The organism is Candidatus Woesearchaeota archaeon (assembly GCA_016192995.1).
Lineage (GTDB): Archaea > Nanobdellota > Nanobdellia > Woesearchaeales > DSVV01 > JACPTB01.
Genome location: JACPTB010000013.1, coordinates 1 through 106,699, shown reverse-complemented (window position 1 = coordinate 106,699; position 106,699 = coordinate 1). Strand labels below are relative to the sequence as shown.

The 106,699-nt window shown below is 34.1% G+C and carries 101 protein-coding genes and 3 pseudogenes; 42 read left to right on the top strand and 62 right to left on the bottom strand.

The features are described 5' to 3' along the window. Positions 1-188 precede the first annotated feature (188 nt). Positions 189-1,325, top strand: a complete 1,137-nt coding sequence (locus tag HYY69_08385; protein ID MBI3033466.1) for a hypothetical protein — start codon at positions 189-191, stop codon at positions 1,323-1,325. A 55-nt stretch (positions 1,326-1,380) separates the two neighbouring features. On the opposite strand, the gene HYY69_08380 is transcribed toward HYY69_08385, so the two are convergent. Genes HYY69_08380 through HYY69_08370 form a run of 3 tightly spaced genes read right to left on the bottom strand, consistent with a single transcriptional unit; the run spans position 1,381 to position 3,607 of the window. Beyond that, positions 1,381-2,046, bottom strand: coding sequence for a fibrillarin-like rRNA/tRNA 2'-O-methyltransferase (locus HYY69_08380; protein MBI3033465.1), 666 nt, complete (start codon positions 2,044-2,046; stop codon positions 1,381-1,383). Next, positions 2,043-2,687 (bottom strand): HAD family phosphatase, encoded by a 645-nt coding sequence (locus HYY69_08375; GenBank protein ID MBI3033464.1) that lies wholly within the window; start codon positions 2,685-2,687, stop codon positions 2,043-2,045. Before HYY69_08375 ends, HYY69_08380 begins: the two co-directional genes overlap by 4 nt. Beyond that, positions 2,684-3,607, bottom strand: coding sequence for an NOP58 family protein (locus HYY69_08370; protein ID MBI3033463.1), 924 nt, complete (start codon positions 3,605-3,607; stop codon positions 2,684-2,686). Before HYY69_08370 ends, HYY69_08375 begins: the two co-directional genes overlap by 4 nt. A gap of 55 nt (positions 3,608-3,662) precedes the next feature. Here HYY69_08370 and HYY69_08365 point away from each other — a divergent pair, with 55 nt between their 5' ends. Further along, positions 3,663-3,971 (top strand): divalent-cation tolerance protein CutA, encoded by a 309-nt coding sequence (locus HYY69_08365; GenBank protein ID MBI3033462.1) that lies wholly within the window; start codon positions 3,663-3,665, stop codon positions 3,969-3,971. 210 nt (positions 3,972-4,181) lie between these two features. Continuing rightward, the gene (locus HYY69_08360; GenBank protein ID MBI3033461.1) at positions 4,182-4,682 is read left to right on the top strand and encodes a hypothetical protein; all 501 of its coding nucleotides are present in this window, start codon (positions 4,182-4,184) and stop codon (positions 4,680-4,682) included. A gap of 18 nt (positions 4,683-4,700) precedes the next feature. On the opposite strand, the gene HYY69_08355 is transcribed toward HYY69_08360, so the two are convergent. Genes HYY69_08355 through HYY69_08335 form a run of 5 tightly spaced genes read right to left on the bottom strand, consistent with a single transcriptional unit; the run spans position 4,701 to position 8,859 of the window. Next, entirely contained in the window at positions 4,701-5,375 is a 675-nt protein-coding gene (locus HYY69_08355; protein MBI3033460.1) for a UMP kinase, read from the bottom strand. Beyond that, entirely contained in the window at positions 5,376-5,723 is a 348-nt protein-coding gene (locus tag HYY69_08350) for an EamA family transporter (protein MBI3033459.1), read from the bottom strand. It lies immediately after the preceding gene. Beyond that, on the bottom strand, positions 5,713-6,102 hold the full coding sequence (locus HYY69_08345; protein MBI3033458.1) for an EamA family transporter: 390 nt from the start codon (positions 6,100-6,102) through the stop codon (positions 5,713-5,715). Before HYY69_08345 ends, HYY69_08350 begins: the two co-directional genes overlap by 11 nt. A gap of 20 nt (positions 6,103-6,122) precedes the next feature. Beyond that, positions 6,123-7,919 (bottom strand): PDZ domain-containing protein, encoded by a 1,797-nt coding sequence (locus tag HYY69_08340; GenBank protein ID MBI3033457.1) that lies wholly within the window; start codon positions 7,917-7,919, stop codon positions 6,123-6,125. Next, entirely contained in the window at positions 7,912-8,859 is a 948-nt protein-coding gene (locus HYY69_08335) for a hypothetical protein (GenBank protein MBI3033456.1), read from the bottom strand. The genes HYY69_08340 and HYY69_08335 overlap by 8 nt, the downstream gene beginning before the upstream one ends. A gap of 63 nt (positions 8,860-8,922) precedes the next feature. Here HYY69_08335 and HYY69_08330 point away from each other — a divergent pair, with 63 nt between their 5' ends. The 6 genes from HYY69_08330 to HYY69_08305 all read left to right on the top strand — a co-directional run bounded on the left by HYY69_08330 (position 8,923) and on the right by HYY69_08305 (position 15,854). After that, entirely contained in the window at positions 8,923-9,633 is a 711-nt protein-coding gene (locus HYY69_08330; GenBank protein ID MBI3033455.1) for a TraB/GumN family protein, read from the top strand. Between the two features lie 210 nt (positions 9,634-9,843). Continuing rightward, complete coding sequence (locus HYY69_08325; protein MBI3033454.1) at positions 9,844-10,584, top strand: M50 family metallopeptidase; 741 nt, start codon at positions 9,844-9,846, stop codon at positions 10,582-10,584. A gap of 1 nt (position 10,585) precedes the next feature. Continuing rightward, on the top strand, positions 10,586-10,933 hold the full coding sequence (locus tag HYY69_08320; protein MBI3033453.1) for a hypothetical protein: 348 nt from the start codon (positions 10,586-10,588) through the stop codon (positions 10,931-10,933). 291 nt (positions 10,934-11,224) lie between these two features. Beyond that, entirely contained in the window at positions 11,225-12,766 is a 1,542-nt protein-coding gene (locus HYY69_08315) for a GH3 auxin-responsive promoter family protein (protein ID MBI3033452.1), read from the top strand. Positions 12,767-13,018: 252 nt separating this feature from the next. Continuing rightward, positions 13,019-15,244, top strand: coding sequence for a DEAD/DEAH box helicase (locus HYY69_08310; protein MBI3033451.1), 2,226 nt, complete (start codon positions 13,019-13,021; stop codon positions 15,242-15,244). Between the two features lie 202 nt (positions 15,245-15,446). Further along, a complete protein-coding gene (locus HYY69_08305; GenBank protein MBI3033450.1) occupies positions 15,447-15,854 on the top strand; it encodes a hypothetical protein in 408 nt (135 codons plus the stop codon). Between the two features lie 167 nt (positions 15,855-16,021). On the opposite strand, the gene HYY69_08300 is transcribed toward HYY69_08305, so the two are convergent. Further along, positions 16,022-16,882, bottom strand: a complete 861-nt coding sequence (locus HYY69_08300) for a zinc metalloprotease HtpX (protein MBI3033449.1) — start codon at positions 16,880-16,882, stop codon at positions 16,022-16,024. A 72-nt stretch (positions 16,883-16,954) separates the two neighbouring features. On the opposite strand from HYY69_08300, the gene thrC reads away from it, so the two are divergent. Continuing rightward, on the top strand, positions 16,955-18,076 hold the full coding sequence (thrC, locus tag HYY69_08295) for a threonine synthase (GenBank protein MBI3033448.1): 1,122 nt from the start codon (positions 16,955-16,957) through the stop codon (positions 18,074-18,076). A gap of 45 nt (positions 18,077-18,121) precedes the next feature. Here thrC and HYY69_08290 read toward each other — a convergent pair whose 3' ends face one another. Further along, positions 18,122-18,535 carry an NUDIX hydrolase gene (locus HYY69_08290; GenBank protein ID MBI3033447.1) on the bottom strand — a complete coding sequence of 138 codons (414 nt, stop codon included), beginning with the start codon at positions 18,533-18,535 and terminating at the stop codon, positions 18,122-18,124. Positions 18,536-18,811: 276 nt separating this feature from the next. Here HYY69_08290 and HYY69_08285 point away from each other — a divergent pair, with 276 nt between their 5' ends. After that, positions 18,812-20,401, top strand: a complete 1,590-nt coding sequence (locus tag HYY69_08285; GenBank protein MBI3033446.1) for a hypothetical protein — start codon at positions 18,812-18,814, stop codon at positions 20,399-20,401. Positions 20,402-20,403: 2 nt separating this feature from the next. After that, complete coding sequence (locus tag HYY69_08280) at positions 20,404-20,685, top strand: peptidyl-prolyl cis-trans isomerase (GenBank protein MBI3033445.1); 282 nt, start codon at positions 20,404-20,406, stop codon at positions 20,683-20,685. A 17-nt stretch (positions 20,686-20,702) separates the two neighbouring features. On the opposite strand, the gene HYY69_08275 is transcribed toward HYY69_08280, so the two are convergent. The 4 genes from HYY69_08275 to HYY69_08260 all read right to left on the bottom strand — a co-directional run bounded on the left by HYY69_08275 (position 20,703) and on the right by HYY69_08260 (position 23,741). Then, positions 20,703-21,338 (bottom strand): hypothetical protein, encoded by a 636-nt coding sequence (locus HYY69_08275; protein MBI3033444.1) that lies wholly within the window; start codon positions 21,336-21,338, stop codon positions 20,703-20,705. Beyond that, positions 21,338-21,916 (bottom strand): hypothetical protein, encoded by a 579-nt coding sequence (locus HYY69_08270; protein MBI3033443.1) that lies wholly within the window; start codon positions 21,914-21,916, stop codon positions 21,338-21,340. The genes HYY69_08275 and HYY69_08270 overlap by 1 nt, the downstream gene beginning before the upstream one ends. A gap of 96 nt (positions 21,917-22,012) precedes the next feature. After that, positions 22,013-23,041 carry a hypothetical protein gene (locus HYY69_08265; GenBank protein MBI3033442.1) on the bottom strand — a complete coding sequence of 343 codons (1,029 nt, stop codon included), beginning with the start codon at positions 23,039-23,041 and terminating at the stop codon, positions 22,013-22,015. A 1-nt stretch (position 23,042) separates the two neighbouring features. Next, positions 23,043-23,741, bottom strand: a complete 699-nt coding sequence (locus tag HYY69_08260; protein ID MBI3033441.1) for a class I SAM-dependent methyltransferase — start codon at positions 23,739-23,741, stop codon at positions 23,043-23,045. Positions 23,742-23,916: 175 nt separating this feature from the next. On the opposite strand from HYY69_08260, the gene HYY69_08255 reads away from it, so the two are divergent. Genes HYY69_08255 through HYY69_08245 form a run of 3 tightly spaced genes read left to right on the top strand, consistent with a single transcriptional unit; the run spans position 23,917 to position 25,616 of the window. Beyond that, positions 23,917-24,441: a nucleotidyltransferase domain-containing protein gene (locus HYY69_08255; protein ID MBI3033440.1), complete on the top strand. Its 525-nt coding sequence runs from the start codon at positions 23,917-23,919 to the stop codon at positions 24,439-24,441. Next, entirely contained in the window at positions 24,438-24,872 is a 435-nt protein-coding gene (locus tag HYY69_08250; GenBank protein ID MBI3033439.1) for a hypothetical protein, read from the top strand. Before HYY69_08255 ends, HYY69_08250 begins: the two co-directional genes overlap by 4 nt. An 18-nt stretch (positions 24,873-24,890) precedes the next feature. Then, positions 24,891-25,616, top strand: coding sequence for a hypothetical protein (locus tag HYY69_08245; GenBank protein ID MBI3033438.1), 726 nt, complete (start codon positions 24,891-24,893; stop codon positions 25,614-25,616). Here HYY69_08245 and HYY69_08240 read toward each other — a convergent pair. Together HYY69_08240 and HYY69_08235 are read right to left on the bottom strand one after the other, a co-directional pair. Continuing rightward, positions 25,613-26,017 (bottom strand): ATP-binding protein, encoded by a 405-nt coding sequence (locus HYY69_08240; GenBank protein MBI3033437.1) that lies wholly within the window; start codon positions 26,015-26,017, stop codon positions 25,613-25,615. The genes HYY69_08245 and HYY69_08240 overlap by 4 nt on opposite strands. After that, the gene (locus HYY69_08235; GenBank protein ID MBI3033436.1) at positions 25,957-26,349 is read right to left on the bottom strand and encodes an ATP-binding protein; all 393 of its coding nucleotides are present in this window, start codon (positions 26,347-26,349) and stop codon (positions 25,957-25,959) included. Before HYY69_08235 ends, HYY69_08240 begins: the two co-directional genes overlap by 61 nt. 382 nt (positions 26,350-26,731) lie before the next feature. Here HYY69_08235 and HYY69_08230 point away from each other — a divergent pair, with 382 nt between their 5' ends. The 4 genes from HYY69_08230 to HYY69_08215 all read left to right on the top strand — a co-directional run bounded on the left by HYY69_08230 (position 26,732) and on the right by HYY69_08215 (position 28,603). Next, positions 26,732-26,950: a hypothetical protein gene (locus HYY69_08230; protein ID MBI3033435.1), complete on the top strand. Its 219-nt coding sequence runs from the start codon at positions 26,732-26,734 to the stop codon at positions 26,948-26,950. Position 26,951: 1 nt separating this feature from the next. Next, positions 26,952-27,245 (top strand): AbrB/MazE/SpoVT family DNA-binding domain-containing protein, encoded by a 294-nt coding sequence (locus HYY69_08225; protein ID MBI3033434.1) that lies wholly within the window; start codon positions 26,952-26,954, stop codon positions 27,243-27,245. Between the two features lie 70 nt (positions 27,246-27,315). Continuing rightward, positions 27,316-27,957 carry a hypothetical protein gene (locus HYY69_08220; GenBank protein MBI3033433.1) on the top strand — a complete coding sequence of 214 codons (642 nt, stop codon included), beginning with the start codon at positions 27,316-27,318 and terminating at the stop codon, positions 27,955-27,957. Continuing rightward, entirely contained in the window at positions 27,944-28,603 is a 660-nt protein-coding gene (locus HYY69_08215; GenBank protein MBI3033432.1) for a hypothetical protein, read from the top strand. The genes HYY69_08220 and HYY69_08215 overlap by 14 nt, the downstream gene beginning before the upstream one ends. A gap of 219 nt (positions 28,604-28,822) precedes the next feature. Here the strand turns inward: HYY69_08215 and HYY69_08210 are convergent, their stop codons facing one another. From HYY69_08210 to HYY69_08200, 3 genes are all read right to left on the bottom strand, one after another. Beyond that, entirely contained in the window at positions 28,823-29,419 is a 597-nt protein-coding gene (locus HYY69_08210) for a hypothetical protein (GenBank protein MBI3033431.1), read from the bottom strand. 61 nt (positions 29,420-29,480) lie between these two features. Further along, a complete protein-coding gene (locus HYY69_08205; protein ID MBI3033430.1) occupies positions 29,481-30,413 on the bottom strand; it encodes a hypothetical protein in 933 nt (310 codons plus the stop codon). Between the two features lie 331 nt (positions 30,414-30,744). Then, positions 30,745-30,888: a hypothetical protein gene (locus HYY69_08200; GenBank protein MBI3033429.1), complete on the bottom strand. Its 144-nt coding sequence runs from the start codon at positions 30,886-30,888 to the stop codon at positions 30,745-30,747. A 91-nt stretch (positions 30,889-30,979) separates the two neighbouring features. Here HYY69_08200 and HYY69_08195 point away from each other — a divergent pair, with 91 nt between their 5' ends. The 3 genes from HYY69_08195 to HYY69_08185 are packed head-to-tail and all read left to right on the top strand — an operon-like array spanning position 30,980 to position 34,010. After that, entirely contained in the window at positions 30,980-32,302 is a 1,323-nt protein-coding gene (locus tag HYY69_08195; protein ID MBI3033428.1) for a ThiF family adenylyltransferase, read from the top strand. Next, complete coding sequence (locus HYY69_08190; GenBank protein MBI3033427.1) at positions 32,303-32,614, top strand: hypothetical protein; 312 nt, start codon at positions 32,303-32,305, stop codon at positions 32,612-32,614. A 4-nt stretch (positions 32,615-32,618) separates the two neighbouring features. Next, positions 32,619-34,010, top strand: a complete 1,392-nt coding sequence (locus tag HYY69_08185) for a cysteine--tRNA ligase (GenBank protein MBI3033426.1) — start codon at positions 32,619-32,621, stop codon at positions 34,008-34,010. Positions 34,011-34,026: 16 nt separating this feature from the next. On the opposite strand, the gene HYY69_08180 is transcribed toward HYY69_08185, so the two are convergent. Beyond that, positions 34,027-34,167, bottom strand: coding sequence for a hypothetical protein (locus HYY69_08180; protein ID MBI3033425.1), 141 nt, complete (start codon positions 34,165-34,167; stop codon positions 34,027-34,029). A gap of 283 nt (positions 34,168-34,450) precedes the next feature. Here HYY69_08180 and HYY69_08175 point away from each other — a divergent pair, with 283 nt between their 5' ends. Then, a complete protein-coding gene (locus HYY69_08175; protein ID MBI3033424.1) occupies positions 34,451-36,553 on the top strand; it encodes an amino acid permease in 2,103 nt (700 codons plus the stop codon). Positions 36,554-36,857: 304 nt separating this feature from the next. Here HYY69_08175 and HYY69_08170 read toward each other — a convergent pair whose 3' ends face one another. Continuing rightward, positions 36,858-37,157: a hypothetical protein gene (locus tag HYY69_08170; protein MBI3033423.1), complete on the bottom strand. Its 300-nt coding sequence runs from the start codon at positions 37,155-37,157 to the stop codon at positions 36,858-36,860. Positions 37,158-37,500: 343 nt separating this feature from the next. Beyond that, positions 37,501-39,012: a glycosyltransferase family 39 protein gene (locus HYY69_08165; GenBank protein ID MBI3033422.1), complete on the bottom strand. Its 1,512-nt coding sequence runs from the start codon at positions 39,010-39,012 to the stop codon at positions 37,501-37,503. A 44-nt stretch (positions 39,013-39,056) separates the two neighbouring features. Between HYY69_08165 and HYY69_08160 the strand changes: the two genes are divergently transcribed. After that, complete coding sequence (locus HYY69_08160) at positions 39,057-40,427, top strand: glycosyltransferase family 39 protein (protein ID MBI3033421.1); 1,371 nt, start codon at positions 39,057-39,059, stop codon at positions 40,425-40,427. On the opposite strand, the gene HYY69_08155 is transcribed toward HYY69_08160, so the two are convergent. From HYY69_08155 to HYY69_08140, 4 genes are read right to left on the bottom strand one after another with little or no spacing between them, the layout of a single operon-like run. Further along, on the bottom strand, positions 40,420-41,166 hold the full coding sequence (locus HYY69_08155) for a hypothetical protein (protein MBI3033420.1): 747 nt from the start codon (positions 41,164-41,166) through the stop codon (positions 40,420-40,422). The genes HYY69_08160 and HYY69_08155 overlap by 8 nt on opposite strands. A gap of 4 nt (positions 41,167-41,170) precedes the next feature. Continuing rightward, a complete protein-coding gene (locus tag HYY69_08150; protein MBI3033419.1) occupies positions 41,171-42,421 on the bottom strand; it encodes a glycosyltransferase family 2 protein in 1,251 nt (416 codons plus the stop codon). A gap of 3 nt (positions 42,422-42,424) precedes the next feature. After that, positions 42,425-43,885: a hypothetical protein gene (locus HYY69_08145; protein ID MBI3033418.1), complete on the bottom strand. Its 1,461-nt coding sequence runs from the start codon at positions 43,883-43,885 to the stop codon at positions 42,425-42,427. Next, complete coding sequence (locus HYY69_08140) at positions 43,864-45,363, bottom strand: glycosyltransferase family 39 protein (GenBank protein ID MBI3033417.1); 1,500 nt, start codon at positions 45,361-45,363, stop codon at positions 43,864-43,866. Before HYY69_08140 ends, HYY69_08145 begins: the two co-directional genes overlap by 22 nt. Positions 45,364-45,619: 256 nt before the next feature. Between HYY69_08140 and radB the strand changes: the two genes are divergently transcribed. Beyond that, entirely contained in the window at positions 45,620-46,333 is a 714-nt protein-coding gene (gene radB, locus HYY69_08135; GenBank protein MBI3033416.1) for a DNA repair and recombination protein RadB, read from the top strand. A gap of 20 nt (positions 46,334-46,353) precedes the next feature. On the opposite strand, the gene HYY69_08130 is transcribed toward radB, so the two are convergent. Further along, positions 46,354-46,989: a 30S ribosomal protein S2 gene (locus HYY69_08130; GenBank protein MBI3033415.1), complete on the bottom strand. Its 636-nt coding sequence runs from the start codon at positions 46,987-46,989 to the stop codon at positions 46,354-46,356. Between the two features lie 269 nt (positions 46,990-47,258). Here HYY69_08130 and HYY69_08125 point away from each other — a divergent pair, with 269 nt between their 5' ends. Further along, positions 47,259-47,648 carry an ACT domain-containing protein gene (locus tag HYY69_08125; GenBank protein ID MBI3033414.1) on the top strand — a complete coding sequence of 130 codons (390 nt, stop codon included), beginning with the start codon at positions 47,259-47,261 and terminating at the stop codon, positions 47,646-47,648. 9 nt (positions 47,649-47,657) lie between these two features. On the opposite strand, the gene HYY69_08120 is transcribed toward HYY69_08125, so the two are convergent. The 3 genes from HYY69_08120 to HYY69_08110 are packed head-to-tail and all read right to left on the bottom strand — an operon-like array spanning position 47,658 to position 49,117. Further along, positions 47,658-48,062, bottom strand: a complete 405-nt coding sequence (locus HYY69_08120; GenBank protein ID MBI3033413.1) for a hypothetical protein — start codon at positions 48,060-48,062, stop codon at positions 47,658-47,660. Between the two features lie 21 nt (positions 48,063-48,083). After that, entirely contained in the window at positions 48,084-48,557 is a 474-nt protein-coding gene (coaD, locus tag HYY69_08115) for a pantetheine-phosphate adenylyltransferase (GenBank protein MBI3033412.1), read from the bottom strand. Next, positions 48,554-49,117, bottom strand: a complete 564-nt coding sequence (locus HYY69_08110; protein MBI3033411.1) for a dephospho-CoA kinase — start codon at positions 49,115-49,117, stop codon at positions 48,554-48,556. Before HYY69_08110 ends, coaD begins: the two co-directional genes overlap by 4 nt. Positions 49,118-49,208: 91 nt before the next feature. Between HYY69_08110 and HYY69_08105 the strand changes: the two genes are divergently transcribed. Beyond that, positions 49,209-52,730 (top strand): S8 family serine peptidase, encoded by a 3,522-nt coding sequence (locus tag HYY69_08105; protein MBI3033410.1) that lies wholly within the window; start codon positions 49,209-49,211, stop codon positions 52,728-52,730. Here the strand turns inward: HYY69_08105 and pyrF are convergent. Genes pyrF through pyrB form a run of 5 tightly spaced genes read right to left on the bottom strand, consistent with a single transcriptional unit; the run spans position 52,727 to position 57,478 of the window. Then, the gene (gene pyrF, locus HYY69_08100) at positions 52,727-54,163 is read right to left on the bottom strand and encodes an orotidine-5'-phosphate decarboxylase (protein ID MBI3033409.1); all 1,437 of its coding nucleotides are present in this window, start codon (positions 54,161-54,163) and stop codon (positions 52,727-52,729) included. The genes HYY69_08105 and pyrF overlap by 4 nt on opposite strands. Positions 54,164-54,168: 5 nt before the next feature. Beyond that, positions 54,169-54,849, bottom strand: a complete 681-nt coding sequence (locus HYY69_08095) for a hypothetical protein (GenBank protein MBI3033408.1) — start codon at positions 54,847-54,849, stop codon at positions 54,169-54,171. Further along, complete coding sequence (locus HYY69_08090; GenBank protein MBI3033407.1) at positions 54,836-56,056, bottom strand: amidohydrolase family protein; 1,221 nt, start codon at positions 56,054-56,056, stop codon at positions 54,836-54,838. Before HYY69_08090 ends, HYY69_08095 begins: the two co-directional genes overlap by 14 nt. A 43-nt stretch (positions 56,057-56,099) precedes the next feature. Then, complete coding sequence (locus HYY69_08085) at positions 56,100-56,558, bottom strand: aspartate carbamoyltransferase regulatory subunit (protein MBI3033406.1); 459 nt, start codon at positions 56,556-56,558, stop codon at positions 56,100-56,102. Beyond that, positions 56,558-57,478 (bottom strand): aspartate carbamoyltransferase, encoded by a 921-nt coding sequence (pyrB, locus tag HYY69_08080; protein ID MBI3033405.1) that lies wholly within the window; start codon positions 57,476-57,478, stop codon positions 56,558-56,560. Before pyrB ends, HYY69_08085 begins: the two co-directional genes overlap by 1 nt. 115 nt (positions 57,479-57,593) lie before the next feature. Between pyrB and HYY69_08075 the strand changes: the two genes are divergently transcribed. Continuing rightward, positions 57,594-58,748, top strand: a complete 1,155-nt coding sequence (locus tag HYY69_08075; GenBank protein ID MBI3033404.1) for a hypothetical protein — start codon at positions 57,594-57,596, stop codon at positions 58,746-58,748. Positions 58,749-58,977: 229 nt separating this feature from the next. Here HYY69_08075 and carB read toward each other — a convergent pair whose 3' ends face one another. From carB to carA, 3 genes are read right to left on the bottom strand one after another with little or no spacing between them, the layout of a single operon-like run. Further along, entirely contained in the window at positions 58,978-62,169 is a 3,192-nt protein-coding gene (gene carB / locus HYY69_08070; GenBank protein MBI3033403.1) for a carbamoyl-phosphate synthase (glutamine-hydrolyzing) large subunit, read from the bottom strand. Further along, the gene (locus HYY69_08065) at positions 62,166-62,552 is read right to left on the bottom strand and encodes an NUDIX domain-containing protein (GenBank protein ID MBI3033402.1); all 387 of its coding nucleotides are present in this window, start codon (positions 62,550-62,552) and stop codon (positions 62,166-62,168) included. Before HYY69_08065 ends, carB begins: the two co-directional genes overlap by 4 nt. Next, positions 62,539-63,651, bottom strand: a complete 1,113-nt coding sequence (gene carA / locus HYY69_08060) for a glutamine-hydrolyzing carbamoyl-phosphate synthase small subunit (protein ID MBI3033401.1) — start codon at positions 63,649-63,651, stop codon at positions 62,539-62,541. The genes HYY69_08065 and carA overlap by 14 nt, the downstream gene beginning before the upstream one ends. Positions 63,652-63,833: 182 nt before the next feature. Here carA and HYY69_08055 point away from each other — a divergent pair, with 182 nt between their 5' ends. From HYY69_08055 to pcn, 4 genes are all read left to right on the top strand, one after another. Continuing rightward, positions 63,834-64,601, top strand: a complete 768-nt coding sequence (locus tag HYY69_08055; protein ID MBI3033400.1) for a hypothetical protein — start codon at positions 63,834-63,836, stop codon at positions 64,599-64,601. Positions 64,602-64,605: 4 nt separating this feature from the next. Next, positions 64,606-64,845 (top strand): hypothetical protein, encoded by a 240-nt coding sequence (locus HYY69_08050; protein MBI3033399.1) that lies wholly within the window; start codon positions 64,606-64,608, stop codon positions 64,843-64,845. Then, positions 64,842-65,201 (top strand): hypothetical protein, encoded by a 360-nt coding sequence (locus tag HYY69_08045; protein ID MBI3033398.1) that lies wholly within the window; start codon positions 64,842-64,844, stop codon positions 65,199-65,201. Before HYY69_08050 ends, HYY69_08045 begins: the two co-directional genes overlap by 4 nt. Positions 65,202-65,553: 352 nt before the next feature. Further along, positions 65,554-66,300, top strand: coding sequence for a proliferating cell nuclear antigen (pcna) (gene pcn / locus HYY69_08040; GenBank protein ID MBI3033397.1), 747 nt, complete (start codon positions 65,554-65,556; stop codon positions 66,298-66,300). On the opposite strand, the gene HYY69_08035 is transcribed toward pcn, so the two are convergent. The 3 genes from HYY69_08035 to HYY69_08025 are packed head-to-tail and all read right to left on the bottom strand — an operon-like array spanning position 66,297 to position 67,725. Then, entirely contained in the window at positions 66,297-66,869 is a 573-nt protein-coding gene (locus tag HYY69_08035) for a hypothetical protein (protein MBI3033396.1), read from the bottom strand. The two genes, pcn and HYY69_08035, sit on opposite strands and share 4 nt — an antisense overlap. Then, positions 66,856-67,452, bottom strand: a complete 597-nt coding sequence (locus tag HYY69_08030) for a 2OG-Fe(II) oxygenase (protein ID MBI3033395.1) — start codon at positions 67,450-67,452, stop codon at positions 66,856-66,858. Before HYY69_08030 ends, HYY69_08035 begins: the two co-directional genes overlap by 14 nt. 21 nt (positions 67,453-67,473) lie before the next feature. After that, on the bottom strand, positions 67,474-67,725 hold the full coding sequence (locus HYY69_08025) for a hypothetical protein (protein ID MBI3033394.1): 252 nt from the start codon (positions 67,723-67,725) through the stop codon (positions 67,474-67,476). 300 nt (positions 67,726-68,025) lie between these two features. Here HYY69_08025 and HYY69_08020 point away from each other — a divergent pair, with 300 nt between their 5' ends. Then, a complete protein-coding gene (locus HYY69_08020) occupies positions 68,026-69,336 on the top strand; it encodes an adenylosuccinate synthase (GenBank protein MBI3033393.1) in 1,311 nt (436 codons plus the stop codon). 90 nt (positions 69,337-69,426) lie between these two features. On the opposite strand, the gene corA is transcribed toward HYY69_08020, so the two are convergent. The 5 genes from corA to HYY69_07995 all read right to left on the bottom strand — a co-directional run bounded on the left by corA (position 69,427) and on the right by HYY69_07995 (position 73,783). Then, entirely contained in the window at positions 69,427-70,389 is a 963-nt protein-coding gene (gene corA / locus HYY69_08015; GenBank protein ID MBI3033392.1) for a magnesium/cobalt transporter CorA, read from the bottom strand. Between the two features lie 63 nt (positions 70,390-70,452). Then, positions 70,453-72,261, bottom strand: a complete 1,809-nt coding sequence (locus HYY69_08010) for a thioredoxin domain-containing protein (protein ID MBI3033391.1) — start codon at positions 72,259-72,261, stop codon at positions 70,453-70,455. An 18-nt stretch (positions 72,262-72,279) separates the two neighbouring features. Further along, positions 72,280-72,636: a hypothetical protein gene (locus HYY69_08005; GenBank protein MBI3033390.1), complete on the bottom strand. Its 357-nt coding sequence runs from the start codon at positions 72,634-72,636 to the stop codon at positions 72,280-72,282. 26 nt (positions 72,637-72,662) lie between these two features. After that, positions 72,663-73,325 (bottom strand): hypothetical protein, encoded by a 663-nt coding sequence (locus HYY69_08000; protein MBI3033389.1) that lies wholly within the window; start codon positions 73,323-73,325, stop codon positions 72,663-72,665. Between the two features lie 86 nt (positions 73,326-73,411). Next, entirely contained in the window at positions 73,412-73,783 is a 372-nt protein-coding gene (locus HYY69_07995; protein MBI3033388.1) for a hypothetical protein, read from the bottom strand. A 253-nt stretch (positions 73,784-74,036) separates the two neighbouring features. Here HYY69_07995 and HYY69_07990 point away from each other — a divergent pair, with 253 nt between their 5' ends. From HYY69_07990 to HYY69_07980, 3 genes are read left to right on the top strand one after another with little or no spacing between them, the layout of a single operon-like run. Then, positions 74,037-75,428 carry a TldD/PmbA family protein gene (locus tag HYY69_07990; protein MBI3033387.1) on the top strand — a complete coding sequence of 464 codons (1,392 nt, stop codon included), beginning with the start codon at positions 74,037-74,039 and terminating at the stop codon, positions 75,426-75,428. After that, positions 75,425-76,738 (top strand): hypothetical protein, encoded by a 1,314-nt coding sequence (locus HYY69_07985; protein ID MBI3033386.1) that lies wholly within the window; start codon positions 75,425-75,427, stop codon positions 76,736-76,738. Before HYY69_07990 ends, HYY69_07985 begins: the two co-directional genes overlap by 4 nt. Further along, entirely contained in the window at positions 76,735-77,598 is an 864-nt protein-coding gene (locus HYY69_07980; GenBank protein MBI3033385.1) for a diacylglycerol kinase family lipid kinase, read from the top strand. The genes HYY69_07985 and HYY69_07980 overlap by 4 nt, the downstream gene beginning before the upstream one ends. Positions 77,599-77,775: 177 nt before the next feature. On the opposite strand, the gene gyrA is transcribed toward HYY69_07980, so the two are convergent. The 7 genes and pseudogenes from gyrA to scpB all read right to left on the bottom strand — a co-directional run bounded on the left by gyrA (position 77,776) and on the right by scpB (position 84,820). Continuing rightward, entirely contained in the window at positions 77,776-80,232 is a 2,457-nt protein-coding gene (gyrA, locus tag HYY69_07975; protein ID MBI3033384.1) for a DNA gyrase subunit A, read from the bottom strand. A gap of 18 nt (positions 80,233-80,250) precedes the next feature. Further along, a pseudogene (locus HYY69_07970) lies at positions 80,251-80,979 on the bottom strand (hypothetical protein). 216 nt (positions 80,980-81,195) lie between these two features. Next, positions 81,196-81,348: pseudogene (locus tag HYY69_07965) on the bottom strand (hypothetical protein). Positions 81,349-82,608: 1,260 nt separating this feature from the next. Next, positions 82,609-82,884: pseudogene (locus HYY69_07960) on the bottom strand (hypothetical protein). Between the two features lie 106 nt (positions 82,885-82,990). After that, on the bottom strand, positions 82,991-83,341 hold the full coding sequence (locus HYY69_07955) for a hypothetical protein (protein ID MBI3033383.1): 351 nt from the start codon (positions 83,339-83,341) through the stop codon (positions 82,991-82,993). Further along, complete coding sequence (locus HYY69_07950) at positions 83,342-83,767, bottom strand: hypothetical protein (GenBank protein MBI3033382.1); 426 nt, start codon at positions 83,765-83,767, stop codon at positions 83,342-83,344. Between the two features lie 261 nt (positions 83,768-84,028). Continuing rightward, complete coding sequence (scpB, locus tag HYY69_07945; GenBank protein MBI3033381.1) at positions 84,029-84,820, bottom strand: SMC-Scp complex subunit ScpB; 792 nt, start codon at positions 84,818-84,820, stop codon at positions 84,029-84,031. 331 nt (positions 84,821-85,151) lie between these two features. Between scpB and HYY69_07940 the strand changes: the two genes are divergently transcribed. The 6 genes from HYY69_07940 to HYY69_07915 all read left to right on the top strand — a co-directional run bounded on the left by HYY69_07940 (position 85,152) and on the right by HYY69_07915 (position 90,619). Then, positions 85,152-85,415, top strand: a complete 264-nt coding sequence (locus HYY69_07940) for a hypothetical protein (GenBank protein ID MBI3033380.1) — start codon at positions 85,152-85,154, stop codon at positions 85,413-85,415. Positions 85,416-85,629: 214 nt separating this feature from the next. Next, positions 85,630-86,673, top strand: coding sequence for a DNA repair and recombination protein RadA (radA, locus tag HYY69_07935; GenBank protein ID MBI3033379.1), 1,044 nt, complete (start codon positions 85,630-85,632; stop codon positions 86,671-86,673). Between the two features lie 125 nt (positions 86,674-86,798). Next, positions 86,799-87,149: a TRAM domain-containing protein gene (locus HYY69_07930; GenBank protein ID MBI3033378.1), complete on the top strand. Its 351-nt coding sequence runs from the start codon at positions 86,799-86,801 to the stop codon at positions 87,147-87,149. Positions 87,150-87,390: 241 nt separating this feature from the next. Then, positions 87,391-87,876, top strand: coding sequence for a hypothetical protein (locus HYY69_07925; GenBank protein MBI3033377.1), 486 nt, complete (start codon positions 87,391-87,393; stop codon positions 87,874-87,876). 77 nt (positions 87,877-87,953) lie between these two features. Beyond that, positions 87,954-90,029: a lamin tail domain-containing protein gene (locus HYY69_07920; GenBank protein ID MBI3033376.1), complete on the top strand. Its 2,076-nt coding sequence runs from the start codon at positions 87,954-87,956 to the stop codon at positions 90,027-90,029. Between the two features lie 23 nt (positions 90,030-90,052). After that, positions 90,053-90,619: a hypothetical protein gene (locus HYY69_07915; GenBank protein ID MBI3033375.1), complete on the top strand. Its 567-nt coding sequence runs from the start codon at positions 90,053-90,055 to the stop codon at positions 90,617-90,619. Between the two features lie 30 nt (positions 90,620-90,649). On the opposite strand, the gene HYY69_07910 is transcribed toward HYY69_07915, so the two are convergent. The 9 genes from HYY69_07910 to HYY69_07870 all read right to left on the bottom strand — a co-directional run. Beyond that, positions 90,650-91,114, bottom strand: a complete 465-nt coding sequence (locus HYY69_07910; GenBank protein MBI3033374.1) for a metal-dependent hydrolase — start codon at positions 91,112-91,114, stop codon at positions 90,650-90,652. Between the two features lie 56 nt (positions 91,115-91,170). Then, the gene (locus tag HYY69_07905; GenBank protein MBI3033373.1) at positions 91,171-92,169 is read right to left on the bottom strand and encodes a hypothetical protein; all 999 of its coding nucleotides are present in this window, start codon (positions 92,167-92,169) and stop codon (positions 91,171-91,173) included. Between the two features lie 53 nt (positions 92,170-92,222). Continuing rightward, positions 92,223-96,167, bottom strand: coding sequence for a transglycosylase SLT domain-containing protein (locus HYY69_07900; protein ID MBI3033372.1), 3,945 nt, complete (start codon positions 96,165-96,167; stop codon positions 92,223-92,225). Continuing rightward, entirely contained in the window at positions 96,139-97,215 is a 1,077-nt protein-coding gene (locus HYY69_07895; protein MBI3033371.1) for a hypothetical protein, read from the bottom strand. Before HYY69_07895 ends, HYY69_07900 begins: the two co-directional genes overlap by 29 nt. Then, on the bottom strand, positions 97,200-99,335 hold the full coding sequence (locus tag HYY69_07890) for a penicillin-insensitive murein endopeptidase (GenBank protein ID MBI3033370.1): 2,136 nt from the start codon (positions 99,333-99,335) through the stop codon (positions 97,200-97,202). The genes HYY69_07895 and HYY69_07890 overlap by 16 nt, the downstream gene beginning before the upstream one ends. After that, positions 99,325-99,918, bottom strand: a complete 594-nt coding sequence (locus HYY69_07885; protein ID MBI3033369.1) for a hypothetical protein — start codon at positions 99,916-99,918, stop codon at positions 99,325-99,327. Before HYY69_07885 ends, HYY69_07890 begins: the two co-directional genes overlap by 11 nt. 15 nt (positions 99,919-99,933) lie before the next feature. Beyond that, positions 99,934-100,512 carry a hypothetical protein gene (locus HYY69_07880; protein ID MBI3033368.1) on the bottom strand — a complete coding sequence of 193 codons (579 nt, stop codon included), beginning with the start codon at positions 100,510-100,512 and terminating at the stop codon, positions 99,934-99,936. After that, complete coding sequence (locus tag HYY69_07875) at positions 100,509-101,759, bottom strand: hypothetical protein (GenBank protein ID MBI3033367.1); 1,251 nt, start codon at positions 101,757-101,759, stop codon at positions 100,509-100,511. The genes HYY69_07880 and HYY69_07875 overlap by 4 nt, the downstream gene beginning before the upstream one ends. Positions 101,760-102,008: 249 nt before the next feature. Then, the coding region (locus tag HYY69_07870; protein ID MBI3033366.1) for a LamG domain-containing protein at positions 102,009-106,699 on the bottom strand (4,691 nt) is incomplete at its 5' end.

Below are 106,699 nucleotides of genomic sequence, written 5' to 3'. Positions count from 1 at the left end.
GTGGTTCACCAAACTCCTTTGAAACTAGGCTACTTATATTTCTAACCAAACTCGGGAGAAACCCCTCGTAACGCTCTCGATGAAGAAAAACGATTGAATTTTGACCTGAGGATGCTAAGCGCATTGGAGGATTTCTACGCAGCCTTTTGATAAATAACTTTTTAAACAAATACTTCTATAAATCCTACGTGAACTTAAAAAAGAGCAAACAGCGTTTTCATCACCAAGCAACAGCTTTGGCAATAATTTTAGGAATTTCATTAACGTTTCTTTTTGCGACATCATATATCGAATTTCTAACACCAACAGGGTTTATTGTTACAGAAAATGATAAGTGTGTTGATTTAACTAAACAAAGCACGTGGAAAGGACTTGTTAAGTTCGAATCTCAATCCATTTCATCAAGTGATGATCAAATGGATCCAGAAATGAAGAAAATACGAATTCCAACCTATTATATTTCAGGCGATGTGACACTTTGCCCTAAAGAGTATAAGATAGGCTTATTAAAAATCAATGCACAAAATACTAAACTCAATTGCAATAACGCTGTACTCTTGCCAGTTCTCGAAGATATAGACAAATATTATGATTATGGTATCCATGTCAAAGACGAATCTAGTACCGCTAATTTTCAGAAACCTGTTAACAACCCTGAAATTAAAAATTGCATTATTCCTGAAGGAAATATCATCCTTGAAAGCGTTAATCTTGGTAAAGTAATAGGAAACAAAGTACAATTTCTTCAGCTGTATAATACACGAAATACTGTTGTTGAAAACAACATGATTGTTGATGGCAAAGTATATTTAATTGAAAGCCAAAGAATAACCTTCAATAACAATCAGATTCAAAGAACAAAATATGAAGAACGATATATCGATCTGTTAGATACTTTTCTTGTCCTTAATACAAAGATCACCAATAATGTGATCAAAGTTCCTGAAATAAAACCTGATTCAGTAAGATCATCATATCGAGGAATAATTTTATCAGCTGCAAGAGAAACAATTGTGGAGAATAATAAATTTGAAGGCTATTTCGGCGATGCACTTTCTATCAGCAAAGCTTCTGCAGATAACGAAATCAAAAACAACATGCTTATGACGAAGAGCAGAACAGGTATTTCAATTGGTTATTTAGAATCAAGCGGTGATAAGAAGTTTTCAAAGCCACCTGAAAATACCATCATGGGAAACACTTTTTGCCATGGAGAAGCGTATGATATTGCTGGGTTTGGAGACATAGTAAAAGGTTTAACAATACAAGATAATACTTGCGATAAGAGTAATGTTGATGGAGGGTGCAGTGAGAAATGTATATAATTATGGAAATAAAAGATAAAAAACAGATATATAAACATGCTATTTTTGATCAAGCCTATTTCCTGCAAACAAACAAACAATGGTCTATTTCATAAGGATCAAGGGTTAGAAATTCTTCAATAACAATATGTTTTTCAAGCTCTCGCTTAACATCCTGAAATATTTTTTTGGGTGAAGCAGCAACATCAATACTTCGTGCTTTTATCACCAATATAGCATATCCTCCTTTATTTAAACAGACAAGATTTTTTAAAAAAATATTCACTTGATCTTTTTGTGCAACGTCTTGAATTAACACATTGCTGGGATAAATCCTCCACGTATATTGTTCAGGATGATGCGCATCTCCATATATAGGAATTAAGTTATCTCTTATTTCACTTAAAAACACAAAATCACGCAACACCCGAGGCGCAAAATCAACACCAAAAACAATGCCTTCTTTATTAACAATATCACTAACATGGCTGGCAGTTGTTCCTGATGCACAACCTAGATAAAGAACAGTATCTCCTGTTTTAAGAGGAAGATGTTTCAATCCTTTGGCGAGTGCAGCAGCGAGCTTGCTTTTTCTAATATTCCACTCCCTGTATTCAACACCTTGTTCGCGAACAAGCCTCTCATCATACACTTTTTTCCCAGGAACAAGGTTCTTAGTGTAAAACAAGGTGCGATTACCTCGCTGTTCAATAAAAACTCCAGGAGAAGATGTTTCTTTCATATACGGCAACCTTTTTTATTATAAGTATCAACCAAGGTAATTAATTCTTTAAAATCTTGTATTTCATGATCGCCTTTGCCTTTTGCATGGACATCAGGATTATATAAAACACCAACACCAACTTCTTTAAACATAACAGCATCTGAAGGTGAATCACCAACAGCCAATGCCTCATGTTTAGTTAATCCTAACTCCTTAATAGTTTCTTTGACAACTCGATCTTTAGAATCTGAAAATTTTACAAATTGTCCTGTATATTTATTATCTTTCATTTCAAGAACAGAGCCTTTAATATCATCAAAACCCATGTCCATGCAGATTTCTTTCATGATAGTGACATCCTCGTTAGTAATGATAACAGCTTTTATCTTTCGTTTACGTAATCCTGCGAGACATTCTTTGACGTGTTTATTCCATATGAATTTACCTTGTCGAATAATTTCTTTCAAACCAGATAATGAGAATCCTTTATACAAAGCTAATGATTGTTCACTAAGCGCATTTTTTGATAATATTCCAGCTTTATACTGTTCTTCATATTTCTCTCGTTCTTTTCCTTTCCCTAAATACTCAGTAATTACTTGAGGTGTTGTTGTATTCATGAGAGTATTATTAAAATCAAAAAACACTACCTTAATCATCGTTGAACACCTGCTTTTTGTTCAAGTTCTCTTCGTAATTTCTCGCCAACATGTTTATCACCTTTAAAATAATCCACTTTAGCAGCAATGCTTAATGCTCCTGTTAAATGCCGCGCTTGTTTTCCTCGTTCTGAAGCTTTAATGTTTGCGAGGAGAGGATGATTTACAATTAGGCCATGTTTAGGGCATTTTGCTTTTTGCCGAAGATGTTTAAACAAAGCATCTTCAGCACCGAGTAATTGAACTGTGGATGAAGGCATTTCTGACAATCTCTGTAGACTTCCTGCATGTCTGAGCAATTGTGCTGCAATAATAGTTCCAGCTACTGCCTGCAAATTAGGCGCATATTCCTGAAAAACTCGATCAAGATACTGTTCAAGCTGTTGTTTTAATTGATACATACTTTGGATTTTTTCACCAAGCATAAGTATCTCATCTACATCCTGTTGTTTAAGGTCAGCACCCATAGTTTCATGGAGCTGCAAATCTTTCATCAGCTGGCTTTTTTTCTTTGTAAGTATAATTTTAACAAACGTTTCATTAATTGTTATTTTTTCAGATGCTTCAGGCAAATATAATGCATACCATTCACGCAATCTTTTGCATAAGCTATTGCTTATTTTTGTTACATCATCAAGAGCATTAATGGTTTGAATAATTATATTATCTTCATTAACAGAGGCTTTTAATTGTAGTTTGGTAAGAAGAAGATTAAGCTTCTTAACTGCTTCAGTGGTTGATAATTCAGGAGTAAGAGTAAGTGTTATTTCTTTGACTACAGGATATTTTTTCAAGAATAGTTGTTCTTGGTTGTTTCTTCCAGCAATATCTTTAGCAGTGCGGCATTCTTGTTTTTCAATAACCCTATTGTTATTAAGGACATACACTCCAGTAATGTTACTTATTATTTGTTTAACCACAGCATAAAATAACAGCAAAGTATTTATATAGTTTCTTCTGAGATTATATAGCAATATGCCCTACATCATCATCTATATTCCCTGTAATAGTAAGAAACAAGCGCAAACAATAGCTAAAACACTCCTTCAAGAGCATATGATTGCTTGTGCAAATATCTTTCCTATAACTTCGATGTATTGGTGGAATAAGATGATGCAAACAGAGCATGAGTATGTGCTTCTTGTAAAAACAAAACACAAGCTCTTTAAAAAAGTAGAAAACAGGGTAAAGCAATTACACAGCTATAAATACCCGTGTATCATCAGCTTCAAAATTGATCAACTGAATAAAGAATATGCTAATTGGTTAGAACAGGCAGTGTAGAAAATCTCGGCATAGCCTCGGTTTTGGCATCAGTTCGGCTTTTCAAGAAGATATTTTATTGGATTTTTCTCTCTGGCACTCCGAAAAATCCCCACACATGACTTTGAAGAGCCTCACCAAAAGATGCCAAAAACTACATTTTCTACAGAGCCGTTAGAGCAACAATATTTATAAAGGAGTAAATCAAAAAAGAGTTAAAGAGGTGATTTCATGGAACGGAGTCAAGTTCTATCCTTATCAATAGTAGCAGTGGTTGCTGTTGTAGCAATATTATTAATGGTGCAGATGAAAAATAATCTGTCCAAGCCATCTGAAGCTTCAACAGATTCAGATACCAACTTAGTTACCGGCAATGTTGTTAAACAAGCAACAGATAATTATGCAAATAGAGTAGTGTTTGAAAATGTGAATTATCTTCTAACACCTCAAGGCAGAGTTGCTATGGTATTTATGGAACCAATGGATTCATTACAACATACCTTTGAAGGCAAAATATACACTATTAAGTATTTAGGATATGCAAATGGTTGTAACTTTGAGGTTAGTAAGATGAGCACGTATGCAACAGAAGTCTTAGATACGCAACATGTAACCTTAGATCTTGGTCAAGAAACAAACGTGTATGGTTTTGATTTGTCAGTGTTTGCAAAAAGGCATTCATTTACCAACCGTAAGGATTATGACTGCCAGGTTAAATTTAGAACGGATTAATTTTTAATTTTATTATTTTTATTTTATTCTTGTTCCCGTAAAAGGTTTTCCAAGAATGCATTGTTTGAGATTATCAAGCTTATTTCCGTTTAAAATAGCAACTTCTAATCCGAGTTCTTTTGCTTTTTTGCTGGCAATAGGATCAAAAGGCGCATTAAGCCGTGGAGTCCATATATCACCAATTAATGCATGAAATTGTTCCCATGAAATATCTTGTATAGGCTTGGCATCTTTATATTTCTGCGGATCTTTAGTATAAACATAGTCAATATTTGACATATTAATCACTTTCTTAGCTCCAAGATTCTGAGCAAGGAGTACTGCATCCATATCACTTGAACAACCAGGTTCATAACCAGCGCCAATGATAATTTGTTTATCAGTTTTAATACTATCTTCAGGGTTATCTATAACACCATAAGCATCTTTGCCAAATATTGCCCGCACTAATTCAGCATTTAATTTAGTTGCTTTAATACCTATCCAATCGAGATCTTCATCAGCTACCTTAGTAATTTTGGTTGCAGCCAGATTGTACTTTTTATTAGTGCTACCGCCACCACAAATAATAGCAACTCTGAATCCTTGTGCAACTACATCATAAACTAATCCCCTAAACTCTTTTAATAAAGAAACATTGATTTCTTCAGGCACAATAACAGATCCACCCAATGATATAATAATTGTTTTCATTTATGAAACACCTATGAGTACTACTCCGACCATAATCAAAAAGATTCCCATCCATTTAAAGGTATTCATTTTCTCGCCAAGATATTTCATTGCTAAAAATATTGACCAAATGTAATTTAATGATGCAATAGGGTAGAGCACTGATAGTTCTCCATATTTGATTGATATGATGAATATAATACTGGAAAAGAAATAGAAAAACACCCCTATTAATAAGGGAATATTTTTAATTGCTTTGAACAGTGATAATGTGAAGGTTGCTGAGCCTTTTTTAAGATATAATGAACCATAAGCTGCAACAAATGTTGCAATAATAACACCTATGATAGCGTATATGTTAGTTGGCAACAACATCACCTTCCTGTTTTTGTTTTCCACCTATTCCTAACATAGTTACTCCTAAAATGATTATGACAATTCCTATTATGCGCAAAGGGCTAAAAACTTCATCGAAGTAATACCATGCTAATAATGACACCCAAATATAGCTTGTTGCAATCATAGGAAAAATGACCGAAAGCTCGCCACATTTAAATGCATAAATCAATAAAATTGCAGCAATGCCATAAAGAATAATTCCTATGCCAATCTCATAATTAGTTACAATACTATTGAAATCGTTAAAATTCAATTTATTTGCACCAGATTTATACAGCACTTGGGCAAGAGAAGTAAATATCGTGCAGATAATAACAAGAATAATCGCCGTTAAGCTTGTTTTACTCATAGTATCAAGTACTCGTATAATTATGGTTCTTCATCATATAGCAATTTTTCAATAATAACTCCAAATGCAGGCCTTGTTACGAATACGCCAAAGGATATTGCTAAAATCGTTGTTATTGCAAATCCACGCAATAAACCAGCACCAGCGCTAATAAGAGGCAGCATACCCACAACGGTGATGATATACGCTGATAAAACAATAAAAAAGGCTTTCTTAAATTTATCCTTCCAGCTTAAATATCGTTCTTTGCTGCCGCGCAATGTTTCATCAGTAATTACAATTTGGTCATCGACACCTGTTCCTACAGCAACAAGAATACCTGCAATCCCTGCTAAGTCAATATTCCAACCAATAGCTGCTGCTAGACCTAAGGTTAAAATTATTTCACTAACCATAGTAAATAAAATAGTTAACGAAAGGGTAACTTGCCGATATCTTATCCATAATACAACAGCTACACTTAGTATTGCTACAAACCCAGTAAACAGAATGTTCTTAATAAATTCTTTTCCCAGTAATGGAGAGATGCTATCTGTTTTCACTACATCTAATTTGACCGGCAAACTACCGGTAATCAATATTGTTTGTAATTTGCGCATATTTTTAGCACTGTCTGCCCTAGCTTCTAGTTCAGTTTTTCCACTGCCTGGACCAGAAATAGCAATATTAGTTTCAGCATTTCCTTTTAATCCTGCTGCAATAGTTAAGCTATCAACTAATTCATTATCAAGGTAAAAATCAATATTCTGGCTTAAAACACCCTCTCCTCCTGTTCCTCCAGGAAGTACTTCAAGGTTTCTTGTTGCAGCTGCTTGCCGTTCAGCTGCTTCTCTGCTTAATGTGATGCTAAATTGAAATGTGCATGCCCAACCACCATCACCAGATGAGCATCCTCGATAAGGACTTACCGCAAAACTGCAATCAGGGGTGCGGCAAACATTTTTAATATCTTGTCCGCCTTTAAATGCAGTAACATTGCCAATTCTTGCTTCAAAGACGCCTTGTTTTCCAATAAGATCTTTAACTTCCTGCTCATTAGCACCGGCAATTTCAACAACAATATATTGTGTATCAGATACAAAATCACCAGCACTTCTTACGACAAGATCACTTAACCCATAGACATTTAATCGTTGTTTAAGGTTGTCAATAATTAAATTAAGGTCTTCTTCACTAACACGTTTCTGAGGTTGCAATAAAACACGTGTTCCCCCTTCGAGATCAAGCCCTTTTTTTAAATTAGTCCTTGGCTTTGCATATACTTGCAATCCTAATTCTTTTTTGCCAATAATATTCTCTTTTGTTTTAGGAACTTGTTTTGTTACATTAACTGTTTCATTAACACTGACTAGAGAACCATTAATCTCTTTCTGAACCTCTTGTAGTTCTTCAAAGGTCTTCTCTTCAGTTTCATTGAGCGTAATTATCTCAACAAGCGGTTCGACTTTAATAATAAATTCTTCTTCATGCGTTCGAAAGGAAAATTTTCTTTTATTATTCGTATCATAGGTAAAATGAGTTTTAACAATCAGAGGGACAACTTGTCCAACGTCAAGATTTTCAACGAGCTGTTGAAAATGCTCGAGATCTTTTATTTTGACACCATCAAACGTCGTAATAACATCTCGCATCCGCGGCTTATCTGCTGGCTGAGGGCTTGCAAGCCCTGCTTTAGCAGCAGAGCTATCTTTTGCTATTGACCTTATAGCTACTCCTTGGTCATCAAGTGCAGGATTAATCAGAATAAGCGCTCCAAGCAACAAGAGTAATACAATGACTATTCGCGGGCTTTTAAGAAGCAACTTAAACTTATTCATGTTCTTTCCTCTCAAGGTATAACCGTAAAAGCCCTACATTCTGAATCCAGGTAAAGATAATATCTGCAATAAGCCCAATGAGTAAAATAGTCATAATTTGGCTGATCACTTCGGAATTTGAAAAGAGCAATGCAACAATTGCTGTTGCTAATGCTGTTAAGGTCATGGTCATTCCTGTTCTAATAGAAGAGAATATTCTGTCAATATAAGTTCCTTCTTTATGTTTTAAAACTCTAATAGTTAAGAGAACATCAGTATCAACACTAAATCCAATCAAAAACAAAAATGCAACTATGCCGGCAGTTGATAGTTTCATTCCTAACAAATTAACTACAGCAAGCGTGACTATCATATCTGATGCCGCAGCAAGAATAACTGCCAATGAAGGAACAGGGGTTCTAAAATAAATAAAAACCACAATACCCATACAAATAAATGCAATAGTTAATCCTTTCAATAAACTTCTGAAAAAACTTTTTCCGAGACTAGGACCAGTAATCTCAACGTTGAACGTATCTCTTGTTTTTCCGAGTATTGACTCAAGACTCATCAAAAATAATTCAATATCATCGTTAGAAAACAAATTTGCTTCGATAAGAAGTCCTGCATCTTTTCCTTTATCAGTAATTTTTTTAATATCGATATCTTTTGAAGGATATTGTGTCTGAAGTTGTTGTTGAAGCAGACTTAAATCATGCTCTTGCTGATCTAATATGGTGATAGTAACTCCACCACTAATTGAGACACCTTTTTTAACAAAACTTCCCGTAGTTGTATATTGATAACCAAGTTGCGCAAACGCAAAAAATAATAATAAAAAAGGAATAATCAAAAGCAACTTATACTTTTCAACGTAGATTTTTTTTATCTTATTAAAGAGGGGAGATGAATTTTGAGAAGCAGGAGCAGTAGTGGCTGGTGATGGCTGTATATTAGTCATATTTGTTGAAAAAACCGAGTTATTTATAAAGATTTTTATACTAAGGGGTTTGCCGCAGAAGTCATGGATGAAAAACCAATAAACAAACCAATTACTCGAGTAAAACTATTAGGCACCTCACATATTGCAGCTGAGAGTGTTAAGCAGATACAGGAAGAAATTACTAAGAACAAACCTGATATTATTACTATTGAATTGGATAAAAAACGCTTGTTTGCATTGATGTCTCAGCAAAAGCATCGTTTCTCGTTAAGAACCATGTTTAAAGTAGGGATTAAAGGATATTTTTTTGCGTTGTTAGGATCATGGGGTTCAAAAAAATTAGGAAATCTTGTTGGCGCTATTCCAGGCCGGGAAATGCTTGAAGCAGTAACTCTTGCAAGAAAAAATCATATTCATCTTGCTCTTATTGACCAGGATATTGAAATAACCTTGCAGCGGTTTTCAAAAGCAATCACCTGGAGAGAAAAATGGCGATTTATTAAAGAGATTTTTCGCGCAATTTTTAAGAGTAAAGAAGTTGAGCAAGAACTAGGCATTGATGTAAGAACTCTTGATCTTAAAAAAGTTCCTTCTCAAACATTGATTAAAAAACTTACAAAACTCATGAAACAAAAATATCCTCAGATTTACCGTGTTTTGGTTGAAGAACGTAATACGTATATGGCAAGAAATATTCTTCATTTGATTAAACAGAACCCAGGCAAAAAGATTTTAATTATAGTTGGAGCTGGTCATATAGAAGGGTTATTAGAGATTTTAAATAAGAAGTAGGAGGCTCTGTCCCGAATGAAGTTTTTGGTGCCATGCTGGTGATTATCTTTCCAATTAATCAGTGGGAAAAAAGGAAATTACAATGGGAATTTTTTCCTTCTTATAAACAAGTGGGATAATCACGGCACCAAAACCGAGGCATTAGCCGAGATTCGGGACAGAGCCAAGAAGTAACAAACTATATAAATAAACAATCCCAAAAAGAAGGTTATGCCAACCAATGTAACTGAACTTCGTTATCGTATTAAAAGGCATTTTCGCTTTAGTATTAAAGAAGTTCGAGATGTATTTATTACTATTTTTGTTCTTGCATTTATTTTTGGTTATAATGATAAAAGTGAAACATTTAATGCAGCACACTGGGGTTTTAATTATCTAAAAATGGTTATTATTTTGTTTATTACGGTCGTTGTTCACGAAGCAGGTCATAAAGTTGCTGCTTTGGAAATGGGACTAAAATCCGAATACAAGATTTGGCCAACAGGACTTATTATTGGTGTAATGTTTGCTTTTCTTACTAAAGGAAACTGGTACATTGTTTTGCCAGGGGGAATGGTATTAACACACATGGCAGTGCAAAGAATTGGGCATTTTAGGTATGGATTAAATTATATTACTCAAGGATTACTGGCAACAGCTGGTCCAATATCTAACCTTGTTTTTGCAACTTTTTTCAAGACATTAGCATTATTCCATATTATGCCAGACTTCTTTAATTTGTTAACCTTTATCAATCTCTATTATGCTGTCTGGACATTTTTGCCCTTGCCTAATCTCGACGGAATTCACATGTTTTACGGCTCACGATTATGGTATGTATTTACATTTGGAACATTATTTTCATATATCATGTTATATAGCATTAAATTTTATTCCTTAATCTTTGCATTGTTAGGCGGCGGATTAATTTGGCTCGTGTATTATGCAACCTTTGAAAAGAGCGCGACGTAGCATGGCAGGCTTATTGCATCACAAAAAGGGGATGAATATCTCTGAAACATGGGTGGAATGGTCGAGTTTAGGGATCATCATTTTAGCATTGCTCTTATCATTAGTTTCAAGAAATACTATAGTTACCTATCTTATAATCCTTGCTTCAGGGATGATAATGGGAAGAATGTTTTATATGAAACGCTATCAGCCGAGATTAATTTTTTCGTTATTTGCTCTTGCATTCTTAATCGGCTTTGTTGTTGGAAGCTTCATTCGCGGCTTAGGCAGCGCACGTGTCATTGTAGTTATTTATCTCATTGGAATTTATGTTGGTTACTTTCTCCATAAACAAGGATATTTATGGTGAAGTTTCAAATCCAAGACTACTGCCAATAAACATTCAACCTTTAACTACATCTCAATAGTAAATGGGATGAACCTTTATTTATAAAATTTCTTACGTACGTAATAAGTCTTCACTAGGTTTTAGCGCCAGTTCAGCTTCACTTGTAATTAAACATTGGATTTTTCTCTCTGGAACTCCGAAAAATCCCCAAGGTGAATTTAAGAAGAGCTTCACAAGAGTAGGCGCTAAAACCCAACTTATTACGTACTTTCTTACGTAAAGTATATATAGGATTAAAAACAAAAAAAGTATATGTGGAAATTTACTGCACAAATTATACCATTATGGTTATATGATTTCTTAGAAGATAAAATGTTAAATAATTTTGATATTAGTCAATGGTTCTTAAGAACCATTGATCCTGATTTTTTAGAAATTATTTCACGAAGAAAAGCAGTAAGGTTATTCCAGCACTGCTTGAAAACAACACCTGCATATCAAAAATTCATCAAACATCATAAGATAGATTTTAATCAAATAACTATTCCGGATCTTTTTGATACCTTGGTTCCTGAAACCAATAAGCAAAACTACATTAAGAAATATAGTTATGAAGATCGCTGCCAATATGGAAGAATCCCTAAAACAGGCAATATTGATGAAAGCTCAGGAACTTCAGGCAATCCTACCGATTGGATAAGGTCATTACGGGAAGAAGATATTGTGTTCAAAGCTGCCTGTTTTGAATTTAATTATGTATTTAATGCTGATAAAGAAAATTATATTATTCTCAGCGCTTGGTCTTCTGGGGCTTGGGCAACAGGAATAAAATTCTGCATCATAGCTGAACATCTTGGTTTAGTAAAAAACACTGCAGAGGATAACGATGATATTATTAAAACCTTGCAGGCATTTGGACCAAAATATAAATACATTATTGCTGGTTATCCTCCCTTTATAAGAAACATGATCGAAGAAGCAAAAAAGAAAATTGACCTGAAACAATTTACTATCCATCTTTTAACTGGCGGTGAAGGAGTGATTTATGGCTGGGATGAATATCTTCAGCAACAATTAAAACCAGGCGCAAGAATCATCTCTTCTTATGGAGCTAGCGATATAGATATAGGGATAGGTTTTGAAACAACAATGAGCAAATGGATACGTGGTTTAGCAGCAAAGAATAAAGCTCTTCGGGAAAAATTATTTCTTAATCAAGACAGAATTCCTATGATTTTTCAATATAACCCTTCAATGCATTATATCCGCTCAACAATAAATGAAGAACAAGGAAAACAAGAATATCACATTTCGTTATTAGATTTAGATATTTGTTCACCGAAAATTAAATATAATCTCCAGGATGAAGGCGGCGTTATTACCTATCATACTATGATTGAGATACTTCGTGAATTCGAGCCAAACCATGTAGCAGCGTTTCTTCGTGAACATCAAGATGATATTCTCAAGCTTCCATTCCTTTATGTTGTCGGGAGAAGTGACGGCACTATAAGTTTAGATGGTGGAAATGTCTATCCCCAGCAGATAGAAATGGCAATCAATAAAAATAAATCATTACAGGACAAAACAGAGAGCTTCAAAATAGCAGCAGTTTTTGACCATAAGAAAAAAGTTCATTTTAATATTAAAATCAGGCTCAAAGACAACATAAAACCTTCAAAACAATTAGAAAAAGAATATTTTATAACTATTCTTAATAATTTATTAGAGATCAACGGAGATTATAAACAATCCTACACTCACAATCAAACTCTCAAACCAGAAATAAAACTCTATTCTTATCATCACCTAGAGTTCATAGAGAAAAAGATAAAGAATATTTACCTTGCTTAATGCAGCTGGTGTGTAGCTGGCGCTAACCTCATTTTTGGATGAAGCCATGTTCGAGGGCTCTGGTGAAAATCTTTCAGGTTTTAGCGTCGGTTCAGCTTTTTAAGTAGATTTCGATTGGATTTTTCTCTCTGGCACTCCGAAAAATCCTCGATATCTCCTAAGAAGAGCTTCACGAAATAGGCGCTAAAACTACATTTTCACCAGAGCCATGTTCGAGATAAAGTATATAAAAGACCCTATATATACCCAACTATGATTAAAAACTTCAAGCCACGGCTGTATCAAGAAACTATTCTTGCCACCTGTGTTGAGAAAAACACCCTTGTGGTTCTCCCCACAGGCTTGGGTAAAACAAATCTTGCAGTGTTATTAGCTGCCCACCGTTTGCGCCAATACCCACAATCTAAAATTCTCATCGTAGCTCCGACAAAACCATTAGTTGAGCAGATTATGCAGCGATTTATTGACCACCTTGACGTTGCTTCTGAAAAAATAACCATGTTCACTGGTTCAGTAGCTCCTGAAAAAAGACAAGAACTCTGGTCAAATGCAGTTATTATTTCATCCACACCACAAGGGCTTGAAAATGATGTGATTAGTAAACGTATTAATCTCGAAGAAGTATCGTTGCTCGTATTTGATGAAGCGCATCGTGCTGTAGGCGATTATAGCTATGTTTGGCTTGCAAAACAATATGAAAAAACAGCAAAATTTCCAAGAATTTTAGCATTAACTGCATCCCCCGGAAGTGATTTAGAAAAAATCAATGAGGTCATTACCAATCTCTTTATTGAAGAGATTGAAGTCAGAATAGATTCAGATCCTGATGTTAAACCCTATGTTCAGGAAGTGGATATTGCATGGGTTGAAGTTATTTTACCTGATACCTTTAAAGCAGTGCATAAATATCTTCACGATTGCTTCATTTCAAAGTTAAAAGAAATAAGCTCGCTGGGTTATCTTGATCAAAATACTGCAACAAATGCAACAAAAACCGATATTCTTAAGCTCCAAGCACATCTTCAGGGAGAAATAGCATCAGGAAATAGAGAGCTTGAAGTCCTGAAATCATTATCATTAGCTGCAGAAGCAATGAAAGTCCAACATGCAATAGAACTTCTCGAAACACAAAGTATTGCAGGATTACATAACTATCTCTCTTCTATTCAAATGCAGGCTCGAACGTCAAAAGTAAAGGCAGTTCAAAATCTTGTTCGAGATCTTAACTTCAGATCAGCAATTATTAAAACCAACACGCTGATGGAAGAAACTATAAAACATCCTAAACTACATAAGTTAAAAGAGATTGTTCAAGATAGAATACAGAAAAATCCAGACTATAAAATTATTATTTTTACCCAATATCGTGATTCAGGATCAGAAATCATGGGGGAACTTAACCTCTTGCAGAATATTAAAGCACAATTATTTGTGGGCCAGGCAAAAAAAAAAGAAACAGGCTTATCACAGAAAGAGCAGATTGCTATGTTGGAAGAATTTAGAAATGGTAAGTTCAATGTCCTCGTTTCAAGCAGTGTTGGCGAAGAAGGACTTGATATTCCCCAAGTTGATCTTGTTATTTTTTATGAGCCAATTCCCTCAGCAATTAGACATATTCAGCGTCGCGGAAGAACAGGAAGAAGCGAGAAAGGTGAAGTCATCATTCTCATGACAAAAGACACCAGAGATGAAGGGTATCGCTGGAGCGCGCATCATAAAGAGAAAAGAATGTACACTACCTTAAAAACATTGCGCACTAATATGAAATTCTCACAACCTGAAAGAAAGCAGCCAGCAAAAACTCTCAGTGATTTTTCTCCTCAACAGCAGCCGATTAAAATCTTTGCAGATTATCGTGAAAAAGGTTCAGGAGTCATTAAGGAACTTCTTGAATTAGGCGCTTCACTAACTTTAGAAAAGCTTGAGACTGCAGATTATCTTCTCAGCAGCGATGCAGCAGTTGAATACAAAACCCAAGATGATTTTATTGATAGTTTAATTGATGGAAGACTTCTTCAACAGATAAAAATTATGAAAAGCACTTTTCAAAAACCCCTCGTTCTTGTTGAAGGGATGCAAGATCTTTACTCAATAAGAAACATTAATCCTAATGCTATTCGAGGCATGATAGCAACAATAACAGTTTCATTTAACATTCCGCTTATTTATACAAAAACATTCAAAGATTCTGCAGCAATGCTGTACACTATTGCAAAACGAGAGCAGGATGAGAAAGGAAGGGATTTTTCCTTGCATGGTTCAAAAAAACCATTAGATATATTCCAACAGCAAGAATATCTTGTTTCAGCATTGCCAGGGGTTGGAGCAACATTAGCAAAACCTTTACTGAGAAAATTCAAAAACATAAAAAATCTCGTTAATGCAACTGAAGAAGACTTGAAACAAGTTGATCTTATTGGAGAAATAAAAGCAAAGAACATTAAAAAAGTATTAGATAACGATTATAGTGAATTTTAGAGGTACGTAATAAGTCTTCCATAGTTTTAGCGCCGGTTCAGCTTTAGATGTGATTAAACATTGGATTTTTCTCTCTGGCACTCCGAAAAATCCCAAAAATGTATTTAATAAGAGCTTCACGAAAGTAGGCGCTAAAACCCAAGACTTATTACATACTTTTAGAGCATTATTTTAAATATAACCTCTATTTCATTACCATCTTATGGAATGGAATGTTGCAGCGTGGGAAGTACAGCGTTTAGCGAAAAAAGTGGATTATAAACCTGATATTATTATTGGTCTTGCTCGTGGAGGTATAGTGCCTGCCTTAATTCTTTCTCATGAATTAAAAGTACCCAATATGAGCATTATTAAAATGGAGCGAAAAGGAAATGAAAGAAAAATTCTTGCTGATGTGGTAACTGAAGTAAAAAATAAACAGATTCTTCTTGTAGAAGATATGTTAGAAACCGGCAAGAGTATAGTTGTCGGGAAACAATATTTTGAATCATTAGGTGCTCGTGTTAAAACTGCATGCTTATACATCATGCCACATACTGAAATAAAACCAGATTATTTCTTAGGCACCGTCACTGAAGTCGCAAAATTCCCTTGGGAAAACGGAGATTAGTACGTAATAAGTCCTCCATGGTTTTAGCGCCAGTTCAGCTTTTGAAGTGTATTTCAATTGGATTTTTCTCTCTGGAACCCCGAAAAATCCCCAATAAAGATATCGAGGAGCTTCACAAAAGTAGGCGCTAAAACCCCAGACTTATTACGTACGGAGATTAGGAATAATTAAAACTTCAAATTTCTCAGTTTTTCAGCACGCGATTTAGTACTAGGGTGCGTAGAAAACAAGGTCAAGAATACATCAGCTTTAAAGGGATTAGTAATAAACAAACTAGCAGTGCTTCTATTCCCAAACCTCAACGGATCTGCTTTGTTATGTGCTTCTAATTTTTCTAAAGCTCGTGCTAAACTCTCGCCGTTTCCTAAACATTTAGCTCCGCTATGATCAGCCAAATATTCTCGTGATCGTGAAATTGCGAGCTGAATGATCACCGCAAGAATAGGCGTAATAATTGCAAGGACAAGAAATTCAAGGATATTGCTTCCTCCTTCCCTGTCTCTATTGCCAAATCCTCCAAAAATCGCTGCCCATCGCGCCATAGCAGCAACATAGCTAATCACTGCAGCAATCGTTGCAGCAATCGTTGCAATTAAGATATCCCTGTTTTTAACATGACTACATTCATGCGCTAATACACCTTTAAGTTCATCTTTGGTCAGTACTTTTAAAATGCCTTCAGTGCAGGCAACAACCGCATGTTCAGGATTTCTTCCTGTTGCAAATGCATTGCATGATGTTGTAGGTATGATATATATTTTAGGCATTGGCAAATTCATTTTTTTGCAGATTTCAGCAACAGTATCAAAGAGGAATTTATGTTTTTTAGGATCAGCAGGTTTTGCCTGATACATCCATAAGACTAATTTATGAGAAAAGAAATAGCTGCCAAGATTCATAACTAATGCAATGACTAACGCAACCGTTAATCCACCCACTCCTCCAACTAATTGCCCTACAAATAACAATAATCCACTTAACAGCCCTAATAATAAGGCAGTTTTTAACCAATTCTGTAACAGTCCCATAATCAAGAGTGAAGACGAAGTAACTTATATAGTTTTGGAAAGTTTTTTAAAAAACAATCTATATATTATCGCATGAATAACCTTATTTGCCAACATTGTAAAAAAACCCATCCCTTAAACGAAAAGATTTGGCAGTGTACAGCATGCAAAGGGTTTCTCAAAATTAATTTCAAGCCAAAGTTTCCTTTAAACAAAATAAAACAACGAAAACCAACACTATGGCGTTATCGTGAAGCTATTCCCTTGGATCATGACAAAAACATTGTTTCTTTTGCTGAAGGTTTTACACCGCTGCTTCCAATCACGATCAACAAAAAAACTGTTTTTATCAAGCAAGAACAATTATTTCCAACTGGTTCTTTTAAAGATCGTGGAACAACAGTGTTAATGAGCAAAATAAAAGAGTTAGGTATTAAACAAGTGATTGAGGATTCATCAGGAAATGCAGGTTCATCAATCGCAGCGTATGCAGCCAAAGCAGGAATCACTGCTCATATTTACGTTCCAGAACATGCTTCTCCGGGAAAATTAGTACAGATACAAGCCTATAGCGCAAAACTTCATAAAATTAAAGGTTCTCGTGAAGATACTGCAGCAGTAGCTATGAAGGCTGCAGAGAAAATATTTTATGCAAGTCATCGCTATAATCCATGGTTTTTTCAAGGAACAAAAACATTTGCTTTTGAAGTAACAGAACAGCTCGGTTGGAAAGTCCCTGATGCAATTATTCTGCCCGTAGGAAACGGTTCATTATTACTGGGCACGTACATTGGCTTTCAAGAATTATTGGATGCGCATATTATCTCAAAACTACCTAAGTTTATTGCAGTGCAAGCTGAAAACTGCAGCCCATTATATGATGCTTTTAAGAAAAATCTTAACACTACAACCAAAATTACTAAAAAAGATACTTTAGCAGAAGGCATAGCAACAGCAGATCCTATTCGTGGAACAGAATTACTGATGATAATAAGAGAAACAAAAGGAACAGTAATCATTGTTTCAGAACAGGAAATCAAACAAGCTTGGCAAGATATGGCTAAACAAGGATATTATATTGAACCAACTTCAGCAGCAGGGACTGCAGGAGTTAAAAAATATGTTTCCAAATCAAAAAATAATGAAATAATTGTTTCAGCTTTTACCGGTCATGGGTTGAAAACAACAAGTACAATCCAATCATTTTTCAAGTGAGCAACAACAATGTTATACAATCATAAGAGAGAAACACTCTAAACATCATTCATCTTCTTCAATATCATTCATATAATCAATCAGTATTTGTTTATGATCAAAACAAAGCTTATCTCTAGGGATTTTATCGAGAGAAAAAACATGCGCTTCTTTTGCATCATCACCAGCTTTTAATTGTCCAAAACCTTCACCAATAAACACAACACTAATACATCTTTTTCTCGGATCACGCTGCGGGTCAGAATATGTTTTTAATTGCTTTAATAAAATAACGCTAAGATTAGTTTCTTCCTTAGCTTCTCGAACAGCAGCTTGCTCACAGCTTTCATCCAATTCAACATGCCCACCAGGCAGCGCTAAACCAAGTGGCTGCTCTTTTCTTTCAATTAATATTATGCCTCCTTTGTATCTAATGATGATATCAACAGTTACATAGATTTTATCCAAAGTAGTAGTCATTTTTTATACAGATAAATCTCAAGTATAAATAGTTTTTTGAATATTCGACACAATCCAATTTGTAAGTGATATTGCGAAAAGTGCCACCATCGGCTCGGCTGTAGATGTTTGTTATGGAAGATGCTATCCTCTCTGGAACCTCGGATAGCATTTGATGAAATATCAGATAAGCCTCGCAAAAAAGATGGTGGCACTTTTCGCAATATCACTTACAAATTGGATTGTGCCGAATATTCAACCATAAGTCATATAAATTGCTTTATCATCCTTGAGAACATGCTCAATCCTAGCATTATTCTCAAACATTACAAGCGAAAAGATATAGCTGAAGCAATGATCAAAGCATCACAAAATAGAGAGGTTGCTTTTAAATTTGGTGAAGATGGTTTTGGCAAACGCCCTGATATTGTTACGTATCCACAGGATATTCTCGAAGTTGCAAGACAAGGATGTACTTCATTACACGTAAGTGAGGAGCATTGGAGCAATCCTTTGCAATTAAGTCCAACCTTAAAAAAAGATGAGTTGGATGATCTAAGAATTGGCTGGGACCTTGTTTTGGATATTGATTGTAAATTTTGGGAGTATGCTAAATATATTGCGCATCTTTTAGTCGAAGAACTGAAAGCTCATGGCGTCAATAGTATCTCAGTAAAATTCTCAGGCTCAAAAGGATTTCATATTGGAGTTCCATTTGCTGCATTTCCTGACACTGTTCAAGGAAAAGAAACACGATTATTATTTCCCGAAGCACCTAAGCGTATTTCCCTCTATTTAAAGGACAGAATTGAACCTAAGCTAGTTGAATATCTTCTATCAAATAAATCAAAAGAATCACTAGCAAAAGAACTTCATAAAGAAAACATTGAGCAAGTTTACTGTAAAAAATGCAGTAATAAACAAGAAATATCTCAACAAACAAGCGAATTTGTTTGCCCACAATGCCAGAAAAAAATAATTGAAGCAAGGGATATGCAATTTCAGCTTTGCCCTGATTGTAAAACAATAGAAATGATGCAAACAACAAAAGCAAATCTCTGTAAAAAATGCAACAGCAAAGAGTTCATCAGAAAATATGACCTTTCTGAAGTGCTAGAAATAGACACTATTCTTATTTCATCCCGACATTTATATCGAATGCCATTTTCATTGCATGAAAAGACAGGACTCTGCTCAGTTCCAATTCCGCTGAATAGCATCCTTTCATTTGAAAAACAGGACGCCTTGCCTTCTAAAATAACTACTGAAATAATCTTCTTAGATTCTTCATCTACTATCAACGGTGAAGCTGGAAAATTATTGTTTAATGCTTTTGAATATAAACCAGTAATTACTTACGAAGACCCAACTATGGCTCTAAAAAAAGAATTTGATATTCCAGAACAAGCAATTCCTATCGATCTTTTCCCACCTTGTATGTTAAAAGGTTTGCAAGGAATGAATGATGGTAAAAAGCGTTTTATGTTTGCGTTATCAAATTTCTTGGAAAAAGTTGGGTGGCAGCATCAACAAATAGAATCATTGTTGCTGCAATGGAATGAAAAAAATGCCGAACAATTGCGTGAAGTAATAATTCGAGGCCAGCTTAATCATAGGAAAGCAACAAAAAAGAAAATGCTCCCTCCAAATTGCATGTCCTTTTATCAAGATCTTGGCGTCTGTCAACCTGATCATCTTTGTCAAAAAATAAAAAACCCTGTACAGTACGCAACCCGAAAAGCATTTATAGTCAACCAACAGTTGCCAGGTATAAATCCTTCAGCAAGGCAAAAATTGACTGAAGAGCAGAAAGAAATGCGAAGAAAACATCGCGAAGAAATAAAAAAACAAAAAGAAAGCGCAGAAATTGATAACAACGAGGTGTAATCATGGGAAGTAAAATACGAGCATCACATATTTTAGTTAAAACAGAAGATGAAGCAAAACAAGTATTGTTAATCTTAAGCCAAGGCAATAAGCCCTTTGAACAAATTGCCCAGGAACGATCGCTTTGCCCCAGCGGGAAAAAAGGAGGAGATTTAGGTTATTTTGGTAGAGGTCAAATGGTCAAAGAATTTGAAAATGCAGCGTTCAGCCTAAAAAAAGGACAAGTCAGCCAGCCAGTGAAAACGCAGTTTGGGTGGCATGTGATTAAGGTGACAGATGGATGAACCTTAACACTAAAGAATTATTTTTTATATTTCTTAATTGATTCGATAATCTTAAGATATTTTTGTGCATCCTCTTGGAGAATGGCAAAGATTAATGGTCTAATTGCTTTATAATAATATTTCAACTCAGTATTTGTAAGCGTTTCATGACTATATATTTTTTGCATAATTATTAATTTTGCTGGAGCAAAGAGAAGAGCTAATGCTTTGTTAAGCTGCAGTTTGCTTCTTATAGCAATCTGTTCTTTTATTATTATCTCCTGTTCTTGCTTTGCATTTGTTTGAAATTCTTGGAACGAAGAGAGATAATATTGGAATTCATTATCATCAAAAGGTTCATGAATTGAATGTTGATCGATTATTTCTTTAAGAAGGGAATTATCAATATTTTCTGATAAAAAAATCTTATTAGTTATAAGTATTATTCTATGAAACTGTTTTAATAACAAAGATCCTGAAGAATATGATAATAATCTCTTTGTAATAATTTCATAACTGAACTTTTCATGAAGCAACAATGGCAACGCTAATAAAATCCTAGAATTATTTTCCAGAAGTATTTCAATTATTGGTTCTTCAATGGTATTATAACTTGGAAAATCCAATGAAAAACCTTTTTTTTCAAGGTAGGTAAAAAGTTGTGCTGAGATCATTATAGTTCACCTAATCTAAATTCAAGATGTTTAAATTTTAGATCATAATCAGATATCAAAGAGCTTGGCGCATACTGGTAATATCGTTTCTTCAGAATTGCAAAATCAATTTTTTGAGTTTTTAAGATGAATAGAATATCATTAATATCCCTTTCTTCTGAACGTGATAATTTTGTAATAATGATGTCATACCAATTTAGAATATATAATCTTATTTTTCCGATTGATTTCAATTGAATTGATAATTTTTTCCAATCATCTGGAAGAGAATAACCTAAAATAAAGGCATCATAAAAAAAATCAATGCGAAGATTATTGAGGAACCAAGTGTTACATAACCGTGTAGTATTTTTTTCTTTCAATCCAGCTAATTGTAGTAATATGCGAAGTTGTTCGTAATCTAAGGTTGTTAAGAAGTCAATGTCTTTTGTTGATTCTTTGATATTTGCTAAAATCATTGCAGTTCCACCTAATGCAAAGAGTTCAATATCTTTATCTAAATCCGCTAATAACTGCAAAAAAGCTTCTAAATCCGGGCGAAATGTAATTGTTGCGTTTTTATAATCATTTTCATACATAATAATACACCTATTCATATTAATATATATGAACTACTATTTAAATGTTATGATTTATTTATGTCTGGTATTATATAACAAGGAAAACTATGGCAACTAAGTGTTGAATTTTCTAATTACGCCATTTTCATTTATTTCTATGATATCGCCCTCTTTAAACACACGAGTAGCTTTTTCAGTGCCAATAATACATGGAATCTTCATTTCTCGTGCAGTAATTGCAGCATGGCATAATAAGCCGCCAGCATCAGTAATGATAGCTCCAGCTTTTTCCATAAATGGCGTAAATTCAGGTCTTGTCATGCCAGTTACTAAAATATCACCTTTATTGAATGTATGTTCTTTAAATGGATCATAAACTATTCTGCAAGTTCCTTTAACATTGCCTTTAAATGCTACAATACCTTTAATTTGTGTCATATTGCTTGAAAATAATTTTTGTTCTAATTGCAAAGCATCTGATCCAGTTAATAATCTAATGCTGCCATGTTCAAGTAAAATAGCGCTAGCATCAAATCGCATACTAAGTTTTCCTTCAGATGGCAAAATACCGCACTTAATATAATTCTCTAATTCTTCTTGCATCAAACAAGTAAGAGCTTGAGCATTATAATTCTCTTTAATAGCTATCGCTGTTGTTAATGATCTGAAAAATTGCTCTGTTCTGCTGTAAACAGCTTCAGAATATTTTCTGGCATCTTGAAAATAAGGTAATAGTTTTTCTAATTGTTCCTTATCCAAAAAATCAACGGTCTTTTTCATAAAATTATGATATGCTAAATGTTGGTCAAATACTTTATGAAATACAGCATATTGTTCTGACGTTAAAATCATCCCTTGAAATTCATCCATGATATTCATGATGAGGTCAGTATTTTCCTTGAGTTTATTCAATAATGTAAGTGCTTCAATTTCAGAGTTTGCAATTTTTTCTGCTAAATATTGTCCAAATGCCTTAAATTCATTTTCTTTAACAAAAAATGAAGCAGTTCCTTGTTTATGGATAAATAAACCATTTTCAAATCCTTTTCCAAGAATTCTCGATAAGGTTTTTGAGTATTGTTGAGCCCAATAGCTACAGGAAAGAAACGTATACGATCCTGCCCATCTGTTTATCCATGTCATTTTACTTCTCCCTCTTAACACCATTAACAGATATTTTTAATTCAACAATCGCAAAATCCTGTATTGTTCTTCCTCTAAATTCATACGCTGGTGTGAAATGTGTTTGTACTGCTTCCAATCCAGCTTCTCGAAAAAGTGCTTCATACCACGAAAGTGGCCTGTGCATTTCTAAAATATCATAATTGCCTTCTTTCTTCGTCTTTCGATAAACATGATTTTCATGATAATTATGTTCTGTTTGATGACGAATATCAAGCCGCGATTCAGGACAATCATAAATAAGCGGATTGCAAAATCCAATATAGATTGTTCCGTCATCTTTTGTTTTTTCAGCAGCAGTTTTTGCAATAGTTCTTACTTCATCATCAGTTACAATGCATACCACTAAATTACATATCGTAACATCAAAATGAGTATCAGGTATTGCCTCTTTTGTTGCATACACATTTCCATGTCCTATCTTTTGTCCAGTCTGTTGTCGCATTTCTTCAGAGATATCATAAGCATAAACATCAGCGCCTTCTCTGCATAGCACGCTCGCTAAAATTCCAGGACCAGAACCATAATCTAATATCTTCTTTCCTTTGATGACCCCAAGTACGCTGAGCAATGTTGTATCATACGACTTTAATTTAGCAACTTCTTGCTCAAGTTCAGATGATACTTTACTCCATTCATCGCCAATGTTTATTGATTTCATAGTTATTTTGTCACCACTTAACAATAATACTTATCTGCTAATATTTAAATAGTAATTCTCCATTTATGGAGTATAAAAGAAAAAGTTTATATCTAAGCTAATTCAAGTAGCATATATTATAATGGCAAGAAGATTACATAAACTTTAAATATCAGTTGTCAACTATAGTTTACATATGATAACAAAAGACAACAACTTCAAGGTAATGGAACTTTTTTTTAAGTATCCGCAAAAATCGTTTCATATTCGTGAGCTTGCTCGTTTAACAGGATTATCAGCAACAGGTATTATTAAAATAGTAAAGAGACTAAAGAAAGAAAATTTGCTAGTGTCGCATAAAACAGATACTACTGAAGAAATCAGTCCTAATACAGACGCAAATTTCTTTCATATGAAGCGGTTATATAATATTTATTCATTATATGATGTAGGATTGATAGAAATGCTCAAAAAATATTATGAATATCCGAAAGCAATTATATTGTTTGGCAGCTACGTAAATGGCACTGATAGTGAAAAAAGTGATATTGATATTGCAATATTTGCATCTCAAAAAGAGATTCCAGATATAACAGAATTTGAAAAAAAACTTGCAAGAAAAATAAACATTCATGTTTTAACTGTTGAAAATATCAGCAGAGAATTCAAAAATTCGCTTGCCAATGGAATAACCTTAGAAGGATTTGTTGAGTTGATATGATGATAAAACCATTTGATTATTTTGTAAAAGAAAACATGGTAAGAAAAACAATTTCCAATACAAGCATGGCAAAAGCATTTGTTGAAAAAGCAACTATTCGTCTTAACAGAATTAAAGAAATTTCAGAAAAGGAATCATCAATAGTTTTTGAAGATATTTATGAATGTTTGCGGGAAGCAGCGCAGTCATTAATGGAACTAAAAGGATATAAGCCTTATTCGCATGAAGCCTTAATTTCATTTTTATATGAAGAAAAATTATTGTCGCAAGAAAAAATAGTTATTCTCGATAATTATAGAATACTGAGAAATAATTCAGTGTATCTTGCCCAGAAAATATCATTGGGAAAAACAGAGGAAGCATATCAATTTGCAAAGATTATACTTCCTGAAATAAAAAACAAGTTAGATGAATTATTAAAAAATAAATGAACTAATAAATGACTTAAAATGCCAGATAGACAAATCTTAGAAGACATTGGCCTTACTCAGGCAGAAATCAAGATCTATTTAGCGCTCTTAGAACTCGGTACTTCTACAGCTGGCCCCATTCTCCAAAAAACAGGGCTGCAAAATTCGGTTGTTCATATGACGTTGCACAAACTAATAGAAAAAGGATTAATCTCATCAATCAAAGAAGGCAAAATAAATCATTATCAAGCAGCTGATCCAAAACATATTATTGAATTTATTAATGAGAAGAAAGAACGATTTGAACAAATTCTTCCCGAACTTTTAATCAAACAACAGACAGCCCAAGAAACATCAGAAATAACAACCTTTCGCGGTATAAGAGGAATCAAAGAATTATTGTTTGAATTATTGGATGCAGGCGGCAATGAACATCACACTATTGGATCAGCAAAAGAATCTTTAATATTAGGTGATGACTGGTGGGTTTCTTATCATAAAAAAAGAGCAGAAAAAGGAATAACCGCAAAATTAATATTTAATGAATCATTGCAGTTCTGGAAAGCTGAAGCAAAATACCCTAATTCAGAAATCCGTTACACTAAAACAGGGTTTGAACCATTAACAGAAACCATTATACGAAATGATAAAATTGGCATTTTAATTTGGACAGAAAAACCATTAGGGATTTTAATCCACAACAAAGCAGCAGCAGAATCTTATGATAAATTCTTTAATCTGCTTTGGGAAACAGGAAAGAATTAATTATTTGAGATCAACCATTTATATAACGGAATAAATTTAATGTTTCCATGAAAATCAAACCATTGTTTTTCTTCTTCACCTTCATAATCTGAAGTTATTATCATCAGATTGTTGCAGTCTAATTCTTTTGAAGCTTTTAATAAAGCGCGTATTTCACGTTCCTTTGTTTTTCCATTATTAAGATCGGAGCATACTTGTATTAATTGCGTTATCTTTGTTCCTTCTTTTATAATAAAATCTACTTCTTCCTGCTGAACATTTTTCCACGAAAAGAATTGTAATTGGTTAGAGAGTTCTTTTTTCTTTAATTCGTAGGCAACTATATTTTCGTACAGTTTACCTATATTCGGTGATATACTGAAAGCCTTTGCATATATGAATCCATTATCATAACAATATATTTTTTATTTGTTGATAATTGCTGTTTAACTTTATAAGAAAATCTATTCACACTGAAAAAAATAAATGTTTCTTCCATATAACTAAGGTATTTTTGAATAGTAGTCGTGCTTATCTTAGTCAATTTTGATAATTTATGATAGGAATATTCAGATGCAATACTAGATAATAAATAAGTGACAAGATCTTCTAATTCTTTTGTTGCTCGTAGGTTATACCTTTTTACAATATCTTTGTACAATATGGAATTAAATAACGTTAAAAGATATTCTTTATAATCTATTTTCTTAATCAGTGGTTCAGGGTAACCGCCAAAAACTGCGTATTGATGCAATGAGGGAGTATGTACTGATTAATTTTTCTTTTACTTTTTACTTTATTATTTTAATTCTCATAATCTTTCCGCTTGTCCAGTGTGAATTTTCGAATCAGCCTATAAAAAACAAATTCTAAATTTTAAAAACAATTTACTATTAGACAATACGATGTCCAGTGGGAAAATTAAGACAAATTAACCTATTACACTTGAAACTTTATAAAACAACACGTAAACATTTCGAAGTCTTCGAAATGGTTTCGAAATTACCGTTTCCACTGGACATGGTGACGTAGAGTATATAAACTGGGAGTGTCAAAATCTTATTGAGGTTAATACAAATGATAATATTTATATATATCATTTAATATCATTTAATATCATTTAGTATTATTGAGGCATGGACAGATCTAAGTATGAAATAGAAATCAAACGTTACGCCTTTATTCGGGCAATGGAACGTAATATTGATCCAGATTTAATTGAAAACACTATTATGACAGGCAAAGTAAACTATTATGGTAAAAATTACGTGAAATTTATATCAAGATCTGTTATTTGTGTAGGAGAAATAACCGGACAAAAAATAAAAATATTCACCGTAGAATGGAGAAACTAAGATGAAAAAATGTTCAGAATGTAAAAATAAAATGGTTGAATTAGAAGATAAAACACCAGAAGGATTTAGTTATACCTATCATAAATGTAACTCTTGTGGAGAGGAAATACTGAATATGAACCAACTGCATCAAGTTGCAAATAAATATCGTGCCATGAAGAAATATCGTGTAAAATTAACTAAATGGGGTTTAAGTTATGGCATTAGAATACCAAAAGAATTAATGAACGAATATGATTTTGGCGATGAAGTTTCATTAGTAGCAGAGAAAAAAGGCTTATTAATTGTTCCATAAATTAAATAATTCCAATTTTCCGTAATCTTTCCGCTTGTCCAGTGTGAACTCTCCAATAAGGCTATAACCAATGATATTAGTCAACTGCCATGAACCAAAAGAAATGCAAATCTTGCTCAGCGAGCAAACCAAAATTGAAGTCAAATATTTTACTCCTGGTGATTACCTTATTGGCAAGATTGCGGTTGAAAGAAAAACCTATGCTGATTTTCTTGCTTCTCTTGCCTCTCATCGTTTATTTGAACAATTAGAGCGTTTACGTTATTGTTATCAAGTATGTTATCTGATCATAGAAACAGAAGATATTTCATCAATACGATATAATCAAATTATCTATGGTCCAATAATCACTATTTTATCTACTTTAAGCATAAAAGTAATAATTACTTTTAGTAAAAAGCAAACAGTTCATGTTCTTAGATTATTAGAAAGCAATAGTTTACGTTATAGGGATATTGGTATGATTCAGCATAAGCAAAAAAAACTTCCACTCTCAAAAATACCTCTGCAAATGCTTCTCACTATTCCAGGTATTGGTTATAAACGTGCTAAGTTATTATTGTCGCATTTCGGTAATTTGCAGAATATTTTTAATGCAGAACCATCTACCATAGCTCAATATAGTGGATTTGGAAGGAAAATGGGAGAAACCATTAAAGATATTCTGTCCATTGAGCATAATTCAAGAGCATCTCCAAATGATAAAAATTAATATAACTAACCAAAAAGAAGTTGCATATAGTATTCTCACGTTAATTAAAAATCTTGAAATCCAGTTTGGCAAAACAACACTTTCGCAGATACTTTACGGAAGCAAAACTATTAGTAATAGCTATAAACATATTGATGCTGATGAATATTACGGATGCTTAAGCGCTTTTTCTCTCGATCAAATAAAGAATCTTATTGAGCAGTTAATCTCACAAGAATATCTTGTATCCATTAATGTCGGTCTTGAGTACGAGATGATGGTTATAAAAATAACTGAAAAAGCAAAAATGGCATTAGATGCAAATAAGGATATTTCACTAAATCTTCCTAAAGTGTATGTTCCTGAGTTCAGTTCAGCGGATAGCATTTCGATCATAGATCAAAATATACTTACGCAATATTACGATATTAAAGTTCAGTTGAAAAAATTAGAAGAAAAAGAAGAGGAACTAAAGAACATCATTAAAAATACAATGCTTGAAAATAATCTTCCACAAATACACACTGCTTTTATGGATATCTTCTGCAAGAAAATAGAGCGAGTTATCTATACTAAAGAAAAGGTAGAACTATATGTTCCCACAGAGATACTTGATAAAATTAAAACAGTAAAAGAAAGTGTAGTATTAACCACAAAATTGAAATAAGTGATTTTAATGCAGATAAACGTACGTAATAAGTCTTCTATGGTTTTAGCGCCGGTTCAGCTTTTCAAGCATATATCAATTGGATTTTTCTCTCTGGAACTCCGAAAAATCCCCAATATAAATTTAAGAAGAGCTTCACAAAAATAGGCGCTAAACCCCCAGACTTATTACGTACAGATAAACATAATATTTAGATAATAACCTATTGAATATAAATAATTAAGGTTTCTGTTGGGATACCGTTATTTCCCCAACATATTTCCTAAGAAATATACAACTTACTGGATTTGGTGACATGATAGTAACATCGTGAACTGCATCACTTCCTGACGGAGTTCTTTGGGTTGCATCATAAACCTCTACTTGATAACCTAATCTTAAAGGAGATAAGAGTGCATTAGAGAAAGGAGGTACATAACAACCATCTATTGATCTTACAGCAGTTGGTTCTTTTCCCAAATCACGTCCTGCAGGTCGATATCCTTCTAAACTATCCTCACCAATATTTGCTCCTGCTGCGGGATCAATACCTTCTCTAACTTCTAAATACCATCTTTTTTCTCTTTCAGGTTGCTTAAATCCTACTATAATAACATCTCCAACAGCTATTATCTCTGGTACAAATCTTCTATAATCAAATCCTTCTCGTGCTGCTGCTAATGGAGTAACATCAATATAAATCTCTCCTTGAGATCTTAATGTATAGGTAAGACCGTGTTCGGTCATAAACCTATTTACCAAAGTATCAGGGGTTGGTACTTGTTCAGGTCTTAACCAACACTCACCAAAAAAAAGCACACACTCATCTAAACTCATCGTTACTCACTATCAAGAGAAATTAAGCATAATTTATAAATGTTTCAGTAACGCGAGTAAATCACAATTTCTCCCTAAATCCCTTACTAACCGTGGTTGTCCAGAACCCTGGTAGATTATTGCTGACAAACCCCTTAAAGGTTTCAGAATACACGTAGGTTAATCCGGAGATCTTCTTATACTTTTTGAACTTCTCTTCAACTTCATCATAAATTTCTTTTATTTTCTTCCGCTCAAAATCTTTTTGTAATAATGAGCTTGGCTTTAACATCAGATAATCAGCTTGTCGTATCGCATTAATTTCAATATTAGCAGAATTCTGTGAGATGAAAATAATGCTTAAATCTTTATGCCGCGCAATTAAAATGAGTTCAGTCAATACTTTGTTGCTTTCACTCATCGATTGCCGGGAGCTAAATAATATGCCGCCTTCATCAACAAGAACAACGCTGTTATTTTCAATGTCTTCGATTTTGTCTACTGTTGTGATCCATTTTGGCAGATCCTTGAATCCCATCGCAAAACATGCCCGTTTTGTTTCATGATGAATGTTCTCTAATAAACGCAATCCTAACCCTGTTTTTCCACTGCCACGCGCTCCGAGAATAATACCAATCAAACTAGCGCTCGTCAACAAGCGCTGCTCAAAACCTTCTTTGCTGCCTTTAATTGCTTCAATCAGTTTCAAAGGTTGATACGTTGATTTTCTTTTAGGTTTTGCAAATGATTCTTGAACAATAGGAACTATATTTTTTTTGCTTTTTTCAGAATCTTCAGTTTGTAATCCAGCTAACCGTTCTTCCTCTTTTTTCTCCTTTAGTTCTTTATACCAATAATACAATTTTTTGCAACCAAGATATATTCCTTTAAATGTATAATATATTCCTTGAGAAATACTTTTGATTATGAACCATAATACTTTCATAATCCATAACACTCTTAACAACCATGGTGCTTTTTTGAATTTTTTAGAACTGCTCTTCTTTTTAGCCATATATCGGCAATAATAGTGTATTTTATTAATTTTTAGGTGTGCCTCGATGAAAAATATAGGTTCGCTCTTATAGAATAGCAAGCATTAAATAGTTCTCGTTATGTATTATGCTGAATAAAATTGAAGAACATGGTCCATATTGTGGAAAGTTGTTGGATTCTCAGCTTTTTATCTATGAAATTAAAAACATCCATCCGCCAATTAGACTTTATTTCAAACATAATCAAGCCACTGATGAAATATATGTATTTGAATTCGAAATGAAATCGAGTGAAGATAAACAGCAGCGAACAATAGAAAAAATTAAGTCAAAAGCAAAAGAACTAAAATCCTATATCCTTTCGACTATATTTTTACCTTTACAAATATTATCTTCAAATTCAAGCAATCTTTTATAGATTTTACTATCTCTAAGAGTTTCTAATTCTTGTTTCATTTGTTGAAAGTCTTCAACGGGTATTGCGATAGTCTTCATAATTATAGTATAACCTTTAGACTATAAATAGTTTTCTCTTTTAGTCTTTTGTGAAACAGGATTAGTAATAGATTAGGTGATAAAATATTTGATGGTAAAAGCAAGATTTTCAAAAAAGAATATTTGGATAAAAACACATCAATTCTACGAGAAATACGGCAGAAAAACAATTGTTATTGCCAATGAGAACTTTGCAAAATACTCGCAAAGCTCGGGTTACTGCCAGTTCGCATTGAGATCTTTGTTAAACAAAGCAATTTTCTCTCTGGAACTCCGAAAATTGCTCGATAAGTCTTTCGAAAATGCTCACGAAATTGGCAGTAACCATAATTTTGCAAAGTTCTCCAATAGTTTTAAAAATCAAGGTTTGTATCTTGCTACTATGGATAACACTGATTATCGAGAAAGGTATTCGCGCCAGATTTTATACCAAGGAATTGGCAAGAAGGGACAACAAACATTGCAGCGTGCAACTATAGCGATTATTGGTCTTGGCGCATTAGGTAGTGTAACAGCAGAGTTATTGGTACGCGCAGGAATAGGAAAACTTGTACTCATTGATCGCGATTGTGTAGAACTATCAAATCTTCAGCGCCAGCATTTATATAAGCAAGAAGATATAGGAAAACCTAAAGTCATTGCTGCAAAAGATGCTTTATTTGCCATCAATCCTTCAATTGCTGTTACTTCTAATCCTGTTGATCTTACCTCCAAAAATATTGAAGCACTTTTGAAATCTGCAAAGATCATTATTGATGGCACTGACAATCTCGCAACAAGATACTTGATTAATGATTATGGAAGAAAATATAATAAAACATGGATTTATGGCGGAGCTATTGCAAGCATTGGCACGGTAATGGTTATAGATAACAGAAATAACAATAACGATGCTAAGAAAAGTACTCCTTGCTTTTCCTGTGTTTTTCCTGATTGCCAGCCTGAAGGAACTTGTGATACTATTGGAGTTCTTAATAGTATTACAACAATCGTTGGTGCGTTAGAAGCAAATGAATGCATTAAGATAGTGCTAGGACAAGAGCATGAACAACAGCTGATTAGAATTGATCTTAACAACCAACCTATTGGGAATAATAGTAATAATCGTTTTCAAACATTACAAGTTAAACAACGAAAGAATTGTAGCACCTGTTTAGGACATTACGAATACTTAGATGGTAGGAAACTAACGAAGAATATTCGCTTTTGCAGTTCTGGGCAGTTTCAGTTTTATGGAAAAAAACAATCATTACAGCAGGTTAAAAAAAGATTAGAAAAACTAGGAAAGGTTATTTTCTTACCAGGCTGTTTGCATTTTAAACAAGTTACCATTTTCAATGATGGAAGATGCCTGATTAAAGCAAAAGATCTACGTGAAGCAAAAAATCTCTACGCAAAATATATTGGTGACTGAATGGACAGCTCTTTACCTCAGTTTGATAAATTGATGACTCGTTTGATTATTGAAAAATGCAAAACAAGGGCTGCTATTTCTTGCAGATTTCCCGATGATTTACGGCATAAAATTAAGCTTGACTTAGCAGAACTCAAGAAAAGATTCTCTGTAAAAAGCGATGCTGGCATTGCCCTTGTCCTTGAGATAGACAGCCTGGAGATTATTGTCCATGGATATGGGGAATTATTATTCAAAACTATTGATCCAGCTAAGCTCGATCGTATTGAAAAAATTGCTCATAAAATATATAAAGCTGGTTTAGATTTCTAAACTTATGAGCTTATGTTTTCACAATACCTTAACAGGAAAGAAAGAACTTTTTGAACCATTAAGATCACATCAAGTACGCATGTATAACTGCGGACCAACAGTTTATGATTATGCGCATATTGGTAATTTTAGAGCATATATCTGTTCTGATATTCTTAAACGATACCTAATCTATAAAGGATTTAAGGTAAAACAAGTGATGAATATAACAGATGTTGATGATAAAACTATCCGCGCATCACAAAAAGCTGGATTAACCCTGCAAGCATATACTGACAAATACACGCAGGCATTTTTTGAAGATTTAGAAACATTGCGTATTTCAAAACCTGATATCTTTCCTCGAGCAACAGCCTATATTGATGATATGGTGGCCCTCATTAAAGACTTACTCAATAAAGGACTTGCTTATAAAGCACCTGATGGGATTTATTATGCTATTTCAAAGTTTAAAAGTTATGGAAAATTATCAAAAATTGATCTTCATCAAACTAAAGCTGGAGTTCGTGTGCAACAAGATGAGTATGATAAGCATCAAGCACAAGATTTTGCGCTCTGGAAATTTTGGACAGAAAAAGATGGCGATGTTTTTTGGGAAACAGCATTAGGCAAAGGCAGACCAGGCTGGCATATTGAATGCAGCGCTATGTCTATGAAAAATCTTGGTCAGACTTTTGACATCCACACAGGTGGCATAGACCTTATTTTCCCCCACCATGAAAATGAAATTGCTCAAAGCGAAGCTGCGACCGGAAGAACCTTTGTCAATTATTGGCTCCATAATGAATACATCAAAGTTGATGGGAAGAAAATGAGCAAAAGTCTAGGAAATTTTTATACCCTGCGTGATTTACTTGCCAAAGGTTATAGCAGCAGAGCTATTCGTTATCTCTTATTAAGCACCCAGTATAGACAGCCGTTGAATTTTACCCTACAAGGCGTTGCAGCAAGCCAGCAAGCTGTTGCACGGATTGATGAATTTATGGAGAAACAGGAGAAAGTTTCTGGAAAAGATAATCAAACTATTAAACAAATAATTGCAGACACAAAAAAGCGTTTTGAAACTGCCTTAGATGACGACTTAAATATTTCTGAAGGATTAGCTGCTCTGTTTGATTTTATGAAAGAGATTAATACGCTTATGAGCAACAACCTGTTCAGCCATAAAGATGCTGAAGCTATTAAGGAATGCATGCATCAGTTTGACCTTGTTCTTGGAATTATGCATAAACAACCAGAATCAGTTCCTGAAGAAATAGTTGTGTTAGCAGATCAGCGGGAAGAAGCACGAAAAGTAAAGGATTTTAAAAAAGCTGATCAATTACGCGCTTTACTTGAAAAAAAAGGATATTTGATTGAAGATTTGAAAAACACCTACCTTCTTAAAAAAATGTGAAAAAAATAAAAAATATTTATCTTCGTTTTTTACCTGATTTCCTTTTGCCCCCTCGGTTCATTGCAACCATAGAAACATCTCCATCTTTATCGACGAAGTATAAATAACCGTCTCGTTTCTTGACGCCAACTTTTGCTACTTTTACTACTTTAGCCATTACATTCACCTCATATTGATTATATTGTACATTTTCCAGTCGTTAATAGTATATAAATGTTTTGTTAAAGAGCAAACTATTTAACTAAGGAAATACCGTATTTAGAAAACTTTGCAAAATACTCGCATAGCTCGGGTTACTGCCAGTTCGCATTGAGATATATTTTGGATAAAGCAATTTTCTCTCTGGAACCTCGAAAATTGCCCGATAAGTCTTTCGAAAATGCTCATAAAATAGGCAGTAACCATAATTTTGCAAAGTTCTCTTTAACCTTGAGGACCCTATGCCCGAAGAGATACCACGAACTAAGGATGATTTCAGGTATGTAAAGTCTGCTGAAGAACTGCTTGAATTACAATCTGCCAAAGAAACTTCTGGAACTGAACTTAAAAAGACCTTAGGGTTTGGCATTATCTTTGTTTTGGCATTGAACTTTATTTTTGATTCTTCAATATTATATGTTCCCCAATACAGTGTTTATTTTGCTGGAGCAGCATCAATTATTTCATGGATTTTAATGGCGATGATAGGAATCTATGTTGCTCTCTGTTATGCTGAATTAATCAGCATGTTTCCTACTTCAGGAGGTACCTATGAAGTAAGTAAAATCTCATTTGGCACCCTTACCTCATTTATGGTAGGATGGATTACGTGGCTTGTGGGGAATATTGGACTTGCAATTTCGATTCCTGAGGGGCTTCAGATTCTTGTCCCTTATTACACGCCTTTAGCATATATTTTTAAGGCGGTCCTTGTTATAATAACGGTTTACTTTTTTTCAGAGCTTGCTAAGAGAGGAAAAGATATAGGGAGTAAAATAATATTTTACTTTACCCTTCTTATTCTCATTGAATTCATCGTGATTATTCTTCCCATGTTTATTGATTTTCCAGCATTAACTGGAGAAGGAAGATTAACAACAGCGATTATCCCTCAACTCTATCATCCTTTTTTCCCTGCAAAGGATTTCTTCACTAATATCGGGCTAATTTTAGGATCTGTCTTTATTGTAAGTACCTATGCAGCTGGTTTATCTGGAGTTTCTTACCTTTCAGGAGAAGTTAAAGAGCCGCAGAAAACATTGCCCAAGGTTTTCAAGTGGTCAACTATTATTGTAGCAATAACTTCAGTGATTATTGCTATAGCCTCATTAGGAATTATCGACCGTGAAACATTGATTAATTCCGAAAATTATTTTCATGACATTGTGCTTGTCACTCTCGGAGATTATACTCCAATCATTGCAACCATTGTTCTGATTTTTGCAGGATTTATTTATTTCAGCGAAGGCCTGCCCTGGATTTTATCAGGACCAAGACTGATTTTTTCTGTTGCTAAAGATAAATTATTTCCTACCAAATACGCCCAGATCGATAAAGAATTTGGCACACCGCTTCATGCAATAAAATTCCAGAGGACGGTCATCATAATTTTTATTGCTATAACTTATTTTCTTTATATTATGAGTGATGCTTGGGAATTGGATGTATTTTACTATTTGCTTTCACTGTTTATTTCATTATCTATCTTATTAGTAAGCATTACCCTTATTGCTATTCCTGTTTTACGCAAGAAAAAACCACTTGCTGAACGACCTTATAAAGTTCCTTTTGGCACTTGGCTGCCCTATGTTCTTGTTTATTTGTTTATACTGATCTCTGTATTATGGTTTATTCATGAAGAAACTAGAATCCTTGTTTTAGGAACAACGGCCCTGCTCCTGTTGATAGGGATTCTGATGTATGGGCTGCTCATTATTTATTTTGATCCTGAGGTTTACATTAAATTCAAAAAATTTATCGTTGGATTGTATCTCCTTCACGACCAGCTCTTTCTCTCTGATACCGTCAAACAACAAATGTATGATTTTCTTGGAGAGCTTACTTCTAAGAAAGTGCTCCAATATGGATGCACCAGCCATGATTTTACCCTTGAGCTTGCCAAAAAAGTAACTCCTTCAGGAAAAGTCTATGCCACAGACTTGATTGATAAAACTATTGAACGTATTAATTATCATATTAAAAAAGGGAATATTACCCATGTTCATACGATACATGACGAACATCAGGTCAATAGAATACATCCTCACATTCCTCCGGTCGATGCTATTATTTCCCTTGGTATGCTTGGGCATATACAAGACCTCAGAAAAATTGCAAAAGAGATGAACGCACTTTTGTCAGAAGGCGGGAAAATTGTGTTTAAAGAGGAAGTGGATCTTTTCCGGATTATGCCAACCATAGGATGGATAGCACTCCCTGAAAAAGTGGTAGAAATATTTGCTGAAGAAGGAATCAGAATTAATTATGTTTATAAAAAACGCTTGTTCTGGACTGATTTAATCGTCTATGGTATGAAAACAAAATATGACGTCCCTATGGTCTAATTAGTTAAAAAAACAACCGCTGCAGGGTTAACTGCAGCGAGAAAGTCAATGTGCTGGTGGAAATATGCCAACTGAGATTTGTTGGGGGTGTCTATTATGTTTAGACATTAAGACAGTTGACGTTTTCCCACACTACACAAGAGCCTGTCGTTAGTTGATATTATTACTCAAGGAAAAGGCAGCAACAATAATGGCGGCAGACGGTCAAAATTCTGCTGAATTTTGCCCTACCGACCACTCCGAAGGAGCCAACCCTCGGTCGGTCTGCGCCATTGTTGCTGCCTTTTTATGAACATTAGTTTAGTCAATTAGTATGTTGACCGCCGCCAAAGGCTTCTTTGCCAATAATTGCCAATCGCTTTGAAAATGAAAGGTTCCATAATTTGAAGAATTGCTCTACTTCTTCTCCATGCCTCAAGGGAGCAAGGATCACACTTTTACCAATATGAATTAAACGCAAGGCTTTTACCATCCCTGATTTACCATCACGGCCTTTTAATGCATAGTAGAATTTTACTTTCTCTGTATTGTTAAGGTGTTTTGTTGTATAATTGTAAATAACCATTTTTTCTCCCTGGGTGATAAAACCATCATCAGTTAACATGTTAATTTTCTTAATAAAGTATATTTATAAATCTTTTTATGTTAAATATATTAACATAAAAATATCATAGATATATAAAAATGTATTGATAATATCTCTTTTATTCGTTATTTTATGTTAAGTATAATAACATTAAAGTATTATTATATCTTTTTTATTAACTATCTTTCTAATAACGTTATTATTTTTGTTAATGTATTTAACTAGAAGTATATAATAGTTCTTATTTATTATTATATTTTTATCGATTATACTTACATAAACAGGATAAAAACCTATTTTAAATCAACAAAAAAAGATAATTCAACATTTTAAGTTAATCTAATTAACTTAAAATGTTGAATTATCTTTTTTTGTTAGTGTATTTAACACTGTTTTTAGAAATTAAGATTTCCCTGCGTGGGTGTTGTGATCGGGTATAAACTACGGTAAAATAACTCATTATATCCTTATAAAGATCTTGTTTAAGCTGGTCGCACGATTGTGTGAAGCAAGGGTAAAACTCATCATCATAGATTAGTCCATTTGCCTGACCTTTATACTGTGAGTATATATCTCTTGCATCAGATACATTGTTATACATTGGAATAAAAAGCTGATCGTTATATCCTGTAAAATGTGGGTCTGTTGTTAAGAGGGGAGATGAAATATTATAATTGGTTGGATAGTGATAATATTGGTTGATGATATCTGGTTTTTCTTTGATAAAAGGATAGCGATTACTTGTTATTTGCAGCCAAGATGAATAACCTACCAACATAAAAACAAGAATCAACACAAAAAAAAACATATTTTCCTTTTTAGTTATTACGATGTTTGAGAGAACATAGGCACTAAAGATAGCAAGTAAAGGAAGAATTAAAAGAATAAATCTCGATTGTTTGTTGATAATAAAGGTAAGGTAAATAACATATAATAAAATACTCAGACTTATGAGATATCCAGATCGTTGCTTATTGATAAAATAACTCTTGGAATGGAAAAAATAAAAAACTGCGCCTAATAATCCTAGAATAAATAATATATTTTCTTTGACCATGACTATTGGATAGAACAAGAGATTACTTATTGGATTTGAAACTGCATACATTATATTATCCTGATGTATGATTGCTTTTACTACAGGATATATTGTTGCATACAACCATGAACCTGCTGAGTCTTGATATAAAAAACCATTTATTATTAAGAATGGTGTTACCATAATTGCAGCGCCTGAGATGAAATATATGAGTTTTCTACAGAGCCGATTGATATCCCTAGTATCGTAGTTATCGAAAAATAGTATAATACCCATACTTAGCATCATAAAACCTGCAGTGTATTTTGTGAGAAAGGCTAATGCTGCGATTATACCCAAAAGAAAGGGAGATTTGTTTTTTATATACAAATAAACCGTTAATAAAATAAAGAATGCCGCGGGAATTTCAGTCATAATAGTATAACTCTGCTTAAGAAAAAGCTCTGATGACAACAGGAGCAATGGTGGTGTTATACTTAATAATTCTAAGAAATCTTCTTTTTTTAAGATCTCTTTTGCACAGATATACGTCAAAATTATAGTGCCTACTGCAAACAATGTTATCATTATATCTGCTAACAAAATATAGGGTAATTTTAGTTTCCAGAATAATCCTATTATTAATGGTAACAATGGTGGCCTGATTTCTTCCCATAAACCATGAGTTCCTTGACTATAGATATATTTTCCCATACCTAGATATACTGATTCATCCCAACCAAGATCGTGGAACGACGTTGCCATAGCAAAAAGTTTGAAAGAAATAAAGGATATGAGAATAATGACAGAGATAATTCTAATAATTTTGGTAAGATTTTTGGTATCAAACTCCATAGTATCAGAAGCTTTTTTATATATTTAAATGATTTTATGAAAATATGCCTCAATTTACTCAATTTATAGAAAAATATGGGATTTGGATGTTGTTAGGAGTGTTATTGTTCTTGTTTTGGATGCTTAATCATCTTAATCCTGTTCTTGTCTGGGATGAAAATGCCTATTTGGCAAATGCCCGATCTCATCTAGGAACAAGCTATTATACTGAAGACTTTAGATTTCCTCTGCTAGAATATGTAATTGCCGGAGTTTGGATGGTAATTGGGGAATCGCAGTTTGCTGCGCGACTAATTATTATGTTTTTTAGCCTTAGTTCAGTATATTTGTTTTATCTTATTCTTGGAGGTCGTGAATTTTCACATCTAAAACAATTGAGTTATACCTGCTTATTTGCATTCTCCCCCTTGCTTATTATCTGGGGTTATAAAGCATACACTGATGTCCCTGCACTGTTTTTTATTATGCTCAGTTATTATTTCATATTATTGGCTGATGAGAACAAATCAAAATATTATCAATTGCTGTCAGGAATTAGTCTTGGATTAGGAATTCTCTGTAAATTCCCTGCTGCGTTGTTTGCTATTAGTGTAGGAATATATTATGCTAAGTCAATTAAAAAATTATTTTATTTTGGTGTAGGGATTGGCATTTCCTTACTACCGTGGATGTTGTTTAATTATTATCATTACGGAAATCCTTTTTGGGATTTCTTTAGCCAATATGCAATTGTTGAACAATATACAATTTGGCAATCGTGGACAATACAATTTTGGAATATTATCCCTGTACTTGGCATTTTATGGTTATTGTTTTTTTTCGGAATTGTTTATTTTGCGAAACAATTTGATTCAAAAAAACACTTGTTGCTACCTATAATTTATACTGTTATCTTCATTATTTATTTTTATGGCATTACTAATGTTAAATTAGGCAGATATTATTTAGGTGTTTTAGCGTTCCTTTATCTCATCATTATTGAAGGAATTGAATATGTTACCGATTATTTGAAAAATAAACAATCATTATTAATGGCGCGTTTATTTTTTGCAGTAATTATTATTAATAGCTTACTGGTATTTTCTCTTGCTAACTATCAAGAAATTTCCCGCGCTTATTGCCAAGAAGGACTTTCTCAGAGTGTATCTTATATCAAAGATCATACTATGCATGGTGATCATGTTATCAGCAATGCGTGGGTATGGTATGGTTATAGTAATAATCTCAAAGTGAATGCTTTATGGAGCACCAATATTAGTGAGATCCTACTGCCTGAAACAAAATATATCATTATTGACAGCTTGGACGGCGATTATTTTGATAAAAGTATTCTTGATAAAGATAATCGACTTGTCAGAGAGAAAATTATTTTGAGCAATTGTAACAGAGAGATAAGTATTTATCGCGTTATCTAACAGTACTGTTCATTTCTTCAGTTAGATTAAGATAAGGATTACATTGGGGGATTTCATCTTGCAGATGCTCATCTTTGTAGATAGGACATATTTTTGCCAAGAGAGTCTCTGCTGATGAAAATCCTGATATTACTTCACCATTAACCACTAACGTAGGATACTCATAGATTTCATAGGTTGTTTTTAGCATGGCAATCATCCCTTCCTGCTCTGCAAGCCTTTCGTCAAATGCAAAATTCAAAAGCTTATCTTTGAATAACTTTTTCAGATAGGTCAAGACAAAGGCTTGTTCATTGCATTTAGGGCAGATATCTTCATCTGAAAAAAAATAAAGGACTGTTGATCTTTTCTCATCGCAGAGCTTTGAAGCTTTGTCTGCTAAAAACAAATAATTTAACTGCGCTAAGGTATATTCTCTTTTAAGGAGACTGTATTCATATTTATTAATTTGAGAATTCCGATCATAAGTTTCTAATCTCACCCTAGTATCTTCCAATGATTTTATCGCATGGTCAAAGGTTTTTAATAATGCATTACAATCTTTTTTTTCCCCTAAGGTGTTTAAGTATTGATACTGCAGCTGAAGGCTATTAAAATCAACAACCTGCTCTTTTGCTGTTGTTTGAACATACGTAACTCTTTTGCTGTCTATAACCAACCCCAAAAACATCCCCATCAAAAAAATAATTAATGTTATGACAAAAGCAATTATGTATAAGTGTTTACTGACGGTCCGCATGATTTCACCATTTCTGTCTTCTTCCTAAGATAATATCAAATAATACACCGATCCATATAAAACCTAAAATGATAAAGTAGAATATCAAGTATATAAAGATGCTCCATGAACCAAACTTACCTATTTTTTCCCTATTTGCAATAGCTGATTTTTTTAAAAGAGTAATGGTAATAATAAGCATTACTAAGGAAATAAAAAAAGTTACATAACTCAAATCTAATGGTTTAATATTAATAGAAATGTTTCTTAAGAGCGTCATAATATCAAAGTCAACACCTGCGAGATTAATAAAATACATAACATAGGGCTTAAAAAAAGAGTAGATCAAAGCAATGAAAAGGAAAACAATTAGAATCCCAGAGATAAGAACACTCGGAACCTGCATCATGCCAAAGTCACCATAGGTTTTATTGAATAAGGTTTTTCTGTAATGAAGCGCATTCAAGGTTGCACCTTTAAACCACCTATTACGCTGGTGGAAAAGCTCTTTCACGGTACTTGGCGCAAGCGTCTGCACTTCAGTATCCAAGAGCTGAATGATCTTGTAATGATTAACTTGAAGCCTAAATGCTATTTCCAGGTCTTCAGTAATATTTTGTTCGTCAAAACCACCAATTTTTTTCAAAATATCAGCTGCATAGATGCTAAAAGGACCTGGTGTTACATGCACGCAATCGAGTTTTCCCATCAACTCTTTGTAGAACATATTGATAAGATATTCATACCATTGCAGTTTTTGAAGGAGATTTTTCGGCTGATAAACTTTCAATGTTGGCAGGACTGCTGCAACATTGTTATCAACAAAATACGGCAGCATTTTTTTTAAAGCATTTTCTTCGACAAATGAATCTGCATCAAGACAAATGAAATACTCTGTTCTTGTATGCTTTAAACCGAGATTTAAAGCACTCCCCTTGCCTTTATTCTGCTGAGAAAATAATTTGATAGACACATCAGGATTTTGTTTTATTATTTGCTTTACTTTTAAGCTTGTTTTGTCCGTAGAGCCATCATTCACTACAAAAATCTCAATTTTCTTTTCAGGGTAATCCAAATGGATTACCCGATTAAGCGTTTGCCCAATGGAATCCTCTTCGTTATATGCAGGAATTACTATAGTCACTGAAGGCCATTCTGTTATTTTCTTTCGTGGAAACTTCTCCTGCTTTGTAAGCAGAATAATGATCCAGAAGACTGCAAAATACAACGATAGAAAGTACGCAATCCATAAGAAAATTGATAAGATCGTAATCATGATTCAGTACAATACCTCCCATACCTCTATATCCTGAGTTTTACCAACTCTTTTAAACTTTTCGCTCTTTTCGAGAAGAAAAAGCAGACCATCAGTATCTTTTTTCCAAATTTGACCTGCTTTCATCTTATCGGTTATAAAAAAATATCTAATATTATGCTCCTGCAAAAGACGTTCACTTTCTTCTATGTTTCTTGAATAAAAAATTTTATTTGCGATCTCATCAGCGTATTGATTTTTCATTTTTTTATCGAGAAACGCTCGGTCTTCACCAAGATAATAATTAATAAAAAATCCGTTTTCTTCGTGTGATAATATTTTTCCTTCAGGAAGATTTTGGAGATTTTCTTGTATCAATTGCAGCTGTTCTACTGCTCCTTGCGTTGGCTGCAAAGCAACAAGCCTATTAACAAAGGACAACCCTGAAAAGACTACTCCCAGCAACAACATAAATAAACAGGTTTTTTTCAAGAGAGGAATATCCCATTTACGATACCACAATCGACTATAGCCATACGCTCCCCATAAGATAACAATAAAATTCAATAAACTTCGATATTTATTATAATACCATGAAATTAGAGTTAAGAAGCTTAAAATTATAAACCAAAGAAATATATTTCTTCGTTCTTTGATCATGTAATATAACCCTATACCTAACAATAACAGCGTAAATACACCGAAACCCATCACTGCACCAAGATCAGAGATATTATTTTGAAGGAGATTCATATTTTCAAGATGGTAGGTAGTGATTGCTGGTGTTTTGAATACGAAAAAACTTGCTAAATAGATGAATGCCGCTATTATTACCCAAAATATCAACAAAAAAATGTTGTGATACCTCGCTTTTTGCTTACGCACATACGTGAGATAAAGATATAAACTGATGATCAGCACCGGTGTAAATAAGCTCAAAGTCCCTATCGCCAGCAAGAAAATAATTGATGAATAATGCATGCATTTATTTTTGTTCGTTATAAGAAAAAATGCCAGCAGGGTTAGAAAAACTAATAAGCTTAAGAAACTTGAAATAGTAAAAACATAGATATATATGGGTGAAAATAACAATAACAAACAACTCATTAGTTTTGTTGTAGTTTTGAGCTCTGTTTGCTCTAAAATTAAATACCACAACACCATACTTATTATACCTAATATCACTGGTAAGATAAGCGCAAGTATTTCAAGAGGAATTTTTTTTGAAAGAACAGAGAGTAAATAGTGATAGGGATTATAAGCTCCATCACTATTTACTCTCTGTTCTTGAGAAAATTTTTTCACTACATTAAGGTCATCATAGGCATCAATACCAGGAACAATATGCTGATGAAATAACATAAACCGCAAGATCATAGGCAATAACAGCACTACTAAAGAAATAATTGATAGATAGATTATACTCTTTTTACTTTCAAAACATTGCTTTAACAGTTTAAAAATCATGTTTTCACGACGGTACATAGGTTTTTATAGAGAGTAACTTCATTGAAATTTATTCTTTCAAAACAACTCTCAGCATACATACGAAGCTCATTGCTTCCGTACCTTTCTTTAGCGGTTTCACTAAGGATGACAAATTCGACATTATACTTGTTTAATAGCTGTGTGCCAATAGTTGTTGATTGTGTTGAAAAAATAGTTTCAATATCAGCCATACGCTCGTTGATTTCATCAATCATCAGAAAATTCTTATCAATAACATTCTTTTTCTTGGTAAAATAGGTGATTGCATGCCCAACATCAAGCGTAGAAAGTACCGTACTTTCAGGGTTCTGAGAAAATTCTTTAACAAATGATAATGCGCTGATAACATCTTTGGATGTTGCTTTATCCACTTTATCAAGGCTTAGAATTATTGAAGGTACTACTGAGGTTACTATAAAAAAAATGATTAATAATGCATAGAGTATTTTACCGTGCCTATGAACTTTTGTTGTTGCTATATACTCTGTTAATAGAGCAAGAGCTTTTCCAAATAAAATAACAAGACCTACTCCCAAATATATCAATGCGAGATTAAGCTCTAGCAATTTAAACCACATCCCTAATGTAATAATAATGATAAAACTGGTAAGAAAATAAAGATCCCGATCCTTTGTTGAAAAAATGATGTAATGGATCATCCAAATTCCTATAATTACTGGGAGAAAACCTATCAGATTTAATGCTTGCGAAAGCGAAACTTGCCTGAAAAAGTCAACCAATAATTGTTGAGGAATATTTTGGAAGATCAAACCATAACCATGGGATAAAAATGCTTTTTTAAAAACAATGAAATAAGTCCATATAATCACAATTACCGAAAAGAATAATATTTCAATTTCACCTTTCTTAACTGCAATCTGCTCAGTTTTGGTAATAATAAAGTAAATAATAAAACCCATCACAAAGAGGAATAATGAGGGATGAAGAATAATGAAAATTATAAAGAAAAGGAGATAACAATACCTATACTTTCTTTCATCTATCCTTAACATAAAATAGCATAACAGAAATGTTAAAGGTATTGAGAAGGTATATACTGAAAGGCTATTCACGGTTTCTACAAAATAAATGGGAATAAATCCTGAGATGAAGCCAGTAAATAACGCTACCTGTTCATTTTTAGTCATATGCTTAACTATGGAAAAAACAATAAACATTAAGAGGACTGCAGCAAGATTAGGAATAATTTTACCTACGACAAGAGAATCTGTTAAACCTACAAAGAATGCAATCACATACTGAAATAACGGCATAAAAATATACGTTCTTCCTCCATAACTTAATTCATCATTATAGAGTGGAATTCCTGTTTCTCGTATATGTTCAACCTGGCGGAGATGAAAATAAGCAGTATCATCTGAAAAATAAGGAGTTTGAAAAGAGATATATAATCTAATACTTAAAGTAATTACAGCTAATGCTATTAAAATGACTACTGGCTTAGGCTTAAGCATAGGACTAAAAAGGGCATTATTGTTTATAAGTGTTATTGTACCATTCGCAGGCTCTGCCCCGAATCTCGGCTAACGCCTCGGTTTTGGTGCCGTGATTATCCCACTGGCCTATAAGAAGGAAAAAATTCCCATTGGAATTCCCTTTTTTCCCACTTATTAATTAGAAGGATAATCACCAGCATGGCACCAAAAACTTTATTCGGGACAGAGCCCATTGGCAACAAATTATTTAAACCATGCATCGTTCACCAATAGTATGGATGATCAAATAATTTCTAGTGGTTCAACAGTTATGGACCAGCTTCTTAATGGAGGGTATGAAGTTGATGTTATTACTACGATCTATGGCCCTGCCGGTTGCGGCAAAACAACCTTGTGCATGTTGGCAGCAATCGATGCTGCGAAAAAAGGCAAAAAGATTATTTTTGTTGATACTGAAAGCGGATTTTCTATTGCCCGGTTTAAACAACTTTGCGATAATCTAGACTTATTTCAGCATATTTTTGTCTTGAAACCTACTAATTTCCAAGAACAAATGCAAGATATTCTTAAACTAAAGAGCCTTATTAATGATAAAATTGGATTAATTATTGTTGACACTATTGCAATGTTGTATAGGTTAGAACTCGGCAAACATAGTGAAGTTAAGCAGGTTAATAACCAACTCAGCATTCAATTAGGGTATTTAACTGAAATTGCCCGAAAGCATATGATTCCTGTCCTTATAACCAACCAAGTTTATTCAGACTTTGACGAGCGAGATAGTGTCAGGATGGTTGGCGGAGATTTGCTTCAATATGGAAGCAAATGCCTTATTGAATTACAAAAATTTAGAACAAAACGACTAGCTCTTGTCAAAAAGCATAGAAGTATCCCTGAAGGGAAGAAAACCATTTTCACGATAAAACAAGAAGGGCTTGAACTAGTTGAAGATTCTGTTAAATACGAAAAAGAAATAACAACTAAATAAGAAAAATAGTTAAAAAATATTTACTCTTCTTCAAAGTCTTCTAATTTATATTTCATTTCTGCCTCTGTGTTGATCAGTTGTTTTTTCAGAAGAAACTCACGCGCCAAAACATAAAATATTAATCCAAGACTTTTTTTACCTTTGTTGTTACAGGGCAAAACAAGATCAATGTTATTGGATTGATTGTTGGTATCACATAACGCAACAATAGGGATACCCATATTCATAGCATCGTTAATTGCGTTTCTATCTGCCCAAGTATCAACAACCATCATTAATTTGGTTTCCATAAATGTTTCTAAAATTGGATTAGTCAAGATTCCAGGAGGATATCTTCCTGCAAAAACACGAACACCCGTAGCATTATGAAATGCTTTTACTGATTTCCAACCATTTTCCCTTCGGCAAACAATCACTATATCTTCTGGCTTGTACTGACTGAGAAAATTGCCTGCAACTCTTAATCGTTCATCAATTTTTTGCAGATTAAGAACACTTAAACCATCAGGCCTTGTTTTGTAAATAAATTTCTCCATATATTTTGTTTTGAATTTAGTTCCTATGTGAATCCCTGATTTTAAATAGATTTTTGTAGGAACTAAACTGTTTTCTGTCGCTGCAATATCTTCCTCTTCAATTGATGGCGGCTGCTCCATAGCCTGCTCCCTTCTTTCTTCTCTTCGTTCACTCATATTTATTTCACCTAATATGCAATAAGAATTCATCTCATTGCCTTTTATATTCTCACCCTAAAAAGCTTGCATAAGGTCGGTTAGTTAACGCTGTTCCTTATACAGGGTAATGGAAGAGGGAATAGAGAGTTTATTTATAAAGATTGTTGTTACGCTAAGAACTCTTCTCTCGTTATATGATTGTTAAAAATTGAAATACAATAATTTAAAAACTTATGACTCAAAGAAAGACCATGCCGAGCGTTAAAGATTTGAAAACATTGTTAGAATCCATGAACCCTCAACTGATTAAAGGCAAATATGTGTTTTGCACTGTTTCTCAGCAACAATACCATAGACTTAAAACCAAACCCTTAATGCTGTTTAAAGAGACAGAAGGCATTACGTTGATTTTACAGAAGAGTGTTGCTGAGAAACTTAAGTTTGCGTATACGAGCATTTGGGCAATGATTACGTTAACGGTTCATTCTGATTTAAACGCTGTTGGATTTCTAGCAGCAATAACTGCAAAGCTTGCACAACAGGGTATTAGTGTCAATGCTGTTTCTGCCTATTATCATGATCATCTGTTTGTGCCTTTTGAAAAAGCTGAAAAGAGCATGGCATTATTGAAGAAATTCTAAAAAAACGTGCTATTGAACTTTTAATAAATCCCATAGATCATATCCTATACAAGCAAGGTATAGTAATACCAAGGTTATATCTATTAAGATGAAATGACCCATTAAGATATTGATTAAAAGACTGGTAAAAATCAGACTGACGCCAATAACAAACATTAGAAGCGCGCTTGTAATATGAGCTAAATATCGTTCAAAAATCTTGTTTTGATTCATCTTTTCATAGGTAAAAGCAAAATTGCCAAAACATCCAATTACTGCAATAAGAGACATTGCAACAATAATATCACCTGCAGATGATTTATCAACAATTAAAGTACTGTTCATAACATACTTGTTTATTAAAGGAAATAGAAATATTAAACTAATTAGGATTAGAATATTTTTGAAAATATTTTCTTTAATAATTCGCTGCATTATCTATACGGCGTGATCAGTCTATTTAAATTTTTCTTTCAATGCTTTCTTTACTTCATCAGGCACATACTTGCTAACATCTCCTTCTTTTGACGCTAATTCTTTGACAACACTGGAACTTAAATAAAAATATTCCTTACTCGTCATCAAAAAGATTGTTTCAAGCTCTTTGTTTATCGAATTATTAATCACATTCATCTGGAATTCAAAATCAAAATCTGAGACTGCGCGCAAACCACGGATAATAGCATTACAATTCTTTTGTTTAGCAAACCCAACTAATAAGCCTGAAAAACTTTCTACCTCAACATTTAAATTAAAGGTACACCCTTTGATGAGTCTTATTCTCTCTTCAGTACTGAACAGTGTTTTTTTAGTATTATTTTCAAGAACTGCGATAACTACTTTATCAAACAGCTTTAAAGCCCTTTGAATAATATCAAGATGACCGTTGGTAATAGGATCAAAGCTTCCTGGATAAATCACTGTTTTCATAAAATATCACGGATTACTTGCTGCACTTTTTGCTCTAGTTCTTCTAAACTACCATTGTTTTCAATGATACTATCTGCATGTGATGGTATTTTTTGATTGTTAATAGCTGTTAATACTTCTCGTTGAGTATAACGTGGAGCAAGCCGGCGGTATAACAATTCTAGACTTGCTTTCACTATGATGACTTTATCAACATACGGTACTAACCCTAGTTCTTCCAACAACGCAACGTCGATAATGATGTTATTATGTTTTTTCTTCATCTCTTTGAGGACATTGAGAATTGACTGGCGCAGTTTCTGATGCACCATATTGTTGAGACGATGCAGTTGTTGAGGATTATTAAAAACCAGGCTTGACAATTTTTTCCGATCTATCTGCATTCTTCTATCAAGAATGCTCTCACCAAATGTTGCAGTGATTTTCGTGCGAATTTCTTGGTCTTTCAACAATTCATGGCTAATAGCATCAACATCAAGCTTGGTAAAACCTGCTTGTTCAAACCATTGAACTATGGTGGTTTTTCCTGTTCCTATATACCCTGTAATGCCAATAATCATAGTTATAGGTAGCACCTAAGATTTATAAATCTTAGGCACGGTAAAAACAATATTTATAAATATCTTTATACCCTTGTGTTGATAGATTCCTATGAAAAAAAAGAGCTTAGTGATTCTTGTCGGTTTATTATCGTTAGTACTCCTATTTCTTGTAAGCTGCAACTCTCAAAAAAAGATGAAATCTATTGAAGAGGTTAATGCCGAACTCAATCTTACTGAATACCAACAGTATGATACTTCAGTGATTATTGATAATCACCGAATAGAAAAAGAAGAAGTTTCTGCAGTTTCAGCTCAAGAATATTACCTCCTCCAATTTATTGGGCCTGTACAAGAATCATGGAAACAATATCTGAAAGAATATGGCGTTATGTTTTATTATTATATTCCCCACTATACCTTTAAAGTTCAGATGAATCCTGAAAAACTTGAGGATATAAGAAAAATAAACTTTGTTAAAAGCATTACGCTGTATAAACCTGCCTATAAAGTGCCTGCTGATGTTCAGCTGAAACTAGATACTGTTCAAGAAGATCAAACATTTTTAGTCAATGTTTTTCTCCATAAAAAAGAAGATGCTGAAAAGATTATTCAGGCATTAGGCAATTCTGTTGTTACCAGCCAAGAAAATAATCTCCAGATACATGCAACAAAAAAACAGTTGATTTCATTGACGCAGCAACCAGAGATTGCTTATGTTGAACAACTACCTGAACTTAGTGTTTATAACGATCGCGGCAGAGAAGTTCTCCAAGTTCCCGGTGTTGAAAATGATTTGGGCTTAGATGGAGAAGGGCAAATTATTGGGATTCTTGATACCGGATTAGACACTGGTGATCTTCAAACAATTCATCCTGATATTAGAGGAAGAGTTATTAGTTTATCCCTGATCAACGGGTGTTCTGGTTGCAGTTCACCAGATGATGAGAATGGCCATGGAACGCATGTTACAGGATCTGCATTAGGCGATGGAAATAAATCCAATTTGTTATACAAGGGAACTGCACCTCAAGCAGAACTTTTTTTTACTGCTATGGGCACTGATGATGGACAAGGACTTAGCCTTAGCACTCCGGGACAATTACAAAAAACATTAAACGATGCTTACGATAAGAATACACGAATTCATAGTAATAGCTGGGGGCATAAATTCCCTGATGGCAGTTATAATTCACTTTCTCAAAAAGTAGATGATTTCATGTGGAATAATAAGGATATTCTTATTTATTTTGCTGCAGGAAATAGCGGGGGAAATGGAGATAATACGGTTGGTTATCCTGCAACAGCAAAAAACACTTTAACTATTGGATCTGTTTTGAGCAAAACATTAAGTGGAACCAATGACGATCCAGATGTCATTGCCAGCTCAAGCAGTAGAGGACCAACTGATGATGGAAGAGTTAAACCTGATCTTGTTGGACCTGGGCAGTTTATTTATTCTTTGAAAAGCAGTATTGCGCAACCCTGTGTGAGTTCTGGCGCTACTAATGATTATAGTTATTGTTCTGGCACAAGCATGGCTACGCCCTTAGCTGCTGGCGTTGGAGCATTAGTAAGGCAAGATTTACTGCTGAATCAAAAATTTTCCAATCCAAGTGCTGCATTAATTAAAGCATTATTAATCAACGGCGCAGTTCAATTGCCTGGCCATAGCTTACCAAGCAATGCAAGCGGTTGGGGAAGAATTAATTTAACTAATACACTTTTACCCACAGGAAATATTTATATTAAATATGTTGACGAACAGTTAGGTATACAAACAACTCAAGAAAAAAACTATCCCTATAATGTTGCAACTGACAAACCTTTGAAAATTACTCTTGTTTGGACTGATGCAACACCAGCAAATGTTAATAACAACCCTTTGTTAGTTAATGATCTTAATTTAGAAGTTATTTCCCCCTCTGGAACTATTTACTATGGCAATGATTTTATATCTCCATTTAATGATGTTGTCGATGTATTAAATAATGTTGAACAAATAGTAATCAATATACCTGAACAAGGAAGTTATACTGTTAAGATCAAAGGATTTAATATCCCCCAAGGACCGCAGCCATTTGCTTTAGTTGTTCGTGGAGCGTTGTACTTATTACCAACAATAAATGGATTTGATGGAACCACCACAATCTTTGAAACAGTTTCTGATTTAAAACAAGTTCAAAACTTAACGCTTGAAAAAAGTAAATTTGGGAAGATTGTTTGGGATAAATCTGTTTATGTTCTTGACCAAGATCTTTCAAACAATATAATCATTCAAAATAATTTTGTTTATGTAAACAGCAATAGTTTGCATAGTTCTTTTAATAAAAGCGCAACTGTCAGCTTAGAAAATATTTCATTTGCTATTCCCCATATCTTGAAAGACGGCACTATATGCAATGACTGTGTTGTTGAAAGTTATGTTGATAACAAAGTTACCTTTAACGTCAAGAGTTTTAGTAATTATAGTGTTATTGAAGGCGCGACCAGCGTATTAGATATATGGGATAGTGGTGATGACAAGCCTTTTGGAAACAACACTATCTACCAATTTCAACAAGCAACTATTCTTGCTAATTTTACTAATAGAACTGATGGAACACCATTACTTGATGCAAATTGTTCATTGAATTTCATAGGTACAAATGTACCTATGAAATTCAATGCAACTAAAAATCTCTATGAATTTACTGATACTTTACCTGAAAGTGGAATATTTACTTACAATGTAAGTTGCAGTCATCCTTTGTTTGATATGTTGAATGCAACAGGAAATATCACTGTTTTAGATTCAATAATCTTTACTCCTCATGCTCCTGAAAACCTCCGTATTAAAAAAACAGACAATACTACGATTACTCTTTCATGGAATCCTGTTGCTGATGCAGTAAGTTATAATATTTACTATAATGATAATGCAACAGTCTTACTTCAACTTGCTCTTGCTACTGCTCAACCACAAGTTAGTGGGTTGACAGATAGTTATTATCTAGATTCAGAACTTGTTGGGCAGCGTTATTATGCTATTGCTGCAATTAATGGGACTAATAAAAATTTATCTAGTGCAGTTATAGCAAGATTTGATCTTGCTATAACTGCACCACAAACAATTATTTCTCTACCATTAATCCTCGATGATCTCAACATATCTAAAGCATTTGATAATGGGAATGAAAACGATATGATTTATTCTTATGATACTGCATTAAATAAAACTGTTGCAGTTCAGCGTATCAATCAAAACTGGTATGGAGATTTTTCTTTAGTGAGTTATGATAAAGCGTATGTATTTAAACCTACTGCTGATTATAATATTACTTTAATCGGCACTGTTCCAACAAATAATTATACTCTTTCTTTAGTTCAGAGTTCTGGAATTCCAGGAACTGGAAGGGAAGTCAATTTAGCTGGTTGGTTTAGCAGCCAGAAAAAATGTGGATTTTCAACATTATTATCCCAAGCCAAAAGTGGAGATAGTATTTTTGCTTATAATAGTGCCTCTAAAACGTATGATACTGCAGTAAAACAAAGCGATGGATCATGGCAAGGCACTCTTGACTGCTTTGAACCTGGGAGAGGGTATGAATTTAGAAAAGTAACACAAGATTATCTATGGGAATATCAGCGTTAGGGAACAATATTCTTTCTTTCTTCATATGCTTTCCATCCTGCGTCCCTATATTGTTTCGCAGTCTCCTTCATATCCTGCGATTCGTAAATGCCCCTACCAACAATAATAATATCAGACCCAGCATGTATTGCTTCTTCAGGTGTTCCATAACTCTGCTGCATAGTATCTGCTTTACTCCCAAACCTAATTCCTGGTGTTATTAAAAGATAATGCGGCGGAACTTTATGGGCAAAAGAACGCAGCTTTAAAGGATCACCGCCTGTTGCAATAAATCCTATAACAAAATCAGGAAATAACTCTGCTATTTCCAATGTTTTTTGAGAATATTCACGAGTAACAAGATTATTCTTACTCGACATCTGTGCAATTAATAAACAACCTCGCGGCTCATAGTGCTCTTTAGCTGCAGTACATAATCCTTGCACAACACCTTCCCCAGGAACACTATGTGCATTGACTATATCTGCCCAAGTAATGATATGATACACACCATGTTTATACTGCAGCTGCGCAGTATTTCCAATTTCAGCAAATTTCCGATCTTCAAAAATTAAAAATTCATACTCATCTGCAATAGTTTGCAAATCATTAATCATTTGCTGGTTAAAATCATCTATAATATCAATATGAGTTTTCAATCCTACAATAAATGGGCCTAATTCACGGGCAATTGTTATTACCTTATCTGCTTTAGTTACATCCGCAGACAGGATTAAATTTGTTTTCTTTTTTTCCATAATTCTGTACAACGCTCTACCAACACTGTTTTTAGCAAGCTCACTTCGCTCTTGATATGACATTTTCATTCGTTCGTACAGGTATGAGGTAGTACATTGATGTTTGTCTTCAACTATTTGCTGTTCTTGTTGTGTTAAGGTTGGTTTTAAATATTCGAGAATTTCGTTAATTGTTGAGATGTATATAACTTCAATTCCATGATTATTAAGCTCTTTAATTACAGCGTCTTCCCGCACTGTGCAAACGACTGCATATCTCACAATACCACCTAACTCCCTAATTGGTTTAGCAGCATTCATCACCAAGCTGCCTGTTGAGATTAAATCATCAATAATAACATATTCTTGATTAGGATGAATTATGCCGTAGGTTTTTTCCCTCGTACCATGAAGAGCTTGCTCTTCTTTAATAATCACGAGATCTTTATCCAACATCGTTGCCATGGTACTTCCAAGAATCGGACTCATAATAGAGTCAACAACTACAAATGTAAAATGATCAACTTTTTCCTTTAACATCAAAAAAAAATTATTAATAACTATTTTTAAGCCTGTATGATTTGTCAAAAACCTTTTATGATCGATATAGATATGACTTTTAATTCCTGAACGCAAGGTGAAAGGCTCCTCTTTAATCAAAAAAGCTCCTGACTGATAAATGCCATCGATGTATTGTTGTTTTAATCGGTCAAACATGAATATCACCAGGTTAGTTCTTTAACACCATACTGTTTGAATTCTTTTTGCAGGTTATTTACTATTTGGGGATCTTTAATTCCATCTTTTACTAAAACACGAAGTATAGCTGTTGCATCTGATAAATACAGACAACGAATACCTTCCTGACTTAATTTTTCCTCAACACTTAAATTCTCTTCAGTTTTCTGCATCCTATTAACTATAACAACTGCAGCAATGATGTCAACACCAGATTCTCTTAAAAGATGAGCAGATTTAATTAAAGAACCTCCTGTTGTTGTAACATCTTCAATAAGAATAACTCTATCCCCTTGTTTAACATTACCAATAAAATATTTATCAACAACTATACCATGCTCTTTAGCTTTTCCCCTTCCCATCACTAAACGCTGGTCAGGATTATGATTTTGCTTACCATATTTGTAATTTAATATATCTGTTAATTTTGTTGCACCTTCAGGAACACCAAAAAAATAATCATATTTTAATCCTTTCTCTTCTATAAAATCAAGAATATAATCACTAAGCCTATCAATATCACCTACAGTATTTAATAAATTACGACAATTTGCATACATATAGGTTTTTCTTCCTGAAACTAATGTAATCGGTTCAGAAAAAAGCTTGATAATTTCATGCTTTATTAAAAATTGATTAAATTTTTCCTGATCAAACATCTTCAAACTCCACCTCATTGCCTCCATAGTCTGTGTTTATTTCTCCTTGATTATAAACAAGGTTTCCATTGACGAAGGTCATTATTGGCCAGCCACAAAGTTTGAGATCGTGAAATGGCGACCATTTACATCGTGTATATTGTTCAGTATTTTTAACTGTTTTCTCCCTGTTGAGATCAATAATAACTAAGTCAGCATCATAACCTTCTTTAATTTTTCCCTTATTCTTGATACCAAATATCTTTGCTGGATTTTCTGAAGTAAGCTTACTTACCTGGCTTAAGGTTAACCTCCCTTTATTCACTTCATGCAATAACAATGGCAAACGAAGTTCAACCCCTGGCAACCCGAAAGGAGCATTATCTGACTGCTTTTCGTAGATGGTATGCGGAGCGTGATCTGTTGCTATAACATCAACTATGCCTTCATCAATTGCCTGCCATAATGCATCTTGATCCTCTTTGCTTGAAAGAGGAGGCTTTACTTTTCCTAAACCTTGATTATCTTTATTATCTTTAAGATAAGCTTCAGTTAAAAATAGATGAGGGATACAAACCTCAAGGTAATATTTTTTTCCTTTTTGTTTTTCTTTTTTTATTAAGGCTATTTCTTCTTTCAAGGATGCATGACAAAGATATAAAGGAGTATCAAATTCTTCATGGAGCTTAAGTGTATGCTGATAGGTTAACCATTCAGCATGCAAACAACAGCGTTTTCCTACAGAGAATATATTTTTTATCATCTGATCATTGTTGATGATAAGATTGCCTGTTGTTTGATTTAAATATAATTTAACACCTGCAATATTTTTAGCATTAATCAGATCAGGTATGTTTGCGGCATCAGAACCGAGATAAAATCCATAATTAACTAAACTTTTTTCTTTTGCAATGCTCCGTTTCTGCTCTAAGCTATTTAAAGTAAAAGTAGGAGGGTTGGTATTAGGCATATCAAGAACTGTTGTTACCCCACCGGCAGCAGCAGCTTTACTGCCACTTGAGAAATCTTCTTTATGCGGATACCCAGGATCGCGAAAATGAACATGCGGATCAATAAGCCCTGGCAAAAGAATATTGAAATTTCCCTCAATCGTATTATTACAAGAAACATAGGAGCCTATTTTTTTAATTATACCATCAATAACAAATACATTTGTTATTTGAAGATTGCCGTCTTCAGCTACTATGTTGATGTTTTTGATTGATAACTCCATGAATATGATTTAGGCACCGTAACCATCATTTTGCAAAGGTCTCTTATTCACCAAAGATGTGGATTTGATTATTTTCTATAATATGCTCGCAATAGACGCATTTGATGAGTAACGGTTTCTTTTCAAGGACATCAAACTGTGTTGTTACTGACTCCATATTGGTTATGCATTTTGGGTTACTGCATTTGATAATCTTTCTAATTGTTTCTGGAAGGTCCAATTTTCTTTTTGATTGGATAGCATAGTCTTGGATAATAACAAGTGTAGCTGCCGGAGAAATAATTGAAATCATTTCCACTTCTTCTCTTGTCAGAAATTTATCACTTACTTTGATGATACCTTTAGTTCCCAATTTTGTACTCTCAAGATTGGTTGCGCACGATATTCCATTATTTGTTTTATCTAAATTGAGCAATTGAACTATTTTAAACACCATGCTCGTATTTAAATGATCAAGAACCGTACCATCTTTAATTGATGCTATTTTAATTTCTTTTACCATTAAACCGCACCCATCACTAACGCCAATATCGCTTTTCGCACAGGAATACCGTTATGCGCCTGCTGAAAATAATACGCATATTTTGTTGCATCAACATCTGGTGTAATTTCATTAATCCTCGGAAGAGGATGAAGTATTTTTAGATTGTCTTTAACCATGCCACTCTTTAACATGTTTGCGGTTAATATGTAAACATTTTTTATTTTTTCATATTCTTTTAAATCGGGAAAACGCTCCTTTTGTATTCGAGTCATGTATAAAATATCAACTTTGCCAAGAATATCTTCAATTTGGGTGGATTCAAAATATTCAATATTATTTTTTTTCACATGCTCAATTACTTTTGTGGGCATTTTTAGTTCATCTGGAGCGACAAAATATAATTTTACTTTGAAATGCGCTAAAGCTACTGCTAAAGAATGGACGGTTCTTCCATATTTTAAATCACCAACCATTGCAATTGATAAACCATCAATCGTGTTCTGTGCCTTACGAATAGTATAAAGGTCAACTAACGTCTGTGTAGGATGCTGATTAGCGCCATCTCCGGCGTTGATTACCGGCACTTTTGAAATTTGAGATGCTAACCGAGCAGCACCTTCTATGTGATGCCTGATCACAATAGCATCAGCATATCCATGAATCATACTAATAGTATCTGCTAGTGTCTCTCCTTTTTGCACTGAAGTAATAGCTGCTGAACCAAAACCAATAACACTGCCACCTAAACGATGCATAGCAGTTTCAAAACTTAATCTTGTTCTTGTGCTTGGCTCGAAAAATAGTGTGGCAAGAATTTTGCCTTTTAAAAGAAAAGACTGTTGTAATGCATCAAACTCAGAAGCAATAGAAAGGATATGGAGAATTTCTTGTTTTGTTAGATCATGAATTGAGATAATATGTTTCCCTTTAAACTCCACAGCTCACACCAATCTAGGAGAGAAAGGGTTGTTTATAAATCTTTATAAACTATCATGGTTAAATTGCTACTAAAGAGAGATAACTTTTTAAATAAATAGGAGATTCTTGATTTATATGTCTATACTACCTGATTTAGCTGTAAAAAAGTATGTACAAGAAGAACAAATTGACCATTTAACTGCTTTATTAAGAGGATACCGCACTGATCCTTCTACGTATAGATATTGGTTATTACGCGAGCTTGCTACACCACATTCAATAGGTAGCAGACGTGATGCACGAAGCGCTACACTAAAAAGTATTGTTAATCAAGAATTAGAACAAGCAACAGGATGGTTTGATTGGACTATAGCGCGAAAACGACAGTCTTTTCTTAGAAGATATATTCTTGCTCATGAAAATCCAGATGATATTGAAGCATTGATTAAAGAAATGGTCCCTCATGATGATTGTACTCAAGAGGATGTTCAGCTAGTTCATGCTGTTGTACACAAACTTGCCAAAGAACCTGCGAAATATACACTAACTGTTATTAATTTGTTAGAATATATTCATGATTATCAAGACGCTGATTCTTTCGGTGTAAAAGCATTACAAGACTTAAGCACACGCTTTGCTCTTGCTGACTCTGAAACTAGAAAGAGATTAACCCGTACACTGATTCCTCTTGCTCAACGTTATCATCAGCAGGATTTAGAACTAGGAATTCATTTGCAAAATGGTAATTACGAAATTGCGGTTGACCGCGGCCAAGAACTGTTAGAAGGAGATACTCTTACTTCATTTTACCGTGCGGCTTATGATAGAATAGCAAGCGATAAAAAGAGCGACCAGAGATACCAGCTTATGACTGAACTTTGTTTGCTTCTTGATGACCATGATTTACTTTTGAGGACAAGAAAACATCATTTAGAATGGCTCTTGCGACAACCAAATATTGAAATCCCCTTAGAATTAGCTGAAGCAGTTGCAGATGATGATCAATTAATCAAAGTGTATCGACAGAATATTGAGTATCATGCTGAATATGGATTAAATGTTGCAAGAGAGATTAAACGACCTAATCCTTTAAAAGCTGCTGAAACTGCTGTACGTGCTTATTCAAATTTCCCTAATGTTGAATTTGCCAATGCTGCTATGACTAATTATGATAAAGCTAGAATGTACCATGAAGCATTAGCATGGAGCAGGAAAGCTGGTGATGAAAATTTTGCCTTAGCTTTGTTAGAAAAATTAACAAGCCATGAAACACCTAAGGTGCTTCAATAGTATTCGGCTCCGGTGAAAATCTCGGCATAGCCTCGGTTTTGGCATCAGTTCGGCTTTTGATGAGTAGATTTCATTGGATTTTTCTCTCTGGCACTCCGAAAAATCCCCACACCTAAACTTAAGGAGCCTCACCAAAAGATGCCAAAAACTATACGAATCAAAGAAAGATTGAATAATATTTGACTTTCTTTGATGGTATATTGCTACGCAATACATTTTCACCGGAGCCCTAGTACTCATGATATTCTTTGATTACCAGATCTTCTGTTTTGAGATCATACATTGCATCAATAAAAAGTTTTGCCAAATGATAATTTGTCATCAAAGGTATTGAACATTCTACTGCTTTCTGCCTGATAAGAACAGCATCTTTTTTCTTTTCAGGAATACCTTCGTCAAACATACAAATAACAAAATCAATTTTTTTGTTTGCAATATACTCGATAACATTAGGATCTTTTTCTTCATGTATTTTGTAAAGAGTTGTTATGTTAATTCCATTTTCGTTGTAATATTCTGCAGTTGTCGGTGTTCCAAATAAGTGAAATCCCATTGTTTGTAATTTTTCAATTTGGGGAAGAAGTTTTAATCGTACCTGTCTGCCGCTTAAACTGATAAGGATATTTTGCTGCGGAAGTTCAATACCTGCAGAGATTAAAGATTTTAATAAAGCTTCTTCAACACTATCACCAAAACAAGCTACTTCTCCTGTTGATGCCATTTCCACTCCAAGAACTGGATCTGTTCCTTTTAATCGCGAAAATGAAAACTGTGATGCTTTTACACCCACGTACCCTAAGTCAAATATAGACTTGTCCACTTTTTCAACGTTATAGTTAAGAATTGCTTTTGTCGCCAGTTCTATAAAATTAATTTTAAATGTTTTTGAACAAAAAGGAAAACTCCGTGATGCTCTTAGATTGCATTCTATTACTTTTACATGATTATCTTTTGCAATAAACTGAATATTGAATGGACCAGTAATATTCAATGCCCTTGCAATTGCTTGCGCTCTTGTTTTTATTTTTCTCACTGTTTCTAGATACAGTTTTTGACCTGGTAAGATCATCGTTGCATCGCCTGAATGAATACCAGCATTTTCTATATGTTCAGTAATAGCATATAGTAATATCTCTCCTTCTTTTGCAACAGCATCAATTTCTATTTCTTTAGCATCTTGGATGAATTTACTGATCACTACGGGATGTTCTGGATTAATCGTTGCAGCCTGCTGAAGATATTTTTCTAAATATTCATCAGAATAAACCACATTCATAGCTGCTCCGCTTAATACATAACTTGGCCTTACTAATACTGGATACTCAACATTATGTGAAAATATTTTTGCTTCTTCAATATTTGTAAGCTCTTTCCATTCTGGCTGATCAATCTTAAGCTGATCCAATAATTGAGAAAATTTATGCCTGTTTTCAGCTTGGTCAATATGCAAAGGACTTGTACCAAGAATAATCACCCCATTCTTCATAAGAGGCAATGCTAGATTATTAGGAATTTGCCCACCCATTGCAAGTATCACACCATTCGGATCCTCAAATTCATAGATGTCAAGAACCCTTTCAAGCGTTAACTCCTCAAAATAAAGTCTATCACATACATCATAATCTGTTGAAACTGTTTCAGGATTGCAATTAATCATAATAGCTGTATTTTTTACGTTTCGTATAGTATTAATCGTATTAACACAACACCAATCAAATTCAACACTCGATCCAATTCTATAAGGACCTGAACCAAGCACTATAATTGCATTTTTACTTCTCCGTATATCGTGTTCTGAACCATTATAAGTAAGGTACAAATAATTTGTCTGCGCTGGATATTCACCTGCCATAGTATCAATTTGTTTTATACACGGCACAATCTTATACTCCTTCCTTAAAAGACGAATCTCTAATTCAGTTTTATTGAGCAATATTCCAATTGCTTTATCTGAAAAACCTTGTTGTTTTGCAAGCTTCAGCAATTCACCGTTTATTGACTCTATATTTAATGACTGAACTTTTAAAAGAGTTACTGTATCAACTATATTTTTTATTTTGTACAAGAAAAATCTGTCTATTTTCGTAAGAGCATGAATAAAATCTATATCATAACCTTCTGCCAATGCTTGAGCAATAGCAAAAATTCGCTTATCCGTAGGATGGCTTAGCTCTGATTCCAGATCTTCAAAAGAAATACCATTCATCGCACCAATGACACCTTCCACACCAATATACAACATTCTCAAACCCTTTTGCAATGCTTCTTCAAAATTTCTTCCAATTGCCATCACTTCTCCCACTGATTTCATCTCAGAACCTATCTGCTGATTAACATGCTTAAATTTCTGCAGATCCCAGCGCGGTATTTTTACCACAAGGTAATCCAATGACGGCTCGAAAAATGCAGATGTTACTTTAGTTACTGAATTTTTAATTTCGTGCAGCCCATACCCTAATGCTAATTTCGCTGCTACATAAGCAAGTGGATAGCCAGTTGCTTTGCTTGCCAATGCAGAACTTCGCGAGAGCCGCGCATTGACTTCAATAACACGAAACTCTCTTGAATTTTGATTCAGAGCATACTGAATATTGCATTCACCCACAATACCTAAATGTTTAATTACTTTAATCGCTGTTTCCCTTAAAACAAAATATTCTTTATTATCGAGTGTTTGCGATGGAGCAACAACAATACTTTCTCCCGTGTGTATACCCATCGGGTCAACATTTTCCATATTGCAAACCGCAATGCAATTGCCGTATTTGTCCCTAACCACTTCATATTCGATCTCTTTCCAGCCGCCAAGAAATTCCTCAATTAAAATCTGCGGCACTGTTGTTAATGCTGTTTTTGCTAAAGCTGTTACTTCTTCTTTTGTATAACAAACTCCGCTCCCTAACCCACCCAAAGAGAACGCAGATCTTAACATTACGGGAAAACCTATCTGGCCAGCAACAACAGCAGCAGATTCAGCTGATGTTACTGAAACACTCTTAGCTATAGGCACATGAATTTCTTGCAATTTTTCTGCAAATAGCTTTCGATCTTCTGTTGCAATTATTGAAGCTACTGGCGTGCCAAGAACCGTAACATTATATTTTGCCAAAATACCTTTTTGCTGTAGTTCAACACCACAATTTAATGCTGTTTGACCACCAAACGACAAAAGAATACCGTCAGGCTGCTCTTTTTTTATTACTTGTTCAACAAAATAAGGTGTAATAGGAAGAAAATAAAGCTTGTCTGCCATGCCTTCTGAGGTTTGAATAGTTGCTATGTTAGGATTGATTAAAACTGATTCTATTCCTTCTTCTTTCAATGCTTTTAGACATTGCGACCCAGAATAATCAAATTCACCAGATTGGCTTATCTTAAGAGCACCAGAGCCGAGAACTAGTATCTTTTTGAGATGATTCATATTTTTGTATCCTCATAATATGTTTTTATTTTGGCTAAATCATTTAAATTTACCCACTCAAATGCTTGAACTTCATCTATTTGAGGAATAATGTTACCATTATAAACTGTTTTGTAGAGATATGATATCATATTTTGTTCATTATTATACGCAAATTTATACTTCAACAAAAAGGTAAGCTTAACATTTTCTGCACCAATTTCTTCTTCTGTTTCTCGGTAAGCTGCACGTTCAGGAAATTCTCCTGCCAAAACCCAACCACCAACAGTAATATCCCATTTATTTGGCTGTGTGTTTTTTTCTTTTCTTACTTGTGATTTAGGAATAGTTTTGATAATATGCTCCTGTTCATCAATAACATCTATTAATTCATTTTCTCCCATGTTTGTACACCTTGACTACGTTAATAAAATCCTGAAACAAAAACTCAGTGTCGGTTGGACCTGCACTTGCTTCGGGATGAGCTTGAAAACCAAAAAAAGGAAGTGTTTTATGTTTTATGCCTTCTACAGTTCCATCATTTAAATTACGCCACCATACTTCCCAATCAGAAGGCAATGTAGTTTCATCAACTGCATATCCATGATTTTGTGTCGTGATAAAAGCTCTTGCTGACCCTTCAATAATGCAGGGTTGATTTTGACCACGATGACCATATTTTAATTTATAGGTGTCTGCTCCTGCTGCTAATGCCAATAATTGATTGCCAAGACAGATACCAAATGTCGGTATTTGCTTGTCGAGATTTTTTTTAAGATTGTTGATCGTTACAGCACACTGCTTTGGATCACCAGGACCATTTGAAATAAATAATCCATCATATTTTAAGGCATTAAAATCAAAATCCCAAGGCACAAGAACTACTTTCACACCATACTTGTTTAAACAGCGTATAATATTGTGTTTTATTCCACAGTCAACAACGACGAACATAATATTATGTTCGTCGTTGTTGACTGCTTCATTAAATGTTTTTATTTCTTTAATGCTAACTCCGGCAACGAGATTTACGTTACTTGGGTCAAAAAAAGGAATATTTTGATTGCCTACAATGATCTTACCTACCATGGTTCCTTTTTCCCGTAATTTCTTTGTTAAAGAACGAGTATCTAATCCATATAACCCAGGAACATTATGCTCTTTAAGCCATGCTCCAAGAGATTTTTTTCCATTCCAATGATTGTGCTGCTCTGGATAACCACACAACAGTAAACCCTTCACTTGAATAGCATCAGATTCAAAATGTTCTTGTAATTGCTGCAATTGATTTCCTTCTAATGCTGTTGGAACACCATAATTACCTATTAAAGGATAGGTACACGTTAAAATCTGGCCAGCATATGAAGGATCAGTGAGAGTTTCTGGATAACCGGTCATGCCTGTATTAAAAACAACTTCGCCTGAAACAGAACGTTCTGCACCAAATGAATAACCCTCATAACAAGAACCATCTTCTAAAATTAAAACTGCCTTTTTGTCCATTAATGTCTTCGCAATCTTACTGATATTTATATGCATTATTACAATAAAAACTATACTATCAAAAACCACGCTGTTTAAAAAATAGTTATTTTTTAAACAGCGTGGTTTTTATACTACTAAGTAGTACCAAAACATTTAATAGTCTCCTTATTACCATTACCATATTAAAGTAGGATGACACTATGCCATTATTTACTTCACCTAACAAAAAAGCCTCTCCAGATAAAAGCACACTTCCCTTAGACACACCACCTCCATTATTACCTGAGAATTTAGAACTTCCTAAAATGCCCGAAACATTTGAAGGAGAAGAGCTTGAGATTCCTGAAATACCAGAAATTCATAGCCAAACGCAAAAAATTCCCGACATTGGTGAAATTCCACCAGTTGATCTCGAAGCTCATGATGAAACACCCCCTTCATTTCCTTTGCCATCATCTTCAAACAAAGAAGCTTTAGAAGAACAATATACTTCCCAACAAAAAACTGCTGAGAAGAATATTTTTGATACTTCTCCTGACAACACACCATTATTTCCTGAAATTCCTGCTCAAGAAACTATTAATTTTGAGGAAAAATTAGAACAACCGATCTCATTTACTAGTCAAAAAGAATCTTTATTCACACCACAAACACCAGCAGTTGCTCCTCAAGAAGTTACATCTTTGTTTAGCACCTCGGTAAAAACAGCTCCAAAACAACCTATCCATGAAGAACAGCAAAAAACTGTATCTTTCGATCATTTTTTCATTTCAGTGAGTCAATATAGGGACACCGTCGTTGCAAATAATGAATTAAAACATGTTCTTGACACTACCCATGATACCTTGTTCAGACTGATGCAATTACATAATGATAAAGATTTATTATTAACTATATGGCAGCAAAGCCTTGAATCTGGCCATCACAAAATTACTGCGATGGATGATATATTATTCAAAGTAAGGTGAGACTATGCAAAGAGTTAATGAAAATTCAATGTTTGTGAAATTAGATGAATATAAAGATGTTATGAAACTATTAGATGATATGAAAAAAAATGTTGCTGAAGCACAAGTATGCCTTGAAAAAGCAAATAATATTAGAAAAGAAGAAGATGCTGAAATTGAAATATGGAATAATAGCATCCAAGATATTCAACGGAGAATCCATAGTATGGATAAAACACTCTTTGATGCAGGGCATAGACCATGAATGAAATAGAATATTTTGTAGAAGTTGATCAAAAGAAGGAATTAAGGAATGAACTCCTTACTCTTTCAAAAGCTTTTGTCGAATTACTTCAGAGATCAGAAAAAATCAGGCAATTACAAATAAAAAGAAAGCTTGAGATTGAAACAATTAAAGAAAGAATAAAAGAAATTGCAAAATTAACCGTAAAATTACGAACTGCATTGCCGAGCATCAAACTTGCAAATATTGAAGAAGAAAAGGAAGATATACGATATACACAACAACTTGAAGCATTGGAAGAATCAATTCATGATATTGAAAAGAAGCTTAAAAATATAGAACCAGTAAAGCTCAAAGAGATTAATGTAATAAAATAAATTTTATAAACTATTACTTTGTTCTTAGAAGTATGAGGGGATGCCGGAGTGGCCAAACGGGATAGTTTTTTGGCACCAAGGTGCTTAAAAGTCCAAACTCAAGTTATGAGTGATGAGGTTTCCACAAGAAATCAATGATATACTCGATGGGCCATCTATTGGCTTAGTGCCTACTAGGGTTCAAAAATACCAATAATTGGTGTTGAAAGTCCCTATCCCCTCATTTTTCTTTCATATATAGTTACGTAGATATAACCCTTCCCTATTACATAGGAAAGGGTTGTATCTACTTAACTATATAATTATTTATAAATAGTTTCTTGTTCACTTATCACATCATAAGGGGTGCCATATGAAATTAACTTTAGCAGAACCACGTTACCTAAAAGATAGTATCATGATTATCAGTGAACTTGTTAATGAAGCTCGGTTTAAGATTAATCAAAATGGTATTGAACTTGTAGCTATGGATCCAGCTAATGTTGCCATGGTTATGTTTCAACTCTTAGCAAGCAGTTTTGTAGAATATACCGTGCCGCAAGATATGGAATTAGCTATTAATTTAAGCAATTTAAAACAAATTCTTAAGCGAGCCAAGCCAAGCGACATGATAACTTTAGAAGTTGATGAGAAAAATAAGCTTGTTGTTACCTTAAGCGGTGGTTCAAAACGACGGTTTTCTTTGCCGCTCATTGAACTTGACGAGCGCGAACAAAAAGTACCTGAACTACATTTCCCCCTATCAGTAACTATACCTTCAACAGTACTCAATGATTCTGTTGAAGATGTTGATATTGTAGGAGAGAGTGTTGCATTTACTGTTGAAAATGGAAAATTCACCGTAAGCGCAGAAGGAGATTTAACTGATGCACATGTATTTTTACCTGAAAATGAAGAAATCAAAATTGTCAGCGAATCCCAGGAAAAAATCCGCGCAAAATATTCAATAGAATACCTTAAAAAGATGATCAGCGCCGGGAAGCTTGCCCCAAACGCTACAATCAAATTCAATAAAGATTATCCTCTTAAACTTGAATACAAAGTTCTTGATAGAGTTGCCATGAATTTTATTCTTGCACCGCGAGTTGAAAGCGATTAAAGTTTAATAATAAAAAGATACTTTTTATTATTAATACTGTTATGATTAATATATTGTATACATCGCGTTATCTGTTTTGTTTTCTTGATAATAGTGATAGCATTTGGCTTTGAAGGTATGCTTATTGATGACGCAGCTGATTTATAGATGATAGCGCCACCTGCAGCTTCGTTCCAAGCATCTGTTGCATCAAATACTAATTCTATTCCTTGTTCTTCTGCTTTATTGTCATGAAGAATCTCGTAATCTTTCCATGATAATTGAAATGCTAAACTCGAGCTTTGTTTAATAGCGCAGCCTGTAATTGCCCGTACTATTGACAGAAATTCTTTATGTTCAAAAATGTTAGTCATGATATTATTCGGAGCTGCTACTTTATAATGATGCTGCAATGGTTGATAATTTAAAGTATATTTTAATGAGGTTATCTGTTTCTTGAGCAATTTGTAGATATTTGGTTGGAAAAAATCTTCTAATTGTACTGCATGAATTGGTGCTTTTTTCTCGAATATTTTTTTAATAGATGTCATGGTTTCATTTTGTTTATATTCTGGATTAATTATTTCCATGAAACCACCCTGACAAAGCATACCGCTTTGTCTTGCCTATAACCTCTTCAACTTCATGAAATGACTCTGGACAAACTTTGAAGAAAACAAAGGTGTTAAACAAAGGCTTAATTTTAATAGCAATCGTTGTAGGTTGATGATAGTTGTTGTGTTTAAAAAAATTAAGCGTACCTCCCTCGCTCTTTTTTAAGGTTGAAAGATAATAGATAAAGGCAATTTTTCTTCCTTCAAGTTTATCATCATGACAGAGCAAGAAATCTGTGTCTTCATATAATGTTCCTGCAAGATCAATAGAGTTTTCTTTCAATTTGACTTGCGTTATTGATTCAAGATATTTGATGAAGTCTTTTGATTTAAGAAAATTTCTACATTCAATTAGATACTTGTTTTTTGTACTTGCGAGATCATTTGTTTGCTTGAATTTGAATAAATCTGATTGTTTTTCATAAAAAGTTTCTTGAATTAATGCTTCCTTGATTTTTTGCGCTTGTTGTTTTTCAAGAGAATTAGGTATTATAAGATAAGGGAATGGCTTGTTATTGGAAAATGTTTTTCTCAATGAGATGATATTTGTCGTTTCCATGTATCAACAAGTAAATTCCTATCAAAATAATAACCAACCTAACATATCCATAACAGTTAAAACAATACCGGTGATTATCATTCCGATGAAGATTCCCCAAGAAGATTTTACCCTGAGCATTTTATGTAAAACCAAACCTGTAGCTATAACCCCAAGAAGATGATTTACTCGAATGTAGAGAGTTACAGATCCATAAGTCCCTAAAGCGAAAGTAAGAAAATAACTAACAACTCCAATAATCACAGAAACCTGGACTATCTTTTTCCATTCCATTGTTGTTTTTAATGTGAAACATCTATATATACTTTTCTAAAAAAAATGTTGTTTTTATTATCATCTAGTTACATTTTTATTTTGAGATTATACAAAACTATTAAAAACACCCCTCATTATACATAGAAAATAGTACGTAATAAGTCTTCCTTTGGTTTTAGCGCCAGTTCAGCTTTTCAAGTTAGTTCGATTGGATTTTTCTCTCTGGAACTCCGAAAAATCCTCACTAATAACACTGAATAGCTTCACAAAAGCAGGCGCTAAAACCTCTGACTTATTACGTACAGGAAAGGTGTATTTGTGAAAACCGTTATTATAGGCAGCCAGTTTGGCGATGAAGGAAAGGGAAAACTTGTTGATTTTCTTGCTCAGCAATATGACTCTGTTGTTCGTTATCAAGGAGGAAATAACGCTGGACATACTGTTGTTATTGGGCAACAGAAATTTGCATTTCATTTAATTCCCTCAGGGATATTATTAGGAAAATCATGTGTTCTCGGCAATGGCGTTGTTATTGATCCTGAAGTGTTATTAAGTGAATTGGAAACTTTAAAAAAATCAGGGATTTTTGTTTCAAAATCAGAACAATTGTTGATTTCACCAAAAGCACATATTATCTTATTTTATCATAAAATATTAGATGTATTGTCAGAAGCAAGACTGCAAGATGGCAAAATTGGTACAACAGGAAGGGGGATTGGACCTTGTTATGCTGATAAAATAAGCAGGATTGGCGTGCGGATGGAGGATTATTTTCATCGAGAAAGTTTTTATGCTAAAATACTGCAAAATGTTAACAGTAAACTATTGCAGATGCTGTATTTCTGCGATGAAGATACTTTGAAACAATATCTCCAGCAAAACTATCCACAATTCTATAATAAAGACCGATTATTTGATATTGATAAAATCGGTGAATATTATTGGAGATTAGGGATTCAACTCCGCCATTTTGTTGGCAATGTTGCCCCCTTATTAGATGGAAAAAACATTCTTTTTGAAGGAGCGCAGGGAACGTTCTTGGATGTTGACTACGGCACCTATCCGTTTGTAACATCGTCATCACCATCTATTGGAGGAGCTTATACTGGCTCAGGGATAGGAAATTTTAATTTTGATAAAAGAATTGGCATTGTTAAAGCATATACTACTCGTGTTGGCGGAGGAAAATTTGTAACTGAGCTTTCTTATGAAACACCTGTTGGAAAATATCTTACTGAAAAAGGCAATGAATATGGAACAACAACGGGAAGGAGAAGGCGTGTTGGATGGCTTGATTTATTTATGCTTAAGTATGGCTGCAAACTTAACGGGTATACAGAGTTTGCATTAACTAAGTTAGATGTTTTAACCGGTATTGATAAACTCCAGATTTGCGTTGGCTATAGAAATATAGTTGATTTTCCAGAAAATATGCATGTATTTAATACTGCTGAACCTGAATATATGGTATTACCCGGATGGAATCAAGATATTAGCACCTGTAAACGATTTGAAGAATTACCAGAACCATGCCAGAAATATGTACGATTTATTGAAGAATACTTAGGTGTGAAGGTAAGTATTATTTCTGTTGGACCTGAACGAACGCAGACTATTGTTCGAGAATAACTATTGCAAGAGTTGAGAAGCAAATTTAAAAATATACGAAAGATTGTATTTTGGAGCCAGGAGTATAGAAAGTTGACGTTTTTGCCATAATCACAACCAATCCTTCTTCTTGAAATAATAATAGAGAAGAATTATTGATCCTATTATCAATCCCAAGGCAAAGAAATAACCAAATTTCCATTGTAATTCAGGCATGTTATATTTTGAAGCTGTGTCGTGGAAATTCATGCCGTAAATGCTTGCAATTAATGTTGGGATTAAAATCAATCCACCCCAACCAGTAAGGCGTTTAACGGTGTTATTGAGATTATTGGAAATATTAGTTAAATACAACTCCATTGCTGTTGTTAAAATATCACGATAGGTTTCGTTCATATCAATTAACTGAACTAAATCATTGTAAATAAAACGGTATTTTTTAATCTCTTGCTTTGAAATTCGCGAGAGATATTCCTTTTCAATACTGACAATAACTTCCCGATTAGCAGTTAATCCCCGATGCACATAGAGGATATTTCTTTTAAAATCACGTATTTCACGTGTTTGCGTAAATTTTGGCTGGTTTAATACTTCATCTTCCAGATTATCAACATTCGCATGGAGTTGTTCGAGAATAACAAAATAATCATTGACCACTTCAGTCATGAGATTAAAAACAAAATGACTTGGGTTATCAAGAAGCCCTGGCTGATCTTTTTTAATCAGACTATTTATTGTTTGAAGGGGAAGAAGTTTTTCATTGTGCAGCGTGAGAATATTATTGCTTCCAAAGAGAAAAATATTCAGGTTTTTAATATGCACCCTGTTATTCTGAAAAAATGGAACAGCAAAGATAATTAAGGAGAAATTCTTCATTTCCACTACGTGCGGTCGTGCTTCATCATTAAGATATGATTTTAACCTTGTTAAAGGAAGCCCTGTTTTCTCAACCAGTAAAGACAGTTCTTTGTCATTTGGTTTATAACAATCAATCCAATCAGTATCTAATGATTTGATATTATCTACCGTAACTTCCTTAATTTTCCCTTTATGATTCTGAAGGATGGTAAACATGGTATTTTTGGGGTGTAGAGGTATAAAAAGCTATTCTTTTTCCAAAAGTTTCTACCGTCGACATCAGAATATGCCGAGACTTTTCTTCAAATCATCAAGAGAATTATAAGAAAAGCATTTTCGTTCATAGCAATATTGTATCTGTTCTGATTTCACCTGTAAAGTGTTATAACTTACCTGCTGCCAGTCTAATCGATAGGGAAGATGAATTATAGGAATATTTCCTTGAGTGATAAACGCTAGCAGGTTGTAGAAATCATACTCAAAAGGCGAGCGGTACTCTAATGTTGTATGCTCTTTGTTCAACAGTAGGTTTGTACGAAGAAGAGCTGCTTCTGCCAATGATGCTGAACTTGGGTAAGGATGATCAAATTGGTGAGCAGGAATTTCTTTGAAATCATCAGTTATGCTTTCTATCCAATGATCTTGCCGTTTAAATTGCTCTAATTGCTTATATAATTGTTTGAGAAGTTGTTTATAATTGCCTGTTTCTTCATAGAGATACGTTGTCAATAACAATAACGCTCCATAATCTTCAAGAAATTCATGTGGTTGAAGGCTATCTCCTAATGAGGTGTGGATAAGTTCTTCTTTATTATAATGCTTGTTTACTAAAGCTTTGAACAGTTTCTCTGCTTTTTGTTTTGCAGTCCTATCTTGACAGCAACGCCATGCCTGTATGAGAGCTATTCCCAACAACGCATTCCATGAAGTGATTATTTTTTTATCAGTAAAAGGTTGAGGACGTTGTTTTCTGATATCCAGCAATTTTTGTTCGATATCAGGAAGAAATTTAGATTGTTTTTTTATCAGATGATTTTTTTCTTCAAAATTACTTTGTTCTGAAATATCATACACCGCGGTGAATTCTCTGAACTCATCTTTATTGAGAAGCTGTTTAAGTTCGTCATACCCCCAAAGATAAGTTTTGCCTTCTTCATGATCTGTGTCTGCATCATGAGCTGCATAATACAAATTATTATTTTCAAATGTTTCTTCTAAACACATCATAATTTTCTTTACTACCATTTTATAGAATGGTTTTTTGAAGAGTTTGAACGCTGCACTGTAACACCATAGCAACATTGCTTGATCATACAGCATTTTTTCAAAATGCGGAATGCTCCATGTTTGATCAGTGCAATAGCGGAAAAAACCTCCCTGCAGATGATCCTGCAACCCTGAAACTGCCATGCTATCAAGGGTTTTTTCTATAATCTCTTTTACATTATTATCTCTGGTTTTTTCATAATAACTAAGGAGGAATAATAACGTGTTATGAGGGGGAAATTTCATACCATGACCAAAACCACCATACATTTTATCAAATGATTCTTGAATTATTTTTATCATTGAATCATCATCAATCGATTGATGATGAGGATGCAAAGGCGTAAAAGCTGCCATAGTTGCCTGATGTTTATCATATGCTTTTTTCACCTGCTGTAATAATGAAAGAAACCCTGGCATGCCATATTTTGGTTCAGCAGGAACATAGGTTACTGCAAATAAGGGTTTAAGATCTGGTGTGAAAATAACATTTAATGGCCAACCACCCTGGCCTTGCACTGTTTGTATAAAGGACATACAATAGTTGTCTATGTCAGGACGTTGTTCACGATCAATTTTAATACTTATATAATAATGGTTAAGATACTCTGCTATTGCTTCATTACTAAAGGATTCTTTTGCCATAACATGGCACCAATGACAGGTAGCATAGCCAACAGAAGCTAATATTGGCTTATTCTGGGTTTTAGCAGCTTTTAAAACCTCTTTTGACCATTCCTGCCAGTATATTGGATTATCTTTATGCTGTTGCAGATATGGCGAGGCTGCTTTATCGAGATTATTACGTTGAAGATTGAGCATACTTATTCTCCTTAAAATTTACGTTACTAGCTCTAGTTCTATTTTAGTCTTAGATTTAGGGAATATTCTCACGGGTGTATCTGGTTTTGAATTAGTAAATGCTGCAATTTCAGGGGGTATGCGAATAACTAAAGAATTGCCTGATTTACCTATCTTTACCTGTTTTTCCAAACCAAATATTTTTCTCTCTTTAACTTGCTTTTCAATTTCTTCGAGGGTGGCATCGTCTAGAAATTCTGTTCCACAAGAAGTACAAACTTCACAAGCTCTTTCACCAAAATCAATACCAAAGAATTCTACTGAACAAAAACTTTTTTTCAGTTTTCCTCCGCAACTACAGGGGTAATCTTTTATTTCATCCATTTTTATCACCATAATTTAACTGTTATTGGATAGATTTATTATTTTTCTTGTTTATGCATAACCATTCCTTTCATCATATACTTATTTGTTTCTTTATGTAATATCCACGATGTAATCACCCGTGTTTCGTATTCATCTGGCGTATGTATTGATTCATGGACAATGGTTTCTTCTTTTCTTCCTCCAACTAATGATTGGTTTATGTAGACTTTATCAGAACCAATAAACGTATAACCAAACAATCCTTCTGGCATTTGTTCGAAAATCCGATGTTTTACTGGCAAAAATCGAGTCGTGTCTGCAATGTCATCCCTTCTTTGTTCTTGATATTCCTGCAAAGAGAGATTGTAGGAAGCAATCTGTTCTGGTTTATGTTGAGGACTTGGGAGCGCATAGACATTAACCTCCATTGTTTTGTAATCTGAAGAAGGGATTTGTTCAATAATCACTTTTTCCGGAAGATCATGTTTTGCAAGAACAACATCAAGAGATTCTTCGGTAATTGTTTGTTTTTTATGATATCTGATAATTTGTTTTACTTGATCGAGTTCTTGCTGTAAAGCTACTTCTAAAGTAATTTCTGTTGTTTGTGTTCTTTTAGATTGATGAAACCTTGCTCCAATGCTATATGAAGATTTTTTTCTAGGAACAGCGTAAACTGGCTGAACTACTGGACCATAATTTTGAGGCAAAAGGTGCATGTTCTTAGATATGCTATTACCTTTAAAACCATTTAGGTGAAAAAGGTCTCAGAACTATTGTTTTGAAAATCTATTTGTGTACAAAATTAACAGCATAAACAATCCAAAGAGATAGTCGGCTTTTCTTGACATTTATCTGGAAGTGGAGGAGTATAACATTTTTCAGGCAGTGGATCTAAACAGAAAAGAATCTGTCCTCCTCTGAATGCAACATCCGGGGGACAAAGACCTTGGGGGTATTCAACTGGATTTCCTTGAAGATCTGTCACTTTTTCAGTTCTACATCCTTTTCCTTGATAACAATCTACTGTCCAAATCATTTTTTTATAGATACAAGTGCCATAAGCAGTTACTGGCGGAGGTCTATCTAAATCTTCATAAGTTAATAATGCTTCAGATGGTTTTGACACTAATAACGCAGCAGAGAGAAGCAATCCTGTTAATCCTAATTTACCCATGTTAAGAGGTTGTTTGAAAGGGTATAAAAATGTTCTGTTAGAGATGGCTCCGGTGAAAATCTCGGCATAGCCTCGGTTTTGGCATCAGTTCGGCTTGTTAAGAGTATATTTTATTGGATTTTTCTCTCTGGAACTCCGAAAAATCCTCACTTATGAAATTAAAGAGCCTCACAAAAAGATGCCAAAAACTACATTTTCACCAGAGCCGTTAGAGATAATAACATTTTTAAAACATTGATTTTTCTTCAATAGCATGAAGAAAAAGCAGATAAAAGAAATCAAAGAATTCTTTTCTCAACTTGTTAAGATTATGGAAGAAAAAGCTCTTTATGCTGATTGTTTGTATACTGCTGTTTCTGATAGAACCATCAATAAAGACAAAACTATTATTGACATTCATGATGATGCTGATATCGGAGTAAAATTACGGGTGTTTGATGGGGAAAAATTTCTTGAGAAGGGAATAAGCGGCTTTAATAAAACCAGCCTTAAAAAGGCTGCTGAAGAACTCCGTGATTCTGTGATGAGCAACAAGGAGACTGTTAAACTGATTAAAGATACCAGTATTTTTGAAAATGATTTTGAACAAAAAGGGACTATTGATCAGCATGCTATCCGCATCAATGAAAAGGTCGCTTTTGTCAATAAACTTCAACAACAAATCATGGCATTTGATAAGCGCATCATTAATACTCGCGTTTTATATGAAGAAGGCATTGAGATCAAAATATTTGTTAATAACAAGAAAAAACTCAGCCAAATCATTAATAGTTGTTTTATTCTGGTTCTGCCCTTTGTGCAAACAGCAGAAGGAGAAACAAGATATTATTACAAAGCTTATTTTAAGCCTGGTTATGAAGCAACTGATATTTCAGAACAAGATATTAATGATGTTTGCACTATGGCATTGCGGATTATTGATGCAAAAAGGATTCAACCAGGACGATATACTTGTTTATTGACGCCGCCTGTCACTGGTTTGTTAGCACATGAAAGTTTTGGACATGGCATGGAAGCTGATACTATGTTCAAAGGAAGAGCTATGGCTTCACAATACCTTGGCAGGAAAATTGCCCCTGATTATGTTTCTATTGTTGATAATCCTTCATTTTCTGGAAAAAACGGAAGCTTTTTTTTTGATGATGAAGGGCAGATAACTGATCAAACCTTCCTTGTTAAGGAAGGTTTGGTTAATAGACCAATTACTGATTTGTATTCAGCTTCACGGAGCAATTTTTTACGCTCAGGAAATGCACGAGCAGAAAGTTATGACCACAAAGTGTTTGCGCGAATGTCAAATACCTATTTTATGCCTGGCAATGACGACCCTCGAAAAATGCTCGAATCTATTGATGATGGTTATTATTTGCATTATTCAACTGGAGGCATGGAAGATCCCAAAGGATGGGGCACACAAATCCAAGGTATTCTTGCTGAAAGAGTTATCCACGGCAGATTAACAGGAGAACTATTTTTTGAAGTAGGGATGACGGGATTTTTACCAACCATTTTATCCAATATCATGATGGTGGGCAATGAGTTAATACTACCAGGCTGCGGAAGATGCGGCAAAGGACATAAAGAATGGGTTAGAGTCTGTGAAGGCGGACCACATTTATTGATTAAGGAGCTGCATTTATCATGAACCTCAAAAAAATTCAGAATATACTTTCATCTCATCAGGAAATAGATGGATGGAGAATCTTTTTAAGAAAAATAGAGCGTAAAAATATATATATTCTCAAACAATTTGAAATAGAAGATATTCTCGAAGGACAACGAGAAGATATCAGTGTTAAAGTGTATAAATATTTTGGTGATGAGATCGGCGATGCCGAATTTCCTGTTGCCACTGATGATGAAAAAGTGCTACAGAGACAATTAGCTGATGCTGTTTTTATTTGCTCATTAAGCAGGAAGAAGAAATATACTCTTCCAAAACCCGAGCAGCTTATGGCTGTTCCGAAATTATGGGATAAAGAAATTGCTCAAATTACCACTAACCAATTCATTACCTTGGTTAGTACTTTTAAAAATGAACTACAAAAATACTCAAATGTTAAACTAAACAGCATGGAACTGCACACTTCAACAGCTAAATTCCATGTTTTAAACAGCAACGGTGTGGATCTTTCCACTGAAAAAACACACGTATTTGTTGAATTTATTATCACGGCATTTGAGGATAGCAAAGAGCAGGAATTTGTTGCAAGCGCTTCCTATGCGAGGCTTGCTGATTTTGATATTGCAAATTTTGTTCAAGAAAAAGTTGCTATTGTTAAAGATGTTCTCCATGCGCAACAACCATCAACCTTTTCAGGGAACGTACTTCTTAAAGGAGATGCATTGCATGAATTTTTTGTCCCGCATTTGCAGCTTGGACCATTAACTATGCATTGTTCTGCTAAATTAAAATATATGGATTTAAGCTGTTATAAAAAAGGTACATCACTTGGCACATTTAAAGGAGATAAAATCACCTTAACGACAAATCCGTTTCTAGATTATAATCCTGCCTCGGCGCTGTTCGACGAAGATGGTGTTGTTTCAAAGCCTTTATCTTTAATTGAAGAAGGTGTGTTTAAAAATTATTTTGCTTCACAACAATATGCTGATTATCTTTCGATTCAGCCAACAGGAAGCCTTGGAACTCTTGAAGTAGCTTCGGGAAGCAAAACTGAAACGGAACTAACTACTAAAGATCGAGTCGAGATTGTTTCTTTTGCATCGTATGTCCCTGATGCCATATCTGGAGCATTTTCTGCGGAGATAAGACTTGGATATTTTATTAAAAATGGGTTGCGGACTCCTTTCAGAGGAGGCATGTTTACGGGCAATGTCTTTGATTTAATTAAGAACTGTTCATTAAGCAAAGAGAAAATATCATTAGATAGCTATGTTGGACCTAAGCTTATTTGTTTTCATAAAGGTACTGTGGCAGGGTTAAAAACATGAGATATTTATTATTGATTAATCCTTATTCTGGGAAAAAGAATAAAGAGATTGTTATTGAGAAAATTAAGGAGAGATTCTCTTCTTGCGTTGACGTTATCTCTACTGAAAAGAAAGGTGATGCATTGCTCTTTGCTAAGGGCAGCAACCATGATATTATTATTACCGGTGGAGGAGACGGGACAATAAATGAAGTTATTAATGGCATCATGCTCAATAAACAGAAAAAACAGAAGCCTACTTTGGCAATTTTGCCATTAGGAACCTCGAATATGTTTGCTCGAAGCTTAGGGCTTACTGGTAAATCTATTGAAGAACTTGGTGAACTTATTGCTTCGGAAAGATCAAGAAACATTGATGTAGGCAAAGCAAATGAAAGGTATTTTGTTATTGCTTCAGGCATTGGATTTGATGCGCATGCTTATCATTATGTTCAACCTCAACTAAAAAGAATGGTGGGGGAAGCTGCGTACCCTATTTCTCTGTTAAAAACAATGATTGATTATAAACCTCAAGAGTTAAGCATAGATTGCTGCGGGAAAAAAAGAACAGGGTATTTTGTTTTAGTTTGTAATGTGGTTAAATTTCATAAGTTTTTTACCTTGATTAAAGAGGGCAATGAGTACGATGGTCAGTTTGATGTGCTTGTTTTTCAAAAGAAAAATCTGTTAGATAATTTACGCTATTTATATGGCGTATTAGCGCAAAAACATCATCTGTTTAAAGATGTTGAGCACATTATTTGCAAGGAATTAACCATTACTTCAAAAACACCTGTACTTAACCATACTGATGCAGAAGATAACGGAACTACTCCTGTTAAGATAACAATGTTTGAGAAAGCAATTAAGATTATATGTTAAATGGCTCTGGTGAAAATCTCGGCATAGCCTCGGTTTTGGCATCAGTTCGGCTTTTGAAGTGTAGTTTGACTGGATTTTTCTCTCTGGCACTCCGAAAAATCCTCGTTGATAACACTGAAGAGCCTCACCAAAAGATGCCAAAAACTACATTTTCACCAGAGCCATGTTAAACAACACCTATTTATGAGGATGATTTGGATTATAAGTGAATTTCATTTCTTCTGGATTATCTTCATTAACGATCTTTGCTGTAGCTACTATTTTGTCATCTGCATCAAGACGCATTAAACGAACACCCTGGGTGTTTCTCCCAATACTCGAGATATCTTTTGCCCTAGTACGGATAATAATACCGTTTTTCGAGATGAACATTAATTCATCTTCGTCATTAACTTCATCAACTGCAATAACTCTACCATTGCGCTCAGAACATTGGATATTGATAACTCCTGAACCACCACGATTAATGAGGCGATATTCACTTACGGGTGTCCGTTTTCCATAACCATTCTCAGTTATAGTCAATAATGTTTTTTCATCTTTCGCAATCACTGCACCAATTACTGTGTCATCACCCTTTAAGGTTATACCTCTTACTCCTCGAGAAGTTCTTCCTATCGCCCGTGCATCTTCTTCATGAAATTTAACTGCCTGCCCATCGCGGGTTGCAATTAATATTTGAGATTCACCATCAGTGAGCAATACATTCACTAGGCAATCACCTTCATCTAAAGTAATCGCTTTAATGCCACCTTGACGAGGATGTGAATATGCTTCAAGCGAAGTCTTTTTCACCACGCCTTTCTCAGTTACCATCACTAAATATTTGTCTGCAACAAATTCTTTAATAGGGATACAGGAAGTAATTTTTGTCTTTTCATCTATAGCAAGGAGATTAACTATTGCTTTTCCTCTTGCTTGGCGAGAACCTTCAGGAATTTTAAATACTTTCATCCAATGGACCGTGCCGTCATTAGTAAATACCAGCAAAGAGTCGTGGGTGTTAGCGATAAACAGATGTTCAACAACATCTTCGTCTTTAGTTGTTGTGGCAACAATGCCTTTTCCCCCTCTCCCTTGGGACTTATACGTATCAACGGGCAAGCGCTTTACATATCCTGCATGCGTGATAGTAACAACACACTCTTGTTCTTCGATAAAATCTTCAATTTCTAAGTTATCATCATCAATATTCGTGATCTCTGTTCTTCTCTCATCATTATAGCTGCTTTTAAGCTCTTGCAATTCATTTTTGATAATAGTAAGCACTCTTATTTCATGAGCAAGAATATCTTTGTAATCTACAATTTTAGTTAAAAGTTCCTTAAGCTCTAGCCTTATTTTATCCTGCTCAAGAGCAGTCAAACGCTGCAACTTCATATCAAGAATTGCTACAGCCTGTATTTCAGTTAGTGTATATTTCTCCATCAATTTATCACGAGCAATTTTTGTTTCTTTTGAGCTTTTGATTAATGCAATGGCTCCATCAATATTATCCAACGCAATTCTTAACCCTTCAAGAATGTGCACCCTTTCCTCTGCTTTTATTAGATCATACTGTGTTCGTTTTGTAATCACATCCTTACGGTGTTTAATAAATTCGCCTACCATCTCTTTCAAAGACAATGTTCGCGGTTTGTTATCAACAATGGCGAGGAAATTTATACCGAAAGTAACCTGCAATTTACTATGTTTGAATAATTGATTCAATACGACATCTGCTGAAGTTCCTTTTTTAAGTTCAATATAAATTCTTAATCCTGATTTATCAGATTCATCACGCAAATCTGAAATCCCTTCAATAACTTTATCCTTCACAAATTCAGCAATTTCAGTAATTAATGTTGACTTATTGACCATATAAGGAATTTCATGGACGATAATAGCTTCGCGCTCTTTTTTTGTTTCAATGCTTGTTCTAGCGCGAACTTTGATCTTGCCTTTTCCTGTGGTATAGGCGCTTACCAAACCAGCTTTTCCTAAAATTAAACCTCCTGTTGGAAAATCAGGGCCTCTGATTGAATTCATCAATTCTGTAATTGAAATACCAGGATTATCTATTGCCTTGACAATCCCATCACTAATCTCGCCCAAATTATGCGGCGGAATATTTGTAGCCATTCCTACAGCAATACCTGAGCTGCCATTAACCAATAAATTAGGAAATTTAGCAGGCAGTACGTTTGGTTCTTTTAAACTGCCATCAAAATTATCAACAAACGTAACTGTTTCTTTGTCAATATCTTGAAGAAGCTCTTCTCCGAGTTTTGCCATTCGCGACTCAGTATTATGACTGATAATACCATTGCTAATAAAAGAATGACAATTGCTATCGACTCTTAATGAGAACACTTTTTGAATACCTGCTTCTTGCTTTGCAAGAACTTTGTCAAATAAATAATTGTACGTTAGAAAATACTCAAATAATGAAGCATGATCAACTTTTGTTTTTTCTAAAAGAATTTTTGAAATAGTATGATAGTTTTTTTCCATTGTTCCATAACGATCAAAATTGTTTTTTTGAGTAAATGAATCATCTGTTCTGCTTCTTATAAAATCAGAGATAAAAGGAACATAATCAGTGCTTGAGGACTCTTTTTTGTAGTTATAAAGAACATATTCTAATTTCTTCATTTTATAATCTGACAAGAATCCTATTTCTTTGTAAAATCTAAGAACATTTCGTTTTCCACGGAGATATAGTTTCCAAATTTCTCTGTATTTATCGTATCTTTTGAAACTATCAATACCAAAACGCAACAGTAAAATTTGTAATTCTGTTATTAATCCTTCACTTTTTGAACAGCAACTTAGTTCTATCATTTTATGAGCATAGCTTATACTTCCATCTCCTTCAAAATATGCTTTTAAAAATGAAGCAACAACTTCTTTAGGTGATTGAAATATCAGTTTTGGAACAGCTCTCTTGGCTGATTTAGTTGCTGTTAAACCAATATTTCGGAGAAACTCTAATGTATAACGACCATGACATTCTAACCTATAATATTCTTTTTTACCATACGAACTTGGTTTTCTCTTGAAAAAATGCAACCTTGTATCAGGAAATAATTTATTCCACACTGCTGATAATGCATTAATCCAATTTATATCTGTATTACAAAACTCTATTTTATTATCAGCATTCAACGTTCCTTCTGAAATGAAAGATCCTAAAATATATCCGAGATCTTGATTAAGATACTGCGGCAATGTTCTTGGTTTTCTTGTTTTTCTAATTTCAGGATAATAAGATACTAATTCTTTCTGCTTTTCTGGCCAGAACGTATCTGTTGAACGATCAATAACAACAAACTCTCCTTCGTGGATATGTTCAAGTAGTTTCCATTCAAAGATGGGCTTGCCTATTTCATTAGCAGTCATAGTAAGTACTGGGTGATTGTACGTACCAGTTAAAGAATATCCTTTATTCGTAATAATTTTTAAGGTTGGGTGTTGACCTGAATCAAACCATTTTGAAGCTGCATGAACCTGTTTATCTTTTGAAAGAACTTTGATGTTAATATTTTCTTGTTTTGAAATTTCATCAATTCTTACTAACCCATCATTAGTAATAACTAAACTATCACCGGTAATGCAGTACCTCATTGCGGCTGCTGAATCACCGTCGATACTTCCAAAATTACCTTGACCATCGACTAATAAATAACGCAGTGAAAAATCCTGAGCCATTCTTACTAATGATTCATAAACAGCTGAATCACCATGTGGATGATATTTTCCGAGACAATTATGAGAGATCATACCATTCGCTATAAATTCGTGTTCATGTTCAACTTGAATATCGTATGTTTTGTCACTCTTTGCTTCTGCAACCTTTTCAATTTTTAAAAAGAAAATGTTATTTTCTAAAATATGATTTATAACGTCAGAATATTTTGAATTGATCTTATCCTTATACCAACCACTACCAAGATGATGCTTGGATAATTCCTCAAAAAGAACTTTCCCTGCATAAGGAATTTCGTCAAAATGACTTACCTTCAACATTTTTTTTTTAAAATTAGCAACCCTCTCAGCTTTTATTTCATGCTGAAGCTGTAATTGTTTGGCTAATTGCACTGCAAACCTTCCTTCTATTTCTAAATTATAAAAAGGATGCTTGCTCATTATTTTTCGTTGATTAATGACACCCCCAAGTAATTTGGTAGTTACTGATTTTCTACTCATAACGCCAAGAGACTGAAGCAATATTTGCAGTTGGTCAATCATTTTTTCTGAGATACTTCCATAGTGAATTTGATTCCTTTTGTTGTGAACACTGCCATCACCATCAATCATACCTGAAATAAGAGAAAACACTACAGACTGAGGTGATTGAAATATTTGTTTTGGAATTATTTTAGTATACGCATTTACACCTTCAAGGTTAAATGCTTGCACTAAGAATTGATTTATTGCAGTCGCATTAATTCGCACTGTTTGAAGTTTACTTAACAAAAGACTTCCTGAAGCAGTTATTATTTCTTTTTCTTTATATTCTACTGTTGCTTCATAATTAAACTCCTGTTGCAGAATTTCTTTGATTTTAGTAATTACTTCAACAGAATTTGAACAAAAGCCGCAACGAAAGCCTTTCCTATGATTATATCCTTTTTCTACCCATCCATCTGATAATAATTGGCCTAATACATAAGCAATATTTTTATTAAGATAAATTCTCTTATTATTGAACTTACCAAGCAAAACCTCTTTTTTAATATTCGGATAAACATTTTTGACCATTACATAATCTTCTTCATTCAAATCTTTTGCTTCCTTCCATACAAACTCTAACTCCCCATTAATCACTTTAAATTTTTGCGATGGTGTAACTGTATTTGAAGTTCCATTTTTTAGAATAATTTTTAATAATTTTTTCTCAGGCATTTCATATAATTCAGTAACTTTATGCTCACCCTTTTGCGTAGATACAACATCTCCTTTCTCAATATATTGGATTGGAATTAATCCTCGAGAAGTTGCTACTAGTGTATCTTTTACAAAACATTCACCAACTATTCTTGCACTCTTCTTAAAAGGCTTATTATGCAGCATCCCCATATCGTACATTGCATAGAGAATTCTTCGATGAACAGGCTTTAAACCATCCCTAATGTCTGGCAATGCCCTTCCAATAATAACTGACATTGCATAATCAAGATATGCTGTTTTCATTTCTTGTTCAATAGGTTTTTCAATAATATGAGAATCTAAGACCGGAACATTTTCATCGTGAGAAGCACTTTTTTCAGGGTTAAGATTAGAACCTTTCTCATCTCGTTTCATAGTGATTTCGAAAGGGAGTTTATTTAAAAATCTTTTCTTTTAGAACATCGTTTATACGCCGTATAAACGATGAATTCAATGTTTTAAGATACTAGTTACCCTCTCTTTATGAATTCGTATATTTCCTTGTTTTTGGCGGGCGAATACATCTGTTTTTAGAACAGACTTTTCCTGATGCTTGGCAGTCTACATCACGCGTCATCATATGACCTGCAAAACATTCATATTTATGAAGATATTCTTTAAGATCGTTTTTATTAACATAACAGTAATTATGGTAAATTGTCCCACCAAATAATAGGCTATTATCATAATAAGTTTCACATCTGTTTGAGAAAAGCGCCGGATTATCATAAATACTATTACCTGTTATTGATTGATTGTTTGCTTTTGCGAATAAGCTTACCGTTAGTACTATTAAAGCTATTGCGCTGAGATAATACAGGGTAGTTTTCATTTATTTCCAAACCTCTCGCTGAAATTCATCTTTATTAGGGATTTTTCGAGGATCATAAGCACCAGTGCATCGACCTTTTTCACATATTTGATCAGTAACTTCGCAATTAGTCCATGCTGATTTTATTTGATTATCTGCAATGAAAAATCTTTTAAGATAGTTTCTTGATTGAGTATATTTATACTCTGGATGCTCATCACTAAGGCAGTAGTTTTTATATTCTCTTCCTTCAAATATCACTTTTCCTGGTTGGTTTAAATGATCAGGAACTGCAAGATTATGAGTTCCTGGAAGACCTTTGAGATTCCCTAGCTTGCCACCAATAACATTTCCTGTAGGTGTGGAAAGAGTGTTGGCATTGGTAAATAAAGCCACCATAAGCACTAAAAACACCATCCCTGATAGGTAGAGCATATTTCTTTCCATTTATAAAACCTCTTTTGTCTTTTAAAGGAAGAGGGGTTTATATATTTTTGGGAAAATTTTGCTGCGCAGAAAATTTCGACAGAGCAAAATTTTCTACTTTTCTACTTAGAGAACTTTGCAAAATACTTGCAAAGTTCTCCATAAATCTACGTTAAAGAAGGCAAACCAGTTGTTTTCTTAATTTCCTGGGTGATATATTTTTTGACCTTAATGGAAAAATTACAAAAAACACATTTTTTAATGGTTGCAGAAGAAATGTTCTTAAGAGGCTGGTAGTTCATTATTTGACCACATTTCTTGCATTTGATCTGAAGCATCTTGATCCTTTTGTTGTTTTTTCTCTTCAGTCTTTGGCTGTTTTTCAGCATTTTCTGCTTTATTATCTTCGTAGCCTTCAATAAATGCTTCTTCTTTTTCATCAATTTCGTCTTCATTAAGCATTTCTTCACGTTCATCTTTTTTGTAGATGTCTTCAGTTTTTTCCGTGTCTTCAATTTCTTTGTTTTTTGCTAATTCTTCTTCTTTAAACTCATCCATTTTCTTCTGCAGTTCTTCATCTACTTTGATATCTTTAAATACTTCGCGAGCTGCTGCATTATTTGACAAATCAAAATAATCAAAGAATTTCTGGGTTAATTTAATTATATAAGTTCTTCCATACTTTTCTTTACCTATAAAACCCATTTTTTCCAATTCGTCAATATGCTCATATGCTTTATTCGTACGAATATGGATCACTTCACTTTGCATAATTGGCTGTTTCCAAGCAATAACTGCCAGTGTTTCCATAATAGTTTTTGACAATTCTGTATGGGGATTGATCTTTTGCACTAAAGGAAGATATTTCTCTCTCGCAGTTAATTTCCAGCCATCATTTTCCTCCATGATCATTAATGGAGAGTTCCTTTCTTCATAAGAACGCTGCAATGCTTCTAAATTTTCTTTAATCACTTCAAGCGGCAAATTACCTATTAAAAACTGTAATTCTTCAACAGAAATCTTCTTTCCGCAGGCAAATAATAATGCTTCAAGCTGATTACGCAAGTCTTGCATGATCTTGCAAAGCGTTGGTAGTTATTTATAGTTTTCGGTATTCTAATATTATAACTTTATTATAAGCACTGGACACGCGATGTCTTGTGGATTATAGAGCTTGATGAGCATGAATTCTTAATTTATAGAGCAATTTAGCGTTATTAGTGGACATGGCGTTGTGAGGTATATAAACAAGTTTTTCACTGATATAATTATTGTTCAGAAATTCTGGACAATATGTACACCCCTACACCACTTTGCAGGAAACTGCTCTGTGGCTTATATTCATACTCCACTTCGCTCTATGCGAAGATGAAATAAAATGCGAAAAGCAAGGAGGGAGTCAACTATGGAAAAAAACCAACCTTTAAAGAAAATAAGAGCAGGAGCTATTTCAGCAACGATCTGGAAAAACCCTGTGCAAAATAAACTTGGTGAAGAAGGAGATTTTAAGACCATTTCCTTAGACCGAGTTTATAAGGATAAACAAGGCCAATGGCAAAGGACGAATTCTTATCGCGTCAATGATCTGCCAAGAGCAATGATTGCCTTAGGAAAAGCCTATGAATACCTTATTCTACATGATGACGAACAACATGCATTGTCTCAATAAGGAATAAAAAAGGCACAAAACCTTTCCGAAATTTTCGGAAAATGAGCTTATAACTCCTTGTTTTTTGGGAGTTTTTTTGTTTTTTTTGTAGAGATATTCGGATTACGGATACGTATTTTCGGAAAAGTCGCAGTCGAGCTTATTAAGGAGTTTAGGGTACTAAAAATTCAATAAATATAAAATAAAGAAGGTGATACCTATGTTAGCAAAAAAAATGGCAGAAGAAGAACAGGATGATTTGTATGAGAATATGGAAGAAGATATCAATACAACTAGTGAGGAGGCTACAGATTTTGTCAGTGATGGCAAAGATAAAAAACCTGGAAAGATCCAAGGATTAGAATCCTTACCAGGAGTTGGCGCAGCTACTGCTGAAAAATTACGCTTAGCCGGCTTTGATACGGTCATGGCTATTGCTGTAGCAACCCCCGGAGAATTGGTCAATGCTGCAGGAATAAGTGAAGTTGTTGCCAGAAAATTAATTCAAGCATCTCGAAGTTCTATTGATATGGGATTTGAAAGCGCTGAAGATATTCTTAAAAAGCGTGAGCAAGTAATCCGTCTTAGCACCGGAAGCAATGCTTTTGATACTATACTTGCCGGTGGGTTTGAAACTGGTGCAATAACTGAGTGTTATGGTCAATATGGGAGCAGCAAGACTCAAGTAGCACATCAATTATGTGTCAACATGATTAAACAGATACCTGATGCAGTAGCTGTTTACCTTGATACTGAGAATACGTTCAGACCTGAAAGAATTATTCAATTCGCAAAAGGTGTTGGTTTGGATCCTGAAAGAGTCTTGAAACAAATCAAAGTCGCGCGTGCATATAACTCTGACCATCAAATGGTGTTAGCAGAGCAGGTTGAAGAATTAATTACCAAAAAAAACCTTAATGTAAAACTAATAGTTGTTGATTCTTTAACTGCGCATTTCAGGGCAGAATATGTGGGAAGGGGGACACTTGCTGATCGGCAGCAAAAATTAAACAAACATATGCATGTTTTAGCAAAACTTGCTGATGTCTATAACTTATGCGTCTATGTTACCAATCAAGTTATGGCTAGACCTGATCAGTTTTTTGGCGACCCAACTGAATCAATTGGCGGGCATATTGTTGGCCATAACTCCACCTTCAGAATTTACTTACGAAAAGGCAAGAAAGGAACTAGAGTAGCTAAATTATTAGATGCGCCTAATCTTGCTGATGCAGAAGCTGTATTTGTGGTAAAAGAAGAAGGAATTAGGGATGTTTAATCCTTTATTTTTTTTAATTTTACCTTCATTTCAATAACTTTATAAAGAGTTTTATAATCTTATTTTATTAAGCATTAACAATCGTGTTAATGCTTAATAAAATAAGTTAGATAGGTGAATTTAGTATGTATGGAAATAATAACTATGGTGGTTTTAGGCCACAAAGAAGTTTTGCTCCAGTGAAAGTTGGAGAAGAGTTGGATGTAAAGATTGAGGCAGTTGGTGAAAAAGGAGACGGTATTGCGAAAAAGCGAGGGTTTGTCTTATTTGTACCTAACACCAATGAAGGGGATGAAGTTAGAGTTAGAGTAACTAAAGTTTTAAAGAAACTTGGTTTTGCTGAAGTGATTGGTAAAGCTCAAGGAACTCCTGCTCAAGAACCTGCACCAGAACAACCAGCAGAAGAAGCACCTCAGGAAGATCTTGTTCCTGAAGGCGAAGCTAGTGAGAATTTTGGTGAAGAAGAACAACATTAAGTTTTTCCTTTTTATTTTCTCTTTTCTTATCGGCGTTATTGAAAAGCTCTCTTTGCAAAGCAAAGGTTGCCATCGGCTCAGCTTTGGCATAGTTCATAGATAGTACTTTTCTCTCTGGCACTCCGAAAAGTACTCGAATTTGATTTCAATTAGCTTCGCAATATTGATGGCAACATCAAGCTTTTCAATAACGCCTTTCTTATCATAATATTTATAAATAAACTTTAATTCTCGCTGCTTGGTGAATGATATGAAGAAAGTGATTGCATTATCATTGCTGATTATACTTATAGTTGTTGCTGGTGTTGGCTTAAAAATTAAAAAACAGGAGAATTTAGGAGTACGATATCTCTGTAATTTTGGGGGATATACTGTATATAGTGAGTATGATTTCTTCTATTTTGAAAAAGGTGCTGAGAGGTATGTCTATGCACCTTTTGGAATTTATTTACAAAAACCAACAAGGGATGGATGGATGTTAAAACTGTTTAATGAAAAATATGAAAACAGCGTCCATTCTGCTTACACTCAATGGATAAAGCAACGGAAAAATGGCAAAGGCGAAGCAATAACTTGTACTCGAGTTCAAAGCACAGCCGAATTTCCTACGACTTTTCAGGAATTTATTAAGAACCATAACTTAGTTTTTAAGACCCATAAGCCTGAGCTTAAAGAACTTGGGAATGATGTCGAAATTGTTTCGGAAAATGTTACGAATAATCCGTAACCCTTTAGACTTTTTCTGAAAATTTTGCTCTTTTTTTGACAGCCAATTTATAATGGATTTTTGTCATAGTTTTTCTTATGAAAATTCATTTTTTGCTGTTACCCTTACTCTTCTGTTTAGTTATTCTAGTTATAATACCATCTGTATCAAGCTTAGTATTCAATGAAATAATGTACAATCCATCAGGTAATGATAATAACCATGAATTTGTTGAGGTGTATAGTGATGATGCTCTTGATCTTTCCGACTTTATTTTAGGTGATTTAAAAAGTAATGATAGCATTATACCTTTGCTGCTCGCTGCTGCAAGCAACTATCATATAATTGTTGAAGAAGGGTTCAATTATACCAGTTTATCTGGTTTAAATTGCAGCATATACACTGCTGGAAAAAGCATAGGAGATGATCTCGATAATAGCGGTGATACTATTTTTATGTATTATAATAACGGAAGTGTTGTTGCGTCATTAGTTTATAATAATAGTTTAGCAAATGGCAATGGAAGAAGCCTTGAGTTAATGAACAATACTTGGCAAGAATCTTTGACAGAGGGAGGGAATCCATGCCAAGATAACAATTTTCTACCAGAACCCCAACCTATTATTGGAGATCCTATTCTGAACCAAAGTAATACTTCTGAAATCAATATAACTCTCATCAATGTAACTCTTGAATTTATTATTCCTGATGTTATTTACACTAGCGTTAATTATACTTCGCTTTTTAAGATTGCTAATTTTGATTATAAACAAGGTGATGAAGCAAAAAATATTACTTTCAATTACACGATTAATGCTCTTGGTTCTCAAGAGCATTACCGAGAGGATTCTTTTGTTGTTTCATTAAAATCAACAAAAAGAACCGAATTAGGTTATTTCTTTTCTCAACAAGCAGGAAATTATCTTATTTGCGGGAACATTAATATCCTTGCAAATAGCATTGGCACCACGAGTGTTATTTGTAAGGAGGTACATGTTCTTGAAAGCGCCAGTGTTGCCTGCGATGTTAGTATTACCAGTTTTACTGATGCTTTGAACTATACTTCTGGACAAAAAGTGGGAATTTTTCATAGAGTTACCTTCAAAAATGACAGCTTTTTCCCCTACACTATTGAGTACTTGGTTGAAGATGTTTATGGAAATATAGTAAAGAAAAGCTCTCAAACAACTAATACTGATAAAAAATCTTGGACTATACCACAAAGAAATGAACTTCAAATTTACTTTCTAATCTCAAATCTTACGGTGTTATGCAATAATACCAATTCTTTAACAAATACTCGTCATCTGTTTTATGTGAAAGGAGAGCGTTTTGAAGACTCTTCTTTAGTAATCGAAGAGGTATATACTCCAAAAGATGGAATTGAGTTAGGCCAATATATTAAAGCAAAAATTCATGCATATAAAGGCAACACAACACGAACCAGTGTTCATGTTTATGCTGCTTCACCAAAAGGAAAGAAAATAAGCGAACTTATTAAATTAAATTTTCTTGAAAAATATAAGGAAACATTTTTTGATATAAGCCTTAAACTCAGTCATGACTGCAGCATTGAAGAAGGTGATTATTTTTTTGTTGCTGAAGGATTAGGATTAAATTCAAGAAAATTATTTACTGTTACAGGAAAAAATAGATGTAACCACCTTGAAGAACTAGAGAAAAATGACCATGATATTTCTATAAAGAGTTTTTACACCAGAACTAAAAAGATAGGTGAACACCTAAAATTATATGCTACTCTTGATGGAAATGGGACAGCTATTTTAAAACTGCATGGCCTCAACTATCAAGAGCAGAGAAGTGTTGATTTACAAAAAGAAAAAACATTTACTTTTCTTGCTAATACCAGCGAAGGAAATAATTTATATTTATTGCAAGTGATTAAAAATAATAAGACCGTTGACATTAAAGAGCTTGAAATAGTAAAAGAATCATCGATTAACCATATTGAACAAAAAACACCTGTGCAAGGTTATATCCAAAATAGAAAATATCTTCAGATGTTAAAAGAAAAGATTTATGAAAAAGGAGGAACGTTCGTGTATGCCTCAAAAAATGAACAGCAGAGAAAATTTCTTCCTTATTTCTTTGCTGGTTTTTTAATAGTATTAGGTATAGGAGCAGTTTTTATTTGGCGGTCAAAAACTATATAAACTATGCCTAATTTTTTAGAGAAATGGAAGAGCAAAGGATTATTGTTACGAGCATTATTGAAGTTATTGGTAAACCAAAAGATCATATTAACAATTTACTCCATCAATATATTGATAAATTGAAGAAGGAGAAAGGTATTAGAGTTCTTAAAGAAAACTACTCACCACCTGAAGAACGACCAGATAAACTTTTCGGCACATTTGTTGATTTAGAACTAACGTTCGATAGTTTCGATAAAGTGGTGTGGTTTACTTTTGATTACCGACCGGCTTCTCTTGAGATTGTTGAACCAGACCAGCTCTTGTTTGATATTCAACAGGCAAATGACTACCTCAACGATGTGCTTGGAAAACTCCATAATATTGATATGCTTCTTACCAATATAGCTGGCGAGAATAAATTATTAAAAGATAATGGTATTGTTGTTGCTAAAAATTTTATTAAGCATATTTTACGCCAAGGAAAGAAAAGCCAGCTGGAACTTATTAAAGATACTGGCATTCCTGAAAATATGCTGGTTAAATTTCTCCATGTACTCGAAAAAGAAGAGAAGATTAAAAAAGAAGGAGAATACTACCAACTAGCATGAGAGAAAAACTGCCTCATCGAGTAAAAATACTTATTTTTCTGTAGAGAATAAATACAAAACAAGTCCAGCATCGATCATTAATAGAATTATACAAACAATATTTTCTAAAAATGAACCAGTTTCGATAAAACCTCTAATTTTTAACTTTAATGGATAGAACAGTTGAATTCCTTTAGGGGTTAACATATCTAACAAGAGATGTGAAAAATATCCCATGATAGCGCTCGCCGCTAGATCAAATGAGAAATATTTATTCAGAATGTAAAACATAAAAAGCATTGGCCAGATAGTGTGGAATATACCCCTATGTTCGAAGATATAGCCCACTAATTTTATTCTTTTTCCAAGCTTTGATGTAGGTATATCTATATCTGGAAGAAAACTACATCCTATCATGATAGTGGCATACCACCAGAAGGGGATTTCAAACGAAAAATAATAATCTGTAATAATAGCGAGTAATAACGCAAAACAAACATGGGTTCTTGCAAGCATATACTATCATTGAATTCATTTATTTATAAAGGCATCTTAAAACTTGGTCGTGCAAACTATGTTTTCACTGCAGCTTCTTGCAGAGATCGCTTTATTTCATCTTCTGGATCAAGATTAGTTTCAAGAATATTTACGACAAACTCCTTACGATCAAATAATGCGTTCTTTACTACCCTACCAGCAACTTTTATCATTTCACCAAGAAGATTACTTTTTATTTGAAGAAATGTTTCTGGCGCTTCCCGATACAACTGAATCTCTTGATCTTGTTTCTTCAATAACTGCTGAATCTGCTGTTTAAAGAATACCGCACGAATGTTGTCTGAACCATCGTCCAGAAAAAGATTAAGAACATATGAGTGAGAAGGAATAACGGTGTTATGGGCTGCACAAAAAGCTCCTTCTTCGTGCATTTGCACTTTTTTATTGCATTCCGGACAAATAGGATAAAATTTTATGTCGAAAATTTGGACAACGGTGCCAAGCAATTCAACATTATTATCTTGATCTTGCAGCTCAACAATTTTCTTTCTGGTGATTCCAGCATTTGCTTTTATCTCCCCAACAAACACATCACTTGGATTAATATGGAGTTTGCTTCTCGTGTTAAGGTGAATTTCTTTATACCCATTATTCTCTTTGACATAGCCATCATCTATTTTAATCGTATCATTTTCTTTAAGTTCTTCAAACAATGCTGTTTGATCGTGCCATAGAGTTACTCTTACTGATCCGGTTTCATCACCAAGCTGAAAACTTGCAACTTTACCAACAGTATCTCCGCGCGTAAATTCATAAAGATTATATTTCCTCAGCACCTTTCCATGAAGTTGAATATTTTTCAGCCCTGGCTGCAACTGATTTATTTTTAAAGGACTTTCTTGAGTTAAAGAAACACCTAATTGATTAGCAATGATATTAGCAGCGCCTTCTTTAGAAATTAAACCGGAAAGCTGCGCCATTTTTTCTTTAATTTTTTCATCTATAACTACTTCTGAAAGCTGTGTTTTTTCTTTAATACGCTGTATGATAGTATCATAGTTAACTTGAAACATATTCTTAACACCATTACTAGGGAATTTCTCATCCTATTTAATGATTGTTGTTTTTAATCAGCACCTAAGACTGTTTTAGCTATTTCCTCAGCTACTAATTTATGGCCTTCTTCATAATTATAATGTATAAAATCCGGCTCACCATTAGCCGTACTAATAAATTTAGGCTGCATTCGGCCTTCATGCTCTGGATCATTCGTTAAGTCATAAATTTTAACCACAGCTTCAACATCTGCTTCAGCTGCAAACCAAGCATTTAAAGCTCGCGTATTTTCATATGCTTTTGGATTTTGCGCTTTTTGAAAGTAAGGTTGCAATTCAATTGCTATCACTTTCATGTTGTTTTTACGAGCAAGAGCATATATGTATTGTAAATTCTTTTTTACCGAAGCTAGATTACCAATATCATTTAAACCTGCTCCAACAATAAGGCAATCTACCTCTTCCTTGATACTTGGCAAGATTTCTGCTTCAAATTTTTCTGCTACAAATCCTGAATCTTCATTAGGATAACCTTTACTTTCAAATTTAATTTGTGGAAACTGTTCCTTAAGTCTATCAATGAAACCACCCTTATTTTTTGCAAAATATATTGATGAGGTTCCTACCGCAAATACACTTTTACAAGCAAGATTATTTGTTTCAGGCTCGAAGCCGCGCAATCCTTCTAGTATTTTTTGTGTTATAATTGTTTGTAATTGCCCTTCAGCAGGATGAGTGATTAGCAATTCTTTTCTTTTTTCAAGTGTTCCATAATGGTATTTATATTTTCCTTCTGCGGTTACTATATTTGCATCGGGATAAATATCTAAACCTACATCTATGTTTTCTAATGAAAGCTCTTTTCCTAATTGCTCCTGCAATTGTTTAATGATAACCTTATTATTCTGATCATTTTTACTGACTGCCCCATTATAAATTAGAATATTATTATTACAGGTTTTATCATCTGATCCTGGCAATCCAACAACAAAAACTTTGTTAGTTTCCTGAGCTGTTTTAAATTGTTTTGCCATTATATTGATGGAATTAACCAAATTACTGAATTCAATATTATCACAAACATCACTGCTTCCCAATGCAAGAATTAAAACATCATAATTTTGCGTTATTATTTCCTGTTGAAAATAATTATCCTTTAGCCATTGAGCTCGAGCGTCTTTAGCATAGGCTGTGATTGAGACTGTGGGAAGGCTTTTTTTAAGTTGAGTAATAAAACCATCACTTTCCTGTGCCTTAAGTCCTTGGATATCACTGAGAATTGCAATTTTTTTATCTTTTAATGCAAGCTGCAATTGCTCCAAACTTAGTTTTGAAGGAGTTGTATCTAGAAAGGTCGGCATTGGATCAAAGAAATTCTTTGTTGTTGAAAGTGCAGGGTTGAATCTCACCGCAAGTTCATAGGTTATAGGCCTCACTTGCAATGGATTTACTGCTTCAAGATATTGCACTGGTTGTTCGTTCAGAGAAGTAATGCAGAGTTTTTTGGTATTTTGTTTTGTTGTTTCCGCTGCATCCAATATTTTTGTATCAATTGTTTGTGTATTTCCTATCACTGGATCAAGAATAATAATGCTTTGTTCGCGGTCAGGCATCAGATAAAGCATAGATGTTGCTACCCCTTGCACGTCTTCAGTCCCTTGCTTTTTGTAATAGATAAAAGGAATCAGATTATTGTTTACTTGCTCAAAAGTAATGTATAGTTCATTGAGCATTGTTTTTGAACCTTCTAAATTAGGTACATCAGTGAGCATTATTGCTTTTTTATCAATGGTTTCTTGCAACCCATGCGTAAATTGTGTTAATAGCTTGTTATTTAACGGTAATTCAATAATTATTTTCCCTTCATGCTGCTTGAAAACAACACTATATTTTTCATCTGCTTTTTGAGGGGGAGCTTTAAGTGCTATTGCACACATTTTCTCCTGTTGAAAAGTTATGCATCCTCTTATCTCTTCAACAAGATCGTAAAAGAATTTTTCCAGATCTGATTCTTGTTGCGTACAATCACTTATACCCCCAATATTTTTTGCAAAATAGGGTTCTTTGTTTAAACTTTGCAGTGCGTCATCACTGCACTGATTTAATGGTTTGCCGCTATTACTGCATGATTCTGTATTTTTTATATACCATCTTACATACTCACGAAGTTTCCCATAAACACTTACATCATCTTGACCACTACTAGGATGTTCGAGAGTAAAGCTTGGTGTAATATAATAAGATATTGCAGAAGGCGCGTTAATTCTTTCTAGATTAGAAGCGCCATATCTTGGAACAGCAGCATCAGGATAACTAACTGAGCTTATGCCTTGACCCATGTATTCTCCATATTTTGTGATCAATTTAGGAAATGCTGTTTTAGGTTCATTTATTTTCTGCTTAGTTAAATCTGTTTGTTCAAGCCAAGCTTCAACTTCGCTTTGTGTTGGATCTTTGCCTTGAAAGTAATCCCTTGCCTTTTGACCATATGAGGGACCTACATTATAACTAACATACATAATAAACAGATTGTCCATATGCATCTGCTTTTTCAGAATGTCAACAATATATTTTTTACCTGCGCGAATACTTTTTTCTGGATTAAAACGATCGTCATTTTCTTGGTCTAATGTTTTTTCATCAAAAAATTCACTAAATTTTTTACCTTTTGCAGTGCTCAAACAAAATTGGAGCAATCCCTTACATCCTGTTGATGATACTCTTAATGGGTTTCCCCCTGATTCTACATACATGAAAGCTTTTACCAAAGCAAAACACTCTTTTTGGTTTTGCTCTTGTTTGCAGGCATCAAGAATTAATCCATTCCATTGATCCATTTGAGGGTTTCCTGAAGATCCTGTTGCTTTAAGAGGAGCTGCTGATGAAGAAATAACTGTTGGAATTATAGATATAGGGTTTTTTGTTAATTCTGTATAAGCATCATAACCGGGAATTGCAGAAGGAAGCAATGATTCGGTATAACCATTGCTGAATGTCGGACCATTATTGCCAGTAATTGCTCCAACACGAATATCAATTCCCTGCACATCAACTACAGTATATGATGGATTTTGTTTATATTTTTCAGGTTCTGCTGCTATAAGATTAAAGGTGCCACCTATTGCTCCTGAAGCAACAACATTAACACCTTGATAACGGGCTTTATAATAAACATGATTATTGCCGGTAAATAATATTTTAACGTTATATTTTTTCATTATTTGAAAAAGAGACTGTTTTTGCATCCCCTGCAGAGATGCGCATCCTCCGTCACTACAAAACACTTCAGGAGGAACATGGGAGAAAACAAAAATATTTTCTGATTTCGCTGACTCAAGGTCAGCTTCCAACCATGATACCTGCTCCTCTGTTATTGCGAAATTTGAGGTGTCTAAAATTATGAAGTAACTATTTTTATAATTAAATGAATACCACCAAGGATAATTGCCTTTTATTGAAAGAGAAGGCTTATGGCTGTTCCAGAATTTTGCATAGGCTTCAGAAAGAAGCTTTGGCTCTGTCAAAACAGTATCAAGACTTCCTGGCACTGGAATCTGTATAATTCCTTTTGTTGGTATTGATAATGGCTGAAATATTTGCTCATAAAAAGCCTGCCATTTATTATTAATAATACCTTCATAGTTTTGCAAATTTGCACTTTCCCGATACTGACTTTCATCAAGCCCTGAAATCATATTTCCATTGAAAACAATCAATTCTGCAGGCGGAGCTTGCAAGACCTGCATAGAAGCAATTGCTGCAGCTGCATGTGGAGGCGGGTTAATATTTTTTAATGAACCAGGGATGTCTGCAACGACAAGAAACTTGAATTTATCTTCCTGATTTAAGAGAGCTTCAGAAGCTTTACCCATAACATCTTTTTCAAAAAAATGAGAAGAGGCAAGATACCATACTGCACCTGCAGCTAGGGTAAAAAGCACTATGATTAAGAAACTGATACACCATTCTTTTTTTATTTTTTTAAACTTATTTTTTGTTATTGCCATTGTTTTCAAGTTGCTTGAACTGCTGTTCATAATATGATTTATATCTGTTATAATGCTGATTAATTGCTTTTTCTACTTGGGATTCATTATATCCTTTTTTCCTTAATAGTTTCCTTATTTGCCCATAGTTGTAGTTGTTAATTAACTCATTTACTTCAGCAAACATTTTTTTATTAATATAGTTCTTTTTGATAAACAAAAAGGTTATTAATGAGATAATTGTTATCAGACTGATAACAGTTATGATGGTTGTCATAGGCATGGTGTTAGCTGTTTCCTGTTTTTTTAGCTTGCCAACATAGACTTGTTCAGCTTCGATAACTCTTTTACCATCTTCTTGATTTAATTTTTCTAACTCTTCTTTCAGCATAAATTTTTCTGAACATAGAGCTAAACAACAAACTTTGTTGTTTAGCATTATTGATTCAGTTAAACATTCTTGGTTTTCCTTACATAGTTCACCATTGAATTGAGAACTGCATTTAAATTCCGTATTATCTAATAACCCATCGCTTTGCGATATTCTCTCATCGCATTCATACTCAAGACCATTACAATCTGGATCACAAACACCATCATGTATGATTTCACAGAAATTGTCATTTGAACTTTTCTTGCAATCTGAACAGAGTAATGAAGATTCATAATTGCTGCTCATCGCGCCTTTGGGGCGCGATGGTTCACAAATATTATTATAATTACATACATTAATTTCTTTTTCAAAAATAATTAGATTATTTTTTTCATTTATTATTTGTATCTTCGTTGTTGATGGATTAAATTCATAGATCAATAACTCGGGAAATGGTGCTGCATCAACAAGAAGCTTGTTTTTAGCATAGAGTTTTAGACGATAATAAGCATCTTGTTCTTCAATCGCTTCAAAAAAATCTTGGTAATGAGCAACGTAATAATCATTTTTTTCGATGATGTTTGCCATAACAACTTTGTTATCTTCAATTTTGATTATAATTAATGGTTCTTGTACAGCTAAAACTATGTTGATGGATGCCAAACATAATAATAATAACACCGATAACATTAATCGTCTATGCATGGAGTTCCACCTATTTTATCGTTTAAAGGACATTTAATACGAATGTGAAAGTGATTAAAATGATCATGGTCTGTTGTATCAGGAAAAAGAGCATTTTTCGTTTTTTCAAATACTGTTTTATCCTGCTCATATTTCTGCCCGTAATCAATTAAAAGATTATAAAGAATTTCATCAGCAATGATTTTTGTGATAGGGGTGCCTTGTTGTTCTGCTACTTGCACAAAAGTTCTTGCTAAAATCCAATTGCCTTTAACATCAAACATTTGCCTGCTGGTACCTTCAAGTAATTTTAAAGAAGGACTTCCTTTTGGATTATTAACTACGTCAACAAGTTGATTTTTTGATTGTTGAGCCTGAGCATCAGGAAAATAATAAAACCCGAAATCGCCGTCACGACCGCTTTTATGAGAAACATGCGCTGGTTTACCTGATGGTTTAAATATAGTGCCACCTTGCTGTTTGCTTAAATCATTAAACCGCAATTTATCGTAGCCATTTGCCTGCATGATACAAGCCACCCGTTCAATAATTTCAGCAAATTCTTTAGTAGTGTAATACGTTTCCCGAAAACGATATTGTGAAATATACGGCAAGTCGCCACTTGCCGGCATCACTGCTGCATTGGCTAAACTCCCACTATGCGTATCACCTATTGATTGAGAATCTACAGTAAATTGAGTTAGTCTGCATTTAAGACCATTATAATCCTCTGGAATCGCCATCGTAAAAGGCTGCTGTAATTCTGGCTTGAAAAATTGCAATAGAATTTCTTTAAATCCAATACCTATTGCATTGCCATGACTGTAATAATCCGAATGGATTTGAAAATTATAATAAGGTAATTGCGGATTTTTGTAGGCTGCTATAAAACGCTCCTGATCAAATATTTTTTTACTTGATTTAATATCTTCAGGAGTTTGACCAACCATTGTTGGAAATGAGATTTGATCAGAACATTTTTTATTGCCATTTACTCCAACAAGAATAGTGCCTTTGCCTTCGATAGCTGCAATGTGAGGTTCTCCGTAATCCTGCACTTGAGGGCATTGCTTCGGATCTTGTTTTGCTGGAACATTAGTATTGCATGTTGGGTCAAGCATGCCTAGTAAAAATAACGTTCTATCACGTGCGATGGTTCTTAAACCACCTGAAGAATAACAGTTTGCTGCACTGTGGCCAAGCACTGAAACATGCTTAATCCGAATATTGTACTGAGCAAGCTGCTTTTCTATCTCTACCACATGATCATTAATATTATACTTGCTTACTGGCCATGGATTATCGTTAACCCAATGCTCTTTTTTTGCATATTGCTCGACAAGAATAACCGGATAGACTTGCCGAGCACTTATTAATTGCTCAGCTGTTTGATATACTTTCTGACCTTCGAAAACACCAGGATTACTTTGGCCATGGAGCAGAATAATAATCGGGAAACTTCCTCCACACTGCGCTTCTCGCGGAATCCATATCCTGCCTCCATCACCATAGGTGTTTTGGAGGGTGGTTGAGGATGGTTTATTGCAATCAGGAAATCCAGCGAAGCTTTGCAAGCCTTGGTTTAACAATTGCAAAGGTTGTGATTTTATTGGGATTTTATCTTTAGTAATTGCTAAGAATTTATTCTCTTGAGAGAATAAATTATATTTAATATCTGGGCTTTTCTCTTCAACCTCATCAATAGGCGTGAAGCTTAACATTTGTTTCATATTTTCAGCAAATATCGCAGCTAATGCCTCTTTTTCTTTTTCTGGAAAACAATATTCTGGCTCTGCATACCAGAGTGAAGAACCTCTGTAAGTACCGCATTTATTTTGCTCGGGAGTTGCTTGGTAAAAACCTCCTTTTTTCCCGAGATCAAATAATGATTGCCGATACGTTTGTTCACCTACTTGATCAACATAGAACAAAACTTTTTCTCCGGTCTCATAGGTTTGCAAAAGGGCAAAGGCATCATCGCCAACAGTATGGGAAAACGAACTTATGTTTAATAATGCAGCCCATATTGAGAATACTGCATACATAACTACCACTAATAACAACACCATAAATACGCTCACTGCAAGCTTATCCTTGCTGAGGGTTATTTTTCTCTGGAGGTTATATTTTTTATTTGTCATTGTTAACCAGATTAAAATATTTTTTAATTACTTCTTGCGTAACTTCACCCGTAATATCTACACTATATTCAACAATTACATATTCATCTTGATGATATAAGGGAAGAATCACCTGTGATCTTAAAGGGACAACTATTTTACAAGAGCCAAGACTTGTTTGTTCAACACTTAACGAAGGGAATGCAGGGATTATCTGTTGCGTTGAACTTTTCCGTTCAATTGTTATCAGTTTACACCGCGAAGAAGTTTTCATAATATTATTTTCATAAAACTCCTGTAATTGTCCATACTCGAGTGGATTTTTAGTTACCATGTAGGATTCTATTGTTTCTGCAAATGTTTTATCAGAAGTATCTGCGACTGGTGTTCGGAGATAATAAAGCAGATCATAGGTTACATCGAGTTTTATTCTATTTGCGTCTAAACTCAATTTTGTTTCTTGAGCAGCAAACTTGACAAAAAAAACAAAAAAAACAGCAATGACAAAGACAATAATAGCTATTATCATTATATCAGCGATTGCATCTCCTGGCCCTGCATACTTGTTTCCATCTAATTTATGTAATTTTTTGAGGAATTGCATAATTGTTAAAGCACCTTATGGTCTTGGAGTTACTATTTCCATAGTTAATATTCCCGGTATATCATGCGGGGATGTTTTTTGCCGCACTAAAACATTGAAGCTCATTGTTTTTTTAATGACTGCACCTTTACCGATTAATCTTGATGCTCCTAAAGGATGCCATTTATCATACCATTCTTTGTAATAATAAACACTCTCTACTTTTTTGTTCTGTTCAGGCAGGTTGAGATTAATAACCGCTGCGAACACTGGTTGTTTTTCATAGAAAAACGCCTGATTTAACCGCGAACTCATCGCAAAACTATTTTCAAATTCTTCCAAACTAATAACACCTGGATAAACTCTTCCTGTTATTGGATCTTGATAAGAAACTCCGCCTTTTGCATAGATTATGTTATGTGCTAAAAGAGTAAGTTCTGTATCAAGTATATCTATTTTTGCTTTGAAATGCGATCTTACTACAAATAAAATACTGAAGACTATAAATAGTACCAGAAAAAATTTGAAAAAGCCGAACATCATCTGCAAGTAAACAGAACCTGCTCGCTTGTTTTTACCTAAAAGTATCATGGCATTGAGGATTAATTTTTTCATGGTGATTGCCCTTTGTCTTCATCTTCATCAGCATAATGATCATTATGCTGACGAATAGCGGTTTTTATTGCTTTTGCTAAAGGAATGCGCAAGGAAAATAATTTATTTGAAGGAACTGCGATATTTCCAAATTCTATTTGCAAACCAAGCTTATTGTTTTTCTCCAATAATTGTTTTGTTTTTTCATCAACAAGCTCAGTCATAATCGGCTGCTGAATATCATTTGCATCATGTTGATTTAGTTGCTCAGCTGTATCAATAATCGCGTTATGTATATAACATGCTAATTTCTTGCTCTCTTTATTGTTTATGGGATAATATATTTTGATCGTGTTGTCACTATGACTTTCTGTGTAATAATTTTTTAAGACAAGTATAAGGTCTGTTGCAGGCGTAACTTTATTCAATCTTGCTTCGTAGGTAAATTTTTCATCGGGTGTTTTTTTGGTTCGGGAGGTTGTCACTACATACCCTTTTTCTGTTGATTTTAAAGAAATTTCTAAAGATTTCATAAACTCCCAAATTATATCCATTTCTATTTGGTCTTGGGCGAGATTCATAACGCCTTTCTGTAATTCAGGCTTACTATTTTGAGTTATATAATAACCTGAATCTGCATCTAATAATATTTGATTTATAGGGAATGTTGATTTTTCATTGCCGCAGTCGATCTTTACTAATGTTATTTCCCCTGCTGATGAAGAAATAACTGATTTTGGAGAGGTATCTTGACTACTTGCAACAATTCCTTGACTATCAACGGTAAATACATTATTAGTATTAGCAAGTACTATTCTCGATGGCCTTTCTAGAAGGGGATAATAACGAGCAAGATTGTTATTATAATGAATAGGGTAGCTGACCAATAATTTATCTGGAACAAGCCTGAATTGTTCTTCGTCGTATTTTTCCAATTGAAGCTTGACAAAATTATCTCCAAAATCATAGCTATACTTTGATAGATCCAGATTTCTCTGGAATATAGTGTCGGTATAGAGCTTATATGCTGGTCCGCCATATTTTGGCTCATAAGAAACAACTGCATCTTGAGGAGCTGCTTGCAGAGTGTTTGTTATCAATGCAAGGTCTTTTGCCAGGAATGTTCGCTCAAATAAGGTATTGTTGCTGATACTATCAACATAATTTATGAAAAAAAATGCCACTATGAGAATAAGCACTGCTTCTATAATCATGTCAAAGGTTATATTAAGAGCTGCTTTTTTAGCATTGAATACCTGGAAACCCATATTCTTCCATTAGGATAGTTGTTTTATATAGTTTTTGACCATTCGGGCTTCATCCAAAAAATGGCTGCCGCCAGGTTAGCACCTTCGAAACTTCAATTCTTATCTTCGCTTAAACGGTCGTGCTCCGAAGGAGCCAACCCTCCGACCTCTTTTGATGAATATTTCAAAGAGTTTCGACCTGAGGGTGCTAACCTTATTTTTGGATGAAGCCGACCATTCGGCTCCTCCTCATGTTTTAGTGAGAAGCTATTATTTATCCCCCACAATCACTTTTGCCTTAGTATCATACAAGTGAAATTCATTCTTACCATAGGCAAAGAAATCAAAATATACATTATTAGTAGCTGTTGTTGGATTTCCTATTTTATATCTCACAATTTCACTCGGATCATTTGCAGCTGATGTCTGAGTAAGATTTCCAATTAATGTGGTGTTGAAATATATCTCTTTGTTGGCAAAGGTTGATTTCATATTGACTGCCTTCCAACCAGTGTATCGAGTGAAATTAGAAGCGTTCCAGCCGCCAGTTTCCTGAGTATATACATACTTACTGCTATGTATATCGGTTCTTTCACCTGCACCATTGATTCTTGCCTCTCCCGAACTCGCGTCCATAAAAGCATTCCCATTACTGCCTCCAGTATCACCTTCATCATAAATCACTGCACCGCTATAGGTCGGATCAATATTTGGAGCGCTAATGTCTACAAATAATAAGCCTCCATTTGTGCAATTTCCTCCATATACTCCTTCATACACATGCACGGTTGTTGGTCCACAATTTCCAGACTGCACATTCCAGAATGTTATATTATAACCTGTTGTTGGGTCATCAAATCTGTCATGAACTTTAAATAAATCACCTCTGAATTCATAAGTGCATGGTTTATAGAGTGTACAATCACTGTAGTTTGTTCTCTCTACTATACTATTACCCCAAAATAAGGTGTAATTACTATCGGTGTTGCGAGCTGTTGAATTTAAAAGCGCGATGATATAGTCTGCATCAGTCTCTGCAGCAATTGGGATTTCAGTTATATTCTGATAAATTAAACGTATATCATCACGATCTGCTTGCAGTGAATTAGTAAAATTACAATTAACTGTAGGATCAATCGCTTGTGGTTCATAGATATGATTTATTGACTCAGTGTTGTTAATAGTTATAGAACAAGTGTTGAGATATGCTACACCATTCCATACATTTTTACCCAAAACAGATATCGCATTGCTTGCTTTAGTATTCCCATCTGAAAGTTTATCATTTGGTGTAATTACAACACTCCATATATCACTTGCTTCAGTTTCCTCACTTACTAATAGATCATTTCGTTGCTGTGCTAATGATTTTATTTGCTCTGCAGATAATGATCTATTAACTATCATTACTTCATCTATTGTTCCATTGAAGTATTTTGCTCCACTTGATCCTGGATAACCAATTCTCCATGTTCCTCCTGCACTTATAGATGAATAATTTGCAGATGCTTGCAATACTCCATCGACATATAATGAAGTAGTATTAGGGAAAAATGTTTGTGTACAAACAATATGGTGCCATCCACTAATAAACTGCTGCGATGCATAAATACTTCTCTCTCCTGTATCCCAAATTCTGCAACCAGGTTTACCTTGATTAACATAAGATTCAAACCTGCCTCTATTATTCCCGCCGACAATTGCCATTTTAGCAGTAAGATTATCGAATGTTTTATACCAGGCGCTGATCGTGATATTAATGCTGCTGAGATAATTAAGTTGAGTATTAATGTAGTCATTCACTCCATCAAACTCATAAGCGCTAAATCCATCAACACCTCCGGTTGCATTGAAAACTGCTCCACTGATAGTTCCATTCTTTTGATTGGTGCTATAATCTTTTGTTGAGGTTGCAGGTTCATTGTTATTTTCAAATGGCAGATTAAGAAGACTCATTGAATTGCTATTCAATCGCCAGTCATAAATATTTTTTACTAAATCATCATCCAAATCAATTGTAGATTGGTTATGCACTGTTAAGTTTGCATTGGTTGAATTCGTTGGATAATCTGTTGCATTGAGAATAGGAAGATTGTGAACTGGTTTTTTATTAATATAGATTGTTTTATATTGTGTAACAATATTCAATCCTCCAACGACAGGATCAAATGTACATGTCTGGCCTTTGTTTGCTTTGCAATAACTTGTTGATGTAGACACAATCCAGTATTCTTCGTTATTGATAGTTTGTTTGTTGATCTTAATGGGAAATCCATTACTAATTAAATCTTCAAAATCAATATACCAATCATCCCAAACAAAATGCGCTTTATCTTTATTTCTTAAGATTACCTTTTCTGCTGGAATTGCAAAACCTAATTGAATATCATTTTGCGGGCGTTTAATATTCATTACCCATTTGTATTCTTTGTTTAGCTCTTGCGCATTAAACAGAATATTATTAGATTGGATGTCAGAAGCCTGAGCAAATACATAATTTCCGCCAATGAAATATCCTATGGAAATTTTCTTATTAACATTGCCATCACTAAATAAAATACCATCACTATTGATGGTATATGTTAAATCATGCAATGAGCCATAGGTATGATCATCTCCTGCACTGGCTTCAACAGTATAATTTCCTTTTGACCATGACGCGACATCAGTGATATTGGTGAAATTATAGGTTGTTCCACTAATATTACTTACATATTCACTGTACATAGAATATCCTGTTGCATTCGTTACATTGAGGAGAACATTATAGAGATTACTATCGCTTACTTTAATATCCCAACTAATGTTATGCTCATAATTTTTGCTTGAATTATCTGTTTGCGGATAAATCCATTGGATATTGGGGTTAATAGTATCAATAACGACAACAAACGGTGTTTGATAACTGCTGCATTTATTACTTATATCACAGCTGCGTACTTTCCAATAATATATGCTGTCATTTAATTGCTGAACCAGGGTATAATTAGTATCTATAATGTTTGTGGGATTAATTATTATTGGATTAAAATTAGTATTGTTGGCAATAACAAATTCATAGTGAACTGCATCAGTATCGTAATCACTAGCTTGACTCCAGGTGAATGTTGTTGTATTATCATTAGTATGGCTATTATTCTGTTCAATTAATAACAGAGGAGTAGTTGGAGGAGAATTAAGTGTAGTAATCGTATTGCTCGTCTTAGTTGTTCCTTCTTCATTACCATCATGAGGAGTTAGAGTTGCACTCCACACATCATTCTTATTTGTTTCATTATTAACAAGAACATAACTTCCATTAACATACAATGATAGTATTTGTTCTTGAGATAGTGATCTATTCATAATAAACACTTTATCTATTGTTCCATTGAAGTATTTTGCTCCACTTGATCCTGGTTTGCCGATTTGCCAAGTTCCTCCAGCTGAAATTGAGTTGTAATTTGTTGAAGCTTTTAAAACACCATCAACATATAACTTTGTAGTGTTTGAATTGTATGTTTGTGTACAAACAATATGGTGCCATCCTGATGACGCTGGTTCTGGTGCATAGATTGACCTGTCAGCTGTGTCCCAAATACGACAACCTGGTTTAGCTTGATCCACATATACTTCAAATCTGCCATCGTTATTTCCACCAACCATAACCATATTTGTGGTTAGATTATCACTACTTTTATACCATCCACCAGTTGAAATATTTGTTCCACTAGTATACGTTAAAGTAGTGCTGATATAATCGTTAACACCATCAAATTCGTAACTTCCTCTAGTATCATATCCTCCGGTTGCATTGAAAACAGCTCCGCTGACAGTTCCGTTTCTAGTAAAGCTTGAATAATCTTTAGTTGTTGTTTGATAAGAGGATAATTTCTCAAAAGGGAAATTTATCAGGGCGATAGAACTTCCCTGTAATCGCCAATCTATGATATTCTTAACAACATCATTGTTAAGATCACTTGTTGATTGGTTATATACTGTTAGATTTGCTGCGGTTGTATTACTTGGATAATCAGTTGCAAGCAATAAAGGAGTGTTATGGGTTGGGGGAGTTGGCCCGTAATTGATAAAAAGACTATTACTTATCTCTGTTTTTCCGTCAACACCATCATTTGGTGTAATCCCAGCAGTCCATGATTCTAATGGTTGCGTTTCCTGGCTGACTAAAATATTTGTTTCAGTTCTATATAATGCTTGTATTTGTTCTGCTGACAAAACCCTGTTATATAATTGGAATTCATCTATAACTCCGTCAAAGTCCCATGTTGCTGTGTCTCGATCGCCTATGCTCAGATTGCCGCTAACTGGTTCTACGGTAATTGTGCCTAAGTAAATTCCATTTTTGTATACTTTACCTTGCGATGTTATTGCAAGATGCATCCATGCTCCTACAGTTGGAGCTGTTCCTGTGCAGCTCCACGAAGTTACATACGCGCAGATTGCATTTGTTAGCGCAAAATACGTACCTGAACCTTGCCAATAAAATAAATTTTCATAATTATTTACCTGATCTGGTTTTATCCATGCTGTAATGGTGTAATTTGTTGCGTTGACATTGGGGACAAGAATACCAGTGTTTGTTCCAGTAAATTCATATGCTGCTTTTCCGTCATAACCAATACTTGCATTGAATAATGCTCCCTGGACAGTTCCAACATTATTAAAGGTAGAATAATCTATGGCAAATGAATTGTTGTTTTTATGGCTTTCAAAAGGCATGTTTAATAATGTGATGGAGGTTGTGTTTAATCGCCAGTCAATAATATTCTTTACCCCTGGTGATGTTGATTGATTATAAACAGTTAAATTTGCATCAGATCTGTTTAAAGGATGATCAGTTGCGTTTAATATTGGTGTTCCATGGGTAGGAACAGCTTCTAAAGTAGTAGCAATATTATTTTCTTCGTTTTCTTCATCTACGAGATTATCAAAATCAACTATTGCGATATAATACAAATGTT

Bases quoted from the DNA above. Each gene is read 5' to 3' on its own strand.
- corA (MBI3033392.1), bottom strand. From the start codon at position 70,389: ATGTTTACCATCCTTCAGAATCATAAAGGGAAAATTAAGGAAGTTACG.
- HYY69_08245 (MBI3033438.1), top strand. From the start codon at position 24,891: ATGCCAGATAGACAAATCTTAGAAGACATTGGCCTTACTCAGGCAGAA.
- pyrF (MBI3033409.1), bottom strand. From the start codon at position 54,163: ATGTTTGACCGATTAAAACAACAATACATCGATGGCATTTATCAGTCA.
- HYY69_07905 (MBI3033373.1), bottom strand. From the start codon at position 92,169: ATGTTTCAAGTTAACTATGATACTATCATACAGCGTATTAAAGAAAAA.
- HYY69_08185 (MBI3033426.1), top strand. From the start codon at position 32,619: ATGAGCTTATGTTTTCACAATACCTTAACAGGAAAGAAAGAACTTTTT.
- HYY69_08360 (MBI3033461.1), top strand. From the start codon at position 4,182: ATGGAACGGAGTCAAGTTCTATCCTTATCAATAGTAGCAGTGGTTGCT.
- HYY69_08105 (MBI3033410.1), top strand. From the start codon at position 49,209: ATGAAAAAAAAGAGCTTAGTGATTCTTGTCGGTTTATTATCGTTAGTA.
- HYY69_08160 (MBI3033421.1), top strand. From the start codon at position 39,057: ATGCCTCAATTTACTCAATTTATAGAAAAATATGGGATTTGGATGTTG.
- HYY69_08055 (MBI3033400.1), top strand. From the start codon at position 63,834: ATGCCATTATTTACTTCACCTAACAAAAAAGCCTCTCCAGATAAAAGC.
- HYY69_07940 (MBI3033380.1), top strand. From the start codon at position 85,152: ATGGAAAAAAACCAACCTTTAAAGAAAATAAGAGCAGGAGCTATTTCA.
- HYY69_08315 (MBI3033452.1), top strand. From the start codon at position 11,225: ATGTGGAAATTTACTGCACAAATTATACCATTATGGTTATATGATTTC.
- HYY69_08225 (MBI3033434.1), top strand. From the start codon at position 26,952: ATGAAAAAATGTTCAGAATGTAAAAATAAAATGGTTGAATTAGAAGAT.
- HYY69_07990 (MBI3033387.1), top strand. From the start codon at position 74,037: ATGAAGAAAAAGCAGATAAAAGAAATCAAAGAATTCTTTTCTCAACTT.
- HYY69_08155 (MBI3033420.1), bottom strand. From the start codon at position 41,166: ATGCGGACCGTCAGTAAACACTTATACATAATTGCTTTTGTCATAACA.
- carA (MBI3033401.1), bottom strand. From the start codon at position 63,651: ATGGACAAAAAGGCAGTTTTAATTTTAGAAGATGGTTCTTGTTATGAG.
- carB (MBI3033403.1), bottom strand. From the start codon at position 62,169: ATGAATCATCTCAAAAAGATACTAGTTCTCGGCTCTGGTGCTCTTAAG.
- HYY69_08380 (MBI3033465.1), bottom strand. From the start codon at position 2,046: ATGAAAGAAACATCTTCTCCTGGAGTTTTTATTGAACAGCGAGGTAAT.
- HYY69_08330 (MBI3033455.1), top strand. From the start codon at position 8,923: ATGGATGAAAAACCAATAAACAAACCAATTACTCGAGTAAAACTATTA.
- HYY69_08290 (MBI3033447.1), bottom strand. From the start codon at position 18,535: ATGACTACTACTTTGGATAAAATCTATGTAACTGTTGATATCATCATT.
- radA (MBI3033379.1), top strand. From the start codon at position 85,630: ATGGCAGAAGAAGAACAGGATGATTTGTATGAGAATATGGAAGAAGAT.
- HYY69_08050 (MBI3033399.1), top strand. From the start codon at position 64,606: ATGCAAAGAGTTAATGAAAATTCAATGTTTGTGAAATTAGATGAATAT.
- HYY69_07930 (MBI3033378.1), top strand. From the start codon at position 86,799: ATGTATGGAAATAATAACTATGGTGGTTTTAGGCCACAAAGAAGTTTT.
- HYY69_08345 (MBI3033458.1), bottom strand. From the start codon at position 6,102: ATGAGTAAAACAAGCTTAACGGCGATTATTCTTGTTATTATCTGCACG.
- HYY69_07915 (MBI3033375.1), top strand. From the start codon at position 90,053: ATGGAAGAGCAAAGGATTATTGTTACGAGCATTATTGAAGTTATTGGT.
- HYY69_08190 (MBI3033427.1), top strand. From the start codon at position 32,303: ATGGACAGCTCTTTACCTCAGTTTGATAAATTGATGACTCGTTTGATT.
- HYY69_08375 (MBI3033464.1), bottom strand. From the start codon at position 2,687: ATGATTAAGGTAGTGTTTTTTGATTTTAATAATACTCTCATGAATACA.
- pcn (MBI3033397.1), top strand. From the start codon at position 65,554: ATGAAATTAACTTTAGCAGAACCACGTTACCTAAAAGATAGTATCATG.
- HYY69_08210 (MBI3033431.1), bottom strand. From the start codon at position 29,419: ATGAGTTTAGATGAGTGTGTGCTTTTTTTTGGTGAGTGTTGGTTAAGA.
- HYY69_08285 (MBI3033446.1), top strand. From the start codon at position 18,812: ATGCTCAATCCTAGCATTATTCTCAAACATTACAAGCGAAAAGATATA.
- radB (MBI3033416.1), top strand. From the start codon at position 45,620: ATGGATGATCAAATAATTTCTAGTGGTTCAACAGTTATGGACCAGCTT.
- HYY69_08215 (MBI3033432.1), top strand. From the start codon at position 27,944: ATGATAAAAATTAATATAACTAACCAAAAAGAAGTTGCATATAGTATT.
- HYY69_08205 (MBI3033430.1), bottom strand. From the start codon at position 30,413: ATGGCTAAAAAGAAGAGCAGTTCTAAAAAATTCAAAAAAGCACCATGG.
- HYY69_07985 (MBI3033386.1), top strand. From the start codon at position 75,425: ATGAACCTCAAAAAAATTCAGAATATACTTTCATCTCATCAGGAAATA.
- HYY69_08150 (MBI3033419.1), bottom strand. From the start codon at position 42,421: ATGATTACGATCTTATCAATTTTCTTATGGATTGCGTACTTTCTATCG.
- HYY69_08085 (MBI3033406.1), bottom strand. From the start codon at position 56,558: ATGGTAAAAGAAATTAAAATAGCATCAATTAAAGATGGTACGGTTCTT.
- HYY69_08005 (MBI3033390.1), bottom strand. From the start codon at position 72,636: ATGGTGATAAAAATGGATGAAATAAAAGATTACCCCTGTAGTTGCGGA.
- HYY69_08025 (MBI3033394.1), bottom strand. From the start codon at position 67,725: ATGGAATGGAAAAAGATAGTCCAGGTTTCTGTGATTATTGGAGTTGTT.
- HYY69_08250 (MBI3033439.1), top strand. From the start codon at position 24,438: ATGATGATAAAACCATTTGATTATTTTGTAAAAGAAAACATGGTAAGA.
- HYY69_08175 (MBI3033424.1), top strand. From the start codon at position 34,451: ATGCCCGAAGAGATACCACGAACTAAGGATGATTTCAGGTATGTAAAG.
- thrC (MBI3033448.1), top strand. From the start codon at position 16,955: ATGAATAACCTTATTTGCCAACATTGTAAAAAAACCCATCCCTTAAAC.
- HYY69_08195 (MBI3033428.1), top strand. From the start codon at position 30,980: ATGGTAAAAGCAAGATTTTCAAAAAAGAATATTTGGATAAAAACACAT.
- HYY69_08180 (MBI3033425.1), bottom strand. From the start codon at position 34,167: ATGGCTAAAGTAGTAAAAGTAGCAAAAGTTGGCGTCAAGAAACGAGAC.
- HYY69_08130 (MBI3033415.1), bottom strand. From the start codon at position 46,989: ATGGAGCAGCCGCCATCAATTGAAGAGGAAGATATTGCAGCGACAGAA.
- gyrA (MBI3033384.1), bottom strand. From the start codon at position 80,232: ATGAAGAAATTAGAATATGTTCTTTATAACTACAAAAAAGAGTCCTCA.
- scpB (MBI3033381.1), bottom strand. From the start codon at position 84,820: ATGCAAGACTTGCGTAATCAGCTTGAAGCATTATTATTTGCCTGCGGA.
- HYY69_08270 (MBI3033443.1), bottom strand. From the start codon at position 21,916: ATGTATGAAAATGATTATAAAAACGCAACAATTACATTTCGCCCGGAT.
- HYY69_08355 (MBI3033460.1), bottom strand. From the start codon at position 5,375: ATGAAAACAATTATTATATCATTGGGTGGATCTGTTATTGTGCCTGAA.
- HYY69_07880 (MBI3033368.1), bottom strand. From the start codon at position 100,512: ATGAAAAAATTAATCCTCAATGCCATGATACTTTTAGGTAAAAACAAG.
- HYY69_08045 (MBI3033398.1), top strand. From the start codon at position 64,842: ATGAATGAAATAGAATATTTTGTAGAAGTTGATCAAAAGAAGGAATTA.
- HYY69_08325 (MBI3033454.1), top strand. From the start codon at position 9,844: ATGCCAACCAATGTAACTGAACTTCGTTATCGTATTAAAAGGCATTTT.
- HYY69_08320 (MBI3033453.1), top strand. From the start codon at position 10,586: ATGGCAGGCTTATTGCATCACAAAAAGGGGATGAATATCTCTGAAACA.
- HYY69_07950 (MBI3033382.1), bottom strand. From the start codon at position 83,767: ATGGAAAGAAATATGCTCTACCTATCAGGGATGGTGTTTTTAGTGCTT.
- HYY69_08030 (MBI3033395.1), bottom strand. From the start codon at position 67,452: ATGGAAACGACAAATATCATCTCATTGAGAAAAACATTTTCCAATAAC.
- HYY69_08125 (MBI3033414.1), top strand. From the start codon at position 47,259: ATGCCGAGCGTTAAAGATTTGAAAACATTGTTAGAATCCATGAACCCT.
- HYY69_08200 (MBI3033429.1), bottom strand. From the start codon at position 30,888: ATGAAGACTATCGCAATACCCGTTGAAGACTTTCAACAAATGAAACAA.
- HYY69_08145 (MBI3033418.1), bottom strand. From the start codon at position 43,885: ATGTACCGTCGTGAAAACATGATTTTTAAACTGTTAAAGCAATGTTTT.
- HYY69_07875 (MBI3033367.1), bottom strand. From the start codon at position 101,759: ATGGGTTTCCAGGTATTCAATGCTAAAAAAGCAGCTCTTAATATAACC.
- HYY69_08140 (MBI3033417.1), bottom strand. From the start codon at position 45,363: ATGCTTAAGCCTAAGCCAGTAGTCATTTTAATAGCATTAGCTGTAATT.
- HYY69_08230 (MBI3033435.1), top strand. From the start codon at position 26,732: ATGGACAGATCTAAGTATGAAATAGAAATCAAACGTTACGCCTTTATT.
- HYY69_08035 (MBI3033396.1), bottom strand. From the start codon at position 66,869: ATGGAAATAATTAATCCAGAATATAAACAAAATGAAACCATGACATCT.
- HYY69_07890 (MBI3033370.1), bottom strand. From the start codon at position 99,335: ATGACAAATAAAAAATATAACCTCCAGAGAAAAATAACCCTCAGCAAG.
- HYY69_08310 (MBI3033451.1), top strand. From the start codon at position 13,019: ATGATTAAAAACTTCAAGCCACGGCTGTATCAAGAAACTATTCTTGCC.
- HYY69_08010 (MBI3033391.1), bottom strand. From the start codon at position 72,261: ATGCTCAATCTTCAACGTAATAATCTCGATAAAGCAGCCTCGCCATAT.
- HYY69_08120 (MBI3033413.1), bottom strand. From the start codon at position 48,062: ATGCAGCGAATTATTAAAGAAAATATTTTCAAAAATATTCTAATCCTA.
- HYY69_07895 (MBI3033371.1), bottom strand. From the start codon at position 97,215: ATGCATAGACGATTAATGTTATCGGTGTTATTATTATTATGTTTGGCA.
- HYY69_07995 (MBI3033388.1), bottom strand. From the start codon at position 73,783: ATGGGTAAATTAGGATTAACAGGATTGCTTCTCTCTGCTGCGTTATTA.
- HYY69_08365 (MBI3033462.1), top strand. From the start codon at position 3,663: ATGCCCTACATCATCATCTATATTCCCTGTAATAGTAAGAAACAAGCG.
- HYY69_08300 (MBI3033449.1), bottom strand. From the start codon at position 16,882: ATGGGACTGTTACAGAATTGGTTAAAAACTGCCTTATTATTAGGGCTG.
- HYY69_07885 (MBI3033369.1), bottom strand. From the start codon at position 99,918: ATGCAATTCCTCAAAAAATTACATAAATTAGATGGAAACAAGTATGCA.
- HYY69_08260 (MBI3033441.1), bottom strand. From the start codon at position 23,741: ATGAAATCAATAAACATTGGCGATGAATGGAGTAAAGTATCATCTGAA.
- HYY69_07980 (MBI3033385.1), top strand. From the start codon at position 76,735: ATGAGATATTTATTATTGATTAATCCTTATTCTGGGAAAAAGAATAAA.
- HYY69_08280 (MBI3033445.1), top strand. From the start codon at position 20,404: ATGGGAAGTAAAATACGAGCATCACATATTTTAGTTAAAACAGAAGAT.
- HYY69_08265 (MBI3033442.1), bottom strand. From the start codon at position 23,041: ATGACATGGATAAACAGATGGGCAGGATCGTATACGTTTCTTTCCTGT.
- HYY69_08065 (MBI3033402.1), bottom strand. From the start codon at position 62,552: ATGGGAGAAAATGAATTAATAGATGTTATTGATGAACAGGAGCATATT.
- HYY69_08305 (MBI3033450.1), top strand. From the start codon at position 15,447: ATGGAATGGAATGTTGCAGCGTGGGAAGTACAGCGTTTAGCGAAAAAA.
- HYY69_08090 (MBI3033407.1), bottom strand. From the start codon at position 56,056: ATGGAGTTATCAATCAAAAACATCAACATAGTAGCTGAAGACGGCAAT.
- HYY69_07955 (MBI3033383.1), bottom strand. From the start codon at position 83,341: ATGAAAACTACCCTGTATTATCTCAGCGCAATAGCTTTAATAGTACTA.
- HYY69_08000 (MBI3033389.1), bottom strand. From the start codon at position 73,325: ATGCACCTTTTGCCTCAAAATTATGGTCCAGTAGTTCAGCCAGTTTAC.
- HYY69_08335 (MBI3033456.1), bottom strand. From the start codon at position 8,859: ATGACTAATATACAGCCATCACCAGCCACTACTGCTCCTGCTTCTCAA.
- HYY69_08075 (MBI3033404.1), top strand. From the start codon at position 57,594: ATGTCTATACTACCTGATTTAGCTGTAAAAAAGTATGTACAAGAAGAA.
- HYY69_08165 (MBI3033422.1), bottom strand. From the start codon at position 39,012: ATGGAGTTTGATACCAAAAATCTTACCAAAATTATTAGAATTATCTCT.
- HYY69_08110 (MBI3033411.1), bottom strand. From the start codon at position 49,117: ATGATTATTGGCATTACAGGGTATATAGGAACAGGAAAAACCACCATA.
- coaD (MBI3033412.1), bottom strand. From the start codon at position 48,557: ATGAAAACAGTGATTTATCCAGGAAGCTTTGATCCTATTACCAACGGT.
- HYY69_08255 (MBI3033440.1), top strand. From the start codon at position 23,917: ATGATAACAAAAGACAACAACTTCAAGGTAATGGAACTTTTTTTTAAG.
- HYY69_08340 (MBI3033457.1), bottom strand. From the start codon at position 7,919: ATGAATAAGTTTAAGTTGCTTCTTAAAAGCCCGCGAATAGTCATTGTA.
- HYY69_08170 (MBI3033423.1), bottom strand. From the start codon at position 37,157: ATGTTAACTGATGATGGTTTTATCACCCAGGGAGAAAAAATGGTTATT.
- HYY69_08275 (MBI3033444.1), bottom strand. From the start codon at position 21,338: ATGATCTCAGCACAACTTTTTACCTACCTTGAAAAAAAAGGTTTTTCA.
- HYY69_07920 (MBI3033376.1), top strand. From the start codon at position 87,954: ATGAAAATTCATTTTTTGCTGTTACCCTTACTCTTCTGTTTAGTTATT.
- HYY69_07910 (MBI3033374.1), bottom strand. From the start codon at position 91,114: ATGCTTGCAAGAACCCATGTTTGTTTTGCGTTATTACTCGCTATTATT.
- HYY69_08220 (MBI3033433.1), top strand. From the start codon at position 27,316: ATGATATTAGTCAACTGCCATGAACCAAAAGAAATGCAAATCTTGCTC.